General features: G+C 73.4%; 95 protein-coding genes and 2 riboswitches. Of the genes, 42 read left to right on the top strand and 53 right to left on the bottom strand.

All coding sequences use genetic code 11. From position 1 onward, the window contains the following. Nucleotides 1-152: 152 nt before the first annotated feature. The 3 genes from ACH495_RS12625 to ACH495_RS12615 all read left to right on the top strand — a co-directional run bounded on the left by ACH495_RS12625 (nt 153) and on the right by ACH495_RS12615 (nt 2,132). Nucleotides 153-815 (top strand): peptidoglycan recognition family protein, encoded by a 663-nt coding sequence (locus ACH495_RS12625; RefSeq protein WP_396857843.1) that lies wholly within the window; start codon nt 153-155, stop codon nt 813-815. A 235-nt stretch (nt 816-1,050) separates the two neighbouring features. Continuing rightward, nucleotides 1,051-1,611, top strand: coding sequence for an NADAR family protein (locus ACH495_RS12620; RefSeq protein ID WP_396857842.1), 561 nt, complete (start codon nt 1,051-1,053; stop codon nt 1,609-1,611). An 11-nt stretch (nt 1,612-1,622) separates the two neighbouring features. Further along, on the top strand, nt 1,623-2,132 hold the full coding sequence (locus ACH495_RS12615; RefSeq protein WP_396857841.1) for an NUDIX domain-containing protein: 510 nt from the start codon (nt 1,623-1,625) through the stop codon (nt 2,130-2,132). A gap of 94 nt (nt 2,133-2,226) precedes the next feature. On the opposite strand, the gene ACH495_RS12610 is transcribed toward ACH495_RS12615, so the two are convergent. After that, the gene (locus ACH495_RS12610; RefSeq protein ID WP_396857840.1) at nt 2,227-3,393 is read right to left on the bottom strand and encodes an LLM class flavin-dependent oxidoreductase; all 1,167 of its coding nucleotides are present in this window, start codon (nt 3,391-3,393) and stop codon (nt 2,227-2,229) included. A gap of 141 nt (nt 3,394-3,534) precedes the next feature. On the opposite strand from ACH495_RS12610, the gene ACH495_RS12605 reads away from it, so the two are divergent. Genes ACH495_RS12605 through ACH495_RS12580 form a run of 6 tightly spaced genes read left to right on the top strand, consistent with a single transcriptional unit; the run spans nt 3,535 to nt 9,415 of the window. Beyond that, complete coding sequence (locus tag ACH495_RS12605) at nt 3,535-4,500, top strand: sulfonate ABC transporter substrate-binding protein (protein WP_396857839.1); 966 nt, start codon at nt 3,535-3,537, stop codon at nt 4,498-4,500. Continuing rightward, nucleotides 4,497-5,330 carry an ABC transporter permease gene (locus ACH495_RS12600; RefSeq protein WP_396857838.1) on the top strand — a complete coding sequence of 278 codons (834 nt, stop codon included), beginning with the start codon at nt 4,497-4,499 and terminating at the stop codon, nt 5,328-5,330. Before ACH495_RS12605 ends, ACH495_RS12600 begins: the two co-directional genes overlap by 4 nt. Further along, the gene (locus ACH495_RS12595; RefSeq protein ID WP_396857837.1) at nt 5,303-6,028 is read left to right on the top strand and encodes an ABC transporter ATP-binding protein; all 726 of its coding nucleotides are present in this window, start codon (nt 5,303-5,305) and stop codon (nt 6,026-6,028) included. The genes ACH495_RS12600 and ACH495_RS12595 overlap by 28 nt, the downstream gene beginning before the upstream one ends. A gap of 16 nt (nt 6,029-6,044) precedes the next feature. Next, the gene (locus ACH495_RS12590) at nt 6,045-7,451 is read left to right on the top strand and encodes a selenium-binding protein SBP56-related protein (RefSeq protein WP_396857836.1); all 1,407 of its coding nucleotides are present in this window, start codon (nt 6,045-6,047) and stop codon (nt 7,449-7,451) included. Beyond that, nucleotides 7,448-8,095 (top strand): hypothetical protein, encoded by a 648-nt coding sequence (locus tag ACH495_RS12585; protein ID WP_396857835.1) that lies wholly within the window; start codon nt 7,448-7,450, stop codon nt 8,093-8,095. Before ACH495_RS12590 ends, ACH495_RS12585 begins: the two co-directional genes overlap by 4 nt. A gap of 42 nt (nt 8,096-8,137) precedes the next feature. Continuing rightward, a complete protein-coding gene (locus ACH495_RS12580; protein ID WP_396857834.1) occupies nt 8,138-9,415 on the top strand; it encodes a sulfite oxidase in 1,278 nt (425 codons plus the stop codon). Here the strand turns inward: ACH495_RS12580 and ACH495_RS12575 are convergent. Further along, the gene (locus ACH495_RS12575) at nt 9,402-9,950 is read right to left on the bottom strand and encodes an RNA 2'-phosphotransferase (protein ID WP_396857833.1); all 549 of its coding nucleotides are present in this window, start codon (nt 9,948-9,950) and stop codon (nt 9,402-9,404) included. The genes ACH495_RS12580 and ACH495_RS12575 overlap by 14 nt on opposite strands. Nucleotides 9,951-10,086: 136 nt before the next feature. Further along, nucleotides 10,087-11,217 carry a hypothetical protein gene (locus ACH495_RS12570; protein ID WP_396857832.1) on the bottom strand — a complete coding sequence of 377 codons (1,131 nt, stop codon included), beginning with the start codon at nt 11,215-11,217 and terminating at the stop codon, nt 10,087-10,089. 256 nt (nt 11,218-11,473) lie between these two features. Here ACH495_RS12570 and ACH495_RS12565 point away from each other — a divergent pair, with 256 nt between their 5' ends. Next, nucleotides 11,474-12,427, top strand: coding sequence for an endonuclease domain-containing protein (locus tag ACH495_RS12565; RefSeq protein WP_396857831.1), 954 nt, complete (start codon nt 11,474-11,476; stop codon nt 12,425-12,427). Between the two features lie 327 nt (nt 12,428-12,754). On the opposite strand, the gene ACH495_RS12560 is transcribed toward ACH495_RS12565, so the two are convergent. Together ACH495_RS12560 and ACH495_RS12555 are read right to left on the bottom strand one after the other, a co-directional pair. Beyond that, nucleotides 12,755-13,804 carry an aldo/keto reductase gene (locus tag ACH495_RS12560; protein ID WP_396857830.1) on the bottom strand — a complete coding sequence of 350 codons (1,050 nt, stop codon included), beginning with the start codon at nt 13,802-13,804 and terminating at the stop codon, nt 12,755-12,757. Nucleotides 13,805-13,881: 77 nt separating this feature from the next. Continuing rightward, nucleotides 13,882-15,831 (bottom strand): ABC transporter ATP-binding protein, encoded by a 1,950-nt coding sequence (locus ACH495_RS12555; protein ID WP_396857829.1) that lies wholly within the window; start codon nt 15,829-15,831, stop codon nt 13,882-13,884. Nucleotides 15,832-16,058: 227 nt separating this feature from the next. Between ACH495_RS12555 and pgi the strand changes: the two genes are divergently transcribed. After that, nucleotides 16,059-17,693 carry a glucose-6-phosphate isomerase gene (gene pgi, locus ACH495_RS12550; RefSeq protein ID WP_396857828.1) on the top strand — a complete coding sequence of 545 codons (1,635 nt, stop codon included), beginning with the start codon at nt 16,059-16,061 and terminating at the stop codon, nt 17,691-17,693. Nucleotides 17,694-18,348: 655 nt separating this feature from the next. On the opposite strand, the gene ACH495_RS12545 is transcribed toward pgi, so the two are convergent. The 4 genes from ACH495_RS12545 to ACH495_RS12530 are packed head-to-tail and all read right to left on the bottom strand — an operon-like array spanning nt 18,349 to nt 21,683. After that, complete coding sequence (locus ACH495_RS12545; RefSeq protein WP_396857827.1) at nt 18,349-18,762, bottom strand: type II toxin-antitoxin system Phd/YefM family antitoxin; 414 nt, start codon at nt 18,760-18,762, stop codon at nt 18,349-18,351. Nucleotides 18,763-18,799: 37 nt separating this feature from the next. Beyond that, on the bottom strand, nt 18,800-19,342 hold the full coding sequence (locus tag ACH495_RS12540; RefSeq protein ID WP_396857826.1) for a GNAT family N-acetyltransferase: 543 nt from the start codon (nt 19,340-19,342) through the stop codon (nt 18,800-18,802). 50 nt (nt 19,343-19,392) lie between these two features. After that, nucleotides 19,393-21,114: an acyl-CoA dehydrogenase family protein gene (locus tag ACH495_RS12535; protein ID WP_396857825.1), complete on the bottom strand. Its 1,722-nt coding sequence runs from the start codon at nt 21,112-21,114 to the stop codon at nt 19,393-19,395. Then, nucleotides 21,111-21,683 carry a PadR family transcriptional regulator gene (locus tag ACH495_RS12530; protein WP_396857824.1) on the bottom strand — a complete coding sequence of 191 codons (573 nt, stop codon included), beginning with the start codon at nt 21,681-21,683 and terminating at the stop codon, nt 21,111-21,113. Before ACH495_RS12530 ends, ACH495_RS12535 begins: the two co-directional genes overlap by 4 nt. Nucleotides 21,684-21,805: 122 nt before the next feature. Further along, nucleotides 21,806-21,916: riboswitch (SAM riboswitch) on the top strand. A gap of 244 nt (nt 21,917-22,160) precedes the next feature. On the opposite strand from ACH495_RS12530, the gene ACH495_RS12525 reads away from it, so the two are divergent. From ACH495_RS12525 to ACH495_RS12515, 3 genes are read left to right on the top strand one after another with little or no spacing between them, the layout of a single operon-like run. After that, a complete protein-coding gene (locus ACH495_RS12525; protein WP_396857823.1) occupies nt 22,161-23,018 on the top strand; it encodes an ABC transporter substrate-binding protein in 858 nt (285 codons plus the stop codon). A gap of 38 nt (nt 23,019-23,056) precedes the next feature. Next, nucleotides 23,057-23,836 carry an amino acid ABC transporter permease gene (locus tag ACH495_RS12520; protein WP_396857822.1) on the top strand — a complete coding sequence of 260 codons (780 nt, stop codon included), beginning with the start codon at nt 23,057-23,059 and terminating at the stop codon, nt 23,834-23,836. Beyond that, nucleotides 23,833-24,576: an amino acid ABC transporter ATP-binding protein gene (locus ACH495_RS12515; RefSeq protein WP_396857821.1), complete on the top strand. Its 744-nt coding sequence runs from the start codon at nt 23,833-23,835 to the stop codon at nt 24,574-24,576. Before ACH495_RS12520 ends, ACH495_RS12515 begins: the two co-directional genes overlap by 4 nt. On the opposite strand, the gene ACH495_RS12510 is transcribed toward ACH495_RS12515, so the two are convergent. The 26 genes from ACH495_RS12510 to ACH495_RS12385 all read right to left on the bottom strand — a co-directional run bounded on the left by ACH495_RS12510 (nt 24,577) and on the right by ACH495_RS12385 (nt 55,084). Further along, nucleotides 24,577-25,497, bottom strand: coding sequence for a carbohydrate ABC transporter permease (locus ACH495_RS12510; protein WP_396857820.1), 921 nt, complete (start codon nt 25,495-25,497; stop codon nt 24,577-24,579). It lies immediately after the preceding gene. Then, on the bottom strand, nt 25,494-26,507 hold the full coding sequence (locus ACH495_RS12505; protein ID WP_396857819.1) for an ABC transporter permease: 1,014 nt from the start codon (nt 26,505-26,507) through the stop codon (nt 25,494-25,496). The genes ACH495_RS12510 and ACH495_RS12505 overlap by 4 nt, the downstream gene beginning before the upstream one ends. After that, entirely contained in the window at nt 26,504-28,183 is a 1,680-nt protein-coding gene (locus ACH495_RS12500) for an extracellular solute-binding protein (protein WP_396857818.1), read from the bottom strand. Before ACH495_RS12500 ends, ACH495_RS12505 begins: the two co-directional genes overlap by 4 nt. 91 nt (nt 28,184-28,274) lie before the next feature. Beyond that, nucleotides 28,275-28,964 carry a RibD family protein gene (locus tag ACH495_RS12495; protein ID WP_396857817.1) on the bottom strand — a complete coding sequence of 230 codons (690 nt, stop codon included), beginning with the start codon at nt 28,962-28,964 and terminating at the stop codon, nt 28,275-28,277. Further along, a complete protein-coding gene (gene ribA, locus ACH495_RS12490; RefSeq protein WP_396857816.1) occupies nt 28,961-29,590 on the bottom strand; it encodes a GTP cyclohydrolase II in 630 nt (209 codons plus the stop codon). The genes ACH495_RS12495 and ribA overlap by 4 nt, the downstream gene beginning before the upstream one ends. A 67-nt stretch (nt 29,591-29,657) precedes the next feature. Continuing rightward, on the bottom strand, nt 29,658-30,605 hold the full coding sequence (locus ACH495_RS12485) for a lysylphosphatidylglycerol synthase domain-containing protein (protein WP_396858048.1): 948 nt from the start codon (nt 30,603-30,605) through the stop codon (nt 29,658-29,660). 78 nt (nt 30,606-30,683) lie between these two features. Beyond that, a complete protein-coding gene (locus tag ACH495_RS12480; protein ID WP_396857815.1) occupies nt 30,684-31,493 on the bottom strand; it encodes an SAM-dependent methyltransferase in 810 nt (269 codons plus the stop codon). Further along, nucleotides 31,490-32,527, bottom strand: a complete 1,038-nt coding sequence (locus tag ACH495_RS12475) for a glycosyltransferase family 4 protein (RefSeq protein ID WP_396857814.1) — start codon at nt 32,525-32,527, stop codon at nt 31,490-31,492. Before ACH495_RS12475 ends, ACH495_RS12480 begins: the two co-directional genes overlap by 4 nt. Before the next feature lie 4 nt (nt 32,528-32,531). Beyond that, nucleotides 32,532-32,930: a 6-carboxytetrahydropterin synthase gene (locus ACH495_RS12470; RefSeq protein ID WP_181568807.1), complete on the bottom strand. Its 399-nt coding sequence runs from the start codon at nt 32,928-32,930 to the stop codon at nt 32,532-32,534. 2 nt (nt 32,931-32,932) lie between these two features. Further along, nucleotides 32,933-33,910, bottom strand: a complete 978-nt coding sequence (locus ACH495_RS12465) for a zinc-binding alcohol dehydrogenase (protein ID WP_396857813.1) — start codon at nt 33,908-33,910, stop codon at nt 32,933-32,935. Nucleotides 33,911-34,004: 94 nt separating this feature from the next. Further along, nucleotides 34,005-34,283 carry a hypothetical protein gene (locus tag ACH495_RS12460; protein ID WP_396857812.1) on the bottom strand — a complete coding sequence of 93 codons (279 nt, stop codon included), beginning with the start codon at nt 34,281-34,283 and terminating at the stop codon, nt 34,005-34,007. A gap of 107 nt (nt 34,284-34,390) precedes the next feature. Further along, entirely contained in the window at nt 34,391-34,747 is a 357-nt protein-coding gene (locus ACH495_RS12455; RefSeq protein WP_396857811.1) for a DUF1622 domain-containing protein, read from the bottom strand. A gap of 132 nt (nt 34,748-34,879) precedes the next feature. After that, nucleotides 34,880-36,265 (bottom strand): cellulose binding domain-containing protein, encoded by a 1,386-nt coding sequence (locus tag ACH495_RS12450; RefSeq protein WP_396857810.1) that lies wholly within the window; start codon nt 36,263-36,265, stop codon nt 34,880-34,882. A gap of 20 nt (nt 36,266-36,285) precedes the next feature. Beyond that, complete coding sequence (locus ACH495_RS12445; RefSeq protein ID WP_396857809.1) at nt 36,286-37,680, bottom strand: pectinesterase family protein; 1,395 nt, start codon at nt 37,678-37,680, stop codon at nt 36,286-36,288. 169 nt (nt 37,681-37,849) lie between these two features. Next, on the bottom strand, nt 37,850-39,976 hold the full coding sequence (locus ACH495_RS12440) for a sigma-70 family RNA polymerase sigma factor (RefSeq protein ID WP_396857808.1): 2,127 nt from the start codon (nt 39,974-39,976) through the stop codon (nt 37,850-37,852). 104 nt (nt 39,977-40,080) lie between these two features. Continuing rightward, nucleotides 40,081-40,746, bottom strand: coding sequence for a TcmI family type II polyketide cyclase (locus ACH495_RS12435; protein WP_396857807.1), 666 nt, complete (start codon nt 40,744-40,746; stop codon nt 40,081-40,083). 27 nt (nt 40,747-40,773) lie between these two features. Next, nucleotides 40,774-42,000, bottom strand: coding sequence for a cytochrome P450 (locus ACH495_RS12430; protein ID WP_396857806.1), 1,227 nt, complete (start codon nt 41,998-42,000; stop codon nt 40,774-40,776). Continuing rightward, nucleotides 41,997-42,290: a putative quinol monooxygenase gene (locus ACH495_RS12425; protein WP_396857805.1), complete on the bottom strand. Its 294-nt coding sequence runs from the start codon at nt 42,288-42,290 to the stop codon at nt 41,997-41,999. Before ACH495_RS12425 ends, ACH495_RS12430 begins: the two co-directional genes overlap by 4 nt. 23 nt (nt 42,291-42,313) lie before the next feature. Next, the gene (locus ACH495_RS12420) at nt 42,314-44,581 is read right to left on the bottom strand and encodes an FAD-dependent monooxygenase (RefSeq protein WP_396857804.1); all 2,268 of its coding nucleotides are present in this window, start codon (nt 44,579-44,581) and stop codon (nt 42,314-42,316) included. A 152-nt stretch (nt 44,582-44,733) separates the two neighbouring features. Then, entirely contained in the window at nt 44,734-45,879 is a 1,146-nt protein-coding gene (locus ACH495_RS12415) for a glycoside hydrolase family 26 protein (RefSeq protein ID WP_396857803.1), read from the bottom strand. Then, nucleotides 45,873-47,744 (bottom strand): glycosyltransferase family 2 protein, encoded by a 1,872-nt coding sequence (locus ACH495_RS12410; RefSeq protein WP_396857802.1) that lies wholly within the window; start codon nt 47,742-47,744, stop codon nt 45,873-45,875. Before ACH495_RS12410 ends, ACH495_RS12415 begins: the two co-directional genes overlap by 7 nt. A 68-nt stretch (nt 47,745-47,812) precedes the next feature. After that, nucleotides 47,813-49,315, bottom strand: a complete 1,503-nt coding sequence (locus ACH495_RS12405; protein ID WP_396857801.1) for a glycosyltransferase family 39 protein — start codon at nt 49,313-49,315, stop codon at nt 47,813-47,815. Between the two features lie 248 nt (nt 49,316-49,563). After that, nucleotides 49,564-51,873, bottom strand: a complete 2,310-nt coding sequence (locus ACH495_RS12400) for a glycoside hydrolase family 3 N-terminal domain-containing protein (protein ID WP_396857800.1) — start codon at nt 51,871-51,873, stop codon at nt 49,564-49,566. Nucleotides 51,874-51,912: 39 nt separating this feature from the next. Beyond that, complete coding sequence (locus ACH495_RS12395) at nt 51,913-52,779, bottom strand: carbohydrate ABC transporter permease (protein WP_396858047.1); 867 nt, start codon at nt 52,777-52,779, stop codon at nt 51,913-51,915. Next, nucleotides 52,776-53,774, bottom strand: coding sequence for a carbohydrate ABC transporter permease (locus ACH495_RS12390; protein ID WP_396857799.1), 999 nt, complete (start codon nt 53,772-53,774; stop codon nt 52,776-52,778). The genes ACH495_RS12395 and ACH495_RS12390 overlap by 4 nt, the downstream gene beginning before the upstream one ends. Beyond that, nucleotides 53,771-55,084, bottom strand: coding sequence for an ABC transporter substrate-binding protein (locus tag ACH495_RS12385; protein ID WP_396857798.1), 1,314 nt, complete (start codon nt 55,082-55,084; stop codon nt 53,771-53,773). Before ACH495_RS12385 ends, ACH495_RS12390 begins: the two co-directional genes overlap by 4 nt. 134 nt (nt 55,085-55,218) lie before the next feature. Between ACH495_RS12385 and ACH495_RS12380 the strand changes: the two genes are divergently transcribed. Beyond that, nucleotides 55,219-56,223 (top strand): LacI family DNA-binding transcriptional regulator, encoded by a 1,005-nt coding sequence (locus ACH495_RS12380; RefSeq protein ID WP_396857797.1) that lies wholly within the window; start codon nt 55,219-55,221, stop codon nt 56,221-56,223. Between the two features lie 38 nt (nt 56,224-56,261). On the opposite strand, the gene ACH495_RS12375 is transcribed toward ACH495_RS12380, so the two are convergent. Continuing rightward, nucleotides 56,262-56,675 carry a MarR family winged helix-turn-helix transcriptional regulator gene (locus tag ACH495_RS12375; RefSeq protein ID WP_396857796.1) on the bottom strand — a complete coding sequence of 138 codons (414 nt, stop codon included), beginning with the start codon at nt 56,673-56,675 and terminating at the stop codon, nt 56,262-56,264. A gap of 106 nt (nt 56,676-56,781) precedes the next feature. Between ACH495_RS12375 and ACH495_RS12370 the strand changes: the two genes are divergently transcribed. Beyond that, entirely contained in the window at nt 56,782-57,696 is a 915-nt protein-coding gene (locus ACH495_RS12370; protein WP_396857795.1) for an alpha/beta hydrolase, read from the top strand. Nucleotides 57,697-57,731: 35 nt separating this feature from the next. Here ACH495_RS12370 and ACH495_RS12365 read toward each other — a convergent pair whose 3' ends face one another. Continuing rightward, nucleotides 57,732-59,213: an RICIN domain-containing protein gene (locus tag ACH495_RS12365; protein WP_396857794.1), complete on the bottom strand. Its 1,482-nt coding sequence runs from the start codon at nt 59,211-59,213 to the stop codon at nt 57,732-57,734. 167 nt (nt 59,214-59,380) lie between these two features. Here ACH495_RS12365 and ACH495_RS12360 point away from each other — a divergent pair, with 167 nt between their 5' ends. Further along, nucleotides 59,381-60,574 (top strand): endo-1,4-beta-xylanase, encoded by a 1,194-nt coding sequence (locus ACH495_RS12360; protein ID WP_396857793.1) that lies wholly within the window; start codon nt 59,381-59,383, stop codon nt 60,572-60,574. A gap of 7 nt (nt 60,575-60,581) precedes the next feature. Here the strand turns inward: ACH495_RS12360 and ACH495_RS12355 are convergent, their stop codons facing one another. The 4 genes from ACH495_RS12355 to ACH495_RS12340 form a co-directional block, all read right to left on the bottom strand. After that, entirely contained in the window at nt 60,582-61,142 is a 561-nt protein-coding gene (locus ACH495_RS12355; protein WP_396857792.1) for a DUF5872 domain-containing protein, read from the bottom strand. Nucleotides 61,143-61,179: 37 nt separating this feature from the next. Then, on the bottom strand, nt 61,180-61,677 hold the full coding sequence (locus tag ACH495_RS12350; RefSeq protein ID WP_396857791.1) for a hypothetical protein: 498 nt from the start codon (nt 61,675-61,677) through the stop codon (nt 61,180-61,182). Between the two features lie 94 nt (nt 61,678-61,771). Further along, nucleotides 61,772-62,482: a hypothetical protein gene (locus ACH495_RS12345; protein ID WP_396857790.1), complete on the bottom strand. Its 711-nt coding sequence runs from the start codon at nt 62,480-62,482 to the stop codon at nt 61,772-61,774. Continuing rightward, nucleotides 62,475-62,969 (bottom strand): RNA polymerase sigma factor, encoded by a 495-nt coding sequence (locus ACH495_RS12340; protein WP_396858046.1) that lies wholly within the window; start codon nt 62,967-62,969, stop codon nt 62,475-62,477. The genes ACH495_RS12345 and ACH495_RS12340 overlap by 8 nt, the downstream gene beginning before the upstream one ends. 152 nt (nt 62,970-63,121) lie before the next feature. On the opposite strand from ACH495_RS12340, the gene ACH495_RS12335 reads away from it, so the two are divergent. Next, nucleotides 63,122-64,696: an FMN-binding glutamate synthase family protein gene (locus ACH495_RS12335; RefSeq protein WP_396857789.1), complete on the top strand. Its 1,575-nt coding sequence runs from the start codon at nt 63,122-63,124 to the stop codon at nt 64,694-64,696. 15 nt (nt 64,697-64,711) lie between these two features. Here ACH495_RS12335 and ACH495_RS12330 read toward each other — a convergent pair whose 3' ends face one another. Together ACH495_RS12330 and ACH495_RS12325 are read right to left on the bottom strand one after the other, a co-directional pair. Beyond that, nucleotides 64,712-65,953 (bottom strand): DUF1501 domain-containing protein, encoded by a 1,242-nt coding sequence (locus ACH495_RS12330; protein WP_396857788.1) that lies wholly within the window; start codon nt 65,951-65,953, stop codon nt 64,712-64,714. A gap of 12 nt (nt 65,954-65,965) precedes the next feature. Next, nucleotides 65,966-67,264, bottom strand: coding sequence for a DUF1800 family protein (locus ACH495_RS12325; RefSeq protein ID WP_396857787.1), 1,299 nt, complete (start codon nt 67,262-67,264; stop codon nt 65,966-65,968). An 88-nt stretch (nt 67,265-67,352) separates the two neighbouring features. On the opposite strand from ACH495_RS12325, the gene ACH495_RS12320 reads away from it, so the two are divergent. Next, nucleotides 67,353-68,243, top strand: coding sequence for an MFS transporter (locus tag ACH495_RS12320; RefSeq protein WP_396857786.1), 891 nt, complete (start codon nt 67,353-67,355; stop codon nt 68,241-68,243). Nucleotides 68,244-68,270: 27 nt separating this feature from the next. After that, a complete protein-coding gene (locus ACH495_RS12315) occupies nt 68,271-68,591 on the top strand; it encodes an MFS transporter (RefSeq protein WP_396857785.1) in 321 nt (106 codons plus the stop codon). Here ACH495_RS12315 and ACH495_RS12310 read toward each other — a convergent pair. Next, on the bottom strand, nt 68,543-69,199 hold the full coding sequence (locus tag ACH495_RS12310; RefSeq protein WP_396857784.1) for a class I SAM-dependent methyltransferase: 657 nt from the start codon (nt 69,197-69,199) through the stop codon (nt 68,543-68,545). The two genes, ACH495_RS12315 and ACH495_RS12310, sit on opposite strands and share 49 nt — an antisense overlap. A gap of 152 nt (nt 69,200-69,351) precedes the next feature. Beyond that, the gene (locus ACH495_RS12305) at nt 69,352-70,404 is read right to left on the bottom strand and encodes a S1 family peptidase (protein WP_396857783.1); all 1,053 of its coding nucleotides are present in this window, start codon (nt 70,402-70,404) and stop codon (nt 69,352-69,354) included. Between the two features lie 533 nt (nt 70,405-70,937). On the opposite strand from ACH495_RS12305, the gene ACH495_RS12300 reads away from it, so the two are divergent. Next, nucleotides 70,938-71,168, top strand: coding sequence for a DUF2188 domain-containing protein (locus ACH495_RS12300; protein WP_107157330.1), 231 nt, complete (start codon nt 70,938-70,940; stop codon nt 71,166-71,168). A 221-nt stretch (nt 71,169-71,389) separates the two neighbouring features. Further along, nucleotides 71,390-76,852 (top strand): carboxyl transferase domain-containing protein, encoded by a 5,463-nt coding sequence (locus ACH495_RS12295; RefSeq protein ID WP_396857782.1) that lies wholly within the window; start codon nt 71,390-71,392, stop codon nt 76,850-76,852. A gap of 103 nt (nt 76,853-76,955) precedes the next feature. On the opposite strand, the gene ACH495_RS12290 is transcribed toward ACH495_RS12295, so the two are convergent. Beyond that, nucleotides 76,956-77,537 carry a TetR/AcrR family transcriptional regulator gene (locus tag ACH495_RS12290; protein WP_396857781.1) on the bottom strand — a complete coding sequence of 194 codons (582 nt, stop codon included), beginning with the start codon at nt 77,535-77,537 and terminating at the stop codon, nt 76,956-76,958. Nucleotides 77,538-77,605: 68 nt separating this feature from the next. On the opposite strand from ACH495_RS12290, the gene ACH495_RS12285 reads away from it, so the two are divergent. From ACH495_RS12285 to ACH495_RS12275, 3 genes are all read left to right on the top strand, one after another. Next, nucleotides 77,606-78,619, top strand: a complete 1,014-nt coding sequence (locus ACH495_RS12285; RefSeq protein ID WP_396857780.1) for a hypothetical protein — start codon at nt 77,606-77,608, stop codon at nt 78,617-78,619. A gap of 70 nt (nt 78,620-78,689) precedes the next feature. Next, nucleotides 78,690-79,913: a cytochrome P450 gene (locus ACH495_RS12280; protein WP_396857779.1), complete on the top strand. Its 1,224-nt coding sequence runs from the start codon at nt 78,690-78,692 to the stop codon at nt 79,911-79,913. Nucleotides 79,914-80,035: 122 nt separating this feature from the next. Beyond that, nucleotides 80,036-81,205, top strand: a complete 1,170-nt coding sequence (locus tag ACH495_RS12275; protein WP_396857778.1) for an alpha/beta hydrolase family protein — start codon at nt 80,036-80,038, stop codon at nt 81,203-81,205. A gap of 127 nt (nt 81,206-81,332) precedes the next feature. Here ACH495_RS12275 and ACH495_RS12270 read toward each other — a convergent pair whose 3' ends face one another. The 3 genes from ACH495_RS12270 to ACH495_RS12260 form a co-directional block, all read right to left on the bottom strand. Continuing rightward, nucleotides 81,333-83,399, bottom strand: coding sequence for a DUF6973 domain-containing protein (locus tag ACH495_RS12270; protein WP_396857777.1), 2,067 nt, complete (start codon nt 83,397-83,399; stop codon nt 81,333-81,335). Between the two features lie 2 nt (nt 83,400-83,401). Then, entirely contained in the window at nt 83,402-83,827 is a 426-nt protein-coding gene (locus ACH495_RS12265) for a hypothetical protein (RefSeq protein ID WP_396857776.1), read from the bottom strand. A 262-nt stretch (nt 83,828-84,089) separates the two neighbouring features. After that, entirely contained in the window at nt 84,090-84,275 is a 186-nt protein-coding gene (locus ACH495_RS12260; RefSeq protein WP_396857775.1) for a hypothetical protein, read from the bottom strand. Nucleotides 84,276-84,355: 80 nt separating this feature from the next. Beyond that, a riboswitch (cobalamin riboswitch) is annotated at nt 84,356-84,567 on the top strand. Between the two features lie 122 nt (nt 84,568-84,689). Between ACH495_RS12260 and ACH495_RS12255 the strand changes: the two genes are divergently transcribed. From ACH495_RS12255 to ACH495_RS12240, 4 genes are all read left to right on the top strand, one after another. After that, on the top strand, nt 84,690-87,068 hold the full coding sequence (locus ACH495_RS12255; protein ID WP_396857774.1) for a ribonucleoside-diphosphate reductase subunit alpha: 2,379 nt from the start codon (nt 84,690-84,692) through the stop codon (nt 87,066-87,068). A 23-nt stretch (nt 87,069-87,091) separates the two neighbouring features. Then, nucleotides 87,092-88,087, top strand: a complete 996-nt coding sequence (locus ACH495_RS12250; RefSeq protein ID WP_396858045.1) for a ribonucleotide-diphosphate reductase subunit beta — start codon at nt 87,092-87,094, stop codon at nt 88,085-88,087. A gap of 147 nt (nt 88,088-88,234) precedes the next feature. Then, on the top strand, nt 88,235-90,469 hold the full coding sequence (locus ACH495_RS12245; protein ID WP_396857773.1) for a hypothetical protein: 2,235 nt from the start codon (nt 88,235-88,237) through the stop codon (nt 90,467-90,469). After that, nucleotides 90,463-90,990, top strand: coding sequence for a hypothetical protein (locus tag ACH495_RS12240; RefSeq protein WP_396857772.1), 528 nt, complete (start codon nt 90,463-90,465; stop codon nt 90,988-90,990). The genes ACH495_RS12245 and ACH495_RS12240 overlap by 7 nt, the downstream gene beginning before the upstream one ends. On the opposite strand, the gene ACH495_RS12235 is transcribed toward ACH495_RS12240, so the two are convergent. The 4 genes from ACH495_RS12235 to ACH495_RS12220 form a co-directional block, all read right to left on the bottom strand. Continuing rightward, nucleotides 90,987-91,748, bottom strand: coding sequence for a response regulator transcription factor (locus ACH495_RS12235; protein WP_396857771.1), 762 nt, complete (start codon nt 91,746-91,748; stop codon nt 90,987-90,989). The two genes, ACH495_RS12240 and ACH495_RS12235, sit on opposite strands and share 4 nt — an antisense overlap. A gap of 81 nt (nt 91,749-91,829) precedes the next feature. After that, complete coding sequence (locus ACH495_RS12230; RefSeq protein ID WP_396857770.1) at nt 91,830-93,056, bottom strand: MFS transporter; 1,227 nt, start codon at nt 93,054-93,056, stop codon at nt 91,830-91,832. Nucleotides 93,057-93,095: 39 nt separating this feature from the next. Further along, nucleotides 93,096-94,535 carry a condensation domain-containing protein gene (locus tag ACH495_RS12225; protein ID WP_396857769.1) on the bottom strand — a complete coding sequence of 480 codons (1,440 nt, stop codon included), beginning with the start codon at nt 94,533-94,535 and terminating at the stop codon, nt 93,096-93,098. A gap of 10 nt (nt 94,536-94,545) precedes the next feature. Then, nucleotides 94,546-95,661, bottom strand: coding sequence for a glycosyltransferase (locus ACH495_RS12220; protein WP_396857768.1), 1,116 nt, complete (start codon nt 95,659-95,661; stop codon nt 94,546-94,548). Nucleotides 95,662-95,766: 105 nt separating this feature from the next. On the opposite strand from ACH495_RS12220, the gene ACH495_RS12215 reads away from it, so the two are divergent. From ACH495_RS12215 to ACH495_RS12155, 13 genes are all read left to right on the top strand, one after another. Continuing rightward, on the top strand, nt 95,767-97,041 hold the full coding sequence (locus ACH495_RS12215; protein WP_396857767.1) for a DegT/DnrJ/EryC1/StrS family aminotransferase: 1,275 nt from the start codon (nt 95,767-95,769) through the stop codon (nt 97,039-97,041). Nucleotides 97,042-97,082: 41 nt separating this feature from the next. Next, nucleotides 97,083-98,297: an inositol-3-phosphate synthase gene (locus ACH495_RS12210; RefSeq protein WP_396857766.1), complete on the top strand. Its 1,215-nt coding sequence runs from the start codon at nt 97,083-97,085 to the stop codon at nt 98,295-98,297. 261 nt (nt 98,298-98,558) lie between these two features. Continuing rightward, nucleotides 98,559-99,767: an acyl carrier protein gene (locus ACH495_RS12205; protein ID WP_396857765.1), complete on the top strand. Its 1,209-nt coding sequence runs from the start codon at nt 98,559-98,561 to the stop codon at nt 99,765-99,767. After that, nucleotides 99,764-101,260, top strand: coding sequence for a class I adenylate-forming enzyme family protein (locus ACH495_RS12200; RefSeq protein WP_396857764.1), 1,497 nt, complete (start codon nt 99,764-99,766; stop codon nt 101,258-101,260). Before ACH495_RS12205 ends, ACH495_RS12200 begins: the two co-directional genes overlap by 4 nt. After that, a complete protein-coding gene (locus ACH495_RS12195) occupies nt 101,253-102,488 on the top strand; it encodes an alanine racemase (protein ID WP_396857763.1) in 1,236 nt (411 codons plus the stop codon). The genes ACH495_RS12200 and ACH495_RS12195 overlap by 8 nt, the downstream gene beginning before the upstream one ends. Before the next feature lie 4 nt (nt 102,489-102,492). Then, nucleotides 102,493-102,747: a phosphopantetheine-binding protein gene (locus tag ACH495_RS12190; RefSeq protein WP_396857762.1), complete on the top strand. Its 255-nt coding sequence runs from the start codon at nt 102,493-102,495 to the stop codon at nt 102,745-102,747. Next, nucleotides 102,744-103,904, top strand: a complete 1,161-nt coding sequence (locus tag ACH495_RS12185) for an acyl-CoA dehydrogenase family protein (RefSeq protein ID WP_396857761.1) — start codon at nt 102,744-102,746, stop codon at nt 103,902-103,904. The genes ACH495_RS12190 and ACH495_RS12185 overlap by 4 nt, the downstream gene beginning before the upstream one ends. After that, nucleotides 103,897-105,105 (top strand): acyl-CoA dehydrogenase family protein, encoded by a 1,209-nt coding sequence (locus ACH495_RS12180; RefSeq protein WP_396857760.1) that lies wholly within the window; start codon nt 103,897-103,899, stop codon nt 105,103-105,105. The genes ACH495_RS12185 and ACH495_RS12180 overlap by 8 nt, the downstream gene beginning before the upstream one ends. A gap of 50 nt (nt 105,106-105,155) precedes the next feature. Beyond that, nucleotides 105,156-106,655, top strand: coding sequence for an amino acid adenylation domain-containing protein (locus tag ACH495_RS12175; protein WP_396857759.1), 1,500 nt, complete (start codon nt 105,156-105,158; stop codon nt 106,653-106,655). Beyond that, nucleotides 106,655-107,188 (top strand): flavin reductase family protein, encoded by a 534-nt coding sequence (locus tag ACH495_RS12170; RefSeq protein WP_396857758.1) that lies wholly within the window; start codon nt 106,655-106,657, stop codon nt 107,186-107,188. The genes ACH495_RS12175 and ACH495_RS12170 overlap by 1 nt, the downstream gene beginning before the upstream one ends. After that, complete coding sequence (locus ACH495_RS12165; protein ID WP_396857757.1) at nt 107,185-108,021, top strand: inositol monophosphatase family protein; 837 nt, start codon at nt 107,185-107,187, stop codon at nt 108,019-108,021. The genes ACH495_RS12170 and ACH495_RS12165 overlap by 4 nt, the downstream gene beginning before the upstream one ends. Continuing rightward, complete coding sequence (locus ACH495_RS12160; RefSeq protein ID WP_396857756.1) at nt 108,008-108,964, top strand: Gfo/Idh/MocA family protein; 957 nt, start codon at nt 108,008-108,010, stop codon at nt 108,962-108,964. The genes ACH495_RS12165 and ACH495_RS12160 overlap by 14 nt, the downstream gene beginning before the upstream one ends. A gap of 100 nt (nt 108,965-109,064) precedes the next feature. Beyond that, entirely contained in the window at nt 109,065-110,894 is a 1,830-nt protein-coding gene (locus ACH495_RS12155) for a BTAD domain-containing putative transcriptional regulator (protein WP_396857755.1), read from the top strand. Nucleotides 110,895-111,011 lie beyond the last annotated feature (117 nt).

Here is a 111,011-nt window from a genome sequence, read left to right as displayed (position 1 = left end):
CCGCCCGGGCCCGGGGGGGCGGGGGGGGGGGGGGGGGCCCGGGGGCCCGGGGGGGGGGGGGGGCGGCCCCGCCCCCCCGGCCCCCCCCGGGGGGGGGGGGCCCGGCGCGCCCCCCCCCGCCGCCGTGTCCGTACCGATGAGGAGGTCTCCCGATGTCCGTTCCGCTCCCCCGACGGGCCGTGCTGCGCGGCGCGGTCCTGCTCGGCGCCGGCGCGCTGACCCCGCTCGGCACCGGCCGCGAGGCGCGGGCCGCCGCGGCCCGCGTCGACCAGCCCACCATCGCCAACTGCGCGACCTGGGGCGCCCGACCCCCGTCGTCACCGGTCAGCGTGGTGCAGAGCCGCCCCAACAAGATCATCATCCATCACACCGCGTTCCCGAACACCACCGACTACAGCCTCGCCCAGGCGTACCGGAACTCCCGCGACATCCAGAACCTGCACATGGATTCCAACGGCTGGCTCGACTCCGGGCAGCACTTCACCAACAGCCGGGGCGGCTACCTGACCGAGGGCCGGCACGGCAGCCTGTACGGGCTGCTGCACGGGCAGAGCATGGTGCAGGGCGCGCACTGCGTCGGGCAGAACAGCCAGGCCATCGGCATCGAGAACGACGGCATCTACCTCGACGTGCAGCCGCCGCAGGCGCTCTGGGACAGCCTGGTCTGGTTCTGCGCGTTCACCTGCCAGCAGTACGGCATCGCGCCCACCGAGATCTACGGGCACAAGGACTTCAACTCCACCCAGTGCCCCGGCCTGCTGCACGACCGGCTGCCGGAGCTGCGCCGCACCGTCGCCACCCGCCTCGGCGGCTGACGGTCCCGCGGGGCGCCCGGGTGCGACGGGCGCCCCGCACCGCGCCAGCCCGAGTGCCGCCGAGATCTTGGTACGAATGGGCCCATGAGGGCCCGTTCCTTCCAAGATCTTTCCCGTTCCCATCAGGCGGAACGATCGTCTCAAGTTAAGGGACAACGGCGATCAGGCGGTCCCGCCTCCCGGACAGCACGGGCCGCCGGGGAGGCGAGGCGGCGGATGCGGGCAGGATGCAGGCATGCCGATCCGATCCGTCGCCGAGCTGACCGCCGCGCTCCACGCCGGTGAGCGGGTCGGATACCTGCACTTCTGGGGGCACCGGCCACAGCGCGACGGCAGCGTCGGCGTCGGCTGCCTGAGCCAGTGGTGGCCGGCGGCGTTCACCGTGGACGGTCGGGAGTTCGCCACCGCCGAGCACTGGATGATGTGGCACAAGGCCACGCTCTTCGACGACCACGAGATCGCCGGGCGGGTGCTCACCGCCCCGCACCCGCACCGGGCCAAGGCGCTCGGCCGGCAGGTGCGCGGCTTCGACGAGGCCACCTGGGCGGCCCGCCGCGGGGAGATCGTGGTGGCCGGCAGCGTGGCGAAGTTCGGCCAGCACGACGCGCTGCGGCGGTTCCTGCTCGGCACCGGTGACCGGGTGCTGGTGGAGGCCAGTCCGACGGACCGGGTGTGGGGCATCGGCCTGACCGCCGACGACCCGCGCGCCGCCGACCCGGCGACCTGGCGCGGTGCGAACCTGCTCGGCTTCGCCCTGATGGAGGCGCGCGCCGCGCTCACCGGGTCCGACGGGTAACGTGCTGCGGCGTGACCGCGTACTCGCACTGCTCCTTCTGCGGCGCGGCCTACCCGGCGGGCGCCGGGTGGCCACGCGTCTGCCCCGCCTGCGGCGAGACGGTGTGGCGCAACCCGCTGCCGGTGGCGGTGGCGGTGCTGCCGGTCCGCACGCCCGAAGGGCTCGGCGTGGTGGTCGTCCGCCGGGACATCGAGCCGGCCCGCGGCCAGCTCGCGCTGCCCGGCGGCTTCATCGAGTACGGCGAGGAGTGGGACGAGGCGCTGGTGCGGGAGTTGCGCGAGGAGACCGGGCTGCTCGCCGAGGCCGGCGAGGCGCGGCTGTTCGCGGTGCACGGCGCGCCGGCCGGCGGCACCATGATGGTCTTCGGCGTGCTGCCCGAGCGGCCGATAGGCGACCTGCCGCCGTCCGCGCCGACCGAGGAGGCCACCGAGTGGCTGGTGCTCACCGAGGCGACCGAGCTGGCCTTCTCCACGCACACCCGGGTCCTCGCCGACTTCCTCGCCGGGCAACGCCCGTTCTGATCGCCCCCAGCCCGGCCCGCCCCGGCGATCATGAGGTTAGCCGGGCCTGGTGTCCGAATTGTCGGCGCTAACTTCATGATCAAAACGATGGTGGTCAGCCCCGCGCCGGCACCGGCTGGGGTGCGAACGGCACGCCGGCCGGCGCCCCGGTGGCCGGCTCGCCGGCCGGGTGCCGCCACAGCCCGCGCCGGCGCAGGATCGGCAGCACGCCCTCGCCGAACCAGTACGCCTCCTCCAGGTGCGGGTGGCCGGAGAGGATGAACTCGTCGATGCCGAGCGCGTGGTACTCGGCGATCCGGTCGGCGACCTCGGTGTGGCTGCCGACCAGCGCGGTGCCCGCGCCGCCCCGGACCAGCCCCACCCCGGCCCACAGGTTGGGCGCGATCTCCAGCCCGTCGCGGGAGCCGCCGTGCAGGTCCAGCATCCGCCGCTGCCCCTCGGACTCGCTGCGCCGCAACCCCTCCTGCACGGCCCGGATGTCGTCCTCGGCGATGCCGTCGAGCAGCCGGCGGGCCTGCGCCCACGCCTCGTCGGCGGTGTCCCGGCTGATCACGTGCAGGCGGATGCCGTACCGCAGCTCGCGGCCGGCGGCGGTGGCCAGCCCGCGGATCCAGTCCAGCTTGCCGGCCACCTGCGCGGGCGGTTCGCCCCAGGTCAGGTAGACGTCGCTGTGCCTTGCCGCCACCGGCCCGGCGGCGGCGGACGACCCGCCGAAGTAGACCGGCGGCACCGGGTCGGGCAGCCGGCCCAGCCGGGCGCCGGAGACGCGCAGGTGGGCGCCGTCGTGGTCGACCGTCTCGCCGCGCCACAGCGCCCGCACCACGTGCAGGAACTCGTCGGTACGCGCGTACCGGGCGTCCTTGTCGAGGAAGTCGCCGTACGCCCGCTGTTCGGTGGACTCGCCGCCGGTGACCACGTTGAGCAGCAGCCGGCCGCCGGAGAGCCGCTGGAAGGTGGACGCCATCTGCGCGGCGAGCGTGGGTGAGAGCAGGCCGGGCCGGAACGCCACCAGGAACCTCAGCCGCTCGGTCACCTGCGTGAGCATGGCGGTGGTCAGCCAGGCGTCCTCGCACCAGGCGCCGGTGGGGGTCAGCGCGCCGACGAAGCCGAGCTGTTCGGCGCTGCGGGCGATCTGCCCGAGGTAGGCCACGTCGGCCGGGCGGGCGCCCCCGGCGGTGCCCACCGGCACACCGTGCCCACCGCCCACGATGTCCCGGCTGTCGCCGTACGTCGGCAGGAACCAGTGGAAGGTGAGCGACATGGGGGCCTCCGGCGCGGGTCGGGCGGGCCGCCTCCTGAGGGGTGGGACGACCGCGCCGACAGACTACCCATAAAACCTATCGGGTTGGTAGGTTGCTGACGCCCGCCGATGGCCGGCCCATCCCCTCCCCGAGGAGTCGTCATGCGTACCCCGTCGAGACCCCGCCGCCGGGTGACCGCGCTGCTCACCACGCTCGTGCTGCTCGCCGCCACGGCGCTGGCGGCCTGCGGCGGTGAGGCGGCCGGCGCGGGCGACGGCGGCCCGCTGCGGATCGGCTACCAACGCTTCGGCGGGCTCAGCCTGGTCAAGGCGCGCGGTGAAGCGAAGAACGTCACCTGGTCGCTGTTCGAGAGCGGCCCGGCGCTCACCGAGGCGCTCAAGGCCGGCTCCATCGACATCGGACAGGTCGGCGAGGCCCCACCGGTCTTCGCCGCCGCCGGGAAGATCCCGTTCTCCGTGATCGGCACGTCCGAGCCCATCCCGCAGGGCGAGGCGGTGCTGGTCAAGGCGGACAGCCCGTACCGGAGCTTCGCCGACCTGCGCGGGAAGACGGTCGCGCTGAACAAGGGCTCCAACGTGCACTGGCTGCTGGTGAAGCTGCTGGAGGCGAACCGGATGACGCTCGCCGACCTCAACGTGAAGTACCTCAAGCCGGCCGAGGGACGGCCCGCGTTCGACAACGGGCAGGTCGACGCGTGGATCATCTGGGATCCCTACTTCGCGCTGGCCGAGCGGCCCGGCGTGCGGGTGCTCGCCGACGCCACCGGCCTCGCCGGCAACCGCGAGTACGTGCTGGCCGCGCCCGGCGCGGTCAAGAACCGCACCGACGACGTGCGGGCCTTCCTGGACACCTACCGCGAGACCACCGACTGGGGCATCGCCCACCCGGCGGAGCGGGCCGCCGTGCTCGCCCCGGAGCTGAAGATCCCACTGGACGTGACCAGCCGGGCGCTGGCCCGCAGCGCCAAGCCGCTCGCCCCGGTCACCCCGGACATCGGCCGCGAGTTGCAGGCCATCGCGGACAGCTTCGTGGCGCTGAAGCTGGTGCCGGGGCCGGTGGACATCGCCGGCCGGGTGGACGACCGGTTCACCGAGGCGTTCCGGTGACCGGCCCGGCGTTGGCCGAGGCGCCCGCCCCGGTCGTACCGTCGCCGGCACCCCGCCGACCGCGGGCCCGGACCGGTCGGCGGTGGTGGCGGCTGGTCAGCCCGGTCGGTCTGGTGCTCACCTGGGAGGCCGCCGCGCGGGCCGGCCTGCTCCCCCCGGAGAAGCTGCCGGCGCCGAGCACGGTGCTGGCCACCGGCGCGCGGCTGGCCGCCGACGGCACGCTCGGCGTGCACCTGCTCGACTCGCTCACCCGCGCCGCGCTCGGCCTGCTGATCGGCGGCGGCCTGGCGCTGGTGCTCGGCGCCGCGGCCGGGCTGCTGCGGCTCGGCGACGACCTGGTCGACCCGCCGGTGCAGATGGCCCGGATGCTGCCGCACCTGGGCCTGGTCCCGCTGCTGATCATCTGGGTCGGCATCGGCGAGTCGCTGAAGGTCACGCTGGTCGCGCTCGGCGCGTTCTTCCCGATCTACTTCAACCTGTACGCCGGCATCCGCGACATCGACGAGCGTCTGGTGGAGGCGGCCCGCACCTGCGGCCTGGGCCCGGCCGCCCGGCTGCGGCACGTGGTGCTGCCGGGTGCGCTGCCCGCGCTCTTCCTCGGACTGCGGCTGGCCATCGGCGCGGCCTGGCTCAGCCTGGTCGTCGGCGAGCAGGTCAACGCGCAGACCGGCGTCGGTTTCCTGATGATGGAGGCCCGCGAGTTCAGCCAGACCGACGTGGTGGTGCTCGGCCTGGTCGTCTACGCGCTGCTGGGCCTCGCCTCGGACCTGCTCATCCGGTACGCGGAACGGAGGACGCTGACGTGGCGACGCGGGCTGCGCGCGACCTGACGCCGCCGGTGCTCACCGCACGCGCGGTGACCCGGTCCTTCGGCCCGGCGGTGGTGCTGGCCGGGGTCGACCTCACCGTCGCCGCCGGGGAGACGGTGGCGCTGCTCGGCGGCAGCGGCTCCGGCAAGAGCACGCTGCTGCGCGTGCTGGCCGGGCTGGACGACGACGCCGGCGGCACGCACCGGGTGCACGGCGCCGCCGCGGTGGTGTTCCAGGAGCACCGGCTGCTGCCCTGGAAGCGGGTCGCCGACAACGTCGCGCTCGGCGTCGGCGGCCCGGACGTCGGCGCCCGCGTGGACCGTGCGCTGGCCGAGGTCGGGCTCGCCGACCGGGGCCGGGCCTGGCCGGCCGAGCTGTCCGGCGGGCAGGCGCAGCGCGTCGCGGTGGCCCGCGCGCTGGTCCGGGAACCGGACCTGCTGCTGCTCGACGAGCCGTTCGGCGCGTTGGACGCGCTGACCCGGCTGCGCATGCAGGGGCTGCTGCGCCGGCTACGCGCCCAGCACGGCTTCGCCGCGCTGCTGGTCACCCACGACGTGGAGGAGGCGCTGCTGCTCGCCGACCGCGTCCTGCTGCTCGACGGGGGCGTGATCGCCGAGGAGATCCCGGTGGGCCTCGGCCCCGCCCCGAGCACCGACGACCCGGCCCTCGGCGCGCTGCGCCGCCGGCTGCTCGACCGCCTCGGCGTACCCGCCTCGTGACCATGATGGAGCACCGATGACCCGCTGGACCCCGGACCCGACGTTCTACCCCTCCCCCACGCTGGCCGCCGCCGCGCCGGCCGAGAAGCTGGCGTACGTGGCCGCGTTCGACCGCGCCGGGCGGCAACCGGACGCCATCGCGGTGCTGGACACCGACCCGGACTCCGACACGTACGGCCGGGTGGTGGGCTGGACCGAGCTGCCGCACACCGGCGACGAGCTGCACCACTTCGGCTGGAACGCGTGCAGCAGCGCGCTCTGCCCGACCGCGCCGCACCCGCACGTGGAACGCCGCTACCTGATCGTGCCCGGGCTGCGGTCGTCCCGCATCCACGTGCTGGACACCGGGCCGGACCCGCGCCGGCCCGAGCTGGTGAAGGTGATCGAGGCGAAGGAGCTGGGCGATCGCGCCGGGTACTCCCGCCCGCACACCGTGCACTGCGGGCCGGACGGCATCTACGTCTCCGCGCTCGGCGGGGCCGACGGTGCGGAGGGGCCGGGCGGCATCGCGGTGCTGGACCACACCACGTTCGAGGTACGCGGCGCGTGGGAGGCCGACCGGGGGCCGCAGTTCCTGGCGTACGACTTCTGGTGGCACTACACGCAGGACGTGCTGGTCACCAGCGAGTGGGGCACCCCGTCGATGATCGAGGACGGCATCGTCGGCGAGCTGCTGCTGGGCCGGCGCTACGGGCACGCGCTGCACTTCTGGGACCTGGCGAAACGCCGGCACGTGCAGCGCGTCGACCTCGGCGACGCCTACCAGATGCCGCTGGAGCTGCGCCCCGCGCACGACCCGACGAAGTCGTACGGCTTCGTCGGCGTGGTGATCAGCGTCGAGGACCTGTCCGCCTCGATCTGGCTGTGGCACCGCGACGGCGACGCCTGGGCGGTGACCAAGGTGATCGACATCCCGGCCGAGCCGGCCGACGCGGCGGACCTGCCCGAGCTGCTCAAGCCGTTCGGGGCGGTGCCGCCGCTGGTCACCGACATCGACCTGTCGGTGGACGACCGGTTCCTGCACGTCTCCTGCTGGGGCACCGGCGAGCTGATCCGCTACGACGTCAGCGACCCGTTCCACCCGGTGCGGGTCGGCTCGGTGCGCCTCGGCGGCATCGTCGCCCGCACCCCGCACCCGGCGTTCCCGGACGAGCCGCTGGCCGGCGGCCCGCAGATGGTGGAGATCAGCCGCGACGGCCGCCGCGTCTACGTCAGCAACTCGCTCTACGGGGCGTGGGACGACCAGTTCTATCCGGACGGGGTGGGCGCCTGGGTGGCGAAGCTGGACGTCGACCCGGAACACGGCGGCCTCGTCCCGGACCCGCGCTTCTTCCCGCGCGGGGACGAGTTCCGCGGCCGGCGGGTGCACCAGACCCGGTTGCAGGGCGGCGACGCCTCGTCCGACTCGTACTGCTTCCCGTGACCGGCGCGACCTGGGCGGCGCTGGCCGGCCTCGGCGCGTTCCACGGCCTGAACCCGGCGATGGGCTGGCTGTTCGCGGTGGCCCGGGGCCTCCAGGAGCGCCGCCGGGCCGCGCTGCTGGCCGCGCTGCCGCCGATCGCGGCCGGCCACCTGGCGTCGGTGGCGGTGGTCGCCGCGCTGGTCAGCGCGACCCGCTCGGCGACGGCCGGCACGGCGGTCGCGGTGGGCGGCGGGGTGCTGCTGGTCGGGTTCGGGCTGTGGCGGCTGCTGTCCGACCGGCACTTCCGCTGGGCCGGGATGCGGCTGTCGGCGGCCCAGCTCACCGCCTGGTCGTTCCTGATGTCGGCGGCGCACGGCGCGGGCCTGATGCTGCTGCCGGTGCTGCTCGCCGAACCGGCGGTCGGCGGCGGGCCGCACGCCGGGCACCTGGCCGCCGCGCCGGCCGGCGCGGTCACCGGGCTGGCCGCGGCGGCCGTACACACCGCTGCCATGCTCGGTGTCGCGCTGGCGGTCGCGCTGCTGGTGTACGAGGTGCTCGGCGTCGGTGTGCTGCGCCGTGCCTGGTTCAACGTCGACCGGCTGTGGGCCGGCGTGCTGGTGGCGGCCGGTGTGGTGACGCTGCTCGGCGCAGCAAACTCCTACTGATTTAATAGGAAAGGCAGCGTCGCCGAGCCCCGGAGGTCACCCATGAGTCGTGTCCCGTCCCCCGCCGAAACCGTCCACGACGCCGAGCGGAGCCGGCAGTGGCTCGCCGGCGAGGCGTACGGCGCGGGCGTCGACCGCGACGCGCTGCGGGAACTGGGCACCGCGATGGCCGCGGTCACCGCCGCCGCCGCGGAACGCGAGCCGGTCGCGGTGACCGCCGTCCCGGTCGGCGTCGACCCGCCGATCGCCAAGCCGCTGCCGCCGGAGCTGCTGCACCGGTTGGACACCAACGCCGAGATGCGCTGGTCGGCGATGGCCGGTCAGGGGTACGTGGTCCCGACGGACCGCTTCTTCGTCCGCAACCACACCGTCACGCCGCGGCTCGACCCGGCCACCTGGCGACTGTCGTTGTTCGGCGACGGGCTGCGCGGCGCGCCCACCCGGACCGCGCCTGTCGAGTTCGGCCTCGACGAGCTGCGCCGGCTGCCGGCCGAGGAGAGCACCGCGCTGGTCGAGTGCGCCGGCAACGGGCGGCGGTTCTTCGCCGAGCAGCAGGGCGAGCCGGCCCCGGGCGTGGCCTGGGGGCTGGGCGGCGTGGGCGTGGCCCGCTGGCGCGGCGTGCGGCTCGGCACGGTGCTGCGCCGGGCCGGGCTGCGCGACGACGCGGTCGACGTGATGCCCGAGGGCCTCGACCCGAACTACGTCACCGGCGGGGTCGACCTGGGCCGGGTCCGCCGGCCGCTGCCGGTGGCCAAGGCGCTCGACGACGTGCTGCTGGCGTACGAGATGAACGGCGCGCCGCTGCCCGCCGACCACGGCTTCCCGGTGCGGGTGGTGGTGCCCGGCTGGATCGGCATCTCCTCGATCAAGTGGGTGGGACCGGTGGAGGTCTCCACCACGCCGCTCTTCTCACCGTGGAACACCCAGTTCTACCGCCTGTTCGGCCCCGGTCACCCGGACGGTGGCACGGTGCTCGGCGCGCAGCCGGTGAAGAGCGCGTTCGAGCTGGCCTGGGACGCCCGGGTGCCGGTCGGCGAGGAGCTGCTGCTGCGCGGCCGGTCCTGGTCCGGCAACGGCCCGATCGAGCGGGTCGAGGTGGACACCGGTGACGGGTGGCGCGCGGCCGACCTGGTGGCCGCCGACCGGGGCGGCCCCTGGCAGCGCTGGACGGCGCGCTGGCGCCCACCGACCGCCGGCCGGCACACGCTGCGGGCCCGCGCCACCGACCGCACCGGCGCCGGCCAGCCCGAGCGGGCCGACCCGAACACGCTCGCGTACCTCTTCGACGCCGTGGTGGCGCACCCGGTCACGGCGTGCTGACGGTCAGGTAGCCCGGCGGCACCGTGTCGGTCAGCCACACCCCGTTCGCGGAGCGGTAGAAGAGGTAGCCGTTGGCGGCCATCGCGGCGGCGTCGACCGCCAACACCACCACCGCGCCGCCCCGCCGCGCGCCGACCCGCCGGGCCGTCGGCACGTCCACCGACAGGTGTACGTGGTGCCGACGCCCCCGGCGCAGCCCCTGCGCCCGGATGGCGGGCAGCACGTCCGCGGCGGTGCCGTGGAAGAGCCGGCCCGGCGGGTCGGCCGGGCTGAGGCCGAGGTCGACGGAGACGGAGTGCCCCTGGCTGGCGCGGATCCGGTCGACCCCGTCCGGGCCGGGCTCGACCGCGAAGCGCTGCTTGTCGTTGCCGGACACCACGGCGTCCAGCTCGGCACGGTCGATCCGCATCGCGGCGAGCAGGTCGGTGACCGGCACCCAGCCGGCCCGGTCGAGGGTCAGGCCGAACCGGTCGGGTCGGTGGCGCAACGCCAGCGACATCCGCTTGCTCACCCGGACCAGGTCGCGCTGTTCCATCCCGACAGTGTGGACGCTCGCCCGGACGACGTCGACCGGGTTGTCGCGGCACACCGCCCGGCGGCTTGCCGCGACCGAAACCGATCAGCGGCAGACTGCCACGGCGCGGCAGCCGACTCAGCGGACGGCAGCCGACTCAGCGGACGGCGGCCGACTTCGGGTCGGCCATCAGGCTGGCGGCGTCCACCACCTCGAAGTCGCTGCCGCGCAGGCGGTCCAGGGCATGCAGTGCGTCGTTGTCCCAGCGCGGGTCCGGTGCGCCGGAGAGGTACCAGGCCGAGCCGTGGTCGGCCACGATGAGCCCGTGGGTCCGCATCGCCTCGGCCACGATCCGGGCCTGCCGGGGCAGCCCGGACAGGTCGACCGAGCGCTTGAGCCGCAGCCGCTGGCCGAGCTGCGGCAACGCCGGGTCGGTGGCCGACGAGGCGGAGTGGCTGGCCGGCCACGTCCACCCGGTGCGGGTACGCGGCACCGTCACCCGGATCGCGTGGTCGATCCGGCCGGCCGCCACCTCGTCGTAGCGGACCAGCCCGGCCAGCACGGACAGCCCGGCCGCGTCGGCGGAGGTCCAGCCCGCCCGGCGCATCCGGTTCGACCGCAGGTCGAAGACCGCACCCGAGCCGGCCCGCCAGCCGCTACCGGACCGGTGCGCGTCGAACAGCTCGTACGCCCGGCAGGCCGCCCGGTCCCAGACGATCACGTGCCGGTCGCCGGTGCCGGACGGGCCACCCTCCACCTTCGCGTCGGGCGGGAGCGGGTACGGCCCCGGGTCGCTCTCGTCGGCGTACCCGAAGGTGACCGGAACCTTCCGCTGCCCGGCCGGGACGACGGTGACCGGGATTCCGATCGGCGCGCCCTCCCACTGCCCGGAGCCGAAGTCGGCGTGCACGTTCGCGCCGGCCCCGATCGCGCCGACCATCGCGGCCGACCGGGAGTGCACCGGCAGCCGGGAGACGTCGGCGTGCCAGACGTTCTCCGCCGGGAAGACGGTGCAGGGCCGCGCGGCTGGGCTCGGCCGGGCGCCGATGCCAGCTCGGGCGCCCGCCACGGCCGAGGCTGACAACGCGCCCGGCGTCACGCCGGTGGACCCGGGCGCCGCAGTGGACGCGGCACCACCAGCGGTGGAGGCGGCACCACCAGCGGTGGAGGCGTCCGCCGTGGCGGTGGCTCCGGGCGCCGCGGGATCAGCCCCGGACGCGGAGCAGCCGGCGGTGAGCAGGGCCAGCACAGCGACGACGGCGGCGCGGCGAGGGCGGGGACGGAGCATTCCGGCGATCCTGCCCCAACCTGCCGTCCCCCAGCAACCAGCCCGATCTGGCCGCCCGCCCTTCGATGCCGCCCCGCCCCGCCCCGCCCCGGCAGATCGTCCAGCGCCCTCACTATCCGGGACAGCTGATCCAAATGACAGGATCGACGTAGATCTTGGAAGGAATCGGCCCCTCCCAGGGCCCTTTTCTTCCACGATCTACGAGCGTTGTCCACAGGGGGCGCGCGGCGGCTCCTGTGGACGGCAGCCTTGGGGGGTGGGGAATTCCTGGGCGGGGATGCGGCGGGCGCTGCCATCGGACGACGCGGACGAGTTGACCTGGTTGTTGTTCCGTCAGGACGACGTGCTCAGCCTCGGCCAGGCACAGGCACATCTCACGCGCAAGGCGATCCGGCACCGGGTGACGACCGGTCGATGGCGTCACGCTCACCGTGCTGTTCTCGTCGCGCACAACGGCCCCGTCGGTCCCGCTCAGCTCCGGTGGATCGCGGTGCTGGCCGCCGGCCCGACCGCGCTGCTCGGCGGCATCACCGCCGCCCAGGCGGGTGGCCTTCGGGGGTTTCCGGACCGCGTCATCCATCTGCTCCTGCCCGCCACCTGCCGTCGTGCTCCGCTCCCGGCCGGGGTGCGCGCACACCGGACCACCCACCTACCCGACGAGGACGTGGTGCGGGTCGGCCAACCTCCCCGGACAACGGCTGCGCGCTCGGTCATCGACGCGGCCCAGTGGACACCTACCGACGCGCAGGCCCGAGCGATCGTCGCCGCGGCGTTCCAGCAGCGGCTGGTCGGCGGTGACGACCTGCACGAGGTGCTGAGCCGGATGCCACGAGTCCGCCGCCGGCGACTCCTGCTGACCACCGCCACGGACGCGGCCGGCGGCGCGCACTCGCTGGGCGAGTTGACCCTGCTCGACCTCGTGCGTCGCGCCGGCCTGCCCGAACCAACCCGCCAGGTGGTCCGGCGCGACGCCGCGGGCCGGCGACGCTACCTCGACGCCTACTTCGACGAGTGGCGGGTGCACGTCGAGATCGACGGCGGGCAGCATCTCGACCCGGCACACGCCTGGGCGGACACGCGCCGGCAGAACGACCTCTGGATCGAGGGCGACCGCATCCTCCGCTTCCCCTCCTGGGCCCTACGCGACGACCCGGAAGCGGTGATCGACCAGCTACGAGCCGCCCTCCGAGCCGCCGGCTGGCCCGGATGAGCCACTGCTTCCGTTCTTCAGATCTTGGCGGTTCTTGAGATCTTGGAAGAAAATGGCCCCCTATGGGGCCCCCTATGGGGGCCGTTTGGCACCAAGATCTACGGACGGCGGTCGGTGAACAGCTTGCATGGCCCTCCCGGAGGCGCTAGCACTACGAGCGGGCGTGCTATCGGGGGGTTGTCGGGCGGGCGTCAACAGCGAGCACGGCGGCGGGCGACGGGCGACGGGCGGCGGGCGGACCGACGGACGGGCGGAAGGACGGCGGACGGACGGCGGCGCGCGAACGAACGGGCGGTCGGGCGAGAGCAGGCGCCGCGGAGCGGGTGGTCAGGCCGCGGCGCGCTCCCGCAAGGGCCTGCGGCGCAGGGTGGGGTCGGTGAGCGCCGGCAGGGACCAGGCCCCGTCCGGCTGGTAGAGGTTCACCCCGGGCGGCACGATCTCGTCGATTCGGTCGAGCACCGCGTCGTCGAGCGTCAGCGTCGCGCCGGCGAGCAGCGCGTCCAACTGGTCCATGGTGCGCGGTCCGATGATGGTGGAGGTGACCGCGGGGTGCGCCGCGGTGAACGCCACCGCGAGTTGCGGCAGCGTGCAACCGATCTCGTCGGCGAGCGTCGCCAGGTCCTCGACGGCTGCGTACTTCGCGGAGTTGCCGGGCAGCGCCGGGTCGAACCGGGCCGGGGTGAGCGCCGGTCGGCCGGTGCCGAGGTCGACCGGCCGGTCCCGCCGGTAACGCCCGGACAGGAAGCCGGAGGCCAGCGGGCTCCAGACCAGCACGCCCATCCGGTGACGGCGGCAGACCGGCAGCACCGACGTCTCGATCCCGCGGGCCAGGATCGAGTACGGCGGCTGCTCGGTGCGGAACCGGCCGAGTGCCCGCCGTTCGGCGACGTGCTGCGCCTCCACGATCTCGTCGGCGGGGAACGTCGAGCAGCCGAACGCGCGGATCTTGCCGGCCCGGACCAGGTCGGTGAGCGCCCCGAGCGTCTCCTCGACGTCTGTGGTGTGGTCGGGCCGGTGGACCTGGTAGAGGTCGATCCAGTCGGTGCCCAGCCGGCGCAGGCTCTCCTCGACCTCCCGGACGATCCAGCGTCGCGAGTTGCCGCCCCGGTTGGGCCCCTCGCCCATCGGGAAGTGCACCTTGGTGGCGAGCACCACGTCGTCACGCCGGCCCCGCAGCGCCTTGCCGACGATCACCTCGGATTCCCCCGCCGAGTACATGTCGGCCGTGTCCACGACGTTGACGCCACGGTCCAGGGCCGCGTGCACGATCCGCACGCAGTCGTCGTGGTCGGGGTTGCCGACCGCGCCGAACATCATGGTGCCGAGACAGTGGACGCTGACCTCGATGCCGGTGCCGCCGAGGACGCGATAGCGCATGAGGACTCCAGGGGTGACGCCGCGCTGACCGGGCGGCGGCCGGTCCGGTCACGGTAGGGGTTCGAGTGCGCTGGAAGTCAACGGTCGGCGGCGGGCCCGCCGGCGCCGGCCAGGTAGCCGGACGCCTGCAACTCGAACAGCTCCCGGTAGGGCCCGTCCTGAGCCATCAGCGTGTCGTGGTCGCCGGACTGCACCAGCCGGCCGTGGTCCATGACGAAGATCCGGTCGGCGTGCCGGACGTTCGCGAGCCGGTGGGTGATCAGCACGACGGCCCGGTCCGGGTGCCGGCGCAGGTGCTGGAAGAGGGCGTGCTCGGCGCGGGCGTCCAGCGCCGCGGAGGGCTCGTCGCAGATCAGCAGCCGGGCGTCTCGGTAGAGGCCACGTGCGGCGACCAGCCGCTGCCACTGCCCGCCGGACAGGTCCTGACCGTTCTTGAACTGCCGGTCCAGCAACGTCTCGTACCCGAAGGGCAGCTCGCTGATCATGTCGTGCGCGGCGGCGTCCCGGGCGGCGGTCTCCACGGTGGGGCCGGCCCGGCCGACCCGGTCGTGGCGGCCGACGCGGATGTTCTGCCCGGCGGTGAACGGGAACTTCCACCAGTCCTGGCTCATCACCGCGACCTGGGCGGCGGTCTGCCGCGGGTCCAGCTCGGCGGCGTCCACGCCGTCCCAGTGGATGCTGCCGCCGGTGGGCCGGTAGAGGCCGGCGATCAGCTTGGCCAGCGTGGTCTTGCCGGAGCCGTTCTCCCCCACCAGGGCGACCACCTCGCCGCGCCGGAAGCTGAGGCTGACCTCGTCGACGGCGGCGGCCTCGGTGTCCGGGTAGCGCAGGCTGACCCGATGGAGGTCGATCCGGTCGAGCCCGTCGACCGGCCGCTCACCGCCGGTCGGGACCCGCCGACCGGCCCGGTCGACGAAGTCGCGGTAGTCCTGGTAGTAGAGGGCGTCCTCGTAGAGCGAGTTGGTGGCGAAGATCGCGGTACGCAGGCTGCCGCGCGCGGACTGCAGGGCGAGCAGCGCGGTGGCGGCCGCCGCGAGCGCGACCACACCGGTGAGCAGCAGGCCACCGAGCACCAGGTAGAGCCCGAACGTGGCGAGCCCGGTGACGGAGAGGCCGAGCGCCCGGGTGACCGTCTGGGCGCGGGCCAGCCGCAGCTCGGCGCCGGTCTCCAGACGTGTCATCAGCCGGTATTCCGAGAGCAGGAAGTCGCGCATCTGGTAGGCCCGGATCTCGGCTGCGGTGTGCCGGTTGGCCATCAGGTCGCCCAGCATCCACTTGCGCCGGCGTCGGGTGATCCGGGCGAGCCAGTCGACACGTTGCCGGCGGGCCATCCGCACCGCCGTCACCGCCTCCGGGACGGCGGCGGTGAGGAGACAGGGCAGCAGCAGCGGATGGATGATGGTCACCGCCGTCGCGGTGGCCACCACGCCGACCACGCCGGTGACCAGGTTGACCGTGTCGTTGACCAGCGACCCCGCCTCCGCCACCCCCCGGTCGCGGGCGCGGTCCATCTCCTCGGCGAAACCGGCGTCGTCGAAGGCCGCCAGCTCGACCTCGGAGGTCGTCTCGAACAGACGTTGCTCGACCGTGTAGTTGATCTGCGGAATGAGCCGGGCCTGCGCCCACCCGGCGGCGACGGTGAGCGCGCCGCGTGCGGTGACGGCCGCCGCGGCCAGCGCCAGGGCGGGCACCGCCGCGCGGATCCGCGTCGGGGTCGGACCGGCCGCGAAGAGCTGCTGGAGTACGCCCGTGGTGGCGAGCAGGCCGAGCGTGGTGAGCACGCCGGCGGCGACGTTTAGGCCGAGCGAGGCCGCGGTGTCCCGGCGGCTGCTCGACCAGGCCAGGCTGATCGCCTCGCGCACCAGCTCGGGCAGCCGACGGGCCACCGACCAGAACCCGGTCTCGGCCAGCTCGGTCGCGCGGTGCATCCAGTGCGGATCGACAAGTTCCGGCAGCGCCGACTCACCGGCCGGCTCGGCCGGCTCCGACGGGTCGGACGCGGCACGCGGATGGACCACCCCGGCCATGACACCTCCTGCGACGATCGGCAGCAGGATATTACTTTCGGCGATCTGTCGATGTCAGCCAGTGACGGCGTGTCGAACAGGTGTCGCAAGCGCGTGTCGCGCCGGACGCGCCCACCGGGTGGGTGACCGTCGGGTCGCGTCGCGACAACCGGCCGCTGGTGGCAGGCTGGTGGGGTCGCCGGCGAAGGCCCGCCGACCGCCCCGTCGTGAAGGAGAAGATCGACCCGATGGCTGTGGACGTCACCACCACGGACGAATGGCAGGCGCTGCGCAAGCACGCCGAGGCGATGCGCGCCACCCACCTGCGCGACCTCTTCGCCGCCGACGGGCAGCGGGGCGAACGGCTCACCGGCGAGGTCGCCGACCTGCACGTGGACTACAGCAAGAACCTGGTCACCGACGAGACGGTCGCGCTGCTCACCGCGCTCGCCGAGCGGGTCGGCCTGACCGAGAGGATCGCGGCCATGTTCGCCGGCCGGCACATCAACGTCACCGAGGACCGGGCCGTGCTGCACACCGCACTGCGCCTGCCCCGGGACGCCTCGCTGCGGGTGGACGGCCAGGATGTCGTCGCCGACGTGCACGCCGTGCTGGATCGGATGTCGGCGTTCGCCGACCGGGTACGCTCCGGCGGGTGGCGCGGCCACACCGGCGAGCGGATCACCACCGTGGTCAACATCGGCATCGGCGGCTCCGATCTCGGCCCGGTGATGGCGTACGAAGCGTTGAAGGCGTACCGGGACGCGGGGATCAGCTGCCGGTTCGTGTCCAACATCGACCCGACCGACATCCACGACAAGACCACCGACCTGGATCCGGCGAGCACCCTGTTCGTGGTGGTCTCGAAGACGTTCTCCACCCAGGAGACGCTGGCCAACGCCGACCAGGCGCGGCGCTGGCTGCTCGCCGGGCTGGACGCCGACGACGACGCCGTCGCCCGGCACTTCGTCGCGGTCAGCACCAACGAGCAGCGGGTCCGCGACTTCGGCATCGACCCGGAGAACATGTTCGGCTTCTGGGACTGGGTGGGCGGCCGCTACTCGCTGCCGTCGGCGGTCGGGTTGTCGGTGATGCTGGCGATCGGCCCGGACCGATTCCGCGAGATGCTGGCCGGCTACCACGCCGTCGACGAGCACTTCCGCTCCACCCCGGTCGAGCGCAACGTGCCGGCGCTGCTCGGGCTGCTCAACGTGTGGTACACGGACTTCCTCGGCGCGGAGACGCACGCCGTGCTCCCGTACGCGCAGTATCTGCACCGGTTCCCCGCCTACCTCCAGCAGCTGACCATGGAGAGCAACGGCAAGTCGGTACGCGTCGACGGCTCCCCGGTGACGTACCCGACCGGGGAGATCTTCTGGGGCGAGCCCGGCACCAACGGCCAGCACGCCTTCTACCAGCTCATCCACCAGGGCAGCCGGCTGGTCCCGGCGGACTTCATCGCGTTCAGCCGGCCCAACCACGACCTGGGCGACATGCACGACCTGTTCATGTCGAACTTCTTCGCCCAGACCGCCGCGCTGGCCTTCGGGCGGACCCGGGAGCAGGTGGAGGCCGAGGGCACCGCCGCCGAGGTGGTGCCACACCGGGTGATGGCCGGCAACCACCCGACCACTTCGATCCTGGCCCCGAAGCTCACCCCGGCGACGCTGGGCCAGCTCATCGCGCTCTATGAGCACATCGTCTTCACCGAGGCCGCGGTCTGGGACATCAACGCCTTCGACCAGTGGGGCGTGGAGCTGGGCAAGGTGATGGCCAACCAGCTCGCCCCGAAGCTCACCGGACGGAATCCGGACCTGGCCGAGGTGGACACCTCCACCGCCGAGCTGATCCGCCGCTACCGCGCCGAGCGCGGCCGCGACTGACCCGGCCGATGACGCCCGGGCGGCCGGACCGCCCGGGCGTCGCGGCAGCACCACCGTCGACCCGGGGTTCCGCGCGCCGTTCCACGGCGCGCAATCCCGCTGCTTCGTGATCACCACCCGCCACCAGCTCGACGAGCCGCCGCGCCCGGGCGTTCGAGCGGGCGCGGCGACAGGTGCGGGGCAAGGGCACTGCCCCGCACCTGGCCGGGACGCTGCCGGACCGACCGCCGCGCCGACTGCCGCGCCGCACCGCCGCCGAGACCGCCGTCGGGCTCTTCCAGACGTGGGCGGGCTGGCCGGGTCGAGGTGCCTCACGTCGGTGACCACCCCCTCGGTGCCCTGGATGGAACGCCACGGGTGAGTCAGGGCGCCGTAGACACCCATGGCGTTCCACTCAGGCCCCAGCCTGCCCGTGAGTGGAACAGCACGGGTGTGTCAGGGCCCGCTAGACACCCATGGCGTTCCACCCGACTGCCGGGCGACGCTGGACCCAGCGCCCCGCCCGCCCATCCGGTCGATCTTGGAGTTGTGGCACTTCAGATAACGGTCTGAACGGGACAATTCCTGGCACCACAAGTCCAAGATCGGCGGGGCGGGGCGGGGCGGAGGGGGTCAGGGGCGGCGCAGGAGGTCGGCGTGGGCGGCGCGGAGGGGGTCAGGGGCGGCGCAGCAGGTCGGCGTGGGCGGCGCGGAGGCGGCCGAGCGCCGCGTCGCCGGCCGGCGCGCGCCGATCCAGCTCGGCCCACGCCTCGGCGAGCGCGTCGGTGAGGGCCCGCAACTCGGCCGCGTGCCGCCGGCTGGACTGCCGGTGCAGCTCCTCCAGGCGGCGGGCCCAGCCGGCGCTGATCGCGGCGACCCGCTCCGCGTCGGCGCGGGCCTGGGCCCCGGTGCGGGCGGCCGGGGCCGGCACGATCGCGGCGATCGGGCGGGGATCGCCGTCGCGGGTGACGACGGTGACGGTGTCGGTCAGCTCGGCGAGGGAGACGAGTTGGGTGAGCCGGGTGCGGACCTCGCGCAGCGGCAGGGCGCGCGGCTGGGGGGACCGGTCGGCCAGTGCGGGGACAGCCATGGACACATGTTGACGTCCGGGTGTGACAAAAAGCCGGTCAGGCCGTCCACTCCGGTGCCAGCACCGACCAGACCTCCATGTCGGCCCGGCCCTCCGGCGCCGGCGCGGCGCCTCGCAGCACGCCGTCGCGGCGCATGCCGAGCCGGCGGGCGACCGCGATGCTGCGCTCGTTGCCGGCCCGGGTCACCCACTCGACGCGGTGGATGCCGCGCTCCCGGACCGCCCAGTCGACGACCACCCGGGCAGCCCGGGTGACCAGGCCCTGCCCCTGGGCGTCCGCCTCCAGCCAGCAGCCGGCCTCGCAGACGCCGCGCGCGGTGCTCAGCGACACCAGCAGTACGCCGCCGACGAGCGTGCCGCGCTGCCAGATGCCCCAGATCCCGCCGTCGTCGCGGGCCCACCGGTCGGCGTACGCCTGGAGGACGCGGCGGGCCGACTCGGCGTCGGTGGCCACGAACGACGCACCGACCCAGGGCGCGATGTGCTCCCGGCAGCGGTCGAGGTTGGCGAGGAACTCGTCGGCGTGCCAGGGCTGCAACGGTCGCAGCTCGGCGTCGTCGGTCAGGGCAAGCGCGAACATCCGTGCAACCTACCGGTCGGGCGGGCCGTCGCGCGCGCCGATTCCGCCGCTCACGGCCGCATCTCGTACTCGCCGGCCAGGTCGGCCACCCGCTGCCACACCCGGGCCGTGCGGTCGGCGTCGACCACCGGGCGGCGGACGTGGGCGAGCGCCCAGGCGGCCTGCTCGTCGGTGGTGGCCGGCTTGCCGTTCAGCTCGGTGGCGTAGCCGGAGAAGTCCCGCACCAGCAGGTCGAAGATCTCGTCGAGCAGGTCCGGGTCGAGACCGGTCAGCTCCGCCTGCTCCAGGACGAGCTGCCCGTAGACCACGAGCGCGAAGAGCTGGCCGATGGTGAGCAGGAAGTCCAGGTCGCGCTGCTGCGTCTCGTCCGGCGCGTGCGTGGCGAGCAGCGTGACCAACCCGTCGGCCTGTTCCCGGAACCGGGCCACGTTCGGCAGGTGGGCGTGCGCGTCGTACGCGGCGCGCCAGTCGTGGAAGCGGATCGCGCCGAGGCCGCGCGCCGGGCCCTGCCGGAACAGGAACGCGTCGTCGGCCGCGTCCCGCCGGGTCGACACCGGCGGGTGCGGCTGCGGCCGGAACAGATAGTTGGGCATGAACTTCAGGATCAGTGCCAGGTTGACGTGCACGGTGCCCTCCAGCTTCGGCAGGCCGCGGATGTCCTTGGCGGCCTTGTCGAAGTAGGTGTCGGCCTCGAAGCCCTTGGCGGCGATGACGTCCCAGAGCAGGTCGATCACCTTCTCGCCCTCGGTGGTGACCTTCATCTTGGTCATCGGGTTGAACAGCAGGTAGCGCCGGTCGTCCGGGCCGGCCGAGCGGAAGTAGTCGACCGCCCGGTCGCTGAACAGCTTCATCGCGACCAGCCGGGCGTACGCGTCGGTCAGCTCGCGGCGCACGTGCGGGAAGTCGGTGACCCGCCGGCCGTAGAGCACCCGGCCGTGGGCGTGGGTGACCGCCTCGTACATGGCGTGCTCGCAGATGCCGATGGACGCGGTGCAGAGGTTGAACTTGCCGACGTTGACCGTGTTCAGCGCGGCGTCGAACGCGGCCGGCCCGGTGTGCAGCACGTCCTCGGCCCGGACCGGGTAGTCCTCCAGCCGGAACTCGGAGACGTACATCTGGGCGGCGACCACGTTGCGGACCAGCCGGTACGCCGGGTGCCGGCTGTCGGCGGCGAAGAACACGTACCCCTCGGGGCCCTCGACGTCGGCGCGCCGGCCGAAGACCGAGACCAGGCCGGCGACGTTGCCGTTGCCGATGTAGTACTTGCCGCCGGTGGCCCGGAAACCACCCGCGCCGTCGGGGGTGAGCAGCATGTCGGTGGCGTAGATGTCGGCGCCGTGCGGCCGCTCGGAGAGGCCGAACGCCATCACGTGGCCCTGGTCGAGCAGTTCGGCGGCGCGGGCCCGGGCGGCGGCGTTGCCGCTGGACCACACCGGCCCGAGGCCGAGCACGGTGACCTGCCAGGTGTACCAGTAGCCGAGCCCGTAGAAGCCGAGGACCTCGCTGAGCGCGGCGTTGCGGGCGGTGTCCCAGCGCTTGTCGGCGTCGTCGCCGCCGTCGGCGGCCGGGGTGAGGAACGTGGCGAAGAGGCGTTCCCGGGCGGCGAAGTCGAGGAAGTCGGCGTACCACTCGCGGGCGTGGTAGCTGTCGACCAGGGCGCGCTTGCCGCGCGTCTCGAACCAGTCGATCGTGGCGCGCAGCAGCCGCCGCGAGGTCTCGTCGAGGTCGGCGGGGTCGTAGCGGTGCGGGTGGAACAGCAGCGGGTCGCTCACGCGGAGGGCCTTTCCGGGTCGAGGTCGAGGTCGCGGAGGGTGGCCAGGACGTCGTCCAGCCAGGCCAGCACCATCCGCTCGTACGCGATGCCGCCGCGCAGCACCACGTGCTGGAGCGCCGCGCGGGCGTCGGGTGGGTCGGGGTGCGGGAAGTCGCGGCGTTCGCCGGCCAGGTAGCCGGCGAGGACGGCCTCGTGGTCGGCGCGGTAGCGCTCGACCTCGGTGACCAGCGTGGCGCGCCCGGCCGCGTCGTCGAACGCGGCGCCACGGATCTTGACGGCCAGTTCGTGTCGCACCGCCTCCGGGCGCACCGGGGCGTGCAGCCAGTCGACGAGCGTGGCCCGGCCGGCCGGGGTGACCGACCAGACCGTCTTGTCCGGCAGGCTCTCCTGGCCGACCTCGACACCGGTGATCCGGTCGTCCCCGGCCATCTGTTTGAGCACGCGGTAGATCTGCTGGTGGGTGGCGGTCCAGAAGCGCCCGATCGAGCGGTCGAAGCGCCGGGCCAGCTCGTAGCCGGAGGCGGGCTGCTCCAGCAGCGAGACGAGGATGGCGTGCTCCAGCGACATGCCGGCCATCTTGCTATGCACCTTGTTGCATAGCAAGACCCAGCCGGGCGGTAAGGCACGGCGCGTGAGGGTGGTCATAACGGCTGGACGGCCGGCGACCCGGTGCTGCTAGCCTTTCGGCAGGTCATGAGCGCCAGCGTCAAGCCCCGGCTCGCTGGCCGGCAACCCTCCACCACGGTGGGGTGCTCCGGGTGAGGACCAGGCACCGGCAGCCGCCGGTGCAAGCGTGGCCTGGCACCCAGGTCAGCACCGACGGACCAGGGAGACCCATGTTCGCACCACCCCTCACCCGGGCCGGCCTCGCGCTGGTCAAGCGCCGCCACGTCGACCTGATGCGGGTGTGCAGCGACAGCTGTCGCGACGCGCGCTGAGCAGGCGTTCCACCCTCTTCCCGATCCACCCTTCCCGGCTCCGCCGTGCCCGGCGGCGCCGGCACCGACACGCGTCCCGCGTGTTCGTCCACTCTGGAGAGACATCGTGCGTATCCGTACCGTCCTGACCCGCGTCGCCGCGCTCGGCGCCGCCGCCGTGCTCGCCGCCAGCGCGCTGACCGCCTGCGGCGGCGGTGACGCCGCCGACCAGGCCGACAACCCGTACGGCTTGCTCCGACCCGGTGTGATCCGGGCCGGCACGCTCACCGACGCCCCGCCGAACGTCTACCTGAAGGACGGCGAGTTCACCGGCTTCGACAACGACCTGCTGCGCGCCGTCGCCGGCAAGGTGGGCCTCGAGGTGGAGTTCGTCGGCACCGACTTCTCCGCCCTGCTCTCCCAGGTCAACAACCGCAAGTTCGACGTCGGCAGCTCCTCGATCACGGTCACCGAGGCGCGGAAGAAGACAGTGGACTTCGGCAACGGCTACGACTTCGGCTACTTCGGCCTGGACGTGCCGGCCGGCTCCCCGATCACCGGCTTCGACCAGCTCGCCGGCAAGCGGGTGGTGGTGGTCCAGGGCACCGTGCAGGACGACTTCGCCACCCGGCAGAACCTGGACCCGGTGCGGGTGCCCGACTACAACGGCGCGGTCAACCAGCTCAAGGCCGGCACCGCCGACGCCTGGATCGCGCCCGCCGAGATCGGCGACAAGTCGGCGGCCGACAGCACCGGCAAGATCAAGGTCGCGGCGAAGCAGCTCAGCACGGCCCCCACCGCGTACGCCGTGGCCAAGGGCAACGACAAGCTGCGCGAGGCGCTGAACAAGGGCCTCGACGAGGTGATCGCGGACGGGACGTGGAGCAAGCTCCAGGCGCAGTACTACCCCGGACGGCCGATCCCGGCCGACTTCACGCCCGGCAGCGGCTCGGTGGCGACGCCCTCGCCGTCGGCCGCCTCCTGAGCGGACAGCCGGACACGAGCGGGGCGGACGGAGGAACCATGGATCCACTGAGCACCCTCTGGGAGACGTTCTTCGACTGGGACTCGATGCGCGAGGCGCTGCCCGAGATGCTGACCGTCGGGTTGCCCAACACGCTGCTCCTGGCGGTCTCCGCCGCCCTGCTCGGCTCGGTGCTGGGCATGCTGCTGGCGGTCGCCGGCATCTCGCGTACCCGATGGTTGCGGTGGCCGGCCCGGGTCTACACCGACGTGTTCCGCGGCCTCCCGGCCGCGGCCACCATCCTGCTCATCGGCGTCGGCCTGGCGCCGCTGGGCATGGCGGTGTGGGGCCCCAACCCCTACCCGCTGGGCGTGCTGGCGCTGTCGCTGATCGCCGCCGCCTACCTCGGCGAGATCTTCCGGGCCGGCATCCTGAGCGTGGAGGCCGCCCAGTTGGAGGGCGCCCGCGCCCTCGGCTTCTCCTGGGCCGAGTCGATGCGCCTGGTGGTCATCCCGCAGGGCGTACGCCGGGTGCTGCCCGCCTGGGTCAACCAGCTCATCGCGTTGATCAAGGACTCCAGCCTGGTCTACTTCCTCGGCCTGCTGGCCAGCCAGCGCGAGCTGTTCCGGATCGGCCAGGACTACGCGGCGAACACCGGCAACCAGTCCGCGCTGCTGCTGGCCGGCCTGTGCTACCTGCTGCTGACCGTGCCGCTGACGCACGCGGTCAACTGGCTGGACCGCCGGCTGCGCCAGGGCCGCCCGACCGCCCCGCCGCCCGAGCCCGAACCCGACCTGACGCCGGCCGGCGTCACCCCGACCGGAAGGGACCCGCGATGAGCACCAGCACCGCCACCTCGGTCAGCCTCGCCGTCCGCGACGTGCACCTGGCGTTCGGCGCGCACCGGGTGCTGCGCGGCGCCGACCTGGACGTGGCCCGGGGCGGCACCGCCTGTGTGATCGGGCCGTCCGGTTCCGGCAAGTCCACGCTGCTGCGCACCATCAACCGGCTGATCGAGCCGGACCGGGGCGACGTGCTGCTGGACGGCCGCAGCGTGCTGCGCGACGACCCGGACGCGCTGCGACAGCGGATCGGCATGGTGTTCCAGCAGTTCAACCTGTTCCCGCACCTGAGCGTGCTGCGCAACGTCACGCTCGCGCTGCGGAAGCTGAAGAAGCTCGACGAGGACCAGGCGGTCGCGCTCGCCCGCGCCCAGCTCGACCTGGTGGGCCTGGCCGCGAAGGCCGACGCCCGGCCGGCGCAGCTCTCCGGCGGCCAGCAGCAGCGCGTCGCCATCGCCCGGGCGCTCGCGCTGCGACCGCAGGTGATGCTCTTCGACGAGGCCACCTCGGCGCTGGACCCGGAGCTGGTCAAGGGCGTGCTCGCGGTGATGGCCGACCTGGCCGCCGCCGGCATGACCATGGTGGTGGTCACGCACGAGATGGGCTTCGCCCGCACCGTCGCCGACACCGTCGCGTTCATGGACGCCGGCGTGGTGCTGGAGGCGGGGTCGCCGGCCGCCGTGTTCGAGGCTCCCCAACACCCCCGGCTGCGACGGTTCCTGTCCCAGGTGCTCTGATCAGCCCTTCACCGCGCCGATCAGCACGCCCTTGATGAAGTGCCGCTGGATGAACGGGTAGACCGCGACGATCGGCGCGACGGTCAGCACCACCACCGCCATCTTGATCGCCTCGGTCGGCGGCATGGTCACCCCGGTGGTGCCGCCGGAGGTGTGCGGCGCCTGCCCGGCCAGCAGGTAGCTCTGGAGCACCCGCTGGATCGGGTACATGTCGTTGCGGTCGATGAACAGCAGCGCGTCGAACCAGACGTTCCAGTAGCTGACCGCGTAGAAGAGCCCGACCACGGCGATCACCGCGCGGGACAGCGGCAGCACGATCCGACCCAGCGTACGGAAGTCGCTGGCGCCGTCGATGCGGGCGCTGTCCAGCAGCTCCTGCGGGATGCCCTGGACGAACCCGCGCACCACGACCAGGTTGAACACGCTGATCGCCGGCGGCAGCACCAGCGCCCAGATGGTGTCCTTCAGCCCGAGCCCGGTGACCACCAGGTAGCGGGGCACCAGCGGCGGGTAGAGCAGGAACGGGATCAGGAAGTACGCCAGCAGCCAGCGGTGGCCCAGCGAGCCCGGCCGGGACAGCCCGTACGCGGCGAGCACGGTGACGGTCAGTGCGATCGCGGTGCCGCACACGGTGACCAGCGTGCTGATCCACAGCGCCCGGGTGACCGCCCCGCCGGCGAGGATGGTCTGGTAGGCCGAGGTGTCGATCCCCTTCGGCACCACCACCAGGCCGCCGGCGTCGGCGATGGTCTGGCGGGAGGAGAGGCTGGTCACCAGCACCACCCAGAGCGGGAAGAGCACTCCGAGCACCAGCAGGGTGAGCAGGAGCGCCTTGAACCCCTGGCCGACCGGGGTCGGTGGTTCCTCCCACACCGGGCGGCGGGGGCGCGTGCCGGATGGCCGGCGGATGGTCACGGTCATGACTTCGAGTAGATCCCTCGTTCGCCGAGCAGGTGCGCCACCCGGTTCGCGGCCAGGATGAGCACCAGGCCGATGACGGCCTTGAACAGGCCGGCCGCCGCGCCGTAGCCGTAGTTCCCGGTGGCGATGGAGAAGTGGTAGACGAAGGTGTCGAGCACCTCGGCGGCCTGCCGGCCGACCGCGTCGCGTTGCAGCAGGAACTGCTCGAAACCGACCGAGAGCGCGTCGCCGAGGCGCAGGATGAGCAGCAGGATGATCACCGGGCGCAGGCCGGGCAGCGTGATGTGCCAGAGCCGCCGCCACCGTCCGGCGCCGTCCGCGGCGGCCGCCTCGTAGAGGTTCTGGTCGATGGTGGAGAGCGCGGCCAGGAACACGATGGTGCCCCAGCCCACGTCCTTCCAGACCGCTTCGGCGGTGACCAGCACGATGAACGTGTCCGGGTTGGTCATCACGTTCCACGGCTGCATGCCGGCGTCGCGCATGGTCTGCGCCAGCAACCCGGCCCCGCCGAGCATGGCGACGAAGAAGCTGATCACCAGCACCCAGCTGAAGAAGTGTGGCAGGTAGACGATGGTCTGGACGAACCCGCGCAGCCGGCTGGAGAGCAGGTTGTGCAGCATGACCGCCAGCAGGATCGGCAGCGGGAAGAAGAACACCAGCTGGAACGCGGTGATGGCGAGGGTGTTGCGGAACGCGTCCCAGAACGCCGGGTCGTCGAAGAGGAGCTGGAACTGGCCGAAGCCGATCCAGTTGCTGTGCGTGAACGCCGACCACGGGTTGTCGCCCAGGTAGGGGTTGTAGTCCTGGAACGCGATGACGTTGCCGGCGATCGGCAGGTAGCTGAAGATCAGCAGCACCAGGAAGCCGGGCGCCACCATGGCCAGCAACTGCCAGTCCCGGCGCAGCCGGGTGCGCAGCGGCACCCGGCGACGGCGGGGCGTACGGGCCGGTGGGGCCGGGTCGCCGGGTCGGGCCCGTGCGGGCCCGACCGCGACGGCCGGCTCGCTCACTTGGCCCCCTTGGGCAGCGAGTCGGCGAGCAGCTTGCGGGCTTCCTCCCCGCCGTTGGCCTTCCACTCGGCGACGATGGCGTCCACGTCGCCGAGCGGGCGGCGGCCGCGCTGGATGTCGGTGAACTTGTCCTCGGTCGGCACCTGGTTGGCCTTGTAGGCGGCCGGCATCTCCAGCTTGACGCCGTCCCAGGGGTCCTTCTCCATGAACGTGACCATCTGGTTGGAGTAGTTCAGGACGTCCTGGACGTAGCGGGGGGTGTCCGGGTAGGGCCCGATGGTGGGGTTACGGCCGCTGATGAAGAAGTACTGGTTGGCGATCTCCTTGAACGCCAGGTCGGTCTTCACCGGACCGTTCGGCGACTTGGTGTGGTGCTTTCCCTCGACGCCGAAGTCGCGGAGCTGCGCCTCCTGGCTGCCCAGCGGCGCGGAGCACCAGTTGATGATCCGCAGCAGCTCCTCGATCCGCTCCTTGCCGACGCCCTTCTTGATGAAGGTGAAGGAGATGGGCTTGTCGTCGCCCCAGACGAGCGGGTCGCCGCCGGTGGCGGAGAAGATCGGCACCGGCTGGATGTTGAGCTTCGGGTTGGTCTTCTGGTGCTCGGCCTGGGCGCCCTGCCAGAAGCCGACGCCGGCCTGCTTGAACACGATGGCGCCGTTCTTGGCGAACAGCGTGTTGGCGTCCGCGCCCTTGCTGGCCACGACGTCCGGGTGGACCAGACCGTCCTTGTAGACCTGGACCATCACCTCCAGCGCCCGGCGGAACTCCGGGGTCTCGTACTTGAACTCCGGCGTCCCGTCGGAGCGCAGCCGCCAGCCACCGTTGGAGCCGGGCACCTTGTGGAACATCTGGATCATGGCGAAGACGTCGTCGAACGCCCACACCTTGCGCGCCGGGTCGGTGACCTGCTTGGCCATGGTGAGCAGCTCGTCGAGGTTGCTCGGCACGGCGAGGCCGCGCGCGTCGAGCAGGTCCTTGCGGGCGAACAGCGCCCAGGGGAACGGCCCGTCGGTGGGGTTGGGCACCGCCATCAGCCGCCCGTTCCAGACCGCTTCGCGCCAGGCGCCGGTCGGGAAGCTGGCCAGCATCGGGTACGCGTTGGCGGCGTCGCCCTTGAGGTGGTCGGTGAGGTCCTCGAAGAGCACCTTGATCGCCTCGGCGAAACGCGGGATCTTCTCCACCTCCCACCCCGGCACGCAGACCAGCTCCGGCACGTCCCGGGCGCCGAACATGGCGTTGAGCTTGTCGGCGTAGGTGTTGCCGTCCTGGATGGTGAAGGTGACGGGCGTGCCCAGCTCGGCGTTGACCGCCTGGAGGTAGGCGCTCTGCGCGACGCCGGGCGGCGCCGGGCCCCAGGCGGGCGTCATCGCGGTGACCTGCTTGCCACTGGTGCCGGGCTTGTCGGTGATGGCGTCGACCAGGGTGGCCGGGTAGCTGGTGTAGCCGTCGGGCACCGGCCGGGTGCCGACGATGTCGGGTTTGACGGCGCCGGCCAGGTCCTTGCGCGTCGGCAGCACGCCGGAGACGGCGTCGAGCTGCTGGGCGCCGCCGGAACCGGTCGGCTTCTCGGAGCAGCCGGCGAGCAGCGGGCCGCCGGCGGTGGCGGCCACGCCGAGACCGACCAGGCCGAGGAAGCGGCGGCGGGTGGCGCCGGGATCGGGGTGGTGCACGCTCATCGATACCCCTTCGGGAGGGATGCATTCGTATGGATGAGCAACAAACTAACTTCGACCGTGAGCTTGCACAAGAGCGAACCGGGACCGTCCGTCAGGCTCGGCAGCGGTCGGAGAGCGCGTACCGGGTGAGCACCACGTCGCCGATCTGGCGCACCTCGACCACCCGGGCGCGACGACCCGGGTGCCAGGGGAAGCGGCCCTCCCCCACGAACCGGGGCGCCCGGCCGTCCCCCACGAAGAACGGCGCAACCACCAGATGCAGCTCGTCGGCGAGGCCGGCGGTGAGGAACTGGCGGTGCATGGTGCCGCCGCCCTCCACCATCAACCGGCCGACCCCGCGCCCGGCCAGGTCGGCGACGACCACCTCCGGGGTGACCGGCTCACCGGCGTCGACCACGGTAGCCACCGCGCCGACCTGCTCCCGGGCCTTCTCCACCACCCCGCTCGGGCAGTAGACCAGCTTGGCGCCCTCGCCGACGGTGAAGAACCGGGCCGCCGGGTCGAGGTCGCCGCTGCCGGTGACCGTCACCTTCACCGGCGACGGGGGCAGGCCCCGCGCCACCCGCTCGGCACGCCGCCGATCGCTGCGCACCAGCAGCCGGGGGTCGTCGCGGCGGACCGTGGCCGCACCCACCATGATCGCGTCGCACCCGGCCCGCGTCGCGTCGACCCGGTCCAGGTCGTCGTCGTTGGAGAGCAGCAGTCGCTCGGTGGTCGCGTCGTCGATGTAACCGTCGATCGACATCGCGCAGCTCAGCAGCACGTACGGGCGGGTGGTCACGGCACGAACGGCAGGTCGAGGGCGTGGTCGGCGCGGGTGACCTTGGCCGCCAGGTAGTCGGCGTTCGCCGGGGACAGGTGCACGCCGGTGACCACCCGGTCGGCCACCGTGACGCCCAGCCGTTCGAGTTGGGCCACCTTGTCCGGATTGTTGCTCAACAGGGCCACCCGGTCCACGCCCAGCGCGGCGAGCATCTGCGCGGCCACCGTGTAGTCCCGCTCGTCGGCGCCCCGACCGAGCGCCAGGTTCGCCTCGTACGTGTCCAGGCCGTCGTCCTGGAGGGCGTACGCGTCGAGCTTGGCGTACAGACCGATGCCCCGCCCCTCCTGACGCAGGTAGAGCAGGTAACCACCGGCCTCGGCGATCCGCTCGACCGCCTCCCGCAGCTGCGGGCCGCAGTCGCAGCGCTGGCTGCCGAACACGTCACCGGTCAGGCACTCGCTGTGCGGGCGGACCAGCGGCGGGTCGGCGTCGGCGTAGGCGCCGAGGCCGAACGCCAGGTGCTCCCGGCCGTCGGCCAGGCCGTGGAACGTGTGCACCAGGGCGGTGGTGGCATATCCGTCGGGGAACCGAAGCGGGACCGTGACCCGGGTCCGGACCGTCGCGCTGGGCAGGGTTTCGTCCATGGTTCTCCTCCGTCCGGTCGCCGGGCTGACCGGCGACGCACACCTCGCACCCTCACCGTATGCGGGATCACCGACAGTTGCCGGTCGGGCGCAATAGCAGCACCACGGCGCCGGGCAGGCTGGCCACCAGCACCAGCGCGCCGTAGACGGTGCCGGTGGCCACGCCCTGCGCGGCGGTCAGGCCGGCCGCCGCGAACGCCCAGGCGGCGACGCCCTCACGCGGCCCGAAGCCGCCCACGTTGAGCGGCAGGGCCATGGCCAGCAGCGCGAGCAGGGTCAGCGGCAGCAGGCGGGACAGCGGCGCGTCGGCCCCCGCGGTGCGGGCCGCCACCACGAACGTGGCCAGGTGGCCGGCGAACACCACGGTCGAGGCGATCACCACACCGGCCCAGGTCCGCCGCCCCAGCAGCCCGGCGCGGACGTCGGCCAGCGCGGTACGCGCCGCCCGGGCGACGCGGGACGCCCCGGCGCGGGGCACCGCGCGGGCCGCCAGCACCAGCGCCACCGCGGTCACCACCCCGACGGCGGCCAGCACCGGCAGGTACCGACGGACCGGGGACGGGAACGCGGCCAGCACCGCCACCGCGATGACCACCTGCACCACCTGGCCGGCGGCACGCTCCCAGACCACCGCGCGGACCCCCCGGGCCACGTCCCCGGCGTCCCGGCCGTGCCGGACCGCCCGGTGCACGTCGCCGAGCACGCCGCCGGGCAGGGTGGAGTTGAGGAAGATCGCCCGGTAGCAGTGCGCCACCGCGGCGCGCATCGGCAGCCGTACGCCCAGCCCGCCGGCCACCAGCGACCAGCGCCAGGCGCCGCTCACGGTGGTGACCACGCCGATGCCGAGCGCGGCGGCGAGCGCCGGCGCGTCGATCAGCCGCAGCCCGGCCAGGAACGGGCCGGTGCCCACGACCGTGACCAGCGCGGCGAGCACGGCCAGCCCGGCGGCCGGCCGCAACCAGGCCCGGCGGGTCCAGGCCCAGCGCTCCCGGGCCGGGCGCGGCCGGACCGGCACGGGCGCGGCGACGGCGACGTGTGACAAACGGTCCTCCCTCGTTCCCACCGGATGTCACGTGTCGGCGGGCCGTTCGGTTCAGCCGGCGAGCAGGTCGGCGTGGTGCAGCACCGCCTCGACCCGGCCGGCGGCGGCCTCGACGAGCCGCCACTTGGTATACGTCGCGGCGGGGCCGGCCAGATGCGGGCGTTCCTCGACGGCCGCGTCGACCCAGCCGGTCAGCCACTCGGCGGTCAGCGCGGCCTGCTCCGGCCCGAGCCGCCACGGGGTGGACCGCACCGCCACCTCGACGCCGTGCCGACCGAACGCGGCCACTGTGGCGTCCACCGCGTCCGGCCCGAGCAGGGCCCGCCCGTCGACGGTCCGCCGCTGGTGGGCGTTGAACGCGTCCACCAGCTCGGCGTCGAGCGGATCCGCCGGGGCGAACTCCGCCCGGCCGGACACGGTGAGCGCGAACAGCGTCGGATGACCGACGCAGGCGTCCACCATCCGGTCGATCTCCTCGGCGGTGAGCATGTCCAGCAGCGCCGACGCGGTGATCAGGTGGGCGTCGGCCAGGTCGGCGCGGGTCAGTCGGGTGATGTCCGAGCCACGGGTGGTCACCGTGACCGGCTCGCCGTCGGCGGCGGTGAGCCCGCCGGCGGTGGCCAGTGCCAGCAGGTGCCTGTCGCGTTCGTGCAGCACCCAGCGCTGCGGGCCGGGCAGCCGGGGGGCGAGCCAGCGGGCCATCGACCCGGTGCCGCTGCCCAGGTCGTGCACGACCAGCGGGCGACCGGCGGGCAGCCGGTCGCGGGCCGCGTCGGCCAGCTCGACCGAGCGGGCAGCCGCGTCGGCGGGCTCGCGCAGCCGCAGCCAGTCCGCGAAGTCGGGCGGGAGTGAGGTGGTCATGCCGGGGTCGCCTCCTTCAGCGCCGTCGCCAGCCGGTCCACGGTGACCGACCAGCCGGTGAGGGTGTGCCGCCGCTGCCGGGCGGCGCGGCGCAGCCGGTCCCGTAGGCCGGGCTCGGTGAGCCAGCGGCGCAGCGCGTCGGCGGTCGCGCCCGGGTCCTCCGGCGGCGCCAGCAGGCCGGGCCGGCCGCCGCCGGGCGCGTGCCCGAGCGTGGCCGGCAGGCCGCCGGTGTCGCTGGCCAGCACCGGTACGCCCCGGGCCAGCGCCTCGGTCACCACCATGCCGTACGTCTCCCGCCGGGAGGGCTGGACCAGCAGATCGGCGGCGGCGTACGCGCCGGCCAGCTCGCCTCCGGTGCGCGGGCCGAGCAGGCGGACCCGGTCGGCCAGCCCGGCGGCGGCGAGCTCTCGGCGCAGCCGGGCCACGAACGCCGGGTCCCGGTCGAGCGGGCCGATCCAGTCGCAGGTCCAGTCCAGGTCGGTGACCTCGGCGAGCGCGGCGGCCAGCACGTCGTGGCCCTTGACCGGGGTGACCGCCGCGACGCAGAGCAGCCGCCCGCCGCCGGGCGTGCCGGGGGCGACCGGCGCCGGGTCGACGCCGGGCGGCGCGACAGTCACCCGATCGGGGTCGAGCGGGTAGCGGTCGAGCAGCCGGCGGCGGGTCCACTCGCTGGTGGCGACCACCGCGGTCGCCGCGTCGAGGGCCCGCCGCTCGGCCGCGTCCTCGATCGGCAGGTGCACCAGCACCACCAGGCGCAGACGCGCGGCGTGCGGGGCGAGCACGTCCGGCACGGTCGAGGCGACCAGGCCGTCGAGCAGCACGGTGGCGCCGCCGGGCAGCCCGGCGAGCAGCCCGGCCAGCGCGGACCGTTCCCGGTCCCCCGGGTGCGGCCAGCCGCCCGGCACCGGGTGCTCACGCACGGTCCAGCCGAGCGCCGCCAGCCCGCGACAGGCGTGCCGGTCGTAGGCGTTACCGCCGCTGGGGTTCGCCGGGTCGTCGATGTCGCCCGGCAGCACCACGTGGACGGCGGTCATCCGGTCACAGCGACCGCTCGTAGCTCGCCCAGGCGACATGTGACTCGTGCAGCGTGACGGTGATGCCGGCCAGGCCGCGGGCACCCTCCCCCAGCCGGCCGGCGTGCACCGCGTCGGCGAGCCGGTCGGCGACCGTGCGGGCCAGCACCTCGGTGGTGGTGTTCACCCCCGCGAAGGCCGGCTCGTCGTCCAGGTTGCGGTAGGTCAGCTCGCCCAGCACGGCCCTGAGCTGCTCGGTGGCCAGGCCGATGTCGACCACGATCCCGTCGGCGTCCAGCTCCGGCCGGCGGAACGTGGCGTCGACGACGAAGGTGGCGCCGTGCAGCCGCTGGGCCGGGCCGAACACCTCGCCGCGGAAACTGTGGGCGACCATCATGTGGTCCCGGACGGTCACGCTGAACACGTTCACTCCTCGCCGTAGGTGATGAGATGACAGAGCGCCGGCAGCTCACCCGAGGCGAGCCGGTCCAGCACGTCGGGCAGGTCGGTGAACCGGGACCGGCCGGTGAGCAGCGCGTCGAAGGCCGGGTCGGCCAGCAGGTCAAGGGCGACGGCGAGCCGGTCGGCGTAGCTGCGGTCGGCCCGCCGCGGCGACACGGTGCCGACCTGACTGCTGCGGATGCCGAGCCGCCGGGAGTGGAACACGCCGCCGAGGGCGAGCGTGACCGGACGGTCGCCGTACCAGCTCAGTTCCAGCACGGTCCCCTCCGGGCGGAGCAGTTCCAGGCCGCGTTGCAGCCCGTCGGCGCTGGCGCTGGCGTGCACCACCAGGTCGCGCTCGCCGGCCGCGTCGGCGGGCGAGGCGAAGTCGACACCGAGCGCCTCGGCGACCGCGGCCTTGCCCGGGTCGGCGTCGACCAGCTCGACCCGGACGCCGGGGAACCGGGCCAGCAGCGCGGTCACGCTGCACCCGACCATTCCCCCGCCGATCACGGTGACCCGGTCGCCGACCAGCGGCGCGGCGTCCCAGAGCGCGTTCACCGCGGTCTCCACGGTGCCGGCCAGCACCGCGCGGGCCGCCGGCACACCGTCCGGCACCACCACCACGGACCCGGCCGGGACCACGTACGCGGTCTGGTGCGGGTACAGGCAGAACACGGTACGCCCGCGCAGCTCCGCCGGGCCGGCCTCGACGGTGCCGACGTTGAGGTAGCCGTACTTGACCGGCGCCGGGAAGTCGCCGTCCTGGAACGGCGCCCGCATGGCGGCGTGCTGGTCGGTGGGGACCCGACCGGTGAAGACCAGCGTCTCGGTGCCCCGGCTGACGCCGGTGAACCGGGTGCGGACCAGCACCTCACCAGCGCCGGGCGGGTCGAGGCGGACCGGCCGGATCTCGCCCTGACCGGGGGCGCGGAGCCAGAACGCGTGGGCGTCGACGGTCACGAATCCTCCTCGTCTCCCGCATTCCGACCGAGTTGTCGATCATAAACACGGAAGCGGGGCGGCCCGGGTTCGAACCGCCCGACCCACCGGCCGCTCAGGCGGCCCGCCGCCGCTCCCCGGCCGGCCGGGTGTCCGACTCGCCGTGCTCGGCGCGGCGGCCGGCGTCCCCGGCCAGTCGCATCGCCCGACGGGCGGCGGTCAACGGCTCGCAGGGCGCCGGACGGCCGGCGCAGAGCAGGCTGGAGCACCGGCCGGCGGCGTCCGCCCGGTGCGCGGCGGCGACGTCGTACGCGCTGCGCCACAGCAACGGGTCGGTGACGCCGCGTGGCAGGACGGCGTCCTGACTGGACCTGGTCCGGATCGTGTCGGGCACCGGTGTTCCCCTTCCGTCGGCACTCCCGGTATCAGTGACCCGGTGAGTCGAGATCAAACCTCTCACCTGCGCGCCGGTGCCGACCAGCAATACATGTCACGTCCGGCTCAACGGCCCTCCGGAGGCTTGCCCTGCCACGGCCAGCGGCCGTCCAGCTCCACCTCCAGCGAGAAGCTGAGGAACGTCCGGACCAGCACGATCAACGCCAGCACGCCCACGCTGGTGAACGTGGGCGACACCGCGACCGTGCGGATGATGTCGCCGCCGACCAGGAACTCCAGGCCGAGCAGGATGGCCCGCCCGACCCCCTGCCGGTACGCCCGGTAGTGCGCCACCACCTGCCGGGTACGACCGCAGCGCACCGCGAACACCACCGAGGCGACCGTGACGCCGACCGCGATGACCAGCACCCCGGCCAGGTCCAGCAGCGCCCCGACGTGCTGGATGATCTCCTTCGTCGGCACCCGACACCCCCCGTACGCCTCAGCCTGGCGTATCCGGCGGGGCGGCGAGCGGGTTTCCGCGACCGCACCGCCGGTGCGGGACGTCCGGCCGGGACGGCGGGCCGGTGACCCGTGCCGTCCCGGCCGGCGGCGTCACTGCCCGATGGCGGCCTGCGGGCCGGCGTGGGTGCGCAGCAGGGCGGGCACGTCGGCGGCGGGGTCGAGCCGGTAGGTGTAGAAGCTCGACGGGGTGAACGCGAAGCCGCCGGTCTCGCGCTGGCCGGTGCAGCTCACGCAGACGCTGCCGGTCTGGCGCAGCTCGGCGGTGTCGTCGCGGTAGTAGGGGTCCTTGACGGTGTCGTAGTAGGTGTTCTCGATGACCATCCTGGTGGCGCCGCGGGAGTAGTTGCCGTAGCCGCGGACGTTCTGCAGGTAGTTGTTGTAGAGGTGGGCGTACGCGACGTTGTCGGTGCTGGGGTTGCGCACGTTGGTGTCGTGGATCCAGTTGTGGTGGATGGTGATGCGGGCGGTGACGTTGGTGGTCCAGCCGATGCCGAACGCCTTGTTGCCCTCGGCGATGACGTTCCAGGACACGGTCAGGTTGGTGGTGTCCTTGCGGCTGTCGATCAGGCCGTCGTTCATCCGCACGATCTGGTTGTGGTCGATCCAGATCCGGTCGGCGGTGTCCATCTGGATGCCGTCGTAGTCGAAGTCCTTGTCGTCCGGGTCGTCGGAGGTCATCCGGGTGTCACGGATGGTGAGGTTCCGGATGATCACGTTGCTGGTGCCGGTGCCGAGGTTGAATCCGCCGTTGACGATCTGGCCGTTCTTGCCGACGCCGACGATGGTCTTGTGGGACCTGACCGGGATCTCCCGGCCGTACGGGGTGATCGTGATGGCCGCGCCGACCCGGATCACGTACGGGGTGCTGGCCGAGGCGTAGCGTTCCAGGTCGGCCTGGTTGGTCACGGTGACCGTGGGGCCACCGGCCCCGCCGGTCGTGCCGGCCGCCCCGGCGAACCCGTCCGGCGTGTTCGCGTACGGGACACCGGCCGGCGGCGCGCTGGGGGTCGGGCTGGGCGGGGTCGGGCTGGGCGCGCCGGTGGTCGGGGCGCCCCCGCCGGCGCAGGCGGTGCCGTTGAGCGTGAACGCCGTCGGCGGCGGGTTGGTGGCGCCGCGCGAGCCGGTGAAGCCGAACGACACGCTGCCGCCGGTCGGCACCGCGGCGTTGTGGTCGACATTGGTCGCGGTGACGCTCGACGTACCGGTCGGAATCACCGCGTTCCACGCCTGGCTCACCTGCTGGCCGGCGGGGAACGTCCAGGCCAGCCGCCAGCCGTTGAGCGCGTCGCCCAGGTTGGTGACCGTCACGTCGGCGTTGAAGCCGCCGCCCCACTCGCTGGACACCCGGTAGTCGACCCGGCAGCCGGCCGCCGCCTGCGCGGTGACCGCGGTGACCGCGCCGGCCACCGCGAGCGCCGCGGTGGCGCCCAGCACCAGGCCGGTACGCCAGGACCGGCGCGTCGTCGGGTTCGTCATGTCCCTCTCCCGGGTGGTGTTCACAGCGGGTTCCAACCGTCGGTGCCGGCCAGGTACCGCTGCGGGGTGTAGTTCGCCGCCTGGGCGTCGCTCAACTGGGGACGGTTGCCGTTGACGGTAGCGCCGGGGCCGGTGTTCCGGTATTCGGAGAAGCGGGCGTTCTGCCAGGTGGCGTCGCCCATGTTGGTCCACGGCTGACTGATCTTGATGGTGTTGCTGAGCGTGGACTCGCGGTAGAGCACCTGGGCGCCCTGGCCCCAGGGACGGCCGAGGGTGGTGTTGTTGGTGCCGGTGCCGGTGATGGTGGACCGGTAGATCAGGAAGCCGTAGGTCTTGGCGGGGTCGGTTCTGGCGGCGGTGATGGCGCTGCCGGTGGAGCGCTTCTCGTGGATGGTGGAGGCGTTGATGACGATGGTGCCGTCGCCGAAGATGAAGTCGGTGGTGCCCTCGAGGTAGGAGTCGACCACGTACGCGCGGGCGCGGGCGTTGACCAGGAAGGTGTCCTGGTCGCCGAGGAGCCGCACGGAGCGCAGCACGGCCCGGTCGGCGTTGAGGTTCAGCGCGACGGCCTGCTGGTTGACGGTCGTGGAGTTCTCGTCGAAGTCGTTGGCGATGGTCAGGTTCTCCGCGACGAAGTTCGCGCCGTCGACGAACATGCTCGCGCTGGCGAAGGTGCCGCCGTTGTTCGCCGAGTTGTTGAACACGAGCACGGTGTTCGACGGGGACGAGCCGAGCCCCTGGAAGGTGATGTTCGGCTTGTTCGCCGGCACGCGCACCACCTGCCGGTAGGTGCCGGGCTTGATGGTGATGACCCGTCGGGTGGTGTTGTTCGCCGGCACCGCGTCCACCGCCTCCTGCACGGTGCGGTAGCTGCCGCTGCCGTCCGCGGCCACCGTCGGCTTGCCGGCCGGCGGCGGGGTGGTCGGGGTGGGCGTGGGCGTCGGGGTGGACGTGGGGGTGGCGGTCGGGGTGGACGTGGGGGTGGGGGTGGACGAGCCGCCGCAGGCGACGCCGTTGAGCGTGAACGCGGTAGGGCTCGGGTTGGTGGTGCCGCTCGATGCGCCGTTGAAGCCGACCTCGACGCTCGCGCCGGCGGCGATTGTCGCGTTCCAGTCGACGTTGGTGGCGACGACGGCCGCGCCGGACGAGCTGGCGGTGAAGCCCCACGCCTGCGTGACGGTCTGCCCGGCCGGGAACGTCCAGCCGAGACGCCAGCCGGTGAGCGTGTCACCGAGGTTACGGATGGTGATGGCCGCGCTGAAGCCGCCGGACCACTGCGTGGTGACCCGGTAGTCGACCTGGCAGCCCGCGGCGGCCTGGGACGGGCCGGCGGTGGCGATGCCCACGGCGGCGATGGCGGTGGTGACGAGGACGGCGAGCACGGCCGCCGTCCGTCGTCGGACGAGATGTCTCACGGTTCTCCCGGGGTTCGGTGCGGATGCGGTGTGGTCGCCCCCACCGTCACCGCCATCGCTGGCGGCGGCCCGCACGGCAGGGAGCGGTGCCCGGAACGGGTGCTGCCCGGCGACCCGTCAGCACACAGACGGGCCACCGCGACCGCGGCAACGGTTTTCCGCAGATTTCTCAGGAGATGGTCAGGTCGGCGCCGACGCCGGTTCCGGTGCCGAGGTAGCGGGTGGACGGCAACGTCCCGTCCGGCCGGCGCGGTCCCTCGGCCGCACCCGGGTCGGTCGACCGCAGCCGGACGGCGGTCCCGCCGTCCCACGAGTTGCCGGTGGCGTCCACGGCGCCGCGGGCCGGTACGGCGTTCTCCACGGCCAGGTTCCGTCGCGCCGTGGCGTCGCCGCCGGCCAGGTCGAAGCCGGCGCCGCCGTTGCGGAAGGCCGTGTTGCCGGTGAGGTCGATCGGCCCGCTGTTGGCCTCCACGCCGAAGCCGTGCCCCCGGTTGCCCCAGGCCGCGTTCCCCCGCACCCGGTGCCCGGCCGGGATCGGCTCACCGCCGCCGAGGGAGAAGCCGTACCCGTTGCTGTCCCAGCCGGCCACGCCCCAGCGGTTCTGCCCGTTGCCGTAGGACCAGTTCCGCTCCACGGTCACCGGGTCGGCGAACCCGCCGAGGTCGACGCCGTCGTCGGCGTTGTGGAAGGCCCGGTTGCCGCGCAGCACGTTCCCGGCGCCGGTGCCGAACTTGACCGCCAGCCCGATCCCGGAGCCGCCCGGGTCCGCCGGGTCGTAGCTGCGGAAGAAGTCGCTGTCGAGCACCTGGTTGTCGACCGTCCCCGGGTCGCGCAGCGTCAGGCCGGAACGGACGTTGTCGTGCATGGACAGCCGGCGGAACACGGTGTGGGCGCAGGACCGGCAGACCCAGGCGTGGCTGCGGGAGCCGCGTACCTCGAGGTCCTGCACGGTCCACCAGGCGGTCCGCTGGGTGACCGCCCACTTGTCGGCGGGGATCGCGGCGGCGTCGAGCACCGGCCGCTCGGCCCGGTAGGCGCCGAGCACGATGCGCCGGTCCGCGGCGCCGTCGGTGGTGATGGTCACCGGCTCGGTCATCCGGTAGGTGCCGCCGCGCAGCGCGATGGTCTGGCCGGGCCGGACCACCTCGACCGCCCGGCCCAGCGTGGCGAACGGGCGGCGGAGACTGCCGTCGCCGTCGTCGCGGCCGTCCGGGGCGACGATGATGTCGGCGTCGGTGACGCCGGTGCGCGCCCGCGACGGCCGAGGCGTCGGGGTGCCACTCGGCGATCCGGACGGCGCGGGCGGGGCGGACGGGCCACCGCGGGCCGGCATCGTCGGCGCGGCGGCCACCACGCCGTCGCGGACGTCGGGCTCGTGGCGCACGGCGAGGACGAGCCCGCCGGCGGCCAGGACCGCGACCGTGCCCGCCGCGACCGCGGCCTGGTGCGACAGCATCCGCCGCAGGCCGCCCGCCACGCCCGACGCGGCGGTCGACGCCGCCGGCGCGACCGCCCGGGCCTCGACCGCCGCGCGCAGCCCGGCCGGCACCGCCAGCCCGGCCAGCACGGGCAGCACCCGCTCGGGCGCGACAGCACGTCCGCCGGCCGCGAGGCACGCCGGACAGCCGAGCACGTGCCGGCCCAGCCGCTTGCGCCACAGCGGGACGAGCACGCCGTCCCAGCCCCGCGCGGCCAGCGCCAGCCCCGGGCAGCGCGGCCGGGCCCGCCACGCGGCCAGCACGGTGTACGCCTGCGCGAGCCGCGCCCGCATCCGCTGCACCCGGACCGCCGCGTGCGCCGGCGCGACGGTCAGCGCCTCGGCCAGGTCCGCGCGGGTCAGCTCACCGGTGAGCTCCTGCCACCACAGCGCGAGCACCTCGCGGTCGTCGGGGTCGAGCCAGGCGACCGCGGCGAGCACGGTCCGCCGCTCGGCGTCCCGCGCCATCCCGGCCAACGCCTCGCCGGCCACGTCGACCGCCGGGTCCGGCACCTCCGCGTACGCCTCCAGCGGCGCCTGCCGGGCGGCGGCCCGCCGGCGGGCGTGCTCCCGGACCTGGCGGATGGCGATGGTGACCAACCAGGCCCGGAAGCGTTCCGGGTCGCGCAACGCGGGCAGCCGCTCGACCACCCGCAGCATGACCTCCTGGACCACGTCGTCGACGTCGGCGTGCCCGGCCAACGCGCGGCCGACCACGTTGTAGACCAGCGGCAGGTGGGCGGCGAGCAGCGCGGTGAGCGCGCTCCGGTCACCGCGGCGCGCGGCCGCCACCAGCTCGACGTCCGCCGCCGCCGTCACCGCGCACCGCCCTCCGGCCCCCGCGGGATCCCGACCACCGGCGATCGTGGGAGCGCGCCCACGAGGCTGGCACAGCGGTTACCGGCATGTAAACACCGGCCGGCTCAGTCCTGCGCGCGCCAGCGGTAGAAGACGGTGGCCACCTGGTCCTGCGGGCCGTGGCAGAGGTCCGGCCGGTACGGCTCGACGTACGGGCCGAGGTCCCGCCGCACCTTGTCGAACGCCGCCGTGTCGGTGTGCTGGTCGCGGGTGGCCTCGGCGGCCGCGGACTCCTGCTCCAGCAGGTGCACGTAGACGTCGTCGATCGAGTAGAGCCAGCGCCCGGTGACGCCCAGCTCGGTCGGCAGCGGCCCGGCGTCGGACTCGGCGAAGACCCGGGCCACGTCGGGTTCGGCGCCCGGCTTGATCCGCCCCACGATCACGGTCAGCGTGGTGTCGTCGGGCGGCTGGCCCTCCGGCGCCCAGTGGTAGAACTCCTTGGCCACCGAGTCCGACGGGTTCTTCCAGTACCGCGGGTACGGCGTCACGTACGGGCCGATCTCCTCGGCGATCTTCTGGAACGCGGGCAGCCCGCGGGTCTGCCCGGAGATCCTCGGGTCCTGCTCACGTTCGATCACGTGCAGGTAGAGGTCGTGGTGCGACAGCAGGTACCGGCCGATGACGCCGAGGTCCTGCGGTCGGGTGATCTGGTCGTAGTGGCCGAAGACGTTGCCGACGATCTCGTCGCTGCCGGGGACCATGTGGCAGACGATCACGTTCCGGAAGACCATGACGTGCTCCTTGGCTGGGTGGGCGGGCTAGACGGTGAAGGTGACCGGCAGTTCCAGCAGGCCGCGGAAGGGCGAGGCGGCGGGCAGCCGGCGCACCTCGGCGAGCGGCACGGCGAGCCGCAGCCCGGGCAGCCGGCGCAGCAGCGCGGAGAGCGCGAGCAGCGCCTCCATCCGGGCCAGCGAGACGCCCAGGCAGTAGTGCACGCCGTGACCGAAGCCGAGGTGCGGCCCCCGGACCCGGCGCAGGTCCAGCCGGTCCGGGTCGGCGAAGTGGGCCGGGTCGTGGTTCGCCGCGTTGATCGCCACCCCGACGATCGACCCGCGCGGGATGCGTACCCCCTGGTATTCGACGTCCTCGGTGGCGATGCGCGGGCTGGCCACCGGCAGCGGGCCGTCGAACCGGAGCAGCTCCTCGATCGCGGTGGGCAGCAGGCGCGGCGTGCTGCGCAGCAGTTCCAGCTGCTCGGGGTGGGTGAGCAGGGCCAGCACCGCGTTGCCGAGGAAGTCGGCGGTGGTCTGGTGGCCGGCGAACAGCAGCAGGAACGTGGTGGTCACCAGCTCCGCCTCGGACAGCGTCCGGTCCCGGTCGACCGCGGCCACGAGCACGCCGATGATGTCGTCGGCCGGGTCGTCGCGCTTGGCCCGGACCAGGTCGGTCAGGTAGCGGTGCAGTTGCGCCTGGGCCTCCTGCACCGCCGCCCGTTCCTCCTCCGGCGGGCGGCTGGTCGAGCCGGAGGTGCGGATGACCTGGGTCCAGTCGAGCACCCGGTCGTGGTCGGCCGGCGGCACGCCGAGCAGCTCGCAGATGACAGTCATCGGCAACGGGATGGCGAAGTCCCGCATCAGGTCCGCCTCGCCGCGCGGCGCCATCTTGTCGATCAGGTGCTCGACGGTGGTGGCCACCCGGGGCCGCAGTGCCTCGATCCGCCGCGGCGCGAACGCCTGCGACACGACCCGACGCAGCCGGGTGTGCTCGGGCGGGTCGGAGTTGAGCATGTTGCGGTTCAGCCCCTCCGAGTTCGGGCCGAAGATCCGCAGGAAGTGCCGGTCCGGTCCGTAGAGGTCCTTGGACAGCCGCGGGTCGGTCAGCGCCGCCCGCGCGTCCTCGAAGCGGGTGATCAGCCAGGAGTCGAAGCGCGGCGACCGCACCGGGCAGACCGGCCGCTGCGCGCGCAGCCGGGCGAAGGTGGGATAGGGGTCGGCCGCGAACGCGTCCGTGTACAGCTCGCCGGCGGGCACCGCGTCCTCGGTCATCGGACCTCCCCCGGCTCGCCGGTCACGCTGTGTAACACCTGGTAGGTGTGCCGTTCCGCGGACTCGCGCAACTCCCGGACCACACGCAGCAGCCGGTCCCGGTGGGCGCTGCGGCCGAACGCGTCCAGCCGCTCCCGGTCGGCCCAGTCGCTGATCACCAGATAGGTGCGCGGATCGTCCGCGTCGCGGACCAGGTCCTGGTGCAGGCAGCCGTCCAGCGTGCGGATCTCCTCGGCGGCGGTGCGCCACTCGGCCTCGAACCGTTCCTCGCAGCCCTCCCGGGTCCGCATCGCCAGCACCGTGCGGACCCGGCTCACCGGACGCCGCCGAACACCAGGCACAGGTGCTTGCGGAGCGCGTCGGCGTCGACCGGGGCGCCGCGGAACCCGACGTGCCCGTCCGGGCGGATCAGGTAGAGCCCGGTGCCGGTCAGGCCGTACCCGGCGCGGAACCGCCGGTCGGCGTCGTGCAGCACCGGTGGGTCGGCCAGCCGCGGTTCGTCGACGTCCGGGTCGAGCAGCAGGTACGCGTCCAGCTCGCCGCCGGCCTGCCGCCGTGCGTCGGCGCAGAGGTCGGCGAACCCGGCCAGCTCCGCCGCGTCCGCCGTGGCGTCGGCGTAGAGCAGCAGCGTGTGCCCGGTGCCCCGGGTCAGGTCCCGCAACCGCAGCGGGTGCCCGACGCCGCGCCGGCGCAGGCCCTCGACGTCCGGCGCGCGGTCGCCGGGGCGGGGTGCGTCGCCGAGCGCGGCCGGGTCGGCGACGGTCTCCCCGACCACCGGGCTGCCGGCGTAGCTGAGCAGCAGGGACATCTCCTGGAGGAACTGCCGTTCCAGGTCGGCGCGGTCCACCTCCTCGGTGCCCGCCATCCGCACCGCGCGGCCGACGATCTCCTCGCCCTCCGGGCGCCGCTCGGCCTCGTAGCTGTCCAGCAGCCCGGGGGCGGCGTGCCCGCGGACCGCCAGGGCCAGCTTCCAGGCCAGGTTCCAGGCGTCCTGGATGCCGGTGTTCATGCCCTGGCCGCCGGCCGGCGGGTGCAGGTGGGCGGCGTCGCCGGCGACGAAGACGCGACCGTGCCGGTAGCGGTCGACGATGCCGTGACTGATCCGGAACACCGACGACCAGCGCAGGTTCGTCGCCCGGGTGCCGGGCGGGGCGAGCCGGTCGAGGGCGGCCTGCACGTCGTCGAGCGTCGGCGAGGCGAGTTCCTCGCTGAACCCGGGCGGGGCGTCCTGACCGCCGGTCTGGGCGAAGAACCGGGGCGGGGCCAGCGTGGCGATGCGGTACCGGTGCTCCCCGCGCAGCGGGACGCAGACCAGCATCCCGTCCATCTTCCCGTCGGTCAGGTGCAGGAACCGCAGCAGGTGCCCGTCCGGCATGTCCCAGTCCACGTCCACGTCGACGAGCATGAACAGTTGCGGGAAGCGGCCGAGCCCGCCGGTGAAGGTGAGACCGAGCCGCTCCCGGACCCGGCTGTGCGCGCCGTCGCAGCCGATCAGGTACGCCGCACGCACGGTCTCGGTGCCGCCGTCGGCGGTGCGGACGGTGGCGGTGACGCCGTCGCCGTCCTGGGTGAAGTCGACCAGTTCGGCGCCGCGCCGGGGGCGCACCCCGAGCGTGGCCAGCCGGTCGGTGAGGATCCGCTCGGTCTCGTACTGCGGCAGGCCGAGGTGGGCGTACGGCAGGCCGGGCAGCTCCCAGCTCATCCGGTGCGTCTGCGCGCCGTTGACGAAGACCATGTTGCCGGTGAGCCAGATGCCGGCGTCCATCGCCTCCCGGACGACGCCCTGCTCCTCCCAGATCTCCATGGTGCGGCAGTGCACGCCGATCGCCTTGTCGGCCTGGTCGGGCGGGGTCGCCAGCCGGTCGATCACCCGGCAGTCGACGCCGCGCCGGGCCAGCTCGACGGCGGCGGTGAGCCCGGTGGGGCCCGCCCCGACCACCAGTACGTCAGTTGTCCTCTGCACGTCGGCCTCCCTGCCCGTGGTGTGGTGTCGCCGGTCGTCCGCGTCGGGTACGACGTGGAAGAGGCGGCGTCGGATGTCGAGGAGGAACGGCGCGATCGGCCCGGCCTGCGCCGAGGCGTGCGCCGGGTCGGCGATCCAGCCGAGGAACTCGGCCGCGCCGTCCCACTCGGCGAAGATGTGGTGCACGTCCGAGCCGGGTTCGCGTAACAGCTGTTCCCGCCGGTAGCCCGGCACGGCCGTCATCCGCCGCACCACCTCGGGGTAGCCCCGGTGGAACTCGGCGAGCCGGGCGCCCGGCACGATCAGCTCCACGTCGACGTAGACCGGGCCGCCCCCGTCGGCGTCCTCCCGCATCGGCGGGTAGTCCGGCGGTCCGGCCGGCTCGGTGAGCGGCCGGAGCAGCTCGGCCAGGCGTGCCGCCACCGGCCCGTCCCGGTAGGCGCGCAGCGCCGCCTCGTCGGCCCACTCGGTGACCACGACGAAGCCGTACGGGTCCAGGGCGTCGCGCAGCAGCTCGTGCCGGAGACTGCCGGGGAGCGCGTTGAGCTGCCCGGCGACCGTCTCCCAGGCCGGCCCCACCGCGGGCTCGCATCCGGGACGCGCGCGTTTCCGGAGCATCGTCCTGATCATTACGTCCCCTCGCGCCGTGCCGCCTCGTGCCGCGACCCTGCCGCAGGTCGCGTCAACCGGCCGTCACGGGCGCCGCTCGGGGTGTCGTCGTCCGGTGACGCCACCGGGACGTCACGCGCGTCGACCTCGACCGCGTCGGCCTACCGGTCCGCCTCGGTACGCGGCCTCGTCGCCGGCGACCAGGTCACGTCGTAGCGCGCACCGGACACCGACGCGGCGAACGCGGTCGCCGCGGCCGGCGAGTCGGCGATGCGCCAGTCCGTCTCCTTGTCCACCTCGAACCAGATCAGCCCGATCAGGTTCCGGTAGCGGGGCAGCGAGGCGAACGTCTCCCGGATCCACCGCGCCTTGCGCGTCTCGACGTCGGAGGCGCCGGTCTCGGTGACGACCAGCGGCTTGCCGGTGAAGGTGCGGATCTCGGCGATGGTCGGGCCGAAGATCTGGTCGAACGACCAGTACGTCTTGGTGAACGCGCCGGTGCCGTAGTAGCCGGTGACGCCGACCCAGTCGACGTAGTCGTCGCCCGGGTAGAGGCCGCCCAGCCCGGCGGTCGTCTTGTCCCACCGGGCGTTCGGGCTCCACACCCAGGCGACGTCGGTGGCCCCGGCTGCGGTGAACACGTCGTGCACGTGCCGCCAGGCGCGCACGTAGTCGCCCGGGTGGTTGCCGTTGGCCCGCTCGCTCCACGGGTACCAGTCGCCGTTCATCTCGTGCGCGAACCGGATGGCGATCGGGTAGCCGAGCGACCGCACCCCCTCGGCCCAGGACCGCAGGTAGCCGTCGAAGTCGCCGCGGGCGATGCGGTCCAGGCGGTAGTCCGGCTGGGTGGACCGGAGCCGGTCGACCTGACGGTCGGTCAGCCCGGTGCGCCGGGCCGCCTCGTCCACGGTGTGGTCCCAGGGCTCCCAGCCCAGCATCGGCATCATGCCCCGGTCCGCGATCCGGTCGAAGAGGCTCCGGTCGAAGGTGGCCGACGCCCAGCTCGCGCCGAAGAGCAGCACCTGCGGCGCCCGCCGGGCGGCGGTGGTGAACCGGTCCACGGCGGTGAGGTCGTACGGGCCCTTGTCGGTCATCACCCCGAGGAACGCCCGGCCGGCCGGCGGGAAGACGCCCGCGGTGGGGTCGGCCGTGGTCGGGGCGTCGGCCGTCGACACCGCCCGGGGCGGGACCGGCGCGGGGGCCGGCGCCGGGTCGCGCCGGAGACCGGGCGCCACCACGAAGGCGTACGCCAGCAGCAGCACGCCGGCCAGCGCCAGCCCCACCCGGGGCGCGGTCGGCCTCAGCACGGCGCACCGCCGCCGACCGGCGTCGACACCGACCGCTCCGGTACCGGCTCGTCCCGGCCGGCCCGGACCCGCTCCGCCCAGGCGATCAGCGGCGGCGCGATTCCGGTGACCAGCGTCAACGCCGGCCAGACCCGCAGCAGCGGGTGGTCGTGGTCCAGCGCGAAGCTGGCCCCGAGCAGGCCGGCGGCGGCCGCCGCCCAGCACAGGTGCAGCCGGAACGTCCTGGGCGACTCGGCGGTACGCAGCGTCCCCTTGGCGGTGACCACGAAGCCGAGCCGGCGGCGCAGCACCGCGCCCACCGCCGCGGCCAGGTAGACCGGCCCGGCGAACAACGCGAGCGCCATGCCGACCATGCCCACCTCCTCCCGCTCGTGCGGGGCGATGTTGAAGCGGCGCAGCCAGAGCCACAGCAGGAACCAGGTGCCGATGGTCGTGCCCCACAGCGCGGCCCACACCTGCGGGTCGAGCCGGCCCGCGTCGACGCCGGTGAGCAGGTACAGCGCGGTGGCGGCGTTGCCCAGCAGCAGGCTGACCGCCACGCTCGGGTAGTAGAACTGGAGCAGGCGGTACTGCCAGCGGCGGCGGGCCGGCAGCTCGCGCGGCGCGCGCAGCTCACGGCGGAGCAGGATCTCGCAGATGCCGGCCGCCCAGCGCTTCTGCTGGTTGAAGTAGTCGGCCCAGGAGGTCGGCCCCTCCCCCAGCGCCACCACGTCCGGGGTGTAGACGCCCTTCCACCGGCGGCCGGTGGCCGGGTTGACGGCGGCGTGGATCCGGATGCTGGTGAGGTGGTCCTCGATGATCGAGTCCTGGTAGCCGCCGATGGTCCGCCACGCCGCCGGCCGGTAGAGATGGCCGGTGCCGGTGAGCAGCGGGGCGTCCAGCCCGTTTCCGCCCCGGGCGATCAGGCCGTTGTAGAGGTACTGCTGCACCGAGGCGCCGTGGGCGACGAAGTTCTGGTGCATGTTGCCGTACACCTGGGGGGTCACCACGAACGCGACGTCGGGGTCGCGGAAGTAGCCGAGCGTGCGTTCCAGGAAGTGCGGCAGCGGCACGTGGTCCGGGTCGACGTTGGCCACCACGTCGTAGCGGTGCTCGTGCTCGGCCCGCCAGGCGTTGTGGTTGCCGGACTTGGTCCGGGCCCGGAACTCGCCGCGCGGCTGGTTGTACTCCGGCCGGCCCCGGCGGGTGAAGTGCCGGACGCCCAGCCGCGCCGCCATCGCCCGCACCGCCGGGTCGTCCCCCTCGTCGAGGATCCACACGTCGACCTGTCCGCAGTAGACGATCTCGCGGAGCCGGCGCAGCGTCCGCTCCGCGACGTCGAGCGGCTCCTTGCTCGGCACGATCGTGGTGAGCAGCGCCACCCGGAGGCCGACCGGCGGATCGACCGGCACCGGATCCTTGGCGTGGAAGGCGAACACCCACACCACCACGTTCTGCGCCAGCCGGATCAGCTCGATGCCGACCACCACACAGAACGCGAGCCGGGCGGCGAGCGTCGGCCAGCCGCCCGGCCCGACGACGCCCGGCCCGGGCACGTGCTGCGGCAGCAGCAGCCAACCGACGAAGAGCAGGCCGGCGGCGCTGTTGACCAGCACCAGCAGGGTGAGCACCGCCCGCGCGGCGACCGAGACGGCGGGGCGGAGTTCGACCGGCGCGTCGGGGCGCCGGGGCGGGCGCAGCGGTCCGGCCGTGGCGCCGCAGCGCGCGTACGCCAGGCGGGCCCGGATGTTGCGCTGCCGTCGGTCGGAACCCGGCGGGACGGGCCGCCCGGGCGGGGCGCCCACCCGTGGGCGGTCACCGGACGGCCCCGGCCGGGTGGCGCGGGACAGGCGTGTATCGGCGGCGACGGCCAACGTTTCCCCCATGGTCTGCATCGGGCTCGCCAGGAACCCCGACCGATGCTAAGCGGACAACCAGGTGAGAAGAGGGCGAATCAGGCGGATGTCCGCCGTTGGTCGGTCAGCAGGACCACCGTGAACCCGGCCGGCCGCCACACCTGCGCCGGCCGGTACCCGGCCCGCAGCGCCCGCGCCGCCGCGCCGGCGCCCTCCCCGGGCAGCCACGGGCCACGCGGATGACCGGGCTGGATCAGCCACAGCCGGCGCGGGACCACGCCGCACCCGGCACAGTCGGGGCCCGGCCGGGTGGCGAACACGTCGACCGACCGGGCGGCGAACACGTCGACCGGCCGGCGGTCGGCGGGCACGTAGCGCGCCACCAGCGTCCGCGCCGCCGCGTCGCCGTAGAGCACCCCGTCCCCGGGCCGCCCCAGCCCGCCGACGATCGCCGCGACCCGGCGGGGGTCCTGGCCGTGCCCGTCGGGTCCCCGCGCGGCCACCTGGGCCGGCGCGCCCACCAGGGCGATCACCGCCAGCCCGACCACCGCCCCGCGGGCACGCAGCCGGGCCAGGGCCACGGCGGCGAGCACCGCCCAGGCCGGCAGCGTGAAGAGCAGGCCGGCCGGCGACCAGACCGGGACCACCCGCGCCACCAGCAGCAGCCCGAGCGCCGGGACCAGCGCCCACGCGGTACAGATCGCGGCGGCGTAGCGGAGCGGGAGGCTGAACAGCGCCAGCACGGCCAGCACCGCGCCGAGCGCGGCGACGCCGAACACCTCCCGGGGCGTGGTCGCCAGGACGCCCGGATCGACGCGGACACCGGGCGGAGGGAGTCCGCCGTCGCGCGCGCCGGACCAGAGCAGCGCGGCGACGCCGAGCACGCCCGGCGTCGCCGCGGCCAGCCAGCGACCGGCCGTCCGGCGCCGGAAGGCGAGCACGACCCACCCGTGGCCGGCGAGCAGCAGCACCGCGCCGGCCTGGCACAGGCCGAGCAGGAGCACCACACCGGCGTACGCGGTGAGCCGTCGCGCGGTCGGCCGCTGAAGGACCGGCAGCAGCAGCCAGGTGGCGAGCACGGCGGCGAACAGTGCCGCCGCGTACGGTTGGGCCTCCTGCGCGTACCGGGTCGAGGACGGCAGCACCGCGAGCAGCGCACCGGCCAGCACCCCCGTGCCGGGCGCGAACATCCGCGCGGCCAGCGCGCCGACCAGCGCCGCGGCCGCGATCATCGCCAGCAGCGACGGTACGCGCAGCGCGAGGTCGCTCGCGCCGAACAGCGCCGCCCAGCCGCGCATCAGCAGGTAGTACGGCGCCAGCGCCGGGTCACCGCCCCACGCGTCGCGCCACGGGGACGTGGCGGCGCGCCAGGTGGCCAACTCCTCGGTCCGCAGCCCCGGCGTCCCGAGACCGGCCCCGCCGAGCCCGCCGGTCAGCAGCGCCGGCAGCAGCCAGGCGGCGATCCGCCACCGGGCGGGGCCGGCCGTGACGCGGGCGGCGGCCCGGCGCGGGCGTGCCGGCCGGTCCTCGCCCCACGGGTCCTCGACGCCGGCCTCGGCCGGCCCGATCCGGGGCAGGACCATGGTGTCCGCGTCCATCATCGTGACTCACGCATCCCCTGTGGGCCGGCACCAGGATCTCCGCCTCGAGGCGGGTCGACATCCCGGAGCCTACGGAGTTCACCTTCGACATAAGCCCTTTTTCAGGCTAAAACGGACCTAGAGGTCTATCGCATTCTGGGTGCTGCTTCTCCTCGGGCCTCGGGCAGTGCACGCGCCCGGCGCACGACGACGCCGAGCCGTGGGCCGGGTCCGCCGGTCGTCCCCGTGGACGACCGGCGGACCGGACGTCAGCTCAGTTCCGTGGTCGTCCAGCGCGCCGACGCATTGGTGACCGGCACCGTGGGCCCGGTCAGCGTGGTCGACGCCGCCGCGTCCCGCCGCACGCTCGTACCGACCCACACCTCGACCTCACCGGGTTCCACCACGCGGGTGAGCGTGCGGTCGGAGAACGCCAGGCGGGTGGTGGGCACCGTCAGCGCGACGGTGACCGACTGCCCCGGCTCCAGGCGTACCCGCCGGTAGCCCAGCAACTGCGCCACCGGCCGGGTCACCGAGGCCACCAGGTCACGACCGTAGAGCTGGACCACCTCGTCGCCGGCGACCGCGCCGGCGTTGGTCACCCGCACTGTGACGCGCAGCGCGCCGTCGGTCGGCGTCGTGGCCGGCACGGCGAGGTCGGTGTACGCGAACGTGGTGTACGACAGGCCGTGCCCGAACGGCGCCACCGGCAGCGCCGGCAGGTTCGTGACCTCGTTGCCCTGGCCCAGGGCGGGGTGCAGGTAGGAGTACGGCTGGGCGCCGGCCGAACCGGGCAGGCTGACCGGCAGCCGGCCGGACGGGTTGACCCGGCCGGAGAGCACCCCCGCGATCGCGGCGGCGCCCTCCTCACCGGGGAAGAACGCCTGCACCACGGCCGCGCAACGGGCCAGCGCCCAGCCGACCGCGTACGGCCGGCCGGTGATCAGCACCAGCACGACCGGGGTGCCGGTGGCCAGGACCGCCTCGACCAGCTCGCGCTGGACGCCGGGCAACTCCAGGTCGTCCCGGTCGCAGCCCTCGCCGACAGTGCCGCGCCCGAAGAGGCCGGCGTGGTCACCGACCACCAGGACGGCGACGTCGGCCGCGGACGCCGTGGCGACCGCCTCGGCGAAACCGGACCGGTCGTCGGTGTCGACCTCGCAGCCGCCGGCCCAGGTGACCCGTTCGGCGCCGAACTCGTCACGCACCGCGTCGAGGACCGTCGGCACCTCGATGCCGGTCTCCACGCCGGCGTGCTGGACCAGCACGTGGTTGAGGAAGGAGTAGCACCCGAAGAGCGCGCCCTGCCGGTCCGCGTTCGGGCCGACGACCGCCACCCGCGGGCCCGCCGCCAGCGGCAGGACGCCCTGGTTGGCGACCAGCACGACGGACTCCTCGGCGAGACGGCGGGCGGTCGCCCGGTGCGCCGGCGGGTCCAGGTCGACCGCGCCCGGCGGCTCGTCGGTGAACGTCGCGTCGAGCAGCCCGAGGTCCTGCTTCTCCCGCAGGACCCGCAGCACCGCCCGGTCGACGAGCGCCTCGTCGACCGTGCCGGCCCGCACCGACTCCCGCAGCGTCAGGTAGGCGTCCCCGGTCGGCAGCTCGACGTCGACACCCGCCGCGAGGGCCTGCCCGGCCGCCTCCGCGTGGTCGCCCGCCACGTGGTGCAGCAGGTTCAGGAAGGCGACGCCGTAGTAGTCGGCCACCACCGTGCCGTCGAAGCCCCACCGGTCCCGCAGCACGCCGGTCAGCATCGTCGGGTCGGCGGCCACCGGCACGCCGTCGATCTCGGCGTAGGAGTGCATGACGCTGCGGGCGTCACCGTCGAGGATCGCCATCTCGAACGGCAGGAACAGCACGTCGGCGAGCTCGCGGGGACCGGCGTGCACCGGGGCGAAGTTGCGGCCGGCACGCGACGCGGAGTAGCCGGCGAAGTGCTTCAACGTCGCGTGCACGCCCTGCGACTGGAGGCCGCGCACGTACGACGTGCCGATGGTGCCGACCAGGTACGGGTCCTCGGCGATGCACTCGTCGACCCGGCCCCAGCGCGGGTCCCGGATCACGTCGAGCACCGGGGCGAGACCCTGGTGGATGCCCAGCGCCCGCATCGAGGACCCGATCGCGGCGGCCATCTCGGTGACCAGGTCGGGGTCGAACGCGGCGCCCCAGGCCAGTGGCGTGGGGAAGGTGGCCGCCTTCCACGCCGACAGGCCGGTGAGGCACTCCTCGTGGACGATCGCCGGGATGCCCAGCCGGGTGCCGGTCACCAGGCTCCGCTGGAACCGCCACAGCCAGGCCGCGCGCGCCGCGGCGTCGACCGGGCGGGTGCCGTAGACGCGGGTGAGGTGGCCCAGTCCGTGCCGGGCGAAGTCCTCCAGCCGGGCGGCGGCGGCGAACTCGCCCTGCAGGGGCGCGACCGCCTCGCCGTCCTCCTTCTCCCAGAACCCGACGAGCTGCGCGATCTTCTCGTCGAGCGTCATCCGACCGAGCAGCTCGCGGACCCGGGTCTCGCCGGCGTGCCCGTCCGGGCCCTCCTGGGCCGGTGCCGGCCCGTCCACCACCGCGTGGACCTCTGTCATGGTGTGCCTTTCCCTTGGTTGTGCGCGTACCGCTGCCGCTCAGCCCTTGACCGCACCCTGCAGGCCACCGACGATCTGCTTCTCGGCGAGGGTGAAGAAGAGCAGTGCCGGCAGCATCGCCAGCGAGGTGAAGGCGAGGACGCCCGCGGTGTCGGTGGTGTACTGGCTGGAGAAGTTCTGCACCCCCAGCGGCAGGGTGTGCAGGTTGACGTCGCCGAGGACGAGCAGCGGCAGCAGGAACGCGTTCCAGCTCGCCACGAACGCGAGGATCCCGACGGTGACGAGCGCGGGCCGCGACAGCGGCAGCACGATGCGCCAGAGGAAGCCGAGCCGGTCCGCGCCGTCGATCGCCGCGGCGTCCTCCAGCTCCCGGGGGATGGCGGCCAGGAAGGGCCGCAGGATGACGATCGTGATCGGCAGCGAGAAGGCGACCTGCGGGAGGATCACCGCGTAGTAGGAGTTGATCAGGTTCAGGTCCCGCAGCATCAGGTAGAGCGGCAGGATCGCCGCGCCGGCCGGGAAGAGCAGGCCCAGCGTGAAGAACGTGTTGAGCGCCTCCCGGCCGCGGAACGTGTAACGGGCGATCACGAACGCGGCGCAGAGACCCAGCACCACCACGCCGAGCGTGGTGCCCAGTGCGATCACCGCGCTGTTGAACGCCTGCCGCCAGAAGTCGCTCTGGGTCAGCACCCGCGCGTAGTTGTCCCACACCCACGGGTCGGGCAGCCCGGCCGGGTCGGCGACGATCTGCGGCGTGGTGCGGAAGCCGCCGACGATCACGTAGACGATCGGGGCGATCGACACCGCCGCGACCGCGAGCGCCAGCGCGTACGTGAGCGGCGTGCCCCAGGAGATCGGCCGGCGGCCGGCAGCCGGCGGCAGGACGGAATTCGCGGTCACGGTCAGTTCGCCCTTCTCGTGATGGCGCCCTCGATGTCGCGGCGGAGCAGGAAGCGCTGGAACAGCAGCGCCGCCACGAAGGAGATGACGAACAGGATCACGGCCACCGCGTTGCCGTAGCCCCACAGCCGGGCGAAGAAGCCGTTGTCCACCATGTACGTCGCCATGGTGGCCGACGCGCCGAGGGAGCGCACCGCCGGCACCGAGGTCACCCAGACCACGTCGAAGACCTGGAGCGAGCCGATCACCGACAGGAACATCCAGATCCGGATCGTCGGGCCGAGCAGCGGCAGCGTGATGTGGCGCTGGGTCTGCCACCAGCTCGCGCCGTCGATCGCGGCGGCCTCGGTCAACTCCTCCGGCACGTTGGACAGGCCGGCCAGCAGCAGGATGATGGCGAAGCCGACGTACTTCCAGGTGAGGACGAACAGCAGCGTCCAGATGACCACGTCGAGGTCGGCGAGCCACGCCTGCACCAGGCCGCCCAGGCCCACCGCCCGCAGCAGTTCGTCGGCCGTGCCGTCGCCGGTCAGGATCAGCTTCCACATGATGCCGACGGTGACCTCGGCGAGCACGTACGGCACGAAGGCCAGCAGCCGGAACGCGCCGCGTCCCCGGAAGCGGCGGTTGAGCAGCAGCGCGACGCCGAGCGCGAGCGGGCCCTGGACCAGCAGCGAACCGAACACCACGATGGCGTTGTTGCGCAGCGCGTCGAGGAAGATCGGGTCCTGGAACGCGAGGGTGTAGTTCTTGAGGCCGACGAACTCGGTGGGTGGGCCCACCCCGCGCCACCGGAACAGGCTGTAGTAGAACGCGAAGCCCATCGGCACCAGCACGAACGTCACGTAGACGACGAGCGCCGGCGTGGTGAGGCCGACGATCTCGTACCACTTGCGGCGGGTCTCGGCCCGACGGGAGTAGGCGCGTCCGGCGGGCCGGGAGCCCGCCGGCGGCGCGGTGACGCCGCCGGCGGGGAACCGGGTCTGGTCGGTGGAGGTCACTTGCTCGCGGCCGCCTTCATGGCGGAGACGACCTTCTCCGGCGTGCCGTTGCCGGCGAAGATGGCGACGATGGCGTCGTTCATCGCGTTGCCGACGGTGCTGCCGTAGGCGGTGTCCAGCCAGAGCTGCACGTAGGTGGCCTCGGACGTGGCCGTCAGGATCGACTTCAGCGCCGGGTCGGTCACGCCGTCCGCCGCGCCCTTGGCGACCGGGAGGCCGGTGCCGGTGGCGGCGTAGCCCTTCTGCACCTCGGGGCTGACGAGGTACTTGAGGAACTCGACGCACTCCGCCGGGGCCTGCTTGGCGCAGGCGAACCCGTCGCCGCCGCCCAGGGCCGCCTTCGGGTCACCGGCGGACCCGGAGATCGCCGGCACCGGGAACCAGCCGAGGAACTTGCCGAGCGCCGCCTTGTCGGTGGCGACCGTGTCCAGGGTGCCCCGGTTCCAGTCGCCCATCAGCTCCATCGCGGCCTTGCCGTTGGCGAGCAGGCCGTTGGCGCTGGTCGGGTCGTTCTGGCCGGGGGTGGCGATGAAGTTGTTCTGGAACGGCTTGGTGTCGATGAAGGTCTTGAGGTCCTGGCCGGCCTTCACGAAGCACGGGTCGTCGAAGTTCCGGTCGGTGGACGCCTTCTTCAGCGTGTCGACCGAGCAGGCGCGTAGCGCGAAGTTGTACCACCAGTGCGCGGCGGGCCACTTGTCCCCCGCGCCCAGGGCGATCGGCACGACGTTGATCGCCTTGAGCTTGGCGACCGCGGCGTTGAGTTCCTCGAAGGTGGTCGGCGGCGCCGCGATGCCCGCCCGCGCGAACATGTCCTTGTTGTACCAGATGCCCTCGATGCCCATCCGGTACGGCAGGCCGTACTGCTTGCCGTTGACCTGCCAGATCTCGGCGGCGGTGCCGCTGTCGGCGACCTCGGTCTTGACCTGGTCGGTGATGTCCTTGAGGTAGTCGGCCTCCACCTGCTCGCGCATCTCCCCGCCACCCCAGGCCTGGAAGATGTCCGGCGGGTCGTTGCTCAGCAGCGCGGCCGGGAGCCGGGTGCGCTGGAGCTGGTTGGTCTCGATCGCCTCGATCTCGATCTTGACGGTCGGGTGGGCGGTGGAGAAGTCCTTGGCGACCTTCTCCCAGTACGTCTTGCCGGGGCCGTCCTGGGAGGCGTTGTGCCACCAGGTCAGCGTCACCGGGTTCTGGTACAGCTCGCTCTCCGGAGCCGCCTTGTCGTCGTCGCCACCGCCGCTGCATCCGGCGGCGACGAGGGCGCTGGTCATCAACAGTGCCAGCACGGCACCGGCGCGGCGTTTCATCGCCATTAGATGTCTCCTCGACCGCTCAGTCGGGTTACCTGACGGGGAGTGTTACAGCCACGTAACTCGATGTCAATCGGTATCGATAACGTTTTCGAACCGTCGCGCCGCCACCCCACGAGCCCTCTATCATCGTCGGCGTGACCTTCCCGCAGCGCGTCAAGATGTCGGACGTGGCCCGCACCGCCGGCGTCTCGGTGGCAACCGTATCCAAGGTTGTCAATGGACGGTACGGCGTCGCCCAGGCCACCGTCGAGCGCGTGCGGCAGGTCATCCACGACCTCGGGTACGAGGCCGACCTGGGCGCGCAGAGCCTGCGCAGCCACCGGACGAACGTGCTGGGCATCCTGGTCGCCGAGTTCGAGCCGTTCTCCACCGAGCTGCTCAAGGGCGCCTCCCGCGAGGTGGCCGGCAGCGGCTACCAGTTGCTGGCCTACTCCAGCGGCGACGGCGAGGGGGCCGCCATCGGGTGGGAGCGCCGGTCGCTGGCCCGCCTCTCCGGGACGCTCATCGACGGGGCGGTGATCGTGACGCCGACCGTGGTCGAGACCAAGCACGGCTTCCACGTCGTGGCCGTCGACCCGCACACCGGCCCGTCCGGCCTGCCCACCGTCGACTCGGACAACTTCGCCGGCGCCGTGCTCGCGACCAACTACCTGCTGTCGCTCGGCCACCGCCGGATCGGGCACATCAGCGGGCGGCCCGACCTGGAGTCGGCGCGCCTGCGGGAGGCCGGCTTCCGCCAGGCCATGGCCGACGCCGGCGTGGCGGTGGACGAGCGACTCGTCCGCGTCGGCGGCTTCCGGATCGAGGGCGCGGCCGGCACGGCGGCGGAACTGCTCGCGCTCCCCGACCGGCCGACCGCGATCTTCGCGGGCAACGACCTGTCGGCGATCTCCACGCTGGACGTCGCCCGGAGCATGGGCATCCCGGTGCCGGACGACCTGTCGGTGATCGGCTTCGACAACGTGCCCGAGTCGGCGCTCGTCGACCCGCCGCTGACCACGATCCGGCAGCCGCTGCAACGGATGGGCGCGGAGTCGCTGCGCCTGCTGATCGACCTGATCGCCGGCGTCGAACGCGACGCGCACATCAGGCTGCCCACCGAGCTGGTGGTGCGGGCCTCCTGCCGCCCGCTCGGCTAGTGCTCTGACCGGCAGACGGACCGCTCGTGATCATGGACTCATGCGGGCGAGAGCATCTCCTGAAGGATGCGCTGCAGCTCGGTGCGGTCCTGGGGGGTGACTCTCGCCAACCTGCGGTCGTACTCCGCCGCGAGGGCGGCAAGTGCACGATCCCGTGCCTCTGTGCCCTCAGCGGTCAGGACGAGCCGGTGACGCCGCAGGTCCGCCTCGTCGATCTCGCGGCGGACGAAGCCCTTGGCGACGAGGTTGCGGACGTAGACCGTCACGCTCGCCTTGGGCAGCAGCAGTGCCGTCGCGATCTCGGCCGGGTACGGCGATGCCTCCACCTCGGCCAGGACGAAGAACTCCTTCGTCTCCAACCCGAGCTCGGTCAGCTCCTCCGTGCAGGCATCCATCACGACTGCCAGCAGCCGCTGGTTCAGCGTCCACAGCTGCGCCCCGTCGACCGACATGCGGGCCCTCCATCACGTGGTACAGTTTCGTACTAGTTCCATCTCGTACAACACGTCGTCTTGTACTTGACTCCTATGGAACATGATCCCACGAAGGAAGTCAGGCATGCTCACGCACCTCACGATCCCGCGCGGGCCCATCAACCTCGCCGCGGACCTCCACCTGCCCGACAACGCCGACAGCAGCGCACCGCTGCGCGCCGTGGTGCTCTCCACCCCGGGCAGCAGCGTGAAGGAGCAGATCGGCGCCAACTACGCCTCCCGTCTCGCCGCCCGCGGCATCGCCGCGCTCGTCCTCGACCCCGCCCATCAGGGCCAGAGCGAGGGCGAGCCCCGCGACCTCGAAGACCCCTACCGCCGGGGTGAGGACATCTCCTACGCCATCGACATGCTCACCGCGACCCCCGGCATCGACCCGCAGCGCATCGGCGTCCTCGGCATCTGCGCCGGTGGGGGCTACGCCGTGCACACCGCCCGCACGGATCACCGCATCAAGGCGGTCGGCACGGTCGTCCCCGTCAACGTCGGCGCCGCGTTCCGCAGCTTCTCCCCCGACGGTCCGGCCGCAGCACTCGACGCCCTCGCGGACGCACGGACCGAGGAGGCCCGCTCCGGCGAGACGACCCGCGTGAACTGGCTGCCCGACACCCTCGAGGACGCCACGGCAGCGGGCCTGACCGACATCGACACCACTCAGGCCGTCACCTACTACCGCACCGAGCGCGGCGGTAACGAACACTCCACGAACCGGCGCCTCCTGCGCAGCGACTCCCTCCTGCTGGGCTATGACGCCTTCCACTTGGCCGATCAGCTCATGACCCAGCCACTGCAGGTCATCCTCGCCGGACGCATCGGCAACACCGGCTCCTACGACACCGGCATGCAGCTGTGGAAACTGGCCCCCAACCCGGTCGACCTCATGATGATCGACGGCGCCGGCCACTACGAGATGTACGACGAGCCGGCATACGTCGACGCCGCCGTCGAAAGGCTCACCAACTTCTACGTCAACAACCTGTAAGGCATCCAACCCGGCGAACCCATGCGGTCACCGCACTAGACGGGTGTCCGCGACCACTGCTGGTTGGCGCCGGTGTTGCACGGATACTGCTTGAGGACCACGCCGTCCGCGGTCGACAGGGCCGGCACGTCCACGCACTTGCCGCTGTGTCGGGCCCGGAGCTGGAACCAGCCGCCGTTGGCCACCATCTGGAACTGCTGGTTCGCGCCGCTGCCGCAGGTGTACTGGATGAGCTCGGCGCCGTCGGCGGTCGAGGCGCCGGTCACGTCGAGACACTTCCCGCTGTGCCGGCTGACGAGGCGCCAGTATCCGCCGCCGGCGTCGGCGAACTGCCACTGCTGCCACGCGTTGCCGCCGTACGTGTACTGGCCGACGCGCGCGCCGTTGTCGGTGTTCGGCGCCTGGACGTCCATCGCCTTGCCGCTGTGGCGCACGGTGACCCGGTAGGACGTCCCGCTCGACGGCGGCGGCGTGGTCGGTCCGCCGCCGACGGTGTCGCCCCACCCGTAGCGGATCCGGTCCGCGCCGGAGGGGTTGCGGACGGTCAGGTCGAGGTTCGTGCCGCTGCCGCTGAGCGAGAACATCGAGTACCAGTCGTACCCGATGCTGCCGGGCTTGCCGCCGAGGGCCGGCCAGTAGGTGCCGCCCATCCGGTTGTCCCGCATCACCTGGGCCATGGCGCGGATGTGGCGCACGAAGTTGTCGGTGCTGGCGGCGTCGGCGTAGTCGCGGCCGTCGTTCATCGGCGCGCCGAACTCGGTGGCCACCGCGCGGGAGGCGCAGTTGCCGAGGCGGGTCTGGATGTGGCTCCGGAAGGCGTCGTAGCTCATCGCCTCGTAGAAGAACGCGTAGTGGTGGAAGGAGAACAAGGTCGCGGCGAAGCGGGGATCGTTGCAGACGTCGCGCAGGTCCTGGCTGAAGCCGGTGCCGCCGATCAGCACCCGGGCGGGCACCGCCGAGTAGTGGTAGCTGAGCCAGTTGGCCGCGACGTCGCGCCACTCCGCCGAGCTGTAGCCGTGCGGCTCGTTCATCGGCTCGAAGTAGACGTTGGGGTTCGACCCGTACGTGTTGGTCACCGTGGACCACATCGCGTTCCACGCGGCGAGGTTCGTGATCCGGCCGCCGGAGGCGGCGCCGTCCTCCCAGTAGGCCAGGATGACCTTGAAGCCCCGCGCGGTGGCGGCGTCGACGGCGCCCCGGTAGGCGTCCCACCACGCCGTCCCCACCGTATGCGTGTTGATCGGCAGCCGGACGGTGTTGACGCCCATGGTGGCCGCCATGTCGTCGTAGAGGGCGTTGGCCTTGGCCCGCACGGTGGCGTTGCTGTCGGACATGCTCAGCCCCTGCACGACGAGCGGGCCGGTGCTGAAGTTGTCGCCCAGCACCGCCCAGTTCATGCCGCGGAACTGGTCGGTGGCGGCGGCGGCCGGCGTGGGGGCGACCGCCACACCACCCACTAGCGCGGTCAGCGCGCCCAGCAGCGCGATCAGCAACCGACTACGCCTCACCCCGTCCATGCCCACAACCTCCCTAAACAGACAACCATCAATGTGTACGTTAACACCGACGGGCGTCAAGAGGTCAGGCGCCGGGACGATTGACGACGCCACATCGATCGCCGTAATGTTCCGGCCGAGTTTCGGAAAAGTTCCCGGAAGTTTCGCCCGCTGCCGGAAGGACACCTGTGAAGCCGAGCCGCTGGATCGCCGCCGGCCTGGTCGCCGTGGCGACCGCCGCCGCCCTCAACGTCGTGCCCGCCACCGCCGGGCGCCCCTACGACCCCACCGCGCAGAGCCTGCGCGACCTGGCCAAGCGCCACGGCCTGTACGTGGGCACCGCTGTCGACATGGCCACCCTCGACAACGCCGCCGAGCCGCGCTACCGGGAGCTCGTCGGGTCCGAGTTCTCCACCGTCACCGCCGAGAACGTGATGAAGTGGGAGAGCCTGGAACCCACCCGGGGCACCTACGACTGGGGTCCGGCCGACGAGCTGGTCGCGTTCGCCCGCCAGCACCACCAGCGGGTCCGCGGTCACGTGCTGGTCTGGCACAACCAACTGCCGGCGTGGCTGACCAGCGGCGTCGAGGACGGCTCCATCGACACCGCCGAGCTGCGCCGCATCCTGCGCGACCACATCACCGCCGTGGTCCGCCACTTCAAGGGCCGGATCTGGCAGTGGGACGTGGTCAACGAGGCGGTCAGCGACCCCTGGGACACCCCGTCCACGCTGCACTACAAGGGCTTCTGGGCCGAACACCTCGGCCCCGGCTACATCGCGGACGCGTTCCGCTGGGCCCGTGCCGCCGACCCGGACGCGCTGCTGTTCTACAACGACTACAACATCGAGGCCTTCGGCTCCGGCAACCCGGCCGACGACAAGACCCAGTTCGTCTACGACATGGCCCGGGACCTGCGCGCCCGGGGCGTGCCGATCGACGGCGTCGGCAGCCAGGGCCACCTGGGCACCCAGTACGGCAACTACGACACGCTCCAGGTCGCCGCCGCGCTGCGGAAGTTCGCCGGCCTGGGCCTGGCGACCGCGTTCACCGAGGTGGACGTGCGCAGCCAGCTGACCGCGGGGGTCCAGGCGGGCGACTCCGCCGAGATCAACCCCCGGTTGCAGGCGTCCGCGGCGAACTTCAGCACGCTGCTGCGCGCCTGCCTGGCCGAGCGGCACTGCCTGTCGTTCACGCTCTGGGGCTTCACCGACAAGCACTCCTGGGTGCCGGGCGCGTTCTCCGACCCGCCGGAGGGCCTGGCCACCGTGTACGACGAGAACTACCGGCCGAAGCGGGCGTACCAGGAGCTGAAGGCGGACCTGATCTTCGCCGGGCCGCCGTTCGTGCTGCCCCGCGTCCCGCAGCAGCCGCGCCGCTAGGCCGGTCTCACGCCGCCCGGCGGCGGCGGAGCTCCGACTCCAACCGTCCGATCAGCGTCCTGCGGGCCTTGCCACCGCGCTCCCGGCGCAGCGCCGCGTCGAGCTGGCGGGTGTCGAGGTCCCGCACCAGCTTCACCGCCTCCGCCACCGGCAGCTCGTTCACCTGCTCGGCCGCGGTCGCGTCCCGGCGGGCCCGCTTGGCCGGGCCGGTGTTCGGGACGTACTGCCGGCCGGTGCGGGAGGCGCGCCGCTTGCGGCGGTCGGTCTCCCGCCGTTCCTGCTCGGACAGCTCCTCCCATGCCTGTCTGGGCAGGTAACGCTCGGTTTCACCGTTGTGTCGCGCGCGCGTGTCGCCCTCCCGGGTCTGCCACTGCTCACCGCCCCAGCGTTGCAGGGACCGCTGGCGTGCGTCCTTCGGGCCCTCGAAGCCCCCGCCGCGCTTCTTGTACTCGTTGGTCAGCAACTGCGACTTGCGGGCCGACCACTGCCCCGGCCGGCCACCCTTGTCGGAGGCCTTGATCTCCTCCTTCAGCCGTTCCCGGAGCTCCGGCTTCGTGTACTTCGCCATGACCCGGCGTTACCCGGAGCGGGCGGGGCCATGCCCCTCAGGAGGCGGCCCGGTAGACGAGGTCCATCGTGTCGGACCGGCCGGACCAGGCCAGCCGCAGGTGCCAGCAGCCGGCCGCCGGCAGGTCGACGGTGGACGGACCGGGGCCGCCGGCCACCTCCCGGGTGACCGGGGTGCCGACACCGTCCAGCGTCGCGGTGATCACCAGCGTGGTCGACGCGGTCGGGTCGGGCGAGCCGGATGTCGGACGCCCCACCCAGAGGATCTTGTTGGTCGGTCCCTCGGCCCGGGCGTACGTCAGCGGGTGCCCGAACAGGATCGCCACGATCTCCCCCCGGTCGCCGAGGACGTGCGGCATCCGCGTGTCGCCGCTGAACCCGGCGTCCGCCCAGTCCGGCAACCGGCCGGTCGCCACCGCCGCGCGGCAACCCGTCGCGGCGGGCGCCGCGGTGGTCGTACCGGCCGGTCCGGCGCCCGGCGTCGGCGGGGCCGGCCGGCCCGCGCTCGTGCAGCCGGCCAGCAACAGCACCGGCACCAACAGGACCCTGCCCGGACGGGACATCCGACACCCCCGATCGACGACGTACGCTCACCAGCAGGACACCGCCCGCGCCCGGCGGGTTCCCGGCTCACTCCAGCGAACCCGCGACGTCGAGCGCCTCGCCCTGGGTCAGGTCGCCCTCCAGCCGGTAGCTCACGCCGCCGGCCTGCCAGATCAGCGTCGCCGCGCTCAGCCTCGCGGTGGCCACCCGCACGCTCCCCCGCCGATCGATGTACGCGAGCGCGTGCGGGCCGCCGACCCAGATCGCGAAGTCGCCGTGCACCTGCGTGAACGTCACGTCGGCGCCGGCCGTCTGCTTGTGGAACACGGTGTCGAGGGTGCCGTCGAACGCGTCCAGCCGCAGCGTGCCGCCACGGTAGAGCAGGCTGGCGACCCGGTGCGCACCGGCGCCGTCCGGGTCGGCGACCAGCACCCGCTCGGGGGCGCCGAGCCGGGCCGGCACCCGGATCGGGAAGCGGACCTGCCGCTGGGCCTCGGCGAGCGCGACCGGACGCTGCGCCGGCAACGGCGACGGGGTGCCGGTGGGCGGCGCGGGCAGGGGCGAGGTGTCGATGACGACGCCGGAGAACCGCAGCAGCCCGGTCACCACGTCGGCCAGGGCGGCCCGGCCCGGCGGCAGCGCCGCGACGAGCAGGGCCGAGAGCGCCACGGCCAGCCAGTACCGCCACCGCCGTGGCGGCGCGGCGAGACGGTCGCGGACCTGGGCGGTCACGTCCGGCGGCGCGGCCGGCTCCAGCCAGGCGGTCAGCTCACGCAGCTCCCGTTCCAGGTCATCCACGGCGCACCTCCTCGCGGTCGAGCAGGCCGCGCAGTTTGGCCAGGGCACGGTGGGTCCGCGACTTCACGGTGCCCCGGGGCAGCCCCAGCACGGTGCCGGTCTCGTCCTCGGTGAGGTCGAGCAGGTAGCGGCAGGCGATCACCTCGCGGTCCCGGGCCGGCAACCGGCGCAGCGCCCCGACCAGCGTGGCCCGGCGTTCGGCGGCGAGAACCGCGTCGAGCCCGTCGCCGGCGGTCTCCTCGGGCGCCGGGTCGGCGGCCGCGGCCCGCAGCGCCAGCCCGTCCCGCCGGCCGCGGGAGCGGTGCAGGTTCCGGCTCTCGTTGGCCACGATGGCGAGCAGCCAGGACCGGAACGACGCCTCCCCCCGGTAGCGGGACAGCTTCCGGTACGCCTTCACGAACGCCTCCTGAATGACGTCCTCCGCGTCCGACCCGGCGCCGAGCAGCACCGCCGTCCGGTACGCGGACGCGGTGTGCCGGGCGACCAGGAGGTCGTACGCCTCCCGGTCACCGGCGCGTACGCGGGTGACGATCTCCTCGTCGTCCAGGGCAACCTCCGTCGGTCCACTTCTCCGACACCGCCCGCGCCGGCCGGGTTCCGCCGAGTTTGATCGGCGGCCCGGGCGGAAAGAGTGGCGGGATGAGCTGGGCCAGAAGAGCCGTACCCGCCGCCGTCGCCGCCGTCGCCGCCATGGCCGCCCGGGACCTGCTGCAACGCGACCACGCGCTGCGGCGCAACTTCCCCGTCCTCGGCCGCGCCCGCTACCTGATCGAGTCGATCGGGCCCGAGCTGCGCCAGTACGTCGTGGCCGGCAACGACGAGGAGCGGCCGTTCACCCGTGACCAGCGGCGCTGGGTGTACGCCTCGGCGAAGCAGGAGAACAACTACTTCGGCTTCGGCACCGACAACGACATCGAGCACACCCGCGGCTATCCGATCATCAAGCACCGCACGTTCGGGCGGGCCGTGCCGCCGTCCGCGCCGGGCGCCGGGCACGACGTGGCGCTGCCGTGCGCCAAGGTGCTGGGCGCGGCACGTGGGCGGGCGCGGGCGTTCCGGCCGGAGTCGGTGGTCAACATCTCCGGGATGAGCTTCGGCTCGCTCTCCGGCAACGCGATCGAGGCGCTGAACCGGGGCGCCGCGTTGGCCGGCTGCCTGCAGAACACCGGCGAGGGCGGCCTGTCGCCCTACCACCGCAAGGGCGGGGAGCTGGTCTTCCAGCTCGGCACCGCATACTTCGGCTGCCGTGACGAGCGGGGCCGGTTCAGCCTGGACCGGCTCAAGGAGCTGGTGGCGGACGCGCCGGTGCGGGCGTTGGAGATCAAGCTCAGCCAGGGCGCCAAGCCCAGCCTGGGCGGCCTGCTGCCGGCGGCGAAGGTCTCCGCCGAGATCGCCGCCACCCGGGGCATTCCGCAGGGCGAGGACTGCGTCAGCCCGTCGCGGCACGCCGAGTTCTCCGACTGCGACAGCCTGCTGGACTGGGTGGAGCTGCTGGCCGCCGAGACCGGTCTGCCGGTCGGCATCAAGTCGGCGGTCGGCGACCAGGGCTTCTGGGAGGAGCTGGCCACGCTGATGCGGGACACCGGCCGCGGCGTCGACTTCGTGACCGTCGACGGCGGCGAGGGCGGCACCGGCGCCGCCCCGCTCATCTTCAGCGACTCCGTGTCGCTGCCGTTCCAGCAGGGCTTCTCCCGCGTCTACCGGACGTTCGCCGAGCACGGCCTGCACGAGCAGGTGGTCTTCGTCGGCGCCGGCAAGCTCGGCCTGCCGGACAACGCGGTGGTCGCGTTCGCGCTCGGCGCGGACATGGTCAACGTGGGCCGGGAGGCGATGCTGGCGATCGGCTGCATCCAGGCGCAGAAGTGCCACACCGACACCTGCCCGACCGGTGTCGCCACCCAGAACGCCTGGCTGGCCCGGGGCCTGGACCCGGCCCGCAAGTCGGTGCGGGCCGCCAACTACGTCCGCACGCTGCGCCGGGACCTGGTCAAGGTCGCCGAGGCGTGCGGCGTGGAGCATCCCGGCCTGATCGGCACCGACTCGGTCGAGATCGTCGACGGCCGGATCGCCGCCACCGGACTGGACCAGGTGTACGGCTACCGGCCGGAGTGGGGGCTGCCGTCGGCCGCCGACCGGGCGGAGATCGTCCGGCTGATGACGGCTGAGGCACCCCGCGGCGGCAGCGCGCCGCCGTCGGCCACCGCCGTCGGCTGACCGGGCGTCGCCGGGTCAGAGCGCGCCGGCGAGTCGCCCCCGCCAGCCGGCGAGGACCGCGCCGGGGTCGGTGGCCAGCACCCGTTCCAGCAGCGTGGCGTAGACGTCCCGGAAATCGGTGGTGAACTTCAGGTCGCCGTCGTCGAGGTCGGTGAGGCTGGGCGGCTCGCCGTACAGGCCACCGGTGACCGGCGCGCCCAGCAGCAGCACGTTCGAGGCGGTGCCGTGGTCGGTGCCGTCGGAGGCGTTGGCCCGGACCCGGCGGCCGAACTCCGAGTAGACCGCCACCACCACCTTGCGGCCGGCCTCGGTGCGGGACATCCGGTCGGTGAAGCGGCTCAACGCGCCGTCGAGCTGCCCGAGCAGCACCTGCTGGAGCTGCTTCTCGTCGGCGTGCGTGTCGAAGCCGCCGAGCGACACGGAGAAGACCCGGGTGACCACGCCGGCCTCGACGCACCGGGCGACCAGGTCGAGCTGGGCGTCCAGGGAGGCCCGGGCCCCGCCGGTGGCGGTGCCCGGCGTCGTCTCCCCGTCGTCCTCGGTCTCGTCCCCGGCCGCCGTGGCACGGACCTCGCGGACCATCCCGTCGACCGCGCGCAGGTCGGCGAAGCAGGCCGCGGCGCGGGCCCGGGCCGGTGAGTCGTCCGGCGTCGCGGCGGCGAGCGCAGCGAGCGTCTCGGCGCCGAGCCGGGGCACCGTCTCCCGCTCGGTCACCGGCACCGACGCTCCCGCTCCCCGTTCGCCGGCCAGCAGCGGCGGCAGGGCGGGCTCGAACGACACCGCGAGGCGGGGGTCCGCGCCGGCCCGGTCGAGCCAGCGACCCAGCCAGCCAGTGGTGCCGGGCCGGTCCGGTTGGGCGGTGTGCCAGATGTCCATGGAACGGAAGTGGCTGCGGTCCGGCTTCGGGTAGCCGACGCCGCGCACCACCGCGAGCCGGCCCGCGCCGTACGCCCGGTGCAGGCCGCCGAGCGCGGGGTTGAGGCCGGTGCCGTCGTCGAGCCGCAGCACCTCCTCGGCGGAGTACGCCAGCTCGGGCCGCGCGGCCCGATAGGCCGGGTCGGCGTGCGGCACGACCGTGTTCAGACCGTCGTTGCCGCCGTAGAGGGTGACCAGGACCAGCGTGCGGGCCTGCGGGTCCCGGTCGCCGGCGGTGTCGAGCAGGTCGCTCAGGCGGTACGCGGCGGCGCCACCGGCCAGCGCGGTCGCGCCGACCACGCCGCTGGCCACCAGGAACCGTCGTCGGGTCAGGACGTCCATGGATCGTTCCTCTCAACTGACCGCGTACTCGGGGCTGACCAGGCCGGCGACCAGCAACCGGCGTGGTTGTCCGGCCAGCGGGGCCAGGGCGGCCCGGGTGCGATCGCTCCACCTGTCGACGACCAGCAGCCGCGCCAACGCGTCGGGCCGCCCCGCCGGCGGCGCGGCGGCGAGCCGGGCCAGCACCACCGGATCGGCCGCGCCGGCCAACTGGTCGGCGACCCGCATCCGGGCCTGCAACGACGAGGTGGTCAGCCAGGCCGTGCCGGCCGGCCAGCCACCGACGCTCGGCGGGCGCAACGGCACCTGGTCCAGGGCGTCGAGGCCGGCCAGCAGCCGGTTCCGGCCCGTCCCGGTCAGCCTCGACGGGGCTACGCCGAGCTGCCGGGCCGCGCCGACCAGCCATTCCACGGGTTGCTTGACCAGCGTGTCGCGGGTCAGCGCGAACGCCGGCGCGGTGAAGATCCGGCGCAGCGTACCGATCGTGTCCGGCCCGGCGAGGTCCGCCGGGGCCGGCACCTGCGTGCCCGCGTAGCGGAACCACAGCCGACCGGCGACGAACCGGGCGGCCTCCGGGCGGCCGGCGAGCAGCGCCGCGTACGAACCGGCGTCGAAGGCGGCCCGGCTACCGAGGATCGTCTTCGGACCGGGGTCGTGCCGCCGCGCCACGAACCGGGCGACGCCGGTCCGCCGGTCCACCGTCCAGCCGGTGAGCGCCCGCGCGCCCTCCTTCACGTCGGCCTCGCCGTAGCCGCCGATGCCCAGCGTGAACAGTTCCATCAGCTCGCGGGCCAGGTTCTCGTTCGGCGCCCGCCGGGTGTTCTGCTGGCCGTCGAGCCAGAGGACGAGCGCCGGATCGCGCACCATGGCGTCGACCAGCGGCGGCAGCGGCCCACGGCCCAGGCGGCGCAGGGTCTCCAACTGGCGCAGCATCAGCGGCGCCGACCGGACCTTGCGCACGCTGGTGGCCCAGTGCCCGTGCCAGAAGAACAGCAGCTTCTCCTCGCCCTGGTGCTCGGCGGCGATCATCCGCGCCAGCCACCAGGCGGTCAGCGTGGTCACCTGCTCCCGCCGCCCACGGTTGGCCTGCTGGCGCAGCTCACGGGCGGCGTCCTTGTCGAGCGCGGCCGCCGGGTCGGGGCCGAGCGCGGGCGTCGGGGTGGCCGCCGCACCGCGGTCCGGGCCCTCGGGGTCGAGCAGCCGGTCGAGCGTGGCGGCCAGCCCGGCGCGCTCGGCGTCGTCCACCTCGTCGGCGGTCGGCCCGAACGTCGCCCGGCGCAGCAGGTGCGCCACCGCCTCCCGTTCCGTCATGGGGTCGACGTTAGCGGCGCGGTGTTCGAGGACGGTACGAATCACGTGCGGGCAAGGTTTGTCACCGGTAGGGCGTACCGTGCCCGGCATGGTCGTGGACACCGGGCCGGCGGTGCGCGCCGGGCGCCTCCGGCTGCTGCCGTTGGCGCTGCTGTTCCTGACCGTCGGCACCTCCTTCTCCGTGGTGATGCCGTTCCTGTCGCTGTTCCTCGACACCGAGGTGCGGGCCGATCCGGTGCGGGTCACCGCGTTCCTTGTCGTCGCGCCGCTGTCCGGGGTGGTCGTGGCCGTGCGGGTCGGGCGGCTGTCGGACCGGTGGCCGATCCGGCGTCGGCTGCTGATCGGCGCGTCGCTGGCCGGGATGGTGGGCGCCGGCCTGATCGCGTTCGTCCGCGACTACTGGGTCCTGATCGTGCTCACCGCGACCGTCATGGCGCTGGCCAACTCGCTGTTCCCGCAGTCGTTCGCCTACACCCGTCAACTGCTCGACCGGGACAGTCCCGCGCGGGCCGCGCTCGGCGTCAGCGTGATGCGTACCGTCTTCTCGCTGTCCTGGGTGGCCGGGCCGCCGCTGGCCGCGGTGCTGCTCTCGGTCGGCGGCTTCCGGCTGGTCTACGGCGCGGCCGCCGCCATGTACGCGCTGGCCGCGCTGATCGCCACGTTCCGGCTGGAGGAGCTGCCCGTGCCGCCGCGGCCGGCCCCGGACGAGCAGGCCGCCGGCCCGCCGGGCACGTCGCGGGCGCGGTTGGCGCTGACGGTGGCCGCCTTCACCATGTTGCAGTGCCCGCTGACGCTCGGCGTGCAGGTGCTGCCGCTGTTCATCGGCCGGGTGCTGCGCGGCGACCCGGCGGACGCCGGCCTCGTGCTGGGCCTCTGCGCCGCGCTGGAGATCCCGCTCCTGCTGGGGCTGGGCGCGCTCACCGCACGGGTCCGGCTCCGGCCGTTGATCCTGCTCGGCGCCGGCTGCGGCATCGTCTAACACGCGATCGCCGCCGGGGCGACGAGCGTGCCGCTGCTGCTCGGCGCGCAGCCGGTCAACGCGCTATTCATCGCCGCGGTCTCCGGCGTCGGCATCTCGTACGTGCAGGATCTGCTGCCGGGCCAGCCCGGCCGGGCCACCACGCTGTTCACCAACACGTTCCCGATCGGCGCGATGCTCGCCGGCCCGCTGCTGGGGCTCGCCGCGCAGATCGGCTTCCGCTGGGCGTACGTCATGGCCGCGGCGCTGTGCGCGGCCGGGACGCTGGTGCTGGCGCTGACCCGGCCCGGGGCGGGCGGTCAGCGACGGCGGGCCAGGACCACGTGGTCGACCAGCTCGCCCGGGTGACCGTCGGGGCCGGCGGCGGTGCGGCGTGCCGCGCCCAGCCGTTCGATCTCCCAGCCGTCCGGTTCGAGGTCGACCGCGGCGAGGATCTGCTCCGGGCTGGCGAACCGCGGGTCGTCGGCGTCGAGCCCGGACCACGGCGGCGGTGCGCCGTGCTCGACGACGAGCAGCCGGCCGCCGGGCGCGACCGCCTCGGCCGCCCGACGCAGCACCTGCTCCCGGGGCAGGGCCAGCGGGGACTGGAAGAACTGCGCCGACACCAGGTCGAAGCGGCCGGCCGGGAAGTCCCGGGTCACGTCGTGCCGGGCGGTGGTGATCCGGTCCGCCACGCCGGCCCGCGCGGCCTCGACCGCGAGTCGCTCCAGCGCCACCGTCGAGATGTCCACGGCGGTGACGTGCCAGCCCCGGGCCGCCAGCCAGACCGCGTCGCCGCCTTCCCCGCTGCCCAGGTCGAGCACGGTGCCCGGCGGCAGCCCGGTGGCCACCTCGGCGAGCAACGGGTTGACCCGGCCGCTCCAGATCCGGTCCGACTGCGCGTACCGCTCGTCCCAGAACCGGGCCGGGTCGGTGTCCGCCGGCGGGTCCTGGTGGTGCTGGTGGTGCCCGGTCATGCCTGCCTCCTTCGCCGCCGGGCGCGTCGGTGGCCCGGCCCCGCCATCGTGCGCGCGGGCCGAGCTGGCGGCAAGGATCCTTGCCGTTCCGGCAAAAGAAACGGAAAGGGGCCGCCGGTTGTCCGGCGACCCCTTCCCGAGGGCGGATGCGGTCAGGCGATGCTCACGCCGTAGACGCTGAGCGCCTCGGTCACCGGCTGGAAGTAGGTGGTCCCGCCGGAGGAGCAGTCACCGTTGCCGCCGGAGGTCAGGCCGATCGCGCTGCTGCCGCTGAACAGCGAGCCGCCGCTGTCGCCCGGCTCGGCGCAGACGTTCGTGCGGATCAGGCCGGAGACGCTGCCCTCGGCGTAGTTCACCGTGGCGTCGAGCGCCTCGACCGTGCCGCCGTGCAGGCCGGTGGTGCTGCCGGAACGCTGCACCGACTGCCCGACGAACGCGTCGGCCGCGCCGGTGATGGCCTGCGTGCTGCCGTTGTAGAGCGAGACGCTGCCCTCGGCCGCGCCGGCGTTCGTGTGCTGCACGATGCCGTAGTCGTTGCCGGGGAAGCTGCCGGTGCCGCCGGTGCCGAGCTGGCTGCTCTGCCCGGAGTCGGCGTACCAGGTGGCGGCGATCGCGGTGCAGTGCCCGGCGGTCAGGAAGTAGTAGGTGCTGCCGCTGCGCACGTTGAAGCCGAGCGAGCAACGACCGCCGCCCTGGGCGTAGATGGCCTCGCCGCCGGCCGTCCGGGTGCCGAGCGTGCCGGCCTCGCGTTCGATCCGGATCGTGCCGTCGAGCTGCTTCGCGACGGCCCTGACCCGGTCCAGCTTCGCGCCGGTGACGGTGCTGTCGACCGAGACGACGACCTGGTTGGTCGCCGGGTCGGCCCACCAGGCGGTGCCGGGGATGCGGGCGGACCTGTCGAGCGCCGAGGTGGCGCGGGCGAGGTCGTCCGCGCCCCGGGTGACGAGCCTGGGGGTGGCGCCGGCCGCGCGGACCTTCTGGGCGGCGGCGGCGTCGGTCACCGTGACGACCATGGCGCCGGCGGCGTCGGCGTACGTCCCGGCGGAGCGGTCGCCGAGTGCGGCGGCGAGCGCGGTGGCCTTCTCGGGGGTGGCGGACGTCTCGGGTGCGGCGTGGGCGGGTGCGCCGGCCAGGGAGCCGACGACCAGCGCGCCGGCCACCGTGAGGGCGGTGGCGGAACGCCGTGATGACCCGGAGAGTCGCATGTGGATACCTCCTGGAGCTGAGCACGGGCGGCCTTTCGGCAGCCCCGGGCAGCCGTTCGGCCGGTGAGGCTCGGCCGATCGGGCTTCATCGAAGTTGTCACATGTTCGTCATAGATGGCAAGAGTTCCGGTTGCGGCGACTAGCCCCGATCTCAGCACTCGGGTCGGGTAGGACCGATCGGCGGCGACTCGGGCGGTTGGCGGCATTCACGCGCGTCCTTACTGGTCAGTAACGCGATCCGGGCGCGGCCCCACCCGACCCCGCCCCGACCCCCCGACCAGATGCCGGGACGAGATCGACATCGAAAAATCACCCACCCACCCACCCACCCGCCCCGCCCGCCCCCACCCCCCGGACGCCTGATTCACGGAAAGAGTGCCCATAGCCGCCGGGATGGCCACTCTTTCCGTGAATCAGCGCGCGGGCCGGGGGTGGGGTGGGAGGGGTGGGAGGGGTGGGAGGAGGGGGCGGGAGGGTTAGCGGGGTGGGGGCAGACATGAGTCATCGACCACGGAGTGAGGGGAGCTGACGACATGGCGACCGGTGACATCGACACCTACCAGCAGGACGGGCAGTGGAAGAACCGCCCGGAGGGCAACGAGCGCGCCAGCAGCCGACACGACACGAAGGCCGAGGCGGAGGCCGCCGGCCGGGAGATGGCGGCCGAGCGCGGCACCGAGCACGTGATCAAGAAGCAGGACGGCACGATCGGCGAGAAGAACACGTACCCGCGTAGCCGCGACCCCCGCGAGATCCCGGGCTGAGCCGCTCACTCCCGACCGCCGGACGGCGCCGGACCCGCTGGGGTCCGGCGCCGTAGGGCGTATTGGCATAAAAAGTTTTGTGTGGTTCCTACAACGGTCGCCGCTCAGGGTTCGGCGATTACGACATGGCGCCGCCCGCTGACAGACGGAAAGGTGAGGCAAGCCGGAGGCACCGCCGCCACCCGGCGCACCACCGTGGGTCTACCGAAGGGGACGGTCACGTGTTCACCCGTGTCGCCATCGTCAACCGTGGTGAGGCCGCCATGCGGCTCATCCACGCGGTCCGGGAACTGGCCGCGGAGACCGGCAGCCGGATCGAGACCGTCGCGCTGTACACCGACGTCGACCGCACCGCCACCTTCGTCCGCGAGGCGGACGTCGCGTACGACCTCGGGCCCGCGTCCGCCCGCCCGTACCTCGACCTCAAGGCGCTGGAACGCGCGCTGGTGGAGACCCGCGCGGACGCCGCGTGGGTGGGGTGGGGCTTCGTGGCCGAGGACCCGGCCTTCGCCGAGCTGTGCGAGAAGGTCGGCGTCACGTTCGTCGGGCCGAGCGCGGACGCGATGCGCAAGCTCGGCGACAAGATCGGCGCCAAGCTGATCGCCGAGGAGGTCGGCGTGCCGGTCGCGCCGTGGAGCCGCGGCGCGGTGGAGAGCCTGGAGGCGGCGGTGGCCGCCGCGGCGGAGATCGGCTACCCGCTGATGCTGAAGGCGACCGCCGGCGGCGGCGGGCGCGGCATCCGGGTGGTGCGCAGCGACGCGGAGCTGGCCGACGCGTACGAGCGCACCAGCCAGGAGGCGGCACGGGCGTTCGGCAGCGGCGTGGTGTTCCTGGAGCGCCTGGTCACCGGCGCCCGCCACGTCGAGGTGCAGGTGATCGCGGACGGGCAGGGCACCGCGTGGGCGCTCGGCGTCCGGGACTGCTCGGTGCAGCGGCGCAACCAGAAGGTGATCGAGGAGTCGGCCTCGCCGCTGCTCGACGCGGCGCAGGTCGCCGAGCTGAAGACGTCGGCGGAGCGGCTGGCCGTCGCGGTCGGCTACCGCGGCGCGGCCACTGTGGAGTTCCTCTACCACCCCGGTGACCGGCTCTTCGCCTTCCTGGAGGTGAACACCCGGCTCCAGGTGGAGCACCCGATCACCGAGTCGACCACCGGGTTCGACCTGGTCAAGGCGCAGTTGCACGTCGCCGGCGGCGGGCGACTGGAGGGCACGCCGCCGGTCGAGCGCGGGCATGCCATCGAGGCGCGGCTCAACGCCGAGGACCCGGACCGCGACTTCGCCCCCTCCCCCGGGCGGATCACCCGGCTGGACCTGCCGGCCGGCCCGGGCATCCGGGTGGACACCGGGGTCAGCGAGGGCGACACCATCCCGGCCGACTTCGACTCCATGATCGCCAAGATCATCGCCTACGGCCGGGACCGGGACGAGGCGCTCGGCCGGCTGCGCCGCGCGATGGCGGACACCATCGTGGTCATCGAGGGCGGCGCGACCAACAAGAGCTTCGTGCTGGACCTGCTCGACCAGCCCGAGGTGATCGACGCCAGCGCGGACACCGGCTGGATCGACCGGGTCCGGGGCGAGGGCCGGCTGGTCGGGCACCGGCACTCCGCGGTCGCGCTCGCCGCCGCCGCGATCGAGGCGTACGAGGAGGACGAGACCGCCGAACGGCAGCGGCTGCTCTCCACCGCGGCCGGCGGCCGGCCCCAGGTGCAGCACCGCAGCGGCCGGCCGCTGGACCTGAAGCTGCGCGGGGTGAGCTACCGGATGCGGGTGGCCCGGGTCGGCGCGCACCGGTTCCGGGTCGGCATCGAGGCCGGCGGCGACGCGCGTACCGCCGACGTCGAGCTGGACCGCTTCGACCGCCACACCGGGCAGATCACCGTCAACGGCATCCGCTACCGCCTGCTCACCGGCACCCACGGGCCGGTCCACCTGGTCGAGGTGGACGGCGTCACGCACCGGATCAGCCGCGACGAGGGCGGCGTGCTGCGCTCCCCGATGCCGGCGCTGGTCGTGGCCACGCCCCTGGAGGTCGGCGCGGAGGTCGAGGCCGGCGCGCCGGTGCTGGTGCTGGAGGCGATGAAGATGGAGACGGTGCTGCGGGCGCCGTTCCGGGCCCGCCTCAAGGAGTGCTCCGTCGCGGTCGGCACGCAGGTGGAGGCCGGCGCGCCGCTGCTGCGCCTGGAGCCGGTCGCCGAGGAGGGCGCCGAGACCGCCGCCGCCCCGGTCGAGGCGGCCGTCGAGCTGGACCTGCCCGCCGCGCCCGCGGACGTCCCGGCGCGGACCCGGGTCGAGCGCGGCCAGGAGGACCTGCGCGGCCTGCTGCTGGGCTTCGACGTCGACCCGCACGACGAGCGCCGGGTCCTCGACGACTACCTCGACGCGCGCCGGGCCGCCACCGACGCCGGGCACCGGCCGCTGGCCGAGGAGCTGGAGCTGGTCGACGTCTTCGCCGACCTGGCCGAGCTGAGCCGCAACCGGCCCAGCGGCGAGGACGGCCCCGGCGGGCACCTGCACAGCGCCCGCGAGCACTTCCACACCTACCTGCAGAGCCTCGACGTGGAGCGGGCCGGGTCACCGGAGCCGTTCCGGGCCCGCCTGGCCAAGGCGCTCGGCCACTACGGCGTCACCGAGCTGGACCGCTCCCCCGCGCTCGAGGCCGCGGTGTTCCGGATCTTCCTGGCCCAGCAGCGGGCCACCGCCGACGCCACCGTGATCGCCGCGCTGCTGCGGTCCTGGCTGCGGGAGTCGCCGCCGGACGCGGCGCTGCGGGAGCCCGCCGGGCTCGCGCTGGAGCGGCTCATCTCGGCCACCCAGGTCCGCTTCCCGGTCGTCGCCGATCTGGCCCGGGGCGTGGTCTTCGCCTGGTTCGCGCAGCCGCTGCTGCGTCGCAACCGGGCCCGGGTGTACGCGCGGGTGCGGTCGCACCTGCGTCACCTCGACACCCACCCGGACGCGCCGGACCGCGACGAGCGGGTCGCCGAGATGGTTCGCAGCACGGAGCCACTGGTCCGGTTGCTCGGTCAGCGGCTGGTCCGGGACAACCTGGACAACGCGACCATGCTGGAGGTGCTGACCCGCCGCTACTACGGCAACAAGGCGCTCACCGGCGTCCGCACCCGCACCGCCGGGGGTTGCGTGTTCGTGGTGGCCGGGCGCGCGGAGTCGAGCGTGGTGTCGGCGGCGGTACGGTTCGACGCGCTCGGCGACGCGCTGCGCGGGCTGGCCGAGGTCGCCGGGGACTGCGACGCGGTCGACGCGGACGTCTACCTGGCCTGGGAGAACCAGCCCGAGGACTTCGACGCCACCGTCGCCGCGCTGCTCGACGTGATCAACGCGCATCCGCTGCCGGACCGGGTCCGCCGGCTCACCACCACGGTGGCCGGGCGCGGCGGCGCGGTGATGCACCACCACTTCACGTTCCGTCCGGACGGGACCGCGATGGTCGAGGAGCGGCTGATCCGGGGCCTGCACCCGTACATCGCGCAGCGGATGCAGTTGGAACGGCTGCACCGGTTCGACCTGACCCGGCTGCCGTCGCTGGACGAGGAGGTCTACCTCTTCCAGGCGGTCGCCCGGGAGAACCGGTCCGACCAGCGGCTCGTCGCGTTCGCGCAGGTCCGCGACCTGACCGAGCTGCGCGAGCAGGACGGCCGGCTGGTCGCGCTGCCGACCACCGAGGACGCGGTCACCGCCTGCATCGACTCGATCCGGCGGGCGCAGTCCCGGCGGCCGTCGAAGGTCCGGTTCCCGACCAACCGGATCGTCATCTACGTCTGGCCGCCGAGCGAGCTGACCCGCGAGGAGATGGAGCTGATCGCCACCCGGATGCGCCCGACCACTGTCGGCGCGGACCTGGAGGAGATCCTGTTCGTCGCGCGCCAGCGTGACCGCCGCACCGGCGAGCTGACCAAGGTCGGCGTCCGGATCACGTTCGACGTCACCGGGCGGGCCCGGCTCACCGTCGGCGAGCCGCCGACCGAGCCGGTCGAGCCGCTGGACGACTACCGGCTGAAGGTGCTGCGGGCAGCCAGCCGCAACACGGTCTACCCGTACGAGCTGACCGGGCTGCTCGGCGACTTCACCGAGCACGACCTGGACGCCGACCACAGGTTGGTGCCGGTGGACCGGCCGAAGGGCCGCAACGACGCCGCGATCGTGGCCGGCGTGGTCCGGACGCCGACGCCGCGGCACCCGGACGGCGTGACCCGGGTGGTGCTGCTCGGCGACCCGACCAAGTCGCTCGGCGCGCTGTCGGAGCCGGAGTGCCGGCGGGTGATCGCCGCGCTGGACCTGGCGGAGCGGATGGGCGTGCCGCTGGAGTGGTACGCGCTCTCCGCGGGCGCCCGGATCTCGATGACCTCGGGCACCGAGAACATGGACTGGGTGGCCGCGGCGCTCAAGCGGATCGTCGAGTTCACCCAGGCCGGCGGCGAGATCAACATCGTGGTGGCGGGCATCAACGTCGGCGCCCAGCCGTACTGGAACGCCGAGGCGACGATGCTCATGCACACCAAGGGTGTGCTGGTGATGACGCCGGACTCGGCGATGGTGCTCACCGGCAAGCAGTCGCTGGACTTCTCCGGCGGCGTGTCCGCCGAGGACAACTTCGGCATCGGCGGCTACGACCGGGTGATGGGCCCGAACGGGCAGGCGCAGTACTGGGCGCCGGACCTGCCGGCCGCGCGGGACGTGCTGATGGCGCACTACGACCACACGTACGTGGCGCCGGGTGAGGACGCGCCGCGCCGCGCCACCACCACCGACCCGGTGGACCGGGACGTCACGACCTTCCCGCACGCGGTGGCCGGCAGCGACTTCACCACGGTCGGCGAGATCTTCTCGGCGACCGCGAACCCGGACCGGAAGAAGCCGTTCGACATCCGTACCGTGATGCGGGCCCTCGCGGACCAGGACCACCCGGTGCTGGAGCGGTGGGCGGGCATGGCCGACGCGGAGACCGCTGTGGTGCAGGACGTGCACCTGGGCGGCATCCCGGTGTGCCTGCTCGGCATCGAGTCCCGGTCGGTGCCCCGGCACGGCTTCCCGCCCACCGACGGCCCGGACACCTACACCGCCGGCACGCTGTTCCCCCGGTCGTCGAAGAAGGCCGCGCGGGCGATCAACGCGGCCAGCGGCAACCGGCCGCTGGTGGTGCTGGCCAACCTGTCCGGCTTCGACGGCTCGCCGGAGTCGATGCGCAAGCTGCAACTGGAGTACGGCGCCGAGATCGGCCGGGCGATCGTGAACTTCCGCGGCCCGATCGTGTTCTGCGTGATCTCGCGCTACCACGGCGGCGCGTTCGTGGTGTTCTCCAAGGCGCTCAACCCGGCCATGACGGTGCTGGCGATCGAGGGCTCGTACGCCTCGGTGCTCGGTGGCGCGCCGGCCGCCGCCGTGGTCTTCGCCGGCGAGGTCGCCGCGCGGACCGCCGCCGATCCCCGGGTACGCGAGCTGGAGGGCCGGGTCGGGGCCGCCGCCGGCACCGAACGCGCGACGCTCACCGCGGAGCTGGACGAGCTGCGGTCGTCGGTGCGGGCCGAGAAGCTGGGCGAGGTGGCCACGGAGTTCGACCGGGTGCACAGCATCCAGCGCGCGGTCGAGGTCGGTTCGGTGGACGCGGTGATCCGTGCCGCCGAGCTGCGTCCCCGGGTCATCGAGGCGATCGAGGCGCGTCGGGGCTGACCGACGTTCTGCCGACAACGGCGGGCGGGCCATCGGGCCCGCCCGCCGTTTCGCGTGTGGCGGTGCTCGACCGGGCGGAACCGGCAGTGATGTGCTCACCGGGTCAGCGGTGGCCGCGGACCAGGGGCAGGAACACCTCGTCCACGATCTCGACCAGCACCTCGTCGGGCACCGACGGGATGCCGCGCATCGCGTACTCGGCGCGGAGCAGCATCATCGGCGCCGTCGCCACCCGGGCACGGACGGCCGCCGCCGGCGCCTCGCCCCGGGCCGCGGCCCGCTCGAGCATGCCGAGCCACGCGCGGTCCATGGTGTCCGCGCCGGAGCGTTCGCGCATCAGGGTGAGCAGTTCCGGGTCGTCGGCCGCGGCGGCGAGCAGGCCGCGCAGGATCGTCCCGTGCGGCGAGGCCCACGTCTCGTTGGCCCGTCGGAGCATCTCGAGCGCGTCGCCCCGCAGCGTTCCGGTGTCCGGGTTCGGCATGGCGGCGTCGGACAGGTGGCGGTACGCCGCGATGCCCAGCGCCGCCCGGTGCGGCCACCTGCGGTAGATGGCGTTCTTGTTGGTCCCGGCGCGGGCGGCGACCCGGTCCATGGTCATCCCCGGGTACCCGGACTCGCGTAGTTCCGCCGCGGCGGCGTGCAGGATCGCCCGTTCCAGTTCCTCGCCCCGACGCCGCGTGCCCATGGCTTGCAGGGTACTCGACGTACCTTATAAGGTACGCGGCGTACCGTAAGAGGAGAGAGGAACGCCTGATGCGCGTCTTCGGCATGAACTACGACACCGGCTTCGTGAGCGCCGGGTCCACCACCCACGAGCCGTTCGACCCCGAGACCGTACGGCGGGACCTGCGGGTCATCCGCGACGAGCTGCACTGCGACGCGGTGCGGATCACCGGCGGCGTCCAGGACCGGCTGGAACTGACCGCGCGGCTGGCGGCCGAGGCGGGGCTCGAGGTGTGGTACTGCCCGTTCACCAACGGCCTGGACCGCGACGGGCTGATGGCGTTCGTGCTCGACGGCGCCGAGCGGGCCGAGCGGCTGCGGCGGGACGGCGCCTCGGTCGTGTATCTCACCGGCTCCGAGATCTCCATGTTCACCGACGGGTTCCTGCCCGGCCGTGACCTGCCGGAACGTCTGGCGCTGTTCACCGATCCGATGCGGATGCGGGAGGCGGTCCCGGTCGCCCGGGCCGCGGTGCGCGACTTCTTCGCCGAAGCGGTACCCGCCGTGCGGGCGCGCTTCGGCGGCCCCGTCGGATACGCCTCGATCCCCCTCGAGGACGTCGACTGGACGCCGTTCGACATCATCGCCAGCGACGCCGGCTACCGCGACGCGACAAACGCCGCGGCGTTCCCGCAGAGCCTCGCGGCCGCGGTGGGACAGGGCAAGCCGTACGCCGCGACGGAGTTCGGCTGCTGCACGTTCCGGGGCGCCGCCGACGTCGCGGGCGCGACGGAACCGGTGACCTACGACGAGCACGGCCGGGCCGCGACGCTCACCGCGGCGCTGGAGCGCGACGAGGAGGGCCAGGCCCGCTACGTCGTCGACCTGCTGCGCGACTACGAGGCCGGCGGCGTGGAGGCGGCGTTCGTGTACACGTTCGCGAACCGGCACCTGCCCACCACCGACGATCCCGAGCACGACTACGACCTGGCGGCGCGGGGAATCGTGCGCGTGCTGCCGGACGGCTCGTGGACCCCCAAGGCCGCGTTCCACGCCCTCGCCGAGTACGGCCGCTCCCGCGCCCTGAGCCGGACCGCCGCCTGACCCGTCCCTTGGCAGCCCGGCACCGGCCGGCGGGGTCCCGCGACCGGGCCGGAGCTGGCACTGTGGACGGATGACGGACATCGACGCCCGCCGACCCCATCCCTTCTACCAGGACGCCGACGGCGTCAACCGGCCGCCCGGCCCGCGCAAGCACCCCGACTACGCCCGCTTCGCCGCCGGCCCCGGCGTGGTGCCGATCGTGCGCCGGGTCGGCGGCGAGCCGGTCCCGGCACTGCTGATCTGCCGGTACGCCGACGTGCGGGAGGTGCTGCGCCGGCAGGACGTCTTCTCCCGGGCCGCCGCCGCGTACGCCGACGAGGTCGACGTGGCCGGCACCATGCTCGGCATGGACGGCGTCGAGCACGCCCGCGTGCGCGGCACCGTGAAGGACGCGTTCACCCGACCGGCCGTCGACGAGCTGCGCGACGCGGTGCGGGCCGCGGCCGAGGAGCGGCTGGCCGCGATGGTGGCCCGGGGCACGCCGGCGGACCTGGTCCGGGACTTCGCGGTCCCGTTCGCGTTGGACGTGATCTGCGACCTGCTCGGGCTGCCGGCCGACGACCGGATGCGGTTCCGCCGGTGGGGCGACATGTTCCTCGGCGCCGGCGACCTGAGCCGGGAGCAGGCCGCCCGGTCGGCCGAGGAGATGGGCGGCTACCTGTGGGGCCAGCTCGAACAGCGACGCGGGCAGCCCGGCGCCGACCTGCTCGGCCGGATCGCGACCGCCGCCGACGACGAGCCGGTGGACGTCCAGATCAAGCTGCCGATCTCGCTGGTGGTGGGCGGGTGGGAGACCACGGCCAGCTCGATCGCCACGTTCGTCCACGTGCTCCAGACCGAGCCGTACGGGCCGGACGGCACCGGTTGGGCGTACCTGGTCGCGCACCCGGACCGGCTGGACGGCGCGGTCGCCGAGCTGGAGCGGCTGCACTCCACGTCCAACGGCGACGAGATGCCGCGGCGGGTGATGGCGGACGTGACGCTGCCCAGCGGCGCCCGACTGACCGAGGGCGACATCGTGGTCCCCTCGCACGACGCCGCCAACCGCGACCCGGCGGTGTTCCCGGACCCGGAACGGATGGACTTCGACCGGACGCCCACCCCGCACCTGTCCTTCGGGCACGGCCCGCACTACTGCATCGGGGCCCACCTGGGCGCGTTGGAGGTCCGCACCGCGCTCGGCCTGCTGCTGCGGGAGCTGCCCGGCCTGCGCCTCGCGGTGCCGCCGGCCGAGGTGCCGTGGAAGGCGGGCCACGCCATCCTCGGCCCGGCCGGGTTGCCGGTGACCTGGTAGACGCGGCACCGAGGCCGGACCAGGTCACCCCCTTGCCTCTATACACTCGGTATATATACTGAGTGTCTAATCCCAACCGAGGAGGCCCCGTGATGACCGAGACACCTGTCGCAGGACGAGGCATGACCCGTCGCGGCCTGGTCGGAGCCGCGTTGGCGGTGGGAGCCGGCGCGTCGCTCGGCGTCGCCGGCCGCGCGCCGGCCGCGTCGGCCCGTTCCGGCCCCGTCCGGCTCACGCTGCCCGCGCCGACCGGGCCGCACCCGGTGGGCACGGTTGCACTGCACCTGGTCGACCGGTCCCAGCCGGACCCGCTGGCCGGGCCGGGCCGGTTCCGCGAGCTGATGGTCAGCGTCTGGTATCCGGCCCGGGACGTGTGGCGACACCCGCGCGCCCCGTGGATGACCGCCGCGTCGCTACGCGCGCTGCTGGAGTCCACCGGGTTCGACCCCGACACGGTGCTGGCGCCGCTGACCGCCGGCCACGAGGGCGCGCCGGTGCGACGCGCCGCCCGTCGGCTGCCGGTGGTGGTCTACTCGCACGGCGCGGGCAGCCACCGCTCGGACACCACCATCGTGGTCCAGGAACTCGCCAGCCACGGATACGTGGTGGTCACGGTGGACCACACGTACGACGGGCCCACCGAGTTCCCGGACGGCCGGGTGACCGTCCGGGAGGACGACTACGACTCGACACCGTGGACCTACAGCCGGGACATCCGGTTCGTGCTGGACCAGATCGGCGTCCTCGCCGCCGGGGGCAACCCCGACGTCGACCGCCGGCCGCTCCCGGCCGGGCTGGGCGCGGCGCTCGACCCGCACCGGATCGGCATGTTCGGCTGGTCGAAGGGGGGCACCGCGACCGCGCTCACCATGGGCACCGACCAACGGATACGCGCCGGGCTGAGCTTCGACGGCCCGATGCTGTCGCAGCCTCGGCCCACCACCGACCTGGACCGGCCGTTCATGCTGATGACGGCGGAGTACACCCGCGTCACGGAGCCCGCCGTCGCCGAGTTCTGGTCGCACCTGCACGGCTGGCGGCTCAACGTCCAGGCCGCCGGCGCGCTCCACCAGTCGTACGGCGACAACCAGTGGCTGGTGCCGCAACTGGCCCGGGTGATCGGGATGAGCGACGAGGACCTCGCCGGTTGGATCGGCACCCTCGACCCGGCACGGGCGGTACGCATCCAGCAGGCGTACCCGCTGGCCTTCTTCGACCTGCACCTGCGGCACCGGGGTCACCTGCTGCGCGGCCCGAGCCGCTCGTTCCCCGAGGTGTCGTTCGTGGCCTGAGCGCCGACGCACCGGCGACGTCATCGTCTGGTCCATCTTCCGACGACGGAATCAAGCCACAGCCAAGATCAGCCACTACACCCGGCAAGCCCTGACTGATCCCTTAAAATGAGCACCTCCTGGAGCATCAGAGCTCATCATGGATTGGGCGTTTCGCCGGAACCAGCACACCCATCCTCTTTAACGTTTCCAGTTCTACTGAATTGAAATCTGGTATGACGTTGAAATCATTCGCGAGCTTGTTCAACGGCATCTGCCAATAAATGTCCGCTTGCTGTCGCCCATTCTCGGTCCGGAAATTTTTGGCCCAAGCCAGCCTGCCTTGATCCCAAGCCTTCTCTATCAAAACCTCACAGGGCGTGGACTTATCATTCTTTGCCAGTTCGATCCCTACCGCATTGTTGATCTTGTCCGTAACATGGTCGAATGGCCCTTCGATGGTAAGGTCGACGTGCGCATATTCGTGAGCGTTGCTCAAATCATCAGCAAAGAGTGCTCCATACTGCCTCGTAAGTAGAGCTGTCCAGTAGGAGTGTCTCAGTGCGTTCTTTCGCGCAAGATCCGTGGACAGCAACTCGGGGTGGAATGCCCTCGCTTTCTGGTTCATGCCCCGCACCTCCCAACCAACCCAGGCGAATCTCACAGGGAAACTCTTGATCAAAACACCAAGCTCGGTCGGCGAAATGGGCAGAAAGGGTAGGTAGAACCAGCTAGGCGCGTTTAGCATGAAGTCGAACGCCGACATGTCATCTCTCGGCACCGCCTCGAGCTCCCTTATATTTGAGCGATGCTCCAACACCCAATTCTTAACATAGTTGTCATAGCCAGCCCGTGTCACTTCAGGGAGTATTGTTCGGTACTCGAGCGTCACGTCCGAGAGCCAATATTGCGCCTGGGCTCCCGACGCGGAACAGCTCAGACGAATTTCAAAGTAATTCGGATCACTTCCGAGCCTTAGTGCGGAAAATGGTATCTCGAAATTTTGGACGCCGAAACTCTCATTAGGGGCGTCCCCGTACGCCAACCGGTAGGCGCTGCCGTTCAGGTACATGTCCACCTTGCCCCGCACACCCGCCGCGCAATGATTAAGGGAGATCGTGAGCGTTCCTTGGTTCAGATTTCGGAAGTTACCTGGGATGGCGAAAACAATTAGGCAGGATGAGCTCGACTGACTGAATAGAAGATAGGGGTTTCCCTTCCGGTGGGCATCGGTAATCGTGGTCGAGTTGTACAACATCCCCGCTGGAACTGCACTTGCGTGACATGCCCTTGAATATTCCCGACACTGGTGTGCGTCCTCGAAGGAAAACGAGACGTCAGAAAGGCAATAGTACCCAGAACTATCGGAGGAAAGCATTATTTCTAATTGATTTGCATCTTCCATCCTCAGGGCAGAGTAAGGAATCTCGAAAGTTTGAACTCCGAAACTTGCGCGTGGCAAATCCTTGTAACCTGAACGTAGAATCGCGCTATTGATAGTCATCTTGATAATACTATCTGCGGCTGTTCCGCAGTGATTCAGGTGAAGGTATGCGCTTCCTTTGCCATAGTCACGCACAGCGTTAGGCACCATGAAATTCACGACCAATCGACTAGCTCCCCGAATTTGGAAAAGCTGATACGGGTCACCCTGTCGATACTGGGAAGAAAGTTGCGTCTTCTCAAACAAAAGCACCGGAGTAAATTGACTTGGATTAATCTGTTCACTCTGCGCGACCATCCGATTAGCCTTGACGTACACGGTTATTTCAACGTCATCAAACCCTACGGTTTTCTGCCCTTGGGCGCTGCACGTAATCGTGCTGTTGTTGCCCGTCCGGAACTGAACGTCGTGCCGTTCGTAGTCACTAACAAATCTTTGCTGACTGGCGGCGGGCACCCTCAGTGCAAATTGCATGTAATTCTTCAACGGCACTACGTTGGGCCCTTGCTCGCTCAGCAGGATCTGCAAGGACCCGAGGAATTCACGAATGGGTAACGAGTGCATGACAAGCTCGGCCATCCCTATGTGGACGCCCGTTCCAACCCTTCCCGAACGATCCACCTGCATGACTTTGACCCGGCTCGATCCGGGCGCAACCTCATTCACGAGAAGGTGATACATGTCGTTGTAGGCGTCCGTGGGGCCGAGTTGGCGAATAGAAAGAGAGATCGGATGGTCTCCCGGATTCGTAAGGTAGATATAGCTGGGCATCGTTATGCCCTCTCAAGTCGAATAGCGATGTCGTCGTAACCTATGGTCGCTTCTCCCGCTATATGCAGCGCATACGTCTTTCCATTCGCGGTACTCAATACCTGATGATCGTTATGGTCGGTGACCCACCTGCACGACTCCTCTCTGGCAACCTGCCATCGCCACCAAATTGCGCTCGTAAGCCCACCACCCACAAGGAGCACCTGCAATGACGCTATGTATTGAGATTCAACAAAGAATGAGAAGTGTGAGATATAAACGCCTTCGTCGACTGCTCGCGCAAGCCTCGCAATCTCAATGCGCTTTTTGGATTTCCCGAGCACGCTATTGGACAGGATTGCGCTGCCGAGGTCAGGGCCAATTTGCTGAAGTGATACAGTAACGCCTTCATCGGCATTCGTGGAGCCGTATACGTAGGTAGTTGCCATCTGACCGCCTCTCCTTTGGCGAAGTCCTACACAACCAGCCAAGCCCCGCTGGATACGATCCTCGCATCTTCGAAGTGTCCGTGAGTCATCTCCTGGAAATCCAGGATTCGACAACGCGGGCCGCCTGCGCGACCGTCAGATCGGCGGTTGGGCGGCATGAGGTTCTTGCTTGGTCGTAGAATCAGATACAGGACCTCTTCAGTCGTCGACTCACCGCCGCGCCATGACCTCGGCACCGCCAGCCCGACCTACGACACAGGCCCTAATTGGAGGACTCCGCCTCTACCGAATGCGTTGGGCGGGGCCCGCGCCTTCCCGCGCCAGCGGTCAGACCGGTCCAGGACAGATGCGCCGCCAGCGCGGTGAGGCCGCGGACCAGCGGCGTCTGCTCGACCGCGCCGAGGTTGCCCTGCGAGCCGACCAGCGCGGTCCCCACTGGCTCGGTCATCGGAGAACAGGTCGTAACGCGTCGAGTCCCGACACGCCCGACGCGACATCTGGTGTTGCCCGCCGGCCATCACCGCCAGATATGGTGTCCCCGCAGCTGGTTCGGCCGCGTCCGTCGGGCGTGGTCGAGGCAAGAGGGAACCCGGTGGAAGTCCGGGACTGCCCCGCAGCGGTAAGTGGGAACGACCGCCGTCATCAGCACTGGGCCACCGGCCTGGGAAGCGACGGCCAGTAGGCGACCGAACCGGTCCGGCCCGCGAGTCCGAAGACCTGCCAGCGCGCCGTGCGCTGCCGCGCGCGGCGGTCGAAGGTCGCGCGGGACGACCGACGCCAGCAGCCGGGCCGGCCGTGCGTGCCGGGCCCGTTGGCGTTCCCCCGCGCGGCCGAGGCCATCGGTGACAGCGAGGGAGAGGTCATGACGGTCGTGCAGGAGAGTCCCCGGCCCGGCGTCGCCGGGCCGGAGCAGCGCCGGCTGGCGATGCGGGTCCGCAAGCGCGACGGCGACACCGAGCCGGTGGACGTCAACCGGATCGTCCGGGCGGTCGAGCGCTGGGTCGCCGACCTGGACGAGGTCGATCCGCTGCGGGTCGCCACGAGGACGATCAGCGGGCTCTACGACGGGGCGAGCACCGCGGAGCTGGACCGGTTGTCGATCCAGACCGCGGCGGAGCTGATCGGCGAGGAGCCGCAATATTCCCGGCTGGCCGCCCGACTGCTGGCCGCGTACGTGGACGAGGAGGTCCGTGGGCAGCAGGTGACGCGCTTCAGCGAGTCGATCGCGTACGCGCACGGGCTGGGGCTGATCGGCGACGACACCGCCGCGTTCGTGGCCCGCCACGCCGACGCGCTGGACGACGCCGTGGACCCGGCCGGCGACCTGCGGTTCGAGTACTTCGGACTGCGTACGGTGGCGGACCGCTACCTGCTGCGGCACCCGGAGTCGCGGCTGGTGGTGGAGACGCCGCAGTACTGGCTGCTGCGGGTGGCCTGCGGGCTGTCCCACACCCCGGACGAGGCGGTCGGCCTCTACCGGCTGATGTCGAGCCTGGCCTACCTGCCCAGCTCCCCCACGCTGTTCAACTCGGGCACCCGGCACACCCAGATGTCGTCATGCTTCCTGGTGGACTCCCCGCGCGACGAGCTGGACTCGATCTACGAGCGCTACCACCAGGTGGCGAAGCTGTCGAAGTTCTCCGGCGGCATCGGCATCTCCTGGTCGCGGGTGCGCGGCCGGGGCGCGCTGATCCGGGGCACCAACGGGCGCTCGAACGGCATCGTGCCGTTCCTGAAGACGCTCGACGCCGGGGTGGCGGCGGTGAACCAGGGCGGCCGGCGCAAGGGCGCGGCCTGCGTCTACCTGGAGCCGTGGCACCCGGACGTGGAGGAGTTCCTGGAGCTGCGGGACAACACCGGCGAGGAGTCCCGGCGGACCCACAACCTGAACCTGGCCAACTGGATCCCGGACGAGTTCATGCGCCGGGTCGAGGCGGACGGCGACTGGTCGCTGATCGACCCCTCCGACGCGCCGGAGCTGCCCGACCTGTACGGCGAGGCGTTCGACGCGGCGTACCGGGCGGCGGAGAAGAAGGCGGTGCGCACCGTGCGGGCCCGCGACCTGTACGGGCGGATGATGCGGACGCTCGCGCAGACCGGCAACGGGTGGATGACGTTCAAGGACGCCGCGAACCGGCTGTCCAACCAGACCGGCGAGCCGGGGAACGTGATCCACCTGTCCAACCTGTGCACCGAGATCCTGGAGGTCAACGACGACGCCGAGACGGCGGTGTGCAACCTCGGCTCGGTCAACCTGGGGGCGCACGTCACCGCCGACGGGGTCGACTGGGAGAAGCTGCGGGCCACGGTACGCACCGCGGTGGTGTTCCTGGACCGGGTGATCGACATCAACTACTACCCGGCCGCGCAGGCGGCAGCCTCGAACCCGCGCTGGCGGCCGGTCGGGCTGGGCCTGATGGGCCTCCAGGACGCGTTCTTCACGCTGCGCCTGCCGTTCGACTCGGCGAAGGCGATGGAGCTGTCCACCCGGGTCCAGGAGGAGATCCTGCTGACCGCGCTGGAGACCTCCGCCTGGCTGGCCGAACGGTTCGGGCCGCATCCGGCGTACGACCGGACCCGGGCCGCGAAGGGCGACCTGCACCCGGACCTGTGGGGTGCGGCGCCGACCCAGGTCGACCGGTGGGCGGCGCTGCGGGGCCGGATCGCCGCGCACGGGCTGCGCAACTCGCTGCTGGTGGCGATCGCGCCGACCGCCACCATCGCCTCGATCGCCGGCTGCTACGAGTGCATCGAGCCGCAGGTGTCGAACCTGTTCAAGCGCGAGACCATGTCCGGCGAGTTCCTCCAGGTCAACACGTACCTGGTGCGGGAGCTGAAGGCGCGCGGGCGGTGGACGCCGGAGGTCCGCGACCGGATCAAACGGGCGGAGGGCTCGGTACAGGGCATCACCGAGCTGCCGGCCGAGGTGCGGGAGCTGTTCCGGACCGCGTGGGAGCTGCCGCAGCGGGCGCTGATCGACCTGGCCGCCGCGCGGGCGCCCTACGTCGACCAGTCGCAGTCGCTGAACCTGTTCCTGAGCGCGCCGACCATCGGCAAGCTCTCCTCGATGTACCGGTACGCCTGGAAGGCCGGGCTGAAGACCACGTACTACCTGCGGTCCCGCCCCGCCACCCGGATCCAGCAGGCCACCGTCGCGCCGGTGCTCGCCCCGGTCGTCGCGGACGACGCGGCGGCGGCCTGCTCCCTGGAGAACCCCGAGAGCTGCGAGGCCTGCCAGTGACCACGATCCCCGACACCCGACCGATGCTGCTCGACCCGGGCATGGACCTGACCCTGCGCCCAATGCGCTACCCGCACTTCTTCGACCGGTTCCGGGACGCCATCCGCAACACCTGGACGGTCGAGGAGGTGGACCTGCACGCCGACCTGGCCGACCTGGAGAAGCTCTCGCCGGCCGAGCGGCACCTGGTGTCCCGGCTGGTGGCGTTCTTCGCCACCGGCGACACCATCGTCGCCAACAACCTGGTGCTCAACCTCTACCAGCACGTCAACTCGCCGGAGGGGCGGCTCTACCTGTCCCGCCAGCTCTTCGAGGAGGCGGTGCACGTCCAGTTCTACCTGAACCTGCTGGACACCTACGTGCCGGACGAGCGGGAACGGTTCGCGGCGTTCGCGGCGGTGGAGAACATCCCCTCGATCGCCCGCAAGGCGGAGTTCTGCTTCCGCTGGATCGACTCGGTCCACGCGCTGCGGGAGCTGCGCACCCGCGAGGATCGCCGGGCGTTCCTGCTCAACCTCATCTGCTTCGCCGCGTGCATCGAGGGGCTGTTCTTCTACGGCGCGTTCGCCTACGTCTACTTCCTGCGCTCCCGGGGGCTGCTCAACGGGCTGGCCTCCGGCACCAACTGGGTGTTCCGCGACGAGTCGATGCACATGGCGTTCGCGTTCGACGTGGTGGACACCGTACGCGCCGAGGAGCCGGAGCTGTTCGACGCCGAACTGGAACGGCAGGTCCGGGACATGCTCGCCGAGGCGGTGGAGTGCGAGGCGCAGTTCGCCGCGGACCTGCTCGACCAGGGCGTCTCCGGGATGTCGCCGGCCGACATGCGCCAGTATCTGCAACACGTGGCGGACCGGCGGCTGGCCGCGCTCGGCATCGCGCCGATGTACGGCAGCGGCAACCCGTTCGCGTTCATGGAGTTGCAGGACGTGCAGGAGCTGTCGAACTTCTTCGAGCGGCGGGTGTCGGCGTACCAGGTCGGGGTGACCGGCAGCGTCACGTTCGACGACGACTTCTGACCCCGGGCCCCGTCCCGGCCGCGGTCCGCGGCCGGGACGGGGACCTCCCGGTACGCGCATGCGCGTATCGCCCGCGTCGCCCCCGATCCGCACAGTTGTCTGCGCCGATCCCCGCCCGGGCGTCGGCGGACGAGGGGGAGACGCACCATGAAACGGATCCGTCGACGGCTGCGGCCGTTCCTGGCGGCGGCACTGGCCACGGTGGTCGGGGTGGCCGTCACCGCCGCGCTGCCGGCCACGCCGGCCGTGGCGAGCTACGGCTCCACGGTCACCGTCACGGCCGACGAGATGCACACCACCGAGTGCCTGGACCGGGTCTGGCTGGTCGTCTGCGACCCGCCGGAGCTGTTCGGCGTCGCGATCATCACGCAGGACGACGGCCAGCAGCAACGCTGTGAGATGGCGCTGCCGGCGGCCGCCGGCACGGACATCGTCGGCGACCGCACGGTCTGCGCCGGGCGGTCGGTCACCGGCAACTTCCGGGTCACCTTCGAGCTGTGGGAGGACGACTCCACCGAGGGCGGCAGCCGCGAACAGGCGGACCTGAACCCGGGCGCCGCGAAGGACTGGGCGACCACGAACCTGCTCGGTGGCCGGGCCGGGGTGTCCCGGTGGGCCACCAGCGGTGGACCGTCGCGGGCGATCTTCACGGTGAGCGTCGCGCCCCGGCCGACCACCGTCACCATCTCGTCGCCGCCACCGACCGGCACGCCGCGCGAGTTCGACCCGCGGCTCGGCGAGCGGCTGATGATCAGCGGATCGCTGTCGGTGCCGTCGGCGCTGCGGTTCACCGTCACCTCGCAGGCGACCGGGGCGTCGTTCGTGCTGGCCGAGGCGTCGTTCTACGGCGGCGTGTTCAACGTGGACTGGGACGGCCGCTGGTCCGACGGGTCGTACGCCGCCGTGGGCGGGTACACGATCACCGTCGTCGACCCGGTCGACGCCGCCTCGGCGCGGACCACCCAGGCCCGGGTCGTCCAGCGGGTCAACCTGGCGATCACCAGCATGACCAGCCAGCCGGCCACGAACTGGCAGTACCGCAGCGGCCCGATCGTGGTGAGCGCGGTGGCGACGGCCGCCGGCACCTTCCGGATGCGGGTGCTGCGCGGCGGCGTCGAGGTGTTCCGCAGCGCCGACCAGCGCCGCGCCGCCGGCCCGATCTCGTTCACCTGGACCGGCCGGCACGCCGACAGCTCCTGGGCCACCCCCGGCAGCTACGTCTTCACCCTGGAGGGCACCGCCGACGACGGGCGATCGTTCCCGGCCACCTCCCGTACCGTGCCGGTCAGCGACCCGCCGCCCGGCCTGGAGGTGTACGCGCTGGCCGAGCCGGGCGTCCCGGCGGTCAACCCGCAGGCCGTGCCCGGCACGTCGATCCGCGCCAAGGTGGTCGCCGCCGACCACACCGCCCGGCCGGCGGCCCGGATCACGGTGGAGATGAGTCCGGCCGGTTGGATCGGGCGCCCGGTGACGCTCGCGCCCCGCGTGGTGAAGACGTGCGAGCAGGTCGACGAGTGCCAGGCGGTGATCCCGGCGGACATCCTGGCCGGCGCGGCGGTCGCCTACCGGGTGACCGCCAGCGAGGCGGACGGGGTGCCGGAGATGCGCACGGCGGTGGCGGACTGGCGGATCACCGACCTGAATCCGCCCAAGCCGTCGCAGACGCCGGGGGTGACCCTGGTGCCGCTGTGGCGGGCCAGCGTGCCGGCGGTGGTGGACGCGGGCGGGCGGGTGAACACCCGACCGCTGAACCAGACCATCGACGTGGCGTACGCGCCGGGCACCGGCTACGACACGTCCACCCTGGACGGCGCGCGGCAGTTCGGCAACGCGGTGGACGACAACGCGTGGCAGTTGCTGGGCATCCGGTCGCGGGTGTTCCCCAGTTCGATCGGCACGCACTGGTCGCAGGTGGGGATCTGGGTGCAGAACGTGCCGGTCGAGGTGACGGTCAGCCCGGACGGCGACGCGTTGTGCCGGCGCGGCGCGTTCAGCCCGGTCAGCTTCGCCGAGACCAACGGCGTGCTGCACACCGTCAACTGCCGGGACAACGCCTCCGGCACCGTGTTCAGCGCCGACTCGTCGATAGTGGGCTGGCACGAACTGCACCACAGCGCCTACCACGAGGGCGACGAGTACTGCTGCGACGGCGGCTACTGGTACGGCGAGGGGAAGAACACCTACCACTCGCTGACGGACTGCCGGCGGGGTGGTTCGGACGCGGGCACCTGCAACGAGATCACCGACGGCGTGACCCCGACCGGTTGGTGGCGCAGCGACGGCCCGATGGCCGACGTCATGATCGACAACTCGGTCGAACGAGCCGACGACATCCGGGCCGCCGAGGCGACCTTCGCACGATGCGGGAGAGGGCAATGCTGAACCGACGTCTCCGTACCCTGGTCGTGGCCGCGTTGGCGCTGCCGTTCCTGGGCGCCGTGGAGGTCGCCTCGCCGGCCGCGCCGACCGCGGCCGGCGCGGCGCCGGTGGTGCCGGCGCCGACCGTCGACCCGGCGGACCCGACCACCGGCACCCACCTGCGGCTCGGGCTGCGCGTGTCGGCGCGGTCCGCCACCCCGAACCTGCTGGAGATCGACAGTGGCTTCGCCTCGTCGCTGCGCGACTCCGGCGGGCCGTTCCAGCTCGTGGTGCGCGACGCCGCCGGGACGGTGCTGGACACGCTCACGCCGGACGATCCGCTCGCGGTCCGGGTGTACGACAGCAAGCGGAACGCGCACGACACGCCTCGGGTGAAGGACGCGGACGTGGTGGTGGACCTGCCGGTCGTCGACACCGCGGCCGTGGTGGACGTGGTGCTGGCCGACCGGCGGATCGGCCGGGTCGACATCGGATCGCTGATCCGGGCCTGTCAGGGTGCGCCGCTGCCCTGCGCCACCAGCTAGGGGCGCGGGCCGGGCACCTCCAGGATGCCGAGTTCGACCGCCTTCATGACGGTGGCGACCGGCCCGGAGGTGCCCAGCTTGCGGTGCACGTGCTCCAGGTGCTTGCGGACCGTGCCGGCGGCCAGGCCGAGCCGGCGCGCGGTGGCCGCCACGGTCAACCCCTCGGCGATGCCGCGCAGCACCTCGACCTCCCGCCCGGTCAGCGTCGCGCCGGGCGCGGTGGTCCCGGCGGGCAGGCAGGCGCGCCGGTGCACGGCGATCAGCGCCGGTTGCAGACGGGTGAGCAGATCCATCTCGCGCGGGTCGAACGCGCGGTCCCGGTTGAACTGGTACCAGCGCAGCACCGGCGTCGGACCGACCACCACCGTGACCGTGTGCGCGCCGATGCCGCGCGGCGCGAGCACCTCACGGTAGAGCCCGTGCCGCCGCCACTGCCGCTCCGACAGCACATCGGTCACCTGCATCGGCGTCCCCGGGTAGGGGTGCGACCGGCGGACGGTCGGCGCGAACAGCGGGTGGTCGGTCACCTGGTGGTGCATCTGGCGCACCAGCGTCCGGTCCACCGGCCGGTCGGTGGCGAGACCGGGCGGGCGCAGCGTGGCCAGGTCGAGCTCGGCGTAGGTGGACAGCTCGCTGTGGAGCCGGCGGGCGACCGCGGTCAGCACGGTGTCGACGAGCGCGGGGCCCCGCAGCGCCCCGATCCCGGTCGCCACCTCGCGTATCCACGCCTGGTCCGCCGCGGCGGTGGGAAGCGTCACGTGCCGACCCTAGGAGCCAGCATGGGATTCCCAGGTCGGCAAGCCGACACCGGTCGCCTTCCCCACACCGCGCCGACCGGGTCAGGCCACCGGGCTCTCACCCGGCAGCGCCCGGGCCCGGACCCGCCCCATCAACGCCACGATGGCCAACGCCAGCACGGCCACCACCACGAACGCGGTACGCAGGTCCAGCGCGCCGGCGAGCAGGCCGATCACCGGCGCGGCGAGCAGCGCCCCGGGCCACTGCCCCATCGCCACCACCGAGACCCCCTCGCCGGAGGTCAGGCCGGGCTGCTCGCCGGCGAAGCCGAGCACCGTGGGGGTCACGCAGGCCAGCCCGAAGCCGAGCAGCGCGAACCCGGCCATCACCGCGGCGGGATGGGGGTACGCCACCGGCAGCGCCACGCCGACGGCGGCGACCAGCGCGGACGCCCGGACGAAGCGGACCCGCCCGATCCGGCCGGCCAGCCGGTCGCCGAACAGCCGGGCCACGGTGGCGGCCAGCGAGAGGCAGGTGTACGTGGCGGCGGCCAGCACCGCCGCCGCGCCGGCCACCTCGGTCGCGTAGAGCGCGCTCCACTGCGCGCCGGCCATCTCGACGAACGAGGCGAGGAACGCGATCACCGCGAGCAGCAGCAGCTGCGGGGTGAACCGCTCGCGCAACCCGCGCCGGGCCTCGCCGTCCTTCGTCTCCTGCCGGGGCGTGTCCGGCAGCCAGCGGTGCGTGCCGACCAGCAGCACGCCCAGCAGGACGCTGGTGACCGCCATCTGCGCGGACGGGGACAGCCCGACCGCGGCGGCGGCGGTGCCGCAGAGCCCGCCGGCCAGCATGCCGATGCTGAAGCCGGCGTGGAACGTGGACAGGATCGGCCGCCCGTAGCGCTTCTGCACCTCGACCGACTGGGCGTTCATCGGGGTGGCCAGCAGGTTCGCCGCGAAGCCCCAGACCGCGAGCCCGCAGACCAGCGCCACCACCGTGCCGGAGGCGGCCAGCAACGGCGCGTTGACCAGGATCAGCGCGGCCCCGGCCAGCGCCAGCCGGCGGGTGTTGATCCGGCTGATCAGCACCGCGACCACGACCAGGGAGACCAGCTCCCCCGCGTTGGTGGCGATGTTGGCCAGGCCCCAGCCGGTGTTGCCGACGCCGACCGCGTCGCGGACGTCCGGCACGCGGGCGGACCAGCCACCGATGGCCAGGCCCATGATGACGAAGAGCAGCGTCACCGACCAGCGGGCCCGTACCACCGGCCGGGGCACCGGCGGCGTGGGTGACCCGGTCGGGTGCGGATGCGTCGAGGTGTCCGTCATGGTCGTCGTACCTCTCTCGGATCGGTGCCGGTCAGTGTCCTACCCCGTGGCGTGGTCGAGGAAGCACGCACCGTCAGGCAGGCGCAGCCGCGCCGGGGACAGGTCGGGGTCGACGACGAGCGCCGACACCACCGCCAGGTAGTCGTCGATCAGGCCCCGCACGAGGTCGTCGTCGAAGACGCCCCGGTTGCGGATGACCACGCCGCCGGCGCGGTCGTCGTCCACCACGACGATCGGCGAACCCCGCTTCACCCAGACCGGCAGGCAGTCCGGCGGCACGTCCGCGGCGAGCACCGGGGGCGGGGTGCCGGGGGCGGGCCGGGCGGTCACGTCGATCGGCTCCACCCGCAGCTCCGGGCAGTGCAGCACCGGCGAGGCGGACGCGGCCGACTGGAACCAGGCGTCGAACAGGTGGTTGTCCGGCCACGGGCGGACGTGCGGGAAGTCGGGTCGGACCGCGCGGGCCACGCGGTGGAACGGCGCCGCGTGGTCGATGGCCCCGGCCAGCGCGGCGTGCGCGGCGGTGACCACGTCCCGCATCGGCGCGTCCGGATCGACAGTCGCCGGCAGGTAGACGTTGTTGGTGAACTGCCCGATGAGCTGCCGCGCCAGCGGGCTCTCCCGGCCCAGCGTGGTGGTGCCGAGCACCACCCGCCGTCGGCCGGCCCGGCGCGACAGCAGCACCAGGTAGGCGGCGAGCAGCAGCACGTACGGGCTGGTCCGGGCCGCCCGGGCGGCCGGGCGCAGCCGCGCGGTGACCTCGGGCGGGAACGCGAACCGGGTGGCCACCTCGGCGCTGAGCGGCACGTCCGGGGCCGGCGGCGACGCCGGGAAGAGCTGGTACGGCTCCACCGGCCGCAGCCGGTCACGCCACCAGCCGGCCCGGGTGGCGGCGTCGATCCCGCCCCCCGTCAGCTCCGTCTCCTGGAGCGCGGCGAGGCCGGCGAAGTCCACGCCCAGCGGCGGCTGCGGATCGGCCGCGCCGAGCCGGGCCGCGTACGCGTGGCACAGGTCCTCCACGAACACCCGGCAGGACCAGCCGTCGGAGACCATGTGGAAGAAGCAGAGCGCGAGCACGTGCTCGGTCGCGGAGAGCCGGACCAGCGCGGCCCGCCACAGTGGCGCCCGGCCCGGGTCGAACGCGTCGTTGCGGTGCGCGTACGCGATCTGCTCGACGCGGGCCTGCTGCTCGTCCGGCGGCAGGCCGGACAGGTCGACGTACTCCAGGGGCGAGTCGACGTGCGGCAGGATCGTCACGGCCGGCTCGGTGCCGACGCGGTCGAACCGCATCCGCAGCGCGTCGTGCCGGTCCACCACGTCCCGCATCGCCTGCCGCAGCACGTCGACCCGCAGCGTGCCGGCCAACCGGCGGAACTCCACCACCACGAGCCGGGCGTCGCCGGGGCGGGCCGGGTCGAGCGCGGTCATGAACTCCCACATCATCTGCTGGCTCGGCGCCAGCGGCAGCGTCGTCGGCACGGTCGCCTCCTCAGGCCGCCACCGGCTGCGCCGGCGCCGGGTCGACAGGTTGGTAGTCGGCCTCGTCCGGCGCGCGGAAGCCGGTGAAGAGCAGGTCGGGCCGGCCCAGCCGGAGCGCGGTGACGAACGCGGCACCGTCGAAGAGCGTCTCGATCGCCGCGCAGGCCACCGACTCGGCCACCGCCCGCGGGCCACGGTCACCGCCGAGGCGGCCGGGCGTCTTCGCGGCGATCACGGCGGCCGCGACGGCCGGCACCGCGAGCAGGCTGCGTCCGCCGCTGCGCCGGGCGGTCAGCAACCCGGCCAGCGCGGTCACGGCGAGCGTGCTGGCGGTGTTGAGCACGAACCGGCGTCGGTGCGGGTGGGCCAGGCAGAGCCACTGCTCGGAGCGCCCGTACGTGGTGAACCGGTAGGCCACCGCGCGGAACGTGTCGGCGACGCCGGTGTCGTGGGTGACCACGCCGTCCGGGTCGGCGAGCAGCACGTACCCGGCGTCGGTCAGCAGCAGCCCGAGGTGCAGGTCCTCGCCGCCCAGCGGCATCGGGGAGTCCTCCGGGAACCCGCCGACCGCGTCGAACGCGGCGCGCGTCAGCGCCAGGTTCGCACTGGCGCCCCAGGAGACCCGCTCGTGGTGCAGCGGCCGGGTCAGGTCGCCGAGCAGCAGGTAGGAGCGGCGCATCACGCGGAAGAAGGCGGAGTCGCCGGGTTCCACCAGCACCGGGCCGGTGACGCCGGCGACCTCCTCGCCGCTGGCCCGCAGCCGGGCCGCGTACCGGGTGATCAGGTCGGCCGGCACCCGGCAGTCGGAGTCGGTGAAGAGCAGCAGGTCGTACCGGGCGTGCCGGACGCCGAGGTTCCGCTTGGCGCCGACGTGGCGGGGCCCGCGCACGTAGCGGGCGCCGTACTCGGCGCAGGCGGCGCGGTGCGCGGCGGCCGCGGCGGGGGCCGAGTCGTCGACCACCACCACCTCCACCGGCTCCGGGCAGTTCGGGGCGGCGTCGCGCAGGCTGCGCAGTTGGCGGCGCATCTCCGGCACCCGGTCCTTGACCGGGATGACGACGGAGACGCCGCGCGTGACGGCACGGGGTTCGGTCGGTTCGCCCACGGGCGATACGGATCGGCTCATGCCCCGAGCGTCGGCCACCGTGATACAACGCCGATACACGGCGGCGGGCGGCGCGGGTACCCGCCGTGTACCGCCGATGTATCGACGAGCATCAAGGTCGTTGGCATGACGACCTCCATCCCCCTCGACCGGCGGCTCGCCGTCGACGGCGGCCGGCCGGTCCGCCCGCCGGACCGGCCGTGGCCACGCTGGCCGATGCCCGCACCCGACGCCGCCCGCAACCTCTCCGCCGTGCTGCACGGCGGGCGGTGGGCGATCAGCAGTCCCGCCGTCGGCGACGGCATGCTGTTCGAACGCCGCTTCGCCGCCGACTTCGCCCGCTACGTCGGCACCCGCCACTGCGTACCGGTCGACCACGGGTCCAGCGCGCTGGTGGTGGCGCTCGAATCGCTCGGCCTCGGCTACGGCGAGACCGTGCTCGTGCCGGCGCTGACCTGGACCGCGTCCGCCACCGCCGCGCTGCGCGCCGGCCTGGTGCCGGTGCTGGTCGACGTCGACCGCGACACCGGCTGCGTCGGGCCGGACGACCTGGACCTGTCGGTGGACCCACGGGCCGTGGTGGCCGTGCACTGGGCCTCGAACATGGCCGACATGCCGGCGCTCGACGCGGTCACCCGGCCGCGCGGCATCTCGGTGGTGGAGGACTGCGCGCAGGCGCACGGCGCCACCTGGCAGGGCCGCCAGGCCGGCTCGTTCGGCCGGCTCGGCTGCTTCAGCTTCCAGCACGGCAAGGTCCTCACCTGTGGTGAGGGCGGGGCCGTGGTCACCGACGACGACTCGCTCGCGCCGGTGCTGGAGGAGCTACGGGCCGACTCGCGCCGCTACCGCGGTGACCGGACGCCCCCGGGCGAGCTGGACCTGGAGGAGAGCGCCGGGGTGCAGGGCGCCAACTTCTGCCTGGGCGAGTTCTCCGCCGCGGTGGCCTGCGCCCAACTGGCCACCCTGGACGTGCAGCACACCGTGCGCAACCACAACTACCGGCTGCTCGCCGACCTGCTGGCCGACGTCGACGGCGTCCGGCTGCTGCAACCGGCGGCGGCGCAGACCCGCATCTCCATCTACGAGGGCACGATCGTCCTCGACGAGCTGCCCACCGGCATGGACAACGCCGACGTGGCCGCGGCGCTCACCGCCGAGCTGGGCAAGCGGTTCTACTGCACGGACGAGCCGCTGCACCGCAGCCGGCTGCTCCAGCCGTGGACCAAGCCGCTGCTCGCGCCGCTGGCCGAGCGCTTCGCCGCGATCCACGCCGACCGCGCGTACCCGAACACCGAATGGCTCGCCGCGCACACCGTCCAGACCCACCACAGCACCTTCCTCGGCAGCGAGCAGGACATGCACGACGTGGCCGCCGCCATCGCCAAGGTGCTGGCCCGCTGATCGGCGCCACCGTCGGCGCACCCACCAGAAGGGACCTTCCCGTGACCGTCACCCAGCGTGAGACCTCGCACAATCCGACCCCCGACGCCGACGGACCTGTCGGCGTGTGGCTCAACGGCGCCCGCGGCTCGGTCGCCACCACCGCGATCACCGGTCTGCTGGCGCTGCGCGCCGGCATGACCGCCTCGACCGGCTGCGTCACCGACACCGGCATGCTGCGCGACGCGCCGCTGGCGGACTGGACCGATCTGGTCGTCGGCGGGCACGACATCGTCGACACGCCGTTGGAGAAGAAGGCCGAGTCGCTCGTCGACTCCGGGGTCATCCCGGCGGCGGTGCTCGCCGCCGTGCGGGGCAGCCTGCCGCAGGTCGAGAACGACCTGCGCACCGGGTACGACGCGCGCACCGAGACCGGACCGCTGGCCGACGTGATCGACCGGCTGGCCGGCGACATCGAGGAGTTCCGCACCCGCCACGGCCTGTCGCACGTCGTCGTCATCAACGTGTCGTCGACCGAGCCGCCCGTCGACCACCGGCCCGAGCACGACGACCTGGACGCGCTGACCCGCAGCCTGGCCGACCCGGCGGACCGGGTGCTGCCGGCCAGCTCGGTGGTCGCGTACGCGGCGTTCCGCGCCGGGTGCGGCTTCGTCGACTTCACGCCGTCGACCGGGGCCCGGCTGCCCGCCCTGGAGATGATGGCGCAGCGCGAGCGGGTGCCGTTCGCCGGCTCCGACGGCAAGACCGGGGAGACGCTGCTGCGGACCGCGCTGGCGCCGATGTTCACCTGCCGCGCGCTGCACGTGCTCTCCTGGGCCGGGGTCAACCTGCTCGGCGGCGGCGACGGCGCCACGCTGGAGGACCCGCGCAACGCCCGGAGCAAGTTGAGCTCCAAGTCGGGCGTGCTGCCGGCGCTGCTCGGTGAGCACGTCACCGCGCCGCTGCACATCGACAACGTGCCGGACCTCGGCGACCACAAGACCGCCTGGGACCACGTCTCGTTCGAGGGCTTCCTGGGCGTCCGGATGTCCATGCAGCTCACCTGGAGCGGCGTCGACTCCACGCTGGCCGCCCCGCTCGTGCTCGACCTGGCCCGGCTGACCGCCGCGGCGCACCGGGCCGGCCACGTGGGACCGATCGAGGAGCTGGGGTTCTTCTTCAAGGACCCGATCGGCAGCGACGAGCACGCCCTCGCCGAGCAGGCGCAGGCGCTCTCCGCCTGGGCCAACGGGCTGGACGGCCGTTCCGGCAGCTGACCTCTCCCCCGGGCGGGGGGGGGGGGGCGGCCCGCCCGCCCGCGCCCGCCCCCCCCGCCCCGGGGGGGGGGGGGCGCCCGGGGCCCCCCCCCCCCGCGCGGCCCGCCCCCCGCCCCCCCCGCGCGGGGGGGGGCGCGGCCCCCCCGCGCGGGCCCGCGGGGGGGGGGGGGGCGCCCGGCCCCCCCCCCCCCCCCGGGGCGCGGGCGCCCCCCCCCCCCGCCGGCGGCCCCCACCCCCTGTATCCGCTTCGAGGAGCCCCCCATGTCCCCACACGTCCGGAACGCGCCCGACCCGCCGACCACGGATCCGGTGTGGACACCGATCCTGACCGACCTGCGCGCGACCGCGCTGGACTGCCTCCAGACGAGCTTCGCGCTGCTGGCCGACCACGCGAACGGAGCCGGCAGCCACCTCGCTCTCGGCGCCCGCTACGGGTTCTACACCCGGGAACGGGACGGCCTGGTCACCGTCGAGGCCACCTCGGACGACCGGGCCGCCGAGGCGGTCGACCTGCTGGGCCTGCGGGTCGAGGGCCGGTGGGTGCAGCTCGACGGCCGGCAGGTGCGCCGGTTGTGCGGCCCGGGCCAGCCGCTCTACGTCACCGCGGACGCGTACGACCTGCCGTGGTGCCCGTACCACGGGCACGAGCGCATGCGGCACAGCTTCCTGGTGGCGTCCGCCGACGCCGGCGAGGTGACAGTGGTCGACGCGTACCACAACGACACCGCCTGGGGCGCGGCCCGGCCGGGCGTGTGGCGGCTGCCCACCGCCCGGTTCGACGCGGCGCTGGCCGGCGGCGCGCACACGCTGGCGGTGGCCGCCCACCCGGCGCCGGCGATCGACGTGCCGGCCATGCTCGCCGGGAACGCCGACCGGGCCCGCCGGGCCCGCCCGGAGATCGCCGGCTACCTGGCCCGGATGGGCGCCACGCTGGACACGGTGGCCGGCCTGCACCGCCTCGTGCTCGACGTCTGGCTGCTGGCCCGCGCCCGCGACCTGCACGAACAGTGGCTCGCCACGGTCGCGCCGGACGCCGCCGCCGCGCTGGCCGACCAGGGCCCGCGCTGGCAGCAGCTCGCCACCCGTAGCTACGTCGCGCTGCGACGCGCGCAGGCGGGACGGCCCGCCGCGCCGGAGCTGGCGGACGCGCTCGGCGCGCTGATCGCCGACCACCTCGCCGCGCTGGAGTCGATCGCCGGTCCGGCCACCCCGGCCGGCGGCGACGGGGTACGCGCCGCGGTGCTCGGCGCGCTCGGCGACACCCTGCACCTGGACGGCTCCGAGCTGCGCGCCACCGACGTGCTGCGGGAACTGCCCGGCTTCGACTCGTTCCGGCTGGTCGACGTCATCGACCGGGTCGAGCGACGGCTCGGCGTCGAGGTGCCGGCGACCGCGCTCTCCGCCGCCGACCTGCGCGACGTCGGCTCGCTGTGCGCCATGTTCGGCGCCGCCGCCGGAGGTGCCCGATGACCGGCGAACTGCTGTCCGACCTGCTGGACCGCACCGCCGCCGCGCGCCCCGACGCGCCCGCCGTCGACGACGGCACCGCCTGCCACACGTACCGGGCGGTCCGGACCGCCAGCCTGCGACTGGCCGGCTGGCTGCGCGCCACCGGTGTGCGGCGCGGCGACCGGGTGCTGGTCGCGCTCCCCACCGACGCCGGCCTGCCGGCGCTGCTGTACGCGGTCGCCCGCACCGGCGCGGCGTTCGTCGTGGTCCGGACGCCGGCCCCCGAGGTCGCCCTGGCGCACGTGTTGGACGACGCGGAACCGGCGCTGGTCCTCACCGACGACGGCGTCCTCGGCGACCTGTCCCGGGCCCGGCGCGTGCCGGTGCGCGGCGCCGCCGAGCTGGCCCGCGCGGCGGTGACCGGCGACGACGACGCGCCGGCCGGCCCGGTACCGCTCGCGGTCGACCCGGTCTGCCTGATCTACACCTCCGGCAGCACCGGCATGCCGAAGGCGGTGGTCTCCACGCACGCCCAGGTGACGTTCGCGGTCCGGGCCATCCAGTCGGAGCTGCGCTACCGGCCCGACGACGTGGTGCACGACGTGCTGCCCAGCGCGTTCGACTACGGCCTCTACCAGGTCTTCCTCAGCACCATGGCCGGCGCGCGGCTGCACCTGGGCGACCCCGCCGCGACGGGCGGCCGGCTGCTGGTCAGCCTGGTCGAGTCCGGCGCGACAGTGCTGCCCTGCGTGCCGTCGCTGGCCATCAACCTGCTGCGGCTGCTCGGCCGGCCCGGCGCGCCGCGCCCGCCGCTGCGCCTGGTCACCAACACCGGCGCGGCCATGCCTCCGGAGGTGCTGGCCGGCCTGCGCCGGCTGCTGCCCGACCTGACCGTGCAGCTCATGTTCGGCCTCACCGAGTGCAAACGCGCGGCGATCATGCCGCCGGACGAGGACCTGCGCCGGCCGGGCGCCTGCGGCCGGGCGCTGCCCGGCACCGAGATCTTCACCGTCGACGCGGACGGCCGGCGCCAGCCGGCCGGGGTCACCGGCGAGCTGGTGGTCCGTGGGCCGCACGTGATGGCCGGCTACTGGCGGCGTCCCGAGCTGACCGCGCAGCGGTTCCGGCGCGTGGACGGGCTCTTCCCGCAACTGCACACCGGCGACCACGGCCACCTGGACGCCGACGGGTACGTCCACTTCGCCGGCCGGCGCGACGACGTCTACAAGGAGAAGGGCACCCGGGTCAGCGCCACCGAGGTGGAGGCCGCCGCGTACCGGGTGGACGGCGTGGACGCCGCCGGTGTGCTGCCACCGGCCGACGGCCGCGACGGCGCGACGCTGTTCGTGGTGGCCGCGCTGACGCCCGGCGACGTGCTGCGCCGGCTGCGCGGCCAACTGGAGGAGATGAAGGTGCCGGCGCGGTGCGTCGTGCTGCCCGACCTGCCGCTGACCGGCAACGGCAAGGTCGACCGGCGGGCGCTGGCCCGGCTGGCGGGTGAGCGCCGTGGCTGACCTGCCCTTCGACACCCCGGCCTACCGCTACGACCTGGCCGAGGTACGCGCCAACCACGCCACGCTGCGCGCCGCGCTGCCCGCGCCGAGCCGGCTCTACTACTCGCTCAAGGCCAACCCGCACCCGGCGGTGGTGGCGGCGCTGCATCGCGCCGGCTGCGACGCCGAGATCTGCTCGGCCGGCGAGCTGGCCGCCGCGCTGCGGGCCGGGGTGCCCGGTGACCGGATGCTCTACACCGGGCCCGGCAAGCGCGACGCCGAGGTGGCCGACGCGGTCCGCGCCGGCGTCCGCTGGTTCTCCGTCGACTCGCCGGTCGGCCTGGACCAGGTCGACCGGGTCGCCGCCGCCCACGGCGTCGAGGCGCGCTGCCTGCTGCGGGTCAACGACCGGATGCCGAACCCCGGCCAGGGGCTGACCATGACCGGCGTCGCGTCGCAGTTCGGCGCCGACGTCGACTGGATCGAGGCCGAACCGGAGCGGTTCCGCTCCCGCCCGTCCGCCCCGGTACGCGGGTTCCACCTCTACACCGGCAGCAACGTCGACTCGGTGGACGCGCTGGTCGCGCAGTTCACCGCCGCCGCGACCACCGCCCGTCGGCTGCGCGACCGGCTCGGCATCGAGCTGACCGTGCTCGACCTGGGCGGCGGGTTCGGCGCGCCGTTCGCCCGGCCCGGCCGCAACGCCGACCTGTCCGGGCTCGCCGACTCCGTCGGCGCGGCGCTGGACGGGCTGTTCCCGACCTGGCGCGACGGCACGCCGACCGTGGCGTTCGAGTCGGGGCGGTTCCTCACCGCCACCGCCGGCACGCTGCTGACCCGGGTGCTGGACGTGAAGCGGTCGCAGGGCACGCCGGTGGTGGTGCTGGAGTCCGGCATCAACCACCTGGGCGGGATGTCCGGCCTGCGCCGGCTGCCGCCGCTGGTGCCCGCCCTGCACGCCGCGGACGACCGCGACGGCGAGCCGTTGCGCGCCGCGATCGTGGCCGGGCCGCTGTGCACGCCGCTGGACACCTGGGCGCGCGCCGCGAACCTGCCGGACGTGCGGCCGGGCGACGTGCTCGCCGTGCCGAACGTCGGGGCGTACGGACTCTCCGCCAGCCTGCTGGCCTTCCTCGGCCACCCGGCCCCGGTCGAGGTGGTCTGCGACGGCGACCGGGTCGTCGAGACGTCCCGGCTGACGCTGACCCGGCTGCCCGCCGACCATCCGCACACACGAGAAGAAGGGTGACGTCATGAACACCGAATTCACCGAGCTGCTCCGGCCGTTCCTCAAGTTCGCCGGCCCGGACGAGATCACCGAGGAGTCCCGCCTGCGCGACCTCGGCCTGGACTCGATGCGCGAGATCGAGCTGTTGTTCGCCATCGAGGACACGTTCGGGGTGGCCGTGCCGGACGACAAGCTGGTCGACTCCACGTTCGCCACCGCCGGTGGGCTGTGGGGCGTGATCGACGAACTGCGGACGCCGGTGGGCGGTGGTTCCCGATGACCGCCGCCGCCGGGTACGCCCCGGCCGTGGAGAGCGTGGCCGAGGTGGCGGCGGCGCACGCCGCGACCGCCGACGAGACCGCCGCGTTCCCCACCGAGGCGCTGGCCGCGATGCGGCGTACCGGGCTGCTGGGGCTGCTCGTCCCGACCGCCGAGGGCGGCGCCGGCGGCACGCTGACCGACCTGGTCGACGTCACGCTGGCGCTGGGCCGGGTGGACATGTCGGTGGCGATGGTCTTCGCCATGCACTGCCAGCAGGTCGCCGCCGTCACCGCCTACGGCGGGGAGAAGCTGCGGGCCGAGGTGCTGCCGGCGGTGGCCCGGGGCGAGTGCTATCTCGGCTCGGTCACCACCGAGGCCGGCAAGGGCGGCCACCTGCTGACCGCCGAGTCGGCGCTGACGCACGACGGCGAGATGCTCGGCATCGACCGGGCCGCGCCGATCGTGACCGGCGGCCCGTACGCGGACGCGTTCCTCATCACCACCCGCGCCCCGGACGCCGGTTCGGCGGCGCGGGTGGACCTGGTCTACGCCGCCCGGGACCAGCTCGAGATCGAGGTGACCGGCGGGTGGCGTCCGCTGGGCATGCGGGCCACGCACAGCGTGCCGATGCGGCTGCGCGGCGCGGTGCCGCAGTGGCAGGTGGTCGGCGAGCACGGCGGGTTCCGGGAGATCGCCACCACCGTCTTCGCGCCGCTGGCGCACGTCGGCTGGGCCGCCGCCTGGCTGGGCGCGGCGGCCGGAGCGTACGCGCGGGTGCTGCGGCACGCGCGCAGCGAGGCGGGACGGCGACAGTTCGCCCCCTCCTCGGAGCTGGTGCTGCTGCGGCTGGCCGGGATCCGGACCCGGCTGGACGCGACGCACGCGCTGCTGCGGCACACCGTCTCGGTGGTCGCCGATGCGCCGGACATGTCCGCCACACCGGTGCAGCTGCTGCTCAACACGCTGAAGATCCGCGCGGCCGAGGAGTCGTTCGCCGCCGCGGACGAGCTGGTCGAGCTGGCCGGGCTGCGGCACGGCTACCTGACCGACTCGCCGCTGACGCTGGAGCGGACGTTCCGGGACCTGCGGTCGGCGTCGCTGAACTACGCCAACGACCGGCTGCGACTGGCGAACGGGGCGCTGTCGCTGCGCGACCCGGGGGTGCGTCTTGCCTGAGCCGACGCCCACCGCACCGGCCGGCGACCGCGCCGCGCCGGCCGGCCACCGCACCGCACCGGCCGACGACCACGCCGCACCGGCGGACGACCACGCCGCGCCGGCCGCGGACCGCGCCGCCGGGGAGCCGGCCGCCGGGGTGCGCGCGGCGCTGGCCGGCGTGGACCCCACCGACGCGCGCGCGGTGTGGCGGGCGTTGGGTGCCGGCGGCGTCACCGCGGCCCTCTACCCGGACGGCGACCAGCCCGACCCGGGCCGGCTGTCGGCGCTGCTCACCGAGCTGGACACCCGCTGCCCGCTCGGCGTGACGCTGTCGGTCTGCGTGCAGGTGGCCACCGTGCTGCCGCTGCTGGCCGGCGCGGGCGGGCCGGCGGAGCGGACGCGGCACGCCATGCTGCGCGGCGAGCGCGTGGTGGCGCTGGCCGTCACCGACGCCGCCGGGTCCGGCTCGGACCTGCTCGACGCCACCACCCGGGTGAAGCGGGGCGACGGCGCCGCCACCCTGGACGGCGGGAAGGACTGGATCACCAACGCGACGACCTGCGACGCGGCGCTGGTGCTGGCCCGGCACCGCGAGGCGCGGCACTTCACCAGCTTCTGCTGGGTGCTCGCGCCGGCCGCCGCGCCGGGCGTGACGGTCTCCTCGGCCGGCCGCGCGTTCGCCGGCTCCGGCGTGGGACACCTGCGCTTCGCCGGCGTCGCGCTCGACCCGGACGCCGTGGTCGGCCGGCCCGGCCGGGCGCTGGCCGGCTTCGCCCGGCAGGCCGGCGTGGAACGGCTGGCCGGGGCGCTGTGGGCACGGGCGATGTGCCACCGGCTGCTGGCCGGCCTGCGCGACTGGCTGCGCCGCCGGCCGGCCGCCGAGGGCACGCTCTGGGACCGCCCGGCGGTCCGCGAGCGGTACGCCCGCTGCCTGGTGGCGGTGCGCCAGCTCGACGCGATGTGCGCGCCGCTGCTGGCCGCGACGGACGCCGTCCCGTCCCCGGTGGACGGCATGCTGCTCAAGGTCACCGCCGCCGAGACGGTCGACCGGGTCGCCGCCGAGGCGGTACGCCTGCGCGGCGCGGACGCGTTCCGCGACGGCGGCGAGGCCCAGCTCCGGACCGAGGCGGCCATGTTCGGCATCGCCGGTGGCGCCACCGGCGCGATGCTCGCCGGCATCGCCGACCACGCCGACGACCTGGTCGGCGCCGGGACCTGACCGGCGCCGGTCGACGACAGCACCGACAGCACAGGGAAGGGAGCAACGCCGTGAGTCTCTACCAGTGGTTCCAGCGGAGTGTGGAGCGTGTGCCCGACACGGTCGCGTTGGAGGTCGACGGGGAGTCGGTGACGTACCGCCAGCTGCACGACCTCGCCGGCGGCCTCGCCGGACGCATCCACGCCGAGGTGGGCGGGCGCCCCCGGGCGGTCGGCCTGCTGGCCGCCCGCAGCCTGCCCGCGTACGCCGGTTATCTGGCCGCGCTGCGGGCCGGCGCGGTGGTGGTGCCGCTCAACCCGGCGTTCCCGACCGCCCGCAACACCCGGCTGTGCCGCGACGCCGGGGTGGACGCCCTGGTGGTCGACGCCGCCGGCGCGGCGGTCGCGGCCGACGTCGCGGGCGACGCCGCCACGGTACGGCTCGACGGCACGCCGGCCGGGCCGCCGCCGGAGCCGGCGGTCGGCCCGGACGACGTGGCGTACCTGCTGTTCACGTCCGGGTCCACCGGGCGGCCGAAGGGCGTGCCGATCCGGCACCGCAACGTGGACGCCTATCTCGCGCACTGCCTCGACCGCTGGCCGGTCGGGCCGGGTGACCGGCTGTCGCAGACGTTCGACCTGACGTTCGACCCGTCGGTGTTCGACATGTTCGTCGCCTGGGGCGGCGGCGCCACGCTCGTGGTGCCGCAGCCGGACGAGGTGCTCACGCCGGTGCGGTTCGTCAACGAGCGGCGGATCACCCACTGGTTCTCGGTGCCGTCGGTGGTCTCGCTGGCCCGCCGGATGCGGATGCTCTCCCCCGGCGCCATGCCGGGCCTGCGGCACAGCCTCTTCGCCGGCGAGCAGTTCACCCTGGAGGCGGCGCGCGCCTGGGCGGCGGCGGCGCCGGGCAGTGTGGTGGAGAACCTCTACGGCCCCACCGAGCTGACCGTCACCTGCACCGTCCACCGGCTGCCGGCCGAGCCGGCGGACTGGCCGGCCACCTCGAACGGCACCGTGCCGATCGGCGACGTGCACCCCGACCTGGACGCGATCCTGCGCGACGAGGACGGCACCACCGGCGGCGACGACGGTGAGCTGTGCGTCCGGGGACCGCAGCGCTTCGCCGGCTACCTCGACCCGGCCGACGACGAGGGCCGGTTCGTCACCCATGACGGGCGGCGCTACTACCGCACCGGTGACCGGGTCCGCCGCGAGCACGGCACGCTCGTGCACCACGGCCGCCTCGACGACCAGGTGAAGCTGCGCGGCTACCGGATCGAGCTGGGCGAGATCGAGATGGTGCTGCGCGGCCATCCCGACGTGCGGGACGCGGTGGTGCTGGCGCTCGGCGCGGGCGACGACGTGACGTTGCAGGCGGTCTACACCGGCGCAGCGGGGATCGCCGCCGAGCTGGCCCGCCGCTGCGCGGACCGGCTGCCCGGCTACATGGCGCCGGCCCGGATCCACCACGTGGCCGCGCTGCCCACCAACGGCAACGGCAAGACCGACCGACGCCGGACCGCCGCCCTGGTCGGCGACGCGACCGGCGGGACGAGAGGAGAACGGTGATGACCGGGATCGGCAACGCGGACGAGCAGGAACGAGCCTTCCGCTCGGTGGCCGGGCGCTTCGCGACCGGGGTGGCGGTGGCGACCGCGGTCGGACCGGACGGACCACTCGGCATGACGGTGAACTCGTTCACCACGGTGTCGCTGTCCCCCCGGATGCTGCTGGTCTGCCTGAAGCGGGACTGCCGGCTGCTCGGCGCGGTGCGGCGCACCGGCCGGTTCGCGGTCACCGTGCTCGCCGAAGACCAGCGGGAGGACGCGGCCTGGTTCGCCAGCCGGGGCCGGCCGGCCGGCGCCGAGGGTTTCGCGGGCGTCTCGTACGACGCGGAACGGGAGACCGGCTGCCCGCGGCTGACCGACGGGGTGGCGTACTTCGGGTGCGAGGCGGTGTCGGCCGAGCCGGCCGGCGACCACGCCGTGCTGATGGGGACCGTCCGCGCCGCCGGCCTGCTCCGGTCGACGCCGCCGCTGCTGTTCCTGGACGGCCACTACGCGCGGGTCGCCGCGCGGCGGGAAGCGGAGGTGGCGCGATGAGCGTCGGCGCCGCTCCCGGCGACCTGCGCCACCTGAGCCTGCGCGCGGCGCGGGCCGGGGCCGACGCGATCCGCGTGGCACGCAGCCAGGGCTTCCGCACCGTCCACAAGGGCGGCGCGGCCCAGGACCCGGTGACCACCGCCGACCACGCCAGCGAACGGGCGATCCTCGACCTGCTCGCCCGCGACCGGCCGCAGGACGCCGTGCTGGCCGAGGAGTCCGGGCTGAGCGCCGGCTGCTCCGGCCTGCGCTGGATCGTCGACCCGCTCGACGGCACGTTGAACTTCAGCCACGGGGCCAGCCGCTACGCGGTCAGCATCGCCGTCGCGGCGGACTGCGACGCGGGCGACGGCGACGGCCGGGTGGTCGCGGCCACCATCCTGCAACCGGCCACCGGCGCCTGCCTGGTGCTCGACGGCGACGGCGCGCACGACGGCGACACCCGGGTCGCGGTCGACCGGGACGCGGTGCCGGGGCACGCGTTGGTGGCGTTCGCGGTGCCCAACACGCCCGCTGCCCGGCGGCAGGCGTACCAGGAACTGGTCGGCCTCGCGCCGCGCGTCGCCGACCTGCGCAACTCCGGTTCCACCGTCTGCGACCTCGCCGCGGTGGCCACCGGGGAGCTGGACGCGTTCGTCAGCTTCGACCCGGCGCCGTGGGACGTGGCGGCCGGCACCGCGCTGGTCGAGGCCGGCGGCGGGGTGAGCCGACGGTGGCGCCGGGGCGGGCAGACCGTGTTCGCCACCGGGGCGCCGGCCGTGGTGGCGGCGCTCGCCGACTGGCTGGGCCCGGAGGGCACCGACGAGGAAGGAACAGAGGATGACCAGGAATGACGAGTTCCGGCTGGCGCTGGTGGGCGCGGGGCGGATGGGCCGGCACCACATGCGGGCGCTGGCCGGCCACCCGACGGTCCGGATCACCGGGGTGGTCGACCCGGTGACGGCGGCACGCGCGGCGGTCGTCGCCACCGGGCTGCCCGCGTACCCGAGCGTGGCGGACCTGCTCGCGGACGCCGTGCCGGACGGTCTGCTGGTGACCGCGCCCACCGGCCGGCACGGCGCGCTGGTCGCCGACGCCGCGAAGGCGGGACTGCCGGTGCTGTGCGAGAAGCCGGCCGGCCTGGACGCGGCCGAGGCCGCCGAGGCGGGGCGGGTGGCCGCGACCGCCGGCATCGGCTTCCAGGTCGCCTACTGGCGGCGGTACGTGCCGGAGCTGTGCCGGCTGCGCGCGCGGATCGCCGGCGGCGAGCTGGGCGAGGTCCTGTTCGTGGCCGCGTACCAGTGGGACGGCGAGCCGCCGGCGGCGGCGTTCCGCACCGGCAGCGGCGGGATCTTCGTCGACATGGGCGTGCACGAGTTCGACCAGATCCGGTGGTTGACCGGGCAGGACGTGGTCCGGGTCGACGCCCGGCCGGCCGGTCCGGTCACCGACCCGGCGGTACGCGGCGTCGACGTGGACAGCGCGCAGGCGTTGCTCGGCCTCTCCGGCGGCGGCACCGCGCTCGTCTCACTCGGCCGGCACTTCCCCGGCGGCGACATGGCGGTGGTGGAGGTGTTCGGCACCCGGGGCCACGAACGGCTGACGGTCCTCGACCCGGCGGACGGCGACGCCACCATGCACGCGGCGCTGGCCCGCCAGGCGGAGGACTTCGCCGCGCTGGTCCGCACCGGTCGGTCCGCCGGCGCCGGGGTGGCGGACGCGGTCGCCGTGCTCGACGCGGCGCGGCAGGCGACGGCCCAGCTCACCCTGGGTCATGACGGACACGCCAATCGGTGAGTCTTTTCACCATCTGGGGGCGCGTTATTTCCTAGCCGGAGGTGGGAAATTCCGCCGTCACGACATTGTGGACGGCCCTGCGGAGCGAGGGACTACATCCATGCAGTTCAGTGTTCTCGGTCCGCTGACGGTGTCCGCGGACGACCGGGCGGTCGCGCTGACCGGCACCAAGCCGCGCCTCCTGCTCGCCGTGCTGCTGCTGAGCGCGGGGCGCACCGTCTCCACCTCCCGGCTGGTCGACGGCCTCTGGCCGGACGCGCCACCCGTGTCGGCGGTGCGCAACCTGCGCACCTACGTGCACCGGCTGCGGCAGGTGCTGGACCGCGGCGGCGACTCGGCCGACCGACTGGTCCACGACGGCACCGGCTACCACCTGCGGGTCGACGAGCAGGAGCTGGACCTGCTGCGGTTCCGGCGCCACATCGACGACGCGCGTCGCGCCGCCCGGGAGGACCGGCCGGACGCCGCCGCCGACCTGTTCGAACGGGCGGTCGCGCTGTGGCGGGGGCGGCCGCTGGAGGACCTGCCGGACCTCGGCACCGAGCTGGGCCCGACCGTCACCGCGCTGCGGGAGCAGCACCGGGAGATGACCACCGAACTGACCGATCTGCGCCTGCGGCTGGGCCAGCCGGCCCGGGTCATCCCCTCGCTGCGCGCGATGGTGGCCGAGGAGCCGCTCGACGAACGCCGGCAGGCGCAACTGGTGACGGCGCTGACCATGGAGGGGCGCGTCGCCGAGGCGCTGGCCGCGTACCAGCAGGCCCGGCGCGGCATCGTCGACGAGCTGGGCGTCGACCCGGGGCCGACCCTGCAGAACGCGCTCCAGCACGCGCTCGACGCGGACTCGGCCGAGGCCCGCCCCTCGGTCGGCTGGCCGTCCGTGGTGGCCGGCGCCGGCCCGGCGACGCCGCCGCCCACCCCGCCGGCCGGCCGGCAGGCGCTGCCGATGAAACCACCGTCCCTGGTCGGTCGGGACACCACGGCCAGCCAGCTCCGCGCGATCGCCGAGGGGATCGCCGACTCGGCCGGCGCCGACGGCCACGCCGCGGTCGTGCTGGTCTCCGGCGCGCCCGGCGTCGGCAAGTCGTCCTTCTCCGTGTCCAGCGGCTACGACCTGGCCGACCTCTTCCCCGACGGGCAGCTCTTCGTCAGCTTCGACGGCGGGGACGCCCCACCCCGGGGCAGCGGGGAGCTGATCCGGGAACTGCTGGTCGAGCTGGGCGTGCCGCTGGGCGACGTGTCCGAGGACATCCGGGAGCGCGCCGCGTTGCTGCGCTGCGCGCTCGCCGGCCGGCGGCTGCTGCTCGTCATCGACGACGTGGACTGCGCGCAGCAGGTACGCCCGCTGCTGCCGGGCGCGGGCCGCAGCCTGGTGCTGGTCAACAGCCGGCAGCGCCTGCTGGACCTGGACGTCGGCTGGCGGCTGACGCTCGGCGCGCTGGGCCGGGACGAGGCGGTGGAGCTGCTGGCGTCGCTCGCGGGTGAGCGCCGGGTCCGCGACCAGCCCGAGGTGTTCGGCCGGATCGCCGCCGCCTGCGACCGGTTGCCACTGGCGCTGCGGATCGTCGGCAGCCGGCTGGTCACCCAGCCGGACACGGCGCTGCCCGGCTTCGCGACGCACCTGGAGAACGAGGAGAACCGGCTGGCGGAGATGATCGTCGGCGACATCTCGGTGCGGGACACCATCTCGGTCAGTTACCGGGGGCTGGACGTCGACGCCCGGCACGCGCTGCGGGCGCTGGCCGCCGCCGACGCGCAGATCACCGCGTCGAGCGCGGTGGAGATCCTGCGCCTGCCCCGGTCGCAGGCGAACCGCCTGGTCGAGCACCTGGTCCAGCACAACATGCTGCTGCCGGTCGACTTCGACGGCCCCGGCCAACGCTTCCACCTGCCGGAACTGCTGCGCATCTTCGCGAACGAGTGCGTGTAGGGCGAGGGGGGCGCCGCGGGGGGGGGGGCGCGGCGGGGGCCGCCCCCCCCCCCCCCCCCCCCACCCCCGCACGGGGGGCCCCCGCCCCCCCCGCCGCGGGCGCGGCGGCGGCCGCGC

The sequence above is a fragment of the Micromonospora sp. NPDC018662 genome, from assembly GCF_044391475.1.
Taxonomy (GTDB): Bacteria; Actinomycetota; Actinomycetes; order Mycobacteriales; family Micromonosporaceae; genus Micromonospora.
This window is presented reverse-complemented; position numbering and strand designations above follow the sequence as displayed.

What these genes read in the sequence shown, in the direction of transcription:
- ACH495_RS12625 (WP_396857843.1), top strand. Translation starts at nt 153, where the DNA reads ATGTCCGTTCCGCTCCCCCGACGGGCCGTGCTGCGCGGCGCGGTCCTG.
- ACH495_RS12620 (WP_396857842.1), top strand. Translation starts at nt 1,051, where the DNA reads ATGCCGATCCGATCCGTCGCCGAGCTGACCGCCGCGCTCCACGCCGGT.
- ACH495_RS12610 (WP_396857840.1), bottom strand. Translation starts at nt 3,393, where the DNA reads ATGTCGCTCACCTTCCACTGGTTCCTGCCGACGTACGGCGACAGCCGG.
- ACH495_RS12605 (WP_396857839.1), top strand. Translation starts at nt 3,535, where the DNA reads ATGCGTACCCCGTCGAGACCCCGCCGCCGGGTGACCGCGCTGCTCACC.
- ACH495_RS12590 (WP_396857836.1), top strand. Translation starts at nt 6,045, where the DNA reads ATGACCCGCTGGACCCCGGACCCGACGTTCTACCCCTCCCCCACGCTG.
- ACH495_RS12580 (WP_396857834.1), top strand. Translation starts at nt 8,138, where the DNA reads ATGAGTCGTGTCCCGTCCCCCGCCGAAACCGTCCACGACGCCGAGCGG.
- ACH495_RS12575 (WP_396857833.1), bottom strand. Translation starts at nt 9,950, where the DNA reads ATGGAACAGCGCGACCTGGTCCGGGTGAGCAAGCGGATGTCGCTGGCG.
- ACH495_RS12570 (WP_396857832.1), bottom strand. Translation starts at nt 11,217, where the DNA reads ATGCTCCGTCCCCGCCCTCGCCGCGCCGCCGTCGTCGCTGTGCTGGCC.
- ACH495_RS12560 (WP_396857830.1), bottom strand. Translation starts at nt 13,804, where the DNA reads ATGCGCTATCGCGTCCTCGGCGGCACCGGCATCGAGGTCAGCGTCCAC.
- ACH495_RS12555 (WP_396857829.1), bottom strand. Translation starts at nt 15,831, where the DNA reads ATGGCCGGGGTGGTCCATCCGCGTGCCGCGTCCGACCCGTCGGAGCCG.
- pgi (WP_396857828.1), top strand. Translation starts at nt 16,059, where the DNA reads ATGGCTGTGGACGTCACCACCACGGACGAATGGCAGGCGCTGCGCAAG.
- ACH495_RS12545 (WP_396857827.1), bottom strand. Translation starts at nt 18,762, where the DNA reads ATGGCTGTCCCCGCACTGGCCGACCGGTCCCCCCAGCCGCGCGCCCTG.
- ACH495_RS12540 (WP_396857826.1), bottom strand. Translation starts at nt 19,342, where the DNA reads ATGTTCGCGCTTGCCCTGACCGACGACGCCGAGCTGCGACCGTTGCAG.
- ACH495_RS12530 (WP_396857824.1), bottom strand. Translation starts at nt 21,683, where the DNA reads ATGTCGCTGGAGCACGCCATCCTCGTCTCGCTGCTGGAGCAGCCCGCC.
- ACH495_RS12520 (WP_396857822.1), top strand. Translation starts at nt 23,057, where the DNA reads ATGGATCCACTGAGCACCCTCTGGGAGACGTTCTTCGACTGGGACTCG.
- ACH495_RS12515 (WP_396857821.1), top strand. Translation starts at nt 23,833, where the DNA reads ATGAGCACCAGCACCGCCACCTCGGTCAGCCTCGCCGTCCGCGACGTG.
- ACH495_RS12510 (WP_396857820.1), bottom strand. Translation starts at nt 25,497, where the DNA reads ATGACCGTGACCATCCGCCGGCCATCCGGCACGCGCCCCCGCCGCCCG.
- ACH495_RS12500 (WP_396857818.1), bottom strand. Translation starts at nt 28,183, where the DNA reads ATGAGCGTGCACCACCCCGATCCCGGCGCCACCCGCCGCCGCTTCCTC.
- ribA (WP_396857816.1), bottom strand. Translation starts at nt 29,590, where the DNA reads ATGGACGAAACCCTGCCCAGCGCGACGGTCCGGACCCGGGTCACGGTC.
- ACH495_RS12480 (WP_396857815.1), bottom strand. Translation starts at nt 31,493, where the DNA reads ATGACCACCTCACTCCCGCCCGACTTCGCGGACTGGCTGCGGCTGCGC.
- ACH495_RS12475 (WP_396857814.1), bottom strand. Translation starts at nt 32,527, where the DNA reads ATGACCGCCGTCCACGTGGTGCTGCCGGGCGACATCGACGACCCGGCG.
- ACH495_RS12450 (WP_396857810.1), bottom strand. Translation starts at nt 36,265, where the DNA reads ATGACGAACCCGACGACGCGCCGGTCCTGGCGTACCGGCCTGGTGCTG.
- ACH495_RS12435 (WP_396857807.1), bottom strand. Translation starts at nt 40,746, where the DNA reads ATGGTCTTCCGGAACGTGATCGTCTGCCACATGGTCCCCGGCAGCGAC.
- ACH495_RS12430 (WP_396857806.1), bottom strand. Translation starts at nt 42,000, where the DNA reads ATGACCGAGGACGCGGTGCCCGCCGGCGAGCTGTACACGGACGCGTTC.
- ACH495_RS12425 (WP_396857805.1), bottom strand. Translation starts at nt 42,290, where the DNA reads ATGCGGACCCGGGAGGGCTGCGAGGAACGGTTCGAGGCCGAGTGGCGC.
- ACH495_RS12420 (WP_396857804.1), bottom strand. Translation starts at nt 44,581, where the DNA reads ATGCTCCGGAAACGCGCGCGTCCCGGATGCGAGCCCGCGGTGGGGCCG.
- ACH495_RS12410 (WP_396857802.1), bottom strand. Translation starts at nt 47,744, where the DNA reads ATGGGGGAAACGTTGGCCGTCGCCGCCGATACACGCCTGTCCCGCGCC.
- ACH495_RS12405 (WP_396857801.1), bottom strand. Translation starts at nt 49,315, where the DNA reads ATGATGGACGCGGACACCATGGTCCTGCCCCGGATCGGGCCGGCCGAG.
- ACH495_RS12400 (WP_396857800.1), bottom strand. Translation starts at nt 51,873, where the DNA reads ATGACAGAGGTCCACGCGGTGGTGGACGGGCCGGCACCGGCCCAGGAG.
- ACH495_RS12385 (WP_396857798.1), bottom strand. Translation starts at nt 55,084, where the DNA reads ATGGCGATGAAACGCCGCGCCGGTGCCGTGCTGGCACTGTTGATGACC.
- ACH495_RS12375 (WP_396857796.1), bottom strand. Translation starts at nt 56,675, where the DNA reads ATGTCGGTCGACGGGGCGCAGCTGTGGACGCTGAACCAGCGGCTGCTG.
- ACH495_RS12370 (WP_396857795.1), top strand. Translation starts at nt 56,782, where the DNA reads ATGCTCACGCACCTCACGATCCCGCGCGGGCCCATCAACCTCGCCGCG.
- ACH495_RS12365 (WP_396857794.1), bottom strand. Translation starts at nt 59,213, where the DNA reads ATGGACGGGGTGAGGCGTAGTCGGTTGCTGATCGCGCTGCTGGGCGCG.
- ACH495_RS12355 (WP_396857792.1), bottom strand. Translation starts at nt 61,142, where the DNA reads ATGGCGAAGTACACGAAGCCGGAGCTCCGGGAACGGCTGAAGGAGGAG.
- ACH495_RS12335 (WP_396857789.1), top strand. Translation starts at nt 63,122, where the DNA reads ATGAGCTGGGCCAGAAGAGCCGTACCCGCCGCCGTCGCCGCCGTCGCC.
- ACH495_RS12330 (WP_396857788.1), bottom strand. Translation starts at nt 65,953, where the DNA reads ATGGACGTCCTGACCCGACGACGGTTCCTGGTGGCCAGCGGCGTGGTC.
- ACH495_RS12325 (WP_396857787.1), bottom strand. Translation starts at nt 67,264, where the DNA reads ATGACGGAACGGGAGGCGGTGGCGCACCTGCTGCGCCGGGCGACGTTC.
- ACH495_RS12320 (WP_396857786.1), top strand. Translation starts at nt 67,353, where the DNA reads ATGGTCGTGGACACCGGGCCGGCGGTGCGCGCCGGGCGCCTCCGGCTG.
- ACH495_RS12310 (WP_396857784.1), bottom strand. Translation starts at nt 69,199, where the DNA reads ATGACCGGGCACCACCAGCACCACCAGGACCCGCCGGCGGACACCGAC.
- ACH495_RS12305 (WP_396857783.1), bottom strand. Translation starts at nt 70,404, where the DNA reads ATGCGACTCTCCGGGTCATCACGGCGTTCCGCCACCGCCCTCACGGTG.
- ACH495_RS12300 (WP_107157330.1), top strand. Translation starts at nt 70,938, where the DNA reads ATGGCGACCGGTGACATCGACACCTACCAGCAGGACGGGCAGTGGAAG.
- ACH495_RS12290 (WP_396857781.1), bottom strand. Translation starts at nt 77,537, where the DNA reads ATGGGCACGCGGCGTCGGGGCGAGGAACTGGAACGGGCGATCCTGCAC.
- ACH495_RS12285 (WP_396857780.1), top strand. Translation starts at nt 77,606, where the DNA reads ATGCGCGTCTTCGGCATGAACTACGACACCGGCTTCGTGAGCGCCGGG.
- ACH495_RS12280 (WP_396857779.1), top strand. Translation starts at nt 78,690, where the DNA reads ATGACGGACATCGACGCCCGCCGACCCCATCCCTTCTACCAGGACGCC.
- ACH495_RS12275 (WP_396857778.1), top strand. Translation starts at nt 80,036, where the DNA reads ATGACCCGTCGCGGCCTGGTCGGAGCCGCGTTGGCGGTGGGAGCCGGC.
- ACH495_RS12270 (WP_396857777.1), bottom strand. Translation starts at nt 83,399, where the DNA reads ATGCCCAGCTATATCTACCTTACGAATCCGGGAGACCATCCGATCTCT.
- ACH495_RS12265 (WP_396857776.1), bottom strand. Translation starts at nt 83,827, where the DNA reads ATGGCAACTACCTACGTATACGGCTCCACGAATGCCGATGAAGGCGTT.
- ACH495_RS12260 (WP_396857775.1), bottom strand. Translation starts at nt 84,275, where the DNA reads ATGACCGAGCCAGTGGGGACCGCGCTGGTCGGCTCGCAGGGCAACCTC.
- ACH495_RS12255 (WP_396857774.1), top strand. Translation starts at nt 84,690, where the DNA reads ATGACGGTCGTGCAGGAGAGTCCCCGGCCCGGCGTCGCCGGGCCGGAG.
- ACH495_RS12250 (WP_396858045.1), top strand. Translation starts at nt 87,092, where the DNA reads ATGCTGCTCGACCCGGGCATGGACCTGACCCTGCGCCCAATGCGCTAC.
- ACH495_RS12245 (WP_396857773.1), top strand. Translation starts at nt 88,235, where the DNA reads ATGAAACGGATCCGTCGACGGCTGCGGCCGTTCCTGGCGGCGGCACTG.
- ACH495_RS12240 (WP_396857772.1), top strand. Translation starts at nt 90,463, where the DNA reads ATGCTGAACCGACGTCTCCGTACCCTGGTCGTGGCCGCGTTGGCGCTG.
- ACH495_RS12230 (WP_396857770.1), bottom strand. Translation starts at nt 93,056, where the DNA reads ATGACGGACACCTCGACGCATCCGCACCCGACCGGGTCACCCACGCCG.
- ACH495_RS12220 (WP_396857768.1), bottom strand. Translation starts at nt 95,661, where the DNA reads ATGAGCCGATCCGTATCGCCCGTGGGCGAACCGACCGAACCCCGTGCC.
- ACH495_RS12215 (WP_396857767.1), top strand. Translation starts at nt 95,767, where the DNA reads ATGACGACCTCCATCCCCCTCGACCGGCGGCTCGCCGTCGACGGCGGC.
- ACH495_RS12205 (WP_396857765.1), top strand. Translation starts at nt 98,559, where the DNA reads ATGTCCCCACACGTCCGGAACGCGCCCGACCCGCCGACCACGGATCCG.
- ACH495_RS12200 (WP_396857764.1), top strand. Translation starts at nt 99,764, where the DNA reads ATGACCGGCGAACTGCTGTCCGACCTGCTGGACCGCACCGCCGCCGCG.
- ACH495_RS12190 (WP_396857762.1), top strand. Translation starts at nt 102,493, where the DNA reads ATGAACACCGAATTCACCGAGCTGCTCCGGCCGTTCCTCAAGTTCGCC.
- ACH495_RS12185 (WP_396857761.1), top strand. Translation starts at nt 102,744, where the DNA reads ATGACCGCCGCCGCCGGGTACGCCCCGGCCGTGGAGAGCGTGGCCGAG.
- ACH495_RS12170 (WP_396857758.1), top strand. Translation starts at nt 106,655, where the DNA reads ATGACCGGGATCGGCAACGCGGACGAGCAGGAACGAGCCTTCCGCTCG.
- ACH495_RS12165 (WP_396857757.1), top strand. Translation starts at nt 107,185, where the DNA reads ATGAGCGTCGGCGCCGCTCCCGGCGACCTGCGCCACCTGAGCCTGCGC.
- ACH495_RS12160 (WP_396857756.1), top strand. Translation starts at nt 108,008, where the DNA reads ATGACCAGGAATGACGAGTTCCGGCTGGCGCTGGTGGGCGCGGGGCGG.
- ACH495_RS12155 (WP_396857755.1), top strand. Translation starts at nt 109,065, where the DNA reads ATGCAGTTCAGTGTTCTCGGTCCGCTGACGGTGTCCGCGGACGACCGG.